The organism is Ensifer adhaerens, from assembly GCF_002940685.1.
Taxonomy (GTDB): Bacteria; Pseudomonadota; Alphaproteobacteria; order Rhizobiales; family Rhizobiaceae; genus Ensifer; species Ensifer adhaerens_E.
In genome coordinates, this window is the sequence record NZ_PNFP01000007.1 from 56,806 (window position 1) to 172,148 (window position 115,343).

Annotated in this window: 101 protein-coding genes (2 of these 101 only partly in view); 63 read left to right on the forward strand and 38 right to left on the reverse strand. The window is 63.6% G+C overall.

Features of this window, described 5'->3' with window-relative positions; translation table 11 throughout:
- A protein-coding gene (locus C1A35_RS15130; protein WP_104665121.1) for a DUF3095 domain-containing protein crosses the window boundary here: on the forward strand, positions 1–53 show its 3' end. 1,141 nt of this gene lie to the left of the window's left edge; the window shows 53 of its 1,194 coding nt (coding positions 1,142–1,194); its start codon lies beyond the left edge, outside the window; it ends in the stop codon at positions 51–53.
- 35 nt (positions 54–88) lie between these two features.
- Here the strand turns inward: C1A35_RS15130 and C1A35_RS15135 are convergent, their stop codons facing one another.
- Complete coding sequence (locus C1A35_RS15135) at positions 89–1,426, reverse strand: nucleotide sugar dehydrogenase (protein ID WP_234822875.1); 1,338 nt, start codon at positions 1,424–1,426, stop codon at positions 89–91.
- A gap of 384 nt (positions 1,427–1,810) precedes the next feature.
- Here C1A35_RS15135 and C1A35_RS15140 point away from each other — a divergent pair, with 384 nt between their 5' ends.
- The 9 genes from C1A35_RS15140 to C1A35_RS15180 all read left to right on the forward strand — a co-directional run bounded on the left by C1A35_RS15140 (position 1,811) and on the right by C1A35_RS15180 (position 13,878).
- Positions 1,811–3,160: an adenylate/guanylate cyclase domain-containing protein gene (locus C1A35_RS15140; RefSeq protein ID WP_104665123.1), complete on the forward strand. Its 1,350-nt coding sequence runs from the start codon at positions 1,811–1,813 to the stop codon at positions 3,158–3,160.
- An 8-nt stretch (positions 3,161–3,168) separates the two neighbouring features.
- Positions 3,169–4,119 carry a polysaccharide lyase gene (locus C1A35_RS15145; RefSeq protein WP_104665124.1) on the forward strand — a complete coding sequence of 317 codons (951 nt, stop codon included), beginning with the start codon at positions 3,169–3,171 and terminating at the stop codon, positions 4,117–4,119.
- A 123-nt stretch (positions 4,120–4,242) separates the two neighbouring features.
- Entirely contained in the window at positions 4,243–6,135 is a 1,893-nt protein-coding gene (locus C1A35_RS15150) for an ABC transporter ATP-binding protein (RefSeq protein WP_104665125.1), read from the forward strand.
- Positions 6,132–8,033: an ABC transporter substrate-binding protein gene (locus C1A35_RS15155; protein WP_104665126.1), complete on the forward strand. Its 1,902-nt coding sequence runs from the start codon at positions 6,132–6,134 to the stop codon at positions 8,031–8,033. The genes C1A35_RS15150 and C1A35_RS15155 overlap by 4 nt, the downstream gene beginning before the upstream one ends.
- A 1-nt stretch (position 8,034) precedes the next feature.
- Positions 8,035–9,033 carry an ABC transporter permease gene (locus C1A35_RS15160; protein ID WP_104665127.1) on the forward strand — a complete coding sequence of 333 codons (999 nt, stop codon included), beginning with the start codon at positions 8,035–8,037 and terminating at the stop codon, positions 9,031–9,033.
- The gene (locus C1A35_RS15165) at positions 9,030–10,205 is read left to right on the forward strand and encodes an ABC transporter permease (RefSeq protein WP_104665128.1); all 1,176 of its coding nucleotides are present in this window, start codon (positions 9,030–9,032) and stop codon (positions 10,203–10,205) included. The genes C1A35_RS15160 and C1A35_RS15165 overlap by 4 nt, the downstream gene beginning before the upstream one ends.
- A gap of 70 nt (positions 10,206–10,275) precedes the next feature.
- The gene (locus C1A35_RS15170) at positions 10,276–11,493 is read left to right on the forward strand and encodes a glycosyltransferase family protein (protein ID WP_104665129.1); all 1,218 of its coding nucleotides are present in this window, start codon (positions 10,276–10,278) and stop codon (positions 11,491–11,493) included.
- Positions 11,494–11,497: 4 nt separating this feature from the next.
- Positions 11,498–12,742 carry a glycosyltransferase family 4 protein gene (locus C1A35_RS15175; RefSeq protein WP_104665130.1) on the forward strand — a complete coding sequence of 415 codons (1,245 nt, stop codon included), beginning with the start codon at positions 11,498–11,500 and terminating at the stop codon, positions 12,740–12,742.
- A complete protein-coding gene (locus tag C1A35_RS15180) occupies positions 12,742–13,878 on the forward strand; it encodes a glycosyltransferase family protein (RefSeq protein ID WP_199772944.1) in 1,137 nt (378 codons plus the stop codon). Before C1A35_RS15175 ends, C1A35_RS15180 begins: the two co-directional genes overlap by 1 nt.
- A 58-nt stretch (positions 13,879–13,936) precedes the next feature.
- Here the strand turns inward: C1A35_RS15180 and C1A35_RS15185 are convergent, their stop codons facing one another.
- Complete coding sequence (locus C1A35_RS15185; protein WP_104665132.1) at positions 13,937–14,611, reverse strand: SAM-dependent methyltransferase; 675 nt, start codon at positions 14,609–14,611, stop codon at positions 13,937–13,939.
- A 303-nt stretch (positions 14,612–14,914) separates the two neighbouring features.
- Here C1A35_RS15185 and C1A35_RS15190 point away from each other — a divergent pair, with 303 nt between their 5' ends.
- The 8 genes from C1A35_RS15190 (at position 14,915) to nadE (ending at position 24,417) form a co-directional block, all read left to right on the forward strand.
- Positions 14,915–17,605, forward strand: coding sequence for an ABC transporter transmembrane domain-containing protein (locus C1A35_RS15190; protein ID WP_104665133.1), 2,691 nt, complete (start codon positions 14,915–14,917; stop codon positions 17,603–17,605).
- Positions 17,606–17,694: 89 nt separating this feature from the next.
- Positions 17,695–18,159 (forward strand): cyclic nucleotide-binding domain-containing protein, encoded by a 465-nt coding sequence (locus C1A35_RS15195; protein ID WP_077964228.1) that lies wholly within the window; start codon positions 17,695–17,697, stop codon positions 18,157–18,159.
- Positions 18,160–18,293: 134 nt separating this feature from the next.
- Positions 18,294–19,055 (forward strand): FkbM family methyltransferase, encoded by a 762-nt coding sequence (locus C1A35_RS15200; RefSeq protein ID WP_104665134.1) that lies wholly within the window; start codon positions 18,294–18,296, stop codon positions 19,053–19,055.
- A gap of 209 nt (positions 19,056–19,264) precedes the next feature.
- Positions 19,265–19,468 carry a hypothetical protein gene (locus tag C1A35_RS15205; RefSeq protein ID WP_104665135.1) on the forward strand — a complete coding sequence of 68 codons (204 nt, stop codon included), beginning with the start codon at positions 19,265–19,267 and terminating at the stop codon, positions 19,466–19,468.
- A 146-nt stretch (positions 19,469–19,614) separates the two neighbouring features.
- Positions 19,615–21,552: an asparagine synthase (glutamine-hydrolyzing) gene (gene asnB / locus C1A35_RS15210; protein WP_104665136.1), complete on the forward strand. Its 1,938-nt coding sequence runs from the start codon at positions 19,615–19,617 to the stop codon at positions 21,550–21,552.
- Between the two features lie 23 nt (positions 21,553–21,575).
- Complete coding sequence (locus tag C1A35_RS15215) at positions 21,576–21,842, forward strand: acyl carrier protein (protein ID WP_104665137.1); 267 nt, start codon at positions 21,576–21,578, stop codon at positions 21,840–21,842.
- 20 nt (positions 21,843–21,862) lie between these two features.
- Positions 21,863–23,410: a class I adenylate-forming enzyme family protein gene (locus C1A35_RS15220; RefSeq protein WP_104665138.1), complete on the forward strand. Its 1,548-nt coding sequence runs from the start codon at positions 21,863–21,865 to the stop codon at positions 23,408–23,410.
- Positions 23,407–24,417 carry an NAD(+) synthase gene (nadE, locus tag C1A35_RS15225; protein WP_104665139.1) on the forward strand — a complete coding sequence of 337 codons (1,011 nt, stop codon included), beginning with the start codon at positions 23,407–23,409 and terminating at the stop codon, positions 24,415–24,417. The genes C1A35_RS15220 and nadE overlap by 4 nt, the downstream gene beginning before the upstream one ends.
- A gap of 25 nt (positions 24,418–24,442) precedes the next feature.
- Here the strand turns inward: nadE and C1A35_RS15230 are convergent, their stop codons facing one another.
- Complete coding sequence (locus C1A35_RS15230; RefSeq protein ID WP_104665140.1) at positions 24,443–25,555, reverse strand: hypothetical protein; 1,113 nt, start codon at positions 25,553–25,555, stop codon at positions 24,443–24,445.
- A complete protein-coding gene (locus C1A35_RS15235) occupies positions 25,552–26,217 on the reverse strand; it encodes a N5-glutamine methyltransferase family protein (protein WP_104665364.1) in 666 nt (221 codons plus the stop codon). The genes C1A35_RS15230 and C1A35_RS15235 overlap by 4 nt, the downstream gene beginning before the upstream one ends.
- Before the next feature lie 282 nt (positions 26,218–26,499).
- Here C1A35_RS15235 and C1A35_RS15240 point away from each other — a divergent pair, with 282 nt between their 5' ends.
- The 11 genes from C1A35_RS15240 (at position 26,500) to C1A35_RS15290 (ending at position 39,806) form a co-directional block, all read left to right on the forward strand.
- The gene (locus C1A35_RS15240; protein WP_104665141.1) at positions 26,500–27,819 is read left to right on the forward strand and encodes a lipopolysaccharide biosynthesis protein; all 1,320 of its coding nucleotides are present in this window, start codon (positions 26,500–26,502) and stop codon (positions 27,817–27,819) included.
- The gene (locus tag C1A35_RS15245; protein WP_104665142.1) at positions 27,809–28,957 is read left to right on the forward strand and encodes a GNAT family N-acetyltransferase; all 1,149 of its coding nucleotides are present in this window, start codon (positions 27,809–27,811) and stop codon (positions 28,955–28,957) included. Before C1A35_RS15240 ends, C1A35_RS15245 begins: the two co-directional genes overlap by 11 nt.
- 127 nt (positions 28,958–29,084) lie before the next feature.
- The gene (locus C1A35_RS15250) at positions 29,085–30,725 is read left to right on the forward strand and encodes a GumC family protein (protein ID WP_104665143.1); all 1,641 of its coding nucleotides are present in this window, start codon (positions 29,085–29,087) and stop codon (positions 30,723–30,725) included.
- Between the two features lie 13 nt (positions 30,726–30,738).
- Positions 30,739–32,070, forward strand: coding sequence for an O-antigen ligase family protein (locus tag C1A35_RS15255; RefSeq protein ID WP_104665144.1), 1,332 nt, complete (start codon positions 30,739–30,741; stop codon positions 32,068–32,070).
- Between the two features lies 1 nt (position 32,071).
- Positions 32,072–32,833, forward strand: coding sequence for a polysaccharide deacetylase family protein (locus C1A35_RS15260; RefSeq protein ID WP_199772951.1), 762 nt, complete (start codon positions 32,072–32,074; stop codon positions 32,831–32,833).
- A 9-nt stretch (positions 32,834–32,842) separates the two neighbouring features.
- Entirely contained in the window at positions 32,843–34,087 is a 1,245-nt protein-coding gene (locus tag C1A35_RS15265) for a glycosyltransferase family 4 protein (RefSeq protein ID WP_104665146.1), read from the forward strand.
- A 215-nt stretch (positions 34,088–34,302) separates the two neighbouring features.
- Positions 34,303–35,532: a glycosyltransferase family 4 protein gene (locus C1A35_RS15270; RefSeq protein ID WP_440271528.1), complete on the forward strand. Its 1,230-nt coding sequence runs from the start codon at positions 34,303–34,305 to the stop codon at positions 35,530–35,532.
- A gap of 164 nt (positions 35,533–35,696) precedes the next feature.
- The gene (locus C1A35_RS15275; RefSeq protein WP_104665148.1) at positions 35,697–36,059 is read left to right on the forward strand and encodes a VanZ family protein; all 363 of its coding nucleotides are present in this window, start codon (positions 35,697–35,699) and stop codon (positions 36,057–36,059) included.
- 81 nt (positions 36,060–36,140) lie between these two features.
- Positions 36,141–37,139: a glycosyltransferase gene (locus C1A35_RS15280; protein ID WP_104665365.1), complete on the forward strand. Its 999-nt coding sequence runs from the start codon at positions 36,141–36,143 to the stop codon at positions 37,137–37,139.
- Positions 37,139–39,304, forward strand: a complete 2,166-nt coding sequence (locus C1A35_RS15285; protein WP_104665149.1) for a glycoside hydrolase — start codon at positions 37,139–37,141, stop codon at positions 39,302–39,304. Before C1A35_RS15280 ends, C1A35_RS15285 begins: the two co-directional genes overlap by 1 nt.
- A gap of 82 nt (positions 39,305–39,386) precedes the next feature.
- The gene (locus C1A35_RS15290) at positions 39,387–39,806 is read left to right on the forward strand and encodes a CBS domain-containing protein (RefSeq protein WP_104665150.1); all 420 of its coding nucleotides are present in this window, start codon (positions 39,387–39,389) and stop codon (positions 39,804–39,806) included.
- Between the two features lie 63 nt (positions 39,807–39,869).
- On the opposite strand, the gene C1A35_RS15295 is transcribed toward C1A35_RS15290, so the two are convergent.
- The 7 genes from C1A35_RS15295 to C1A35_RS35970 form a co-directional block, all read right to left on the reverse strand.
- On the reverse strand, positions 39,870–40,577 hold the full coding sequence (locus C1A35_RS15295) for an OmpW/AlkL family protein (protein ID WP_440271529.1): 708 nt from the start codon (positions 40,575–40,577) through the stop codon (positions 39,870–39,872).
- A 194-nt stretch (positions 40,578–40,771) separates the two neighbouring features.
- Positions 40,772–41,518 (reverse strand): ABC transporter ATP-binding protein, encoded by a 747-nt coding sequence (locus C1A35_RS15300; protein ID WP_104665151.1) that lies wholly within the window; start codon positions 41,516–41,518, stop codon positions 40,772–40,774.
- Positions 41,512–42,324, reverse strand: coding sequence for an ATP-binding cassette domain-containing protein (locus tag C1A35_RS15305; protein WP_104665152.1), 813 nt, complete (start codon positions 42,322–42,324; stop codon positions 41,512–41,514). The genes C1A35_RS15300 and C1A35_RS15305 overlap by 7 nt, the downstream gene beginning before the upstream one ends.
- Positions 42,321–43,172, reverse strand: coding sequence for an ABC transporter permease (locus C1A35_RS15310; protein WP_104665153.1), 852 nt, complete (start codon positions 43,170–43,172; stop codon positions 42,321–42,323). The genes C1A35_RS15305 and C1A35_RS15310 overlap by 4 nt, the downstream gene beginning before the upstream one ends.
- Positions 43,169–44,134 carry an ABC transporter permease gene (locus C1A35_RS15315; protein WP_104665154.1) on the reverse strand — a complete coding sequence of 322 codons (966 nt, stop codon included), beginning with the start codon at positions 44,132–44,134 and terminating at the stop codon, positions 43,169–43,171. The genes C1A35_RS15310 and C1A35_RS15315 overlap by 4 nt, the downstream gene beginning before the upstream one ends.
- 215 nt (positions 44,135–44,349) lie before the next feature.
- On the reverse strand, positions 44,350–45,888 hold the full coding sequence (locus tag C1A35_RS15320; RefSeq protein ID WP_104665367.1) for an ABC transporter substrate-binding protein: 1,539 nt from the start codon (positions 45,886–45,888) through the stop codon (positions 44,350–44,352).
- A gap of 98 nt (positions 45,889–45,986) precedes the next feature.
- Positions 45,987–46,226, reverse strand: a complete 240-nt coding sequence (locus C1A35_RS35970; protein ID WP_158665080.1) for a hypothetical protein — start codon at positions 46,224–46,226, stop codon at positions 45,987–45,989.
- 117 nt (positions 46,227–46,343) lie between these two features.
- On the opposite strand from C1A35_RS35970, the gene C1A35_RS15325 reads away from it, so the two are divergent.
- The 7 genes from C1A35_RS15325 to C1A35_RS15355 all read left to right on the forward strand — a co-directional run bounded on the left by C1A35_RS15325 (position 46,344) and on the right by C1A35_RS15355 (position 53,884).
- Positions 46,344–47,423 carry a LacI family DNA-binding transcriptional regulator gene (locus C1A35_RS15325; protein ID WP_104665155.1) on the forward strand — a complete coding sequence of 360 codons (1,080 nt, stop codon included), beginning with the start codon at positions 46,344–46,346 and terminating at the stop codon, positions 47,421–47,423.
- Positions 47,420–48,442, forward strand: coding sequence for an ABC transporter substrate-binding protein (locus tag C1A35_RS15330; RefSeq protein ID WP_104665156.1), 1,023 nt, complete (start codon positions 47,420–47,422; stop codon positions 48,440–48,442). Before C1A35_RS15325 ends, C1A35_RS15330 begins: the two co-directional genes overlap by 4 nt.
- Before the next feature lie 105 nt (positions 48,443–48,547).
- Positions 48,548–49,375 carry an ABC transporter permease gene (locus tag C1A35_RS15335; protein WP_104665157.1) on the forward strand — a complete coding sequence of 276 codons (828 nt, stop codon included), beginning with the start codon at positions 48,548–48,550 and terminating at the stop codon, positions 49,373–49,375.
- Positions 49,372–50,151 carry an ABC transporter permease gene (locus tag C1A35_RS15340; RefSeq protein WP_104665158.1) on the forward strand — a complete coding sequence of 260 codons (780 nt, stop codon included), beginning with the start codon at positions 49,372–49,374 and terminating at the stop codon, positions 50,149–50,151. Before C1A35_RS15335 ends, C1A35_RS15340 begins: the two co-directional genes overlap by 4 nt.
- Positions 50,144–51,172 (forward strand): ABC transporter ATP-binding protein, encoded by a 1,029-nt coding sequence (locus C1A35_RS15345; protein ID WP_104665159.1) that lies wholly within the window; start codon positions 50,144–50,146, stop codon positions 51,170–51,172. Before C1A35_RS15340 ends, C1A35_RS15345 begins: the two co-directional genes overlap by 8 nt.
- A gap of 7 nt (positions 51,173–51,179) precedes the next feature.
- Positions 51,180–52,100 carry a nucleoside hydrolase gene (locus C1A35_RS15350; RefSeq protein WP_104665160.1) on the forward strand — a complete coding sequence of 307 codons (921 nt, stop codon included), beginning with the start codon at positions 51,180–51,182 and terminating at the stop codon, positions 52,098–52,100.
- Between the two features lie 26 nt (positions 52,101–52,126).
- Positions 52,127–53,884 carry an adenine deaminase gene (locus tag C1A35_RS15355; protein ID WP_199772952.1) on the forward strand — a complete coding sequence of 586 codons (1,758 nt, stop codon included), beginning with the start codon at positions 52,127–52,129 and terminating at the stop codon, positions 53,882–53,884.
- Between the two features lie 136 nt (positions 53,885–54,020).
- Here the strand turns inward: C1A35_RS15355 and C1A35_RS15360 are convergent, their stop codons facing one another.
- Positions 54,021–55,196, reverse strand: coding sequence for a M20 aminoacylase family protein (locus C1A35_RS15360; protein ID WP_104665162.1), 1,176 nt, complete (start codon positions 55,194–55,196; stop codon positions 54,021–54,023).
- Between the two features lie 172 nt (positions 55,197–55,368).
- Here C1A35_RS15360 and C1A35_RS15365 point away from each other — a divergent pair, with 172 nt between their 5' ends.
- On the forward strand, positions 55,369–56,070 hold the full coding sequence (locus C1A35_RS15365; RefSeq protein WP_272939262.1) for a phosphoribosyltransferase: 702 nt from the start codon (positions 55,369–55,371) through the stop codon (positions 56,068–56,070).
- Between the two features lie 127 nt (positions 56,071–56,197).
- Positions 56,198–56,593: a VOC family protein gene (locus C1A35_RS15370; RefSeq protein ID WP_104665164.1), complete on the forward strand. Its 396-nt coding sequence runs from the start codon at positions 56,198–56,200 to the stop codon at positions 56,591–56,593.
- A gap of 113 nt (positions 56,594–56,706) precedes the next feature.
- On the opposite strand, the gene C1A35_RS15375 is transcribed toward C1A35_RS15370, so the two are convergent.
- The 9 genes from C1A35_RS15375 to C1A35_RS15415 form a co-directional block, all read right to left on the reverse strand.
- Complete coding sequence (locus tag C1A35_RS15375) at positions 56,707–57,165, reverse strand: DUF411 domain-containing protein (RefSeq protein WP_440271534.1); 459 nt, start codon at positions 57,163–57,165, stop codon at positions 56,707–56,709.
- An 88-nt stretch (positions 57,166–57,253) separates the two neighbouring features.
- On the reverse strand, positions 57,254–57,547 hold the full coding sequence (locus tag C1A35_RS15380; RefSeq protein WP_104665166.1) for a copper-binding protein: 294 nt from the start codon (positions 57,545–57,547) through the stop codon (positions 57,254–57,256).
- Between the two features lie 27 nt (positions 57,548–57,574).
- Entirely contained in the window at positions 57,575–58,060 is a 486-nt protein-coding gene (locus tag C1A35_RS15385; RefSeq protein ID WP_104665368.1) for a cupredoxin domain-containing protein, read from the reverse strand.
- A gap of 50 nt (positions 58,061–58,110) precedes the next feature.
- Entirely contained in the window at positions 58,111–59,448 is a 1,338-nt protein-coding gene (locus tag C1A35_RS15390; protein WP_104665167.1) for a multicopper oxidase family protein, read from the reverse strand.
- A 13-nt stretch (positions 59,449–59,461) separates the two neighbouring features.
- Positions 59,462–60,919 (reverse strand): TolC family protein, encoded by a 1,458-nt coding sequence (locus C1A35_RS15395; RefSeq protein ID WP_104665168.1) that lies wholly within the window; start codon positions 60,917–60,919, stop codon positions 59,462–59,464.
- Positions 60,916–61,146 carry a hypothetical protein gene (locus C1A35_RS15400; RefSeq protein ID WP_104665169.1) on the reverse strand — a complete coding sequence of 77 codons (231 nt, stop codon included), beginning with the start codon at positions 61,144–61,146 and terminating at the stop codon, positions 60,916–60,918. The genes C1A35_RS15395 and C1A35_RS15400 overlap by 4 nt, the downstream gene beginning before the upstream one ends.
- Positions 61,147–61,337: 191 nt before the next feature.
- Positions 61,338–61,736 carry a hypothetical protein gene (locus C1A35_RS15405; RefSeq protein WP_158665081.1) on the reverse strand — a complete coding sequence of 133 codons (399 nt, stop codon included), beginning with the start codon at positions 61,734–61,736 and terminating at the stop codon, positions 61,338–61,340.
- A 94-nt stretch (positions 61,737–61,830) separates the two neighbouring features.
- On the reverse strand, positions 61,831–62,301 hold the full coding sequence (gene cueR, locus C1A35_RS15410; RefSeq protein WP_104665171.1) for a Cu(I)-responsive transcriptional regulator: 471 nt from the start codon (positions 62,299–62,301) through the stop codon (positions 61,831–61,833).
- 99 nt (positions 62,302–62,400) lie between these two features.
- Entirely contained in the window at positions 62,401–64,878 is a 2,478-nt protein-coding gene (locus C1A35_RS15415) for a heavy metal translocating P-type ATPase (RefSeq protein WP_104665172.1), read from the reverse strand.
- Positions 64,879–65,242: 364 nt separating this feature from the next.
- Between C1A35_RS15415 and C1A35_RS15425 the strand changes: the two genes are divergently transcribed.
- A complete protein-coding gene (locus C1A35_RS15425) occupies positions 65,243–65,542 on the forward strand; it encodes an antibiotic biosynthesis monooxygenase family protein (RefSeq protein ID WP_104665174.1) in 300 nt (99 codons plus the stop codon).
- A 276-nt stretch (positions 65,543–65,818) separates the two neighbouring features.
- The gene (locus tag C1A35_RS15430) at positions 65,819–66,742 is read left to right on the forward strand and encodes an MYG1 family protein (protein ID WP_104665175.1); all 924 of its coding nucleotides are present in this window, start codon (positions 65,819–65,821) and stop codon (positions 66,740–66,742) included.
- Positions 66,743–66,771: 29 nt separating this feature from the next.
- On the opposite strand, the gene C1A35_RS15435 is transcribed toward C1A35_RS15430, so the two are convergent.
- Complete coding sequence (locus C1A35_RS15435) at positions 66,772–67,767, reverse strand: GlxA family transcriptional regulator (RefSeq protein ID WP_104665176.1); 996 nt, start codon at positions 67,765–67,767, stop codon at positions 66,772–66,774.
- A gap of 597 nt (positions 67,768–68,364) precedes the next feature.
- Here C1A35_RS15435 and C1A35_RS15440 point away from each other — a divergent pair.
- Positions 68,365–68,562, forward strand: a complete 198-nt coding sequence (locus tag C1A35_RS15440) for a hypothetical protein (RefSeq protein WP_158665082.1) — start codon at positions 68,365–68,367, stop codon at positions 68,560–68,562.
- A gap of 178 nt (positions 68,563–68,740) precedes the next feature.
- On the opposite strand, the gene C1A35_RS15445 is transcribed toward C1A35_RS15440, so the two are convergent.
- On the reverse strand, positions 68,741–69,763 hold the full coding sequence (locus tag C1A35_RS15445) for a LacI family DNA-binding transcriptional regulator (RefSeq protein WP_104665178.1): 1,023 nt from the start codon (positions 69,761–69,763) through the stop codon (positions 68,741–68,743).
- Positions 69,764–70,017: 254 nt separating this feature from the next.
- Here C1A35_RS15445 and C1A35_RS15450 point away from each other — a divergent pair, with 254 nt between their 5' ends.
- The 7 genes from C1A35_RS15450 to C1A35_RS15480 all read left to right on the forward strand — a co-directional run bounded on the left by C1A35_RS15450 (position 70,018) and on the right by C1A35_RS15480 (position 77,291).
- Positions 70,018–71,352, forward strand: coding sequence for an ABC transporter substrate-binding protein (locus C1A35_RS15450; protein WP_199772953.1), 1,335 nt, complete (start codon positions 70,018–70,020; stop codon positions 71,350–71,352).
- Between the two features lie 105 nt (positions 71,353–71,457).
- Positions 71,458–72,405, forward strand: coding sequence for a carbohydrate ABC transporter permease (locus tag C1A35_RS15455; protein ID WP_104665179.1), 948 nt, complete (start codon positions 71,458–71,460; stop codon positions 72,403–72,405).
- Complete coding sequence (locus C1A35_RS15460) at positions 72,402–73,343, forward strand: carbohydrate ABC transporter permease (RefSeq protein WP_104665180.1); 942 nt, start codon at positions 72,402–72,404, stop codon at positions 73,341–73,343. Before C1A35_RS15455 ends, C1A35_RS15460 begins: the two co-directional genes overlap by 4 nt.
- The gene (locus C1A35_RS15465; protein WP_104665181.1) at positions 73,340–73,528 is read left to right on the forward strand and encodes a hypothetical protein; all 189 of its coding nucleotides are present in this window, start codon (positions 73,340–73,342) and stop codon (positions 73,526–73,528) included. Before C1A35_RS15460 ends, C1A35_RS15465 begins: the two co-directional genes overlap by 4 nt.
- Before the next feature lie 3 nt (positions 73,529–73,531).
- Positions 73,532–74,629 carry an ABC transporter ATP-binding protein gene (locus tag C1A35_RS15470; protein ID WP_104665182.1) on the forward strand — a complete coding sequence of 366 codons (1,098 nt, stop codon included), beginning with the start codon at positions 73,532–73,534 and terminating at the stop codon, positions 74,627–74,629.
- On the forward strand, positions 74,622–75,617 hold the full coding sequence (locus C1A35_RS15475) for an ABC transporter ATP-binding protein (protein WP_104665370.1): 996 nt from the start codon (positions 74,622–74,624) through the stop codon (positions 75,615–75,617). The genes C1A35_RS15470 and C1A35_RS15475 overlap by 8 nt, the downstream gene beginning before the upstream one ends.
- 9 nt (positions 75,618–75,626) lie before the next feature.
- Positions 75,627–77,291: a dihydroxyacetone kinase subunit DhaK gene (locus C1A35_RS15480; RefSeq protein ID WP_104665183.1), complete on the forward strand. Its 1,665-nt coding sequence runs from the start codon at positions 75,627–75,629 to the stop codon at positions 77,289–77,291.
- 84 nt (positions 77,292–77,375) lie between these two features.
- Here the strand turns inward: C1A35_RS15480 and C1A35_RS15485 are convergent, their stop codons facing one another.
- Positions 77,376–77,573 (reverse strand): heavy-metal-associated domain-containing protein, encoded by a 198-nt coding sequence (locus C1A35_RS15485; RefSeq protein WP_034799336.1) that lies wholly within the window; start codon positions 77,571–77,573, stop codon positions 77,376–77,378.
- A gap of 421 nt (positions 77,574–77,994) precedes the next feature.
- On the opposite strand from C1A35_RS15485, the gene C1A35_RS15490 reads away from it, so the two are divergent.
- Positions 77,995–79,287, forward strand: a complete 1,293-nt coding sequence (locus C1A35_RS15490) for an NCS2 family permease (protein ID WP_104665184.1) — start codon at positions 77,995–77,997, stop codon at positions 79,285–79,287.
- A gap of 100 nt (positions 79,288–79,387) precedes the next feature.
- Here the strand turns inward: C1A35_RS15490 and C1A35_RS15495 are convergent, their stop codons facing one another.
- Together C1A35_RS15495 and C1A35_RS15500 are read right to left on the reverse strand one after the other, a co-directional pair.
- Positions 79,388–79,708, reverse strand: coding sequence for a 2Fe-2S iron-sulfur cluster-binding protein (locus tag C1A35_RS15495; protein WP_104665185.1), 321 nt, complete (start codon positions 79,706–79,708; stop codon positions 79,388–79,390).
- 42 nt (positions 79,709–79,750) lie between these two features.
- Positions 79,751–81,004 carry a cytochrome P450 gene (locus tag C1A35_RS15500; protein ID WP_104665186.1) on the reverse strand — a complete coding sequence of 418 codons (1,254 nt, stop codon included), beginning with the start codon at positions 81,002–81,004 and terminating at the stop codon, positions 79,751–79,753.
- Between the two features lie 111 nt (positions 81,005–81,115).
- Between C1A35_RS15500 and C1A35_RS15505 the strand changes: the two genes are divergently transcribed.
- Positions 81,116–81,964: a helix-turn-helix transcriptional regulator gene (locus C1A35_RS15505; RefSeq protein ID WP_158665083.1), complete on the forward strand. Its 849-nt coding sequence runs from the start codon at positions 81,116–81,118 to the stop codon at positions 81,962–81,964.
- 87 nt (positions 81,965–82,051) lie between these two features.
- Here the strand turns inward: C1A35_RS15505 and C1A35_RS15510 are convergent, their stop codons facing one another.
- From C1A35_RS15510 to puuE, 3 genes are all read right to left on the reverse strand, one after another.
- A complete protein-coding gene (locus C1A35_RS15510) occupies positions 82,052–82,537 on the reverse strand; it encodes an ureidoglycolate lyase (protein WP_104665188.1) in 486 nt (161 codons plus the stop codon).
- A gap of 70 nt (positions 82,538–82,607) precedes the next feature.
- Positions 82,608–83,627 (reverse strand): allantoicase, encoded by a 1,020-nt coding sequence (alc, locus tag C1A35_RS15515; RefSeq protein ID WP_104665189.1) that lies wholly within the window; start codon positions 83,625–83,627, stop codon positions 82,608–82,610.
- Between the two features lie 10 nt (positions 83,628–83,637).
- Positions 83,638–85,053, reverse strand: a complete 1,416-nt coding sequence (gene puuE / locus C1A35_RS15520; RefSeq protein WP_104665190.1) for an allantoinase PuuE — start codon at positions 85,051–85,053, stop codon at positions 83,638–83,640.
- A 172-nt stretch (positions 85,054–85,225) separates the two neighbouring features.
- On the opposite strand from puuE, the gene uraH reads away from it, so the two are divergent.
- The 4 genes from uraH to xdhC are packed head-to-tail and all read left to right on the forward strand — an operon-like array spanning position 85,226 to position 90,318.
- Positions 85,226–85,597 carry a hydroxyisourate hydrolase gene (uraH, locus tag C1A35_RS15525; RefSeq protein WP_104665191.1) on the forward strand — a complete coding sequence of 124 codons (372 nt, stop codon included), beginning with the start codon at positions 85,226–85,228 and terminating at the stop codon, positions 85,595–85,597.
- Between the two features lie 3 nt (positions 85,598–85,600).
- Complete coding sequence (xdhA, locus tag C1A35_RS15530) at positions 85,601–87,082, forward strand: xanthine dehydrogenase small subunit (RefSeq protein ID WP_104665192.1); 1,482 nt, start codon at positions 85,601–85,603, stop codon at positions 87,080–87,082.
- An 11-nt stretch (positions 87,083–87,093) separates the two neighbouring features.
- Positions 87,094–89,433, forward strand: a complete 2,340-nt coding sequence (gene xdhB, locus C1A35_RS15535) for a xanthine dehydrogenase molybdopterin binding subunit (protein ID WP_104665193.1) — start codon at positions 87,094–87,096, stop codon at positions 89,431–89,433.
- An 18-nt stretch (positions 89,434–89,451) separates the two neighbouring features.
- Positions 89,452–90,318 (forward strand): xanthine dehydrogenase accessory protein XdhC, encoded by an 867-nt coding sequence (xdhC, locus tag C1A35_RS15540; RefSeq protein WP_104665371.1) that lies wholly within the window; start codon positions 89,452–89,454, stop codon positions 90,316–90,318.
- A gap of 12 nt (positions 90,319–90,330) precedes the next feature.
- On the opposite strand, the gene C1A35_RS15545 is transcribed toward xdhC, so the two are convergent.
- Positions 90,331–91,140, reverse strand: coding sequence for an NAD(P)H-dependent oxidoreductase (locus C1A35_RS15545; protein WP_104665194.1), 810 nt, complete (start codon positions 91,138–91,140; stop codon positions 90,331–90,333).
- Between the two features lie 95 nt (positions 91,141–91,235).
- On the opposite strand from C1A35_RS15545, the gene C1A35_RS15550 reads away from it, so the two are divergent.
- Both C1A35_RS15550 and C1A35_RS36390 read left to right on the forward strand, forming a co-directional pair.
- Positions 91,236–92,162 carry a LysR family transcriptional regulator gene (locus C1A35_RS15550; protein WP_104665195.1) on the forward strand — a complete coding sequence of 309 codons (927 nt, stop codon included), beginning with the start codon at positions 91,236–91,238 and terminating at the stop codon, positions 92,160–92,162.
- A gap of 259 nt (positions 92,163–92,421) precedes the next feature.
- Positions 92,422–92,877 (forward strand): hypothetical protein, encoded by a 456-nt coding sequence (locus C1A35_RS36390; protein WP_199772946.1) that lies wholly within the window; start codon positions 92,422–92,424, stop codon positions 92,875–92,877.
- Positions 92,878–92,987: 110 nt separating this feature from the next.
- On the opposite strand, the gene C1A35_RS15560 is transcribed toward C1A35_RS36390, so the two are convergent.
- Positions 92,988–93,902 (reverse strand): LysR family transcriptional regulator, encoded by a 915-nt coding sequence (locus C1A35_RS15560; RefSeq protein ID WP_104665196.1) that lies wholly within the window; start codon positions 93,900–93,902, stop codon positions 92,988–92,990.
- Positions 93,903–94,049: 147 nt separating this feature from the next.
- Here C1A35_RS15560 and C1A35_RS15565 point away from each other — a divergent pair, with 147 nt between their 5' ends.
- Both C1A35_RS15565 and guaD read left to right on the forward strand, forming a co-directional pair.
- The gene (locus C1A35_RS15565; RefSeq protein ID WP_104665197.1) at positions 94,050–95,288 is read left to right on the forward strand and encodes a urate hydroxylase PuuD; all 1,239 of its coding nucleotides are present in this window, start codon (positions 94,050–94,052) and stop codon (positions 95,286–95,288) included.
- The gene (guaD, locus tag C1A35_RS15570) at positions 95,285–96,637 is read left to right on the forward strand and encodes a guanine deaminase (RefSeq protein ID WP_104665198.1); all 1,353 of its coding nucleotides are present in this window, start codon (positions 95,285–95,287) and stop codon (positions 96,635–96,637) included. Before C1A35_RS15565 ends, guaD begins: the two co-directional genes overlap by 4 nt.
- A gap of 88 nt (positions 96,638–96,725) precedes the next feature.
- Here the strand turns inward: guaD and C1A35_RS15575 are convergent, their stop codons facing one another.
- On the reverse strand, positions 96,726–97,547 hold the full coding sequence (locus C1A35_RS15575; RefSeq protein WP_104665199.1) for an IclR family transcriptional regulator: 822 nt from the start codon (positions 97,545–97,547) through the stop codon (positions 96,726–96,728).
- A 170-nt stretch (positions 97,548–97,717) separates the two neighbouring features.
- Between C1A35_RS15575 and gcl the strand changes: the two genes are divergently transcribed.
- The 4 genes from gcl (at position 97,718) to C1A35_RS15595 (ending at position 102,732) form a co-directional block, all read left to right on the forward strand.
- Complete coding sequence (gene gcl / locus C1A35_RS15580; protein WP_043613573.1) at positions 97,718–99,502, forward strand: glyoxylate carboligase; 1,785 nt, start codon at positions 97,718–97,720, stop codon at positions 99,500–99,502.
- 76 nt (positions 99,503–99,578) lie between these two features.
- On the forward strand, positions 99,579–100,394 hold the full coding sequence (gene hyi, locus C1A35_RS15585) for a hydroxypyruvate isomerase (protein ID WP_104665200.1): 816 nt from the start codon (positions 99,579–99,581) through the stop codon (positions 100,392–100,394).
- A gap of 5 nt (positions 100,395–100,399) precedes the next feature.
- A complete protein-coding gene (locus tag C1A35_RS15590; protein WP_104665201.1) occupies positions 100,400–101,284 on the forward strand; it encodes a 2-hydroxy-3-oxopropionate reductase in 885 nt (294 codons plus the stop codon).
- A gap of 179 nt (positions 101,285–101,463) precedes the next feature.
- Positions 101,464–102,732, forward strand: coding sequence for a glycerate kinase type-2 family protein (locus C1A35_RS15595; protein ID WP_104665202.1), 1,269 nt, complete (start codon positions 101,464–101,466; stop codon positions 102,730–102,732).
- A 45-nt stretch (positions 102,733–102,777) separates the two neighbouring features.
- Here C1A35_RS15595 and hpaH read toward each other — a convergent pair whose 3' ends face one another.
- The 3 genes from hpaH to C1A35_RS15610 all read right to left on the reverse strand — a co-directional run bounded on the left by hpaH (position 102,778) and on the right by C1A35_RS15610 (position 105,139).
- Positions 102,778–103,581 carry a 2-oxo-hept-4-ene-1,7-dioate hydratase gene (gene hpaH / locus C1A35_RS15600; protein ID WP_104665203.1) on the reverse strand — a complete coding sequence of 268 codons (804 nt, stop codon included), beginning with the start codon at positions 103,579–103,581 and terminating at the stop codon, positions 102,778–102,780.
- Between the two features lie 71 nt (positions 103,582–103,652).
- The gene (locus C1A35_RS15605) at positions 103,653–104,267 is read right to left on the reverse strand and encodes a LysE family translocator (RefSeq protein WP_104665204.1); all 615 of its coding nucleotides are present in this window, start codon (positions 104,265–104,267) and stop codon (positions 103,653–103,655) included.
- Between the two features lie 212 nt (positions 104,268–104,479).
- On the reverse strand, positions 104,480–105,139 hold the full coding sequence (locus C1A35_RS15610) for a response regulator (protein ID WP_104665205.1): 660 nt from the start codon (positions 105,137–105,139) through the stop codon (positions 104,480–104,482).
- A gap of 131 nt (positions 105,140–105,270) precedes the next feature.
- Between C1A35_RS15610 and C1A35_RS15615 the strand changes: the two genes are divergently transcribed.
- Positions 105,271–107,007, forward strand: coding sequence for a hybrid sensor histidine kinase/response regulator (locus C1A35_RS15615; protein WP_234822877.1), 1,737 nt, complete (start codon positions 105,271–105,273; stop codon positions 107,005–107,007).
- On the opposite strand, the gene pbpC is transcribed toward C1A35_RS15615, so the two are convergent.
- The 3 genes from pbpC to C1A35_RS15630 all read right to left on the reverse strand — a co-directional run.
- Positions 106,997–109,078 carry a penicillin-binding protein 1C gene (pbpC, locus tag C1A35_RS15620; RefSeq protein WP_104665207.1) on the reverse strand — a complete coding sequence of 694 codons (2,082 nt, stop codon included), beginning with the start codon at positions 109,076–109,078 and terminating at the stop codon, positions 106,997–106,999. The two genes, C1A35_RS15615 and pbpC, sit on opposite strands and share 11 nt — an antisense overlap.
- An 8-nt stretch (positions 109,079–109,086) precedes the next feature.
- Entirely contained in the window at positions 109,087–114,537 is a 5,451-nt protein-coding gene (locus C1A35_RS15625; RefSeq protein WP_104665372.1) for an alpha-2-macroglobulin family protein, read from the reverse strand.
- 217 nt (positions 114,538–114,754) lie between these two features.
- A protein-coding gene (locus tag C1A35_RS15630) for a GntR family transcriptional regulator (RefSeq protein ID WP_104665208.1) crosses the window boundary here: on the reverse strand, positions 114,755–115,343 show its 3' portion. 77 nt of this gene lie beyond the right edge of the window; only the last 589 of its 666 coding nucleotides appear in the window; its start codon lies beyond the right edge, outside the window — the gene reads right to left on this strand; it ends in the stop codon at positions 114,755–114,757.

A 115,343-nucleotide genomic window follows, 5' to 3' on the forward strand; every position in this document is an offset into this window, starting at 1 on the left:
CCGCGCTGGTGCGTGACAAGGCCGCCCAGCCCTTCGCCGGCGGAGCAGCCTAGCCTTCAGCCTCGGGCGGCGCGCGCCGGCTGTTCGGCTACGCCTTGATGATGTGATCGCCGGTCAGGCCGTTGCGGTGGAAGACGTTGCGGGTGTCGACGAGGAGCGGCGCCCAGTTGGAAAGCGCTGCATAGTCCACCTGATCGTGGTCGGTGGCGATCAGCACGGCGTCGAACGTACTCACCGTGGTCTCGTCGAGCACAATCGAACGCCGGCCTTTGAGGGCGGCATATTCGCGCGTCGGCGGGATCTCGGCGACGTAGGGATCGTGATAGGCGGTGCGGCCGCCGCGCTCCTCGATCAACTCGATCAGGCGGAGCGAAGGGCTTTCGCGAATATCGGGAACGTTTTTCTTGTAGGCGAGGCCGATGACGAGGACGTTGGAACGGCTGAGCGCCTTGCCCGCATGCCGGTCCAGCGCCTCGGCCAGCCGGCTGACGACGTGGCGCGGCATCGCCGAGTTGATTTCGCCGGCAAGCTCGATGAAGCGCGTCGGCAGTTCGTATTCGCGCGACTTCCAGGTGAGGTAGAAGGGGTCGATCGGAATGCAGTGGCCGCCGAGACCGGGGCCCGGATAAAACGGCATGTAACCGAACGGCTTGGTCTTTGCCGCCTCGATCACTTCCCAGACATCGATGCCCATTGCCTCGTAGACGATCTTCAATTCGTTGACGAGCGCGATGTTGACCGAGCGGAAGATGTTCTCGGTGAGCTTCACGGCCTCCGCCGTGGCGTTGGAGGAGACCGGAACGACGGTCTTCACCACGGATGCGTAGAAGGCCTCCATCAGCTTTGCAGCCTCGAGCCCGTCGCCGGCGACCACCTTCGGAATGCTCACGGTTTCGTAGACCGGATTGCCCGGATCCTCGCGCTCCGGCGAAAAGCCGACGAAGAACTCGGCGCCTGACCTCAGTCCGGTGTCTTCGAGGATGCTGCGCACGACGCCGTCGGTCGTTCCCGGGTAGGTGGTCGATTCCAGCACGACGAGCTGTGCCGGCCGCAGGGTCGCGGCGATCGCGCGCGACGTGTTTTCGACGAAGGACAGGTCCGGGTCGCGGTGTTTGGTGAGCGGCGTCGGTACGCAGATGATGATGACGTCGCAATCCGCAAGGTTTCCGAAATCCGTCGTCGAGCGGAACCGGCCGGCATGGCTCTCCTGCGAAAGGACTGTATCCGGTACGGCCGCGATATAGGACTTGCCGGCGTCCAGCGCGACGATCTTGCCCGGGTCGATATCGAAGCCGATGACGGAGTAGCCCGCGCGTGCCGCCGCGATCGCCAACGGCAGGCCGACATAGCCAAGGCCGATGACGCCGACCTTGGCGCTGCGGGCAGAAATGGACGACAGCAGGCTTTCGAAGTGAGGTGAGGTCAAGTTTCGGTTCCGGATCTCGTGGACAGGCGGACAATGCCGCGCGAACATGTCGTGGTTTGTTGGAGAGAAACAAGTCCCAAGTCAAGCGAGCGGCAGTGCCGGGCCGGCCAGCAGGCCGTTGAGCCGGCTATCAAATCTTCGTGCTGCAACAGGTCGGAAAAATCTTCGTCCGCCTCTGGAAATCGGGGCCTGTCGTCAATATCTGCAATGTATAAGTGCCGCATTCCGGGTGCCTGCACGTCATCGACGCCGGAATCGGTTGGAGCATTTTCTTAACGGGCACGGCTCATCATCATCCACCGCGAACATGAACCGGCAAATTGCCGGGGCGTTCGCCGTCTCCGGATGCTGACGCGGGACGGTCTGTCATGATGAGGACGCGAAATGGGCCCGACGAACGACAACGTATCCGAAATCCTCATCGACAAGGTCGCCGACTGGCTGATGCGCACATCGCTGAGCGACGCGCCGCTGGAGACGATCGTCAAGGGCTTCTGCGAACGGCTGGCCGCCGCCGGCCTGCCGCTGATGCGTGTCCATCTTTCCTTTTCGATGCTGCATCCGCTTTACGACGCGCTCGGTTTTACCTGGGTGCGCGGCAAGGGCGTCGAGGTGAGCGGTCTTCGCCACGAGGAACTGGCGCTTAATCCCGAGCGCTTCCTGCAGAGCCCCTATTATTACCTGCTAAACAACAATCTCGAGCATGTCCGCCGGCGTATCTACAAGGACACGCCGTCCGAGTTCCCGATCTTCGACGACCTCAAGGAGATGGGGGCGACCGATTATCTGGCCTTCATGCAGTCGCTGGGCGCCGATTCCGGCCACGGCATGGTCGGATCCTGGACGACGGACCGTCACGGCGGGTTTACCGACGATGTTATCGGCGCGCTCTTGAAGCTGCAGCATCATCTGGCGGTCGCCGCGAAGATGGCGGTGCTCGGCAAGCTCGCCGACAACATGCTGACCACCTATCTCGGCTCCAGTGCCGGCCGGCGGGTGATGAGCGGCCAGGTGCGCCGCGGCGACGGCGAGACCGTGCGCGCGGTCCTCGTGATGGGCGACATGCGCCGCTCGACGATGCTGGCGGAAAAGGAAGGGCGCCAGTCCTACATCGAGACGCTGAACACCTATTTCGATGCAATCGCAGCACCGTTCAACCGCAACGGCGGCCATATCTTGAGTTTCGTCGGTGACGGATTCATCGCCGTCTATCCGTGCGGGCGTCACAAGGAGCCCTCGGAATTTGCCGCCCGCGAGGCCTTTGCCGCCGTGCGCGCGGCAACGGCGCGCATGGAGATGCTGAACGGCGAGCGGCGCAAGCAGGCACGTGATCCGATCGGCTATGGCATTGGCCTGCATGTCGGCAACGTGATGTTCGGCAATGTCGGCCTGCGTGACCGGCTGACGTTCTCGGCCTTCGGCTCCGCCGTCAACGAAGTCCAGAGGTTGCAGAACCTGACCAAGAAATATGCCCACAGCGTCGTCGCGAGCGAAGCCTTCGTCAATTATTGCGGCGGCGACTGGACGGCGCTCGGCCAGGAAAAACTCAGGGGCGTCCGGCAGAAGTTCACGATCCTTTACCCCAACGATGCGGCGCTGCTTGCAAGGGCCGACGAGCGCTTTGACGACGTGTTGCAGGATGGACTTTCCGAGGCGGAGCATGTCATGCTGCTTCACCGTAATACGCGTCCGCTCCAGCCGCCGCGCGGCCTCATCGACAAGATGCTTCAATAGGGGGAAGAATGTTTCGCACCGTCCTTTTCGCCGCTTCCATCGTCATGGCCGGGAGCGCGATGGCGCAGCCATGGGAAACCAAGCTTATCGACGGTTTCGAGGGGCAGAATTTCGCGCCCGAGGGCGGGCTCTACTACCGCGAGAATTTCGAGCAGACCGCCGGCACGGTGGAGTTCCAGAACCAGGTCACGCGCAACGGCAAGGGGGCGCTCAAGCTGAGCGTCGTTCCGACCTGCCCCGATTCGCTCGACGGTTGCAGCGAACGGGCGGAAATCTGGGAGAAGACAGCGCTGCGCGTACCCTACGACCAGGGGGTCTGGTACGGTTTTGCGGTCAAGTTTGCCGATCCGATCCCGAACGAGGATCACCGTTACCTGATCGCCCAGTGGAAGCGCGAAATCGACCCGGGTGCCGAAGGCGATTTCAGCCCGTTCCTCGCCTTGAGGCTCGAGGCCGGCAAGCTCTTTGCCACGGTGGAAACGAACTACATTGCACCGCTGTCGGCCGGGCCTGATGGAAAGCCGGCGGTCTGCAAGCCCGGCGAGATCCCCGTGTGGGGGCGGCCCGGCGTGAACCAGATGCGCATGCTGGTTGCGGCAGACAGCAACTGGGAGCTCATAGACGGCAGCCTCTTCAATGCCTGCACCGATGCGATCAAGGTGACGAACCACGGCAATCCGTTGCCCGACCCGAAGTCCGGCTGGATCGACTTTGCCATCTACACGCTGCCGGGCGCCCATGGCACCGGGCGCATCGAACTCTTCGCCAATGACAAGCCGATCATCACGGTGACGGGGCATATCGGCCATGCCGACAAGGGGCTCGGCAAGAACCAGTACTTCAAGTTTGGCCCCTATCGGGCAGCCGATAGGACCGACTGGACGCTGTTTTACGATGACTTCCGTCGCTCGCCGAATTGCGCCGATGTCTTGAAGTCCGGTGCGTGCCCAGCTCTCTAACCGACTGAAGATGCAGGTGGGTATAGCCTCGGCTGCGACCGGGCGTGCTGGACAGCCCTTAGAAGCTGCGCTAGTCTTTTTTTAGAGGCGGCGGATAAAAAGCAATGAGGGAAGCGTGCTGCTATGACATCAGGGGCGGACCTGCTTCGAGTTGAAGGTCTGCGGATCACATTCTCGGTGCTCGGCGGCGAAGTTCAAGCCGTCAATAACGCGAATTTCAGAATTTTGCCCGGCAAGGTCACGGCGCTTGTCGGCGAATCCGGATCGGGGAAATCCGCAATCAGCCAGGCGGTGATGGGCATTTTGCCCAACGTCGCCAAGGTTGGTGGCAAAATTTTGTTCAACGACCCGACGACGGCGGCAAAGCCGACCGACCTGCTCTCGCTGGAGCGGGAAGGGGAGGAAATCCGCAGCCTGCGCGGTACGCGCATCAGCAAGATCTTCCAGGAGCCGATGACGTCGCTGTCGCCGCTCCACACGATCGGAAACCAGATTTCCGAAGTGCTGAAGATCCACACGGACGCGGAAAAGGCCGAACGCCGCGCGCGCACCGAAGAGTTGCTCGGCTATGTCGGCTTCGCCAATCCGAAGCGCGCCTACGACATGTATCCGTTCGAGCTTTCCGGCGGCATGCGCCAGCGCGCGATGATTGCCATGGCATTGATCTGCCGACCGGCGCTGCTGATCGCCGACGAGCCGACGACGGCGCTCGACGTGACGGTGCAGGCGCAGATCCTGAAACTGCTGCGCGAGCTTCAGGTGAAGCTCAACATGGCGATGCTGCTGATCACCCACGACCTCGGCGTCGTTGCCAACATGGCCGATGAGGTCGTGGTGATCTATCACGGTCAGATCGTCGAGGCCGGCCCAGTCGAAGCAATCTTCCGCAACCCTCAGCACCCCTATCTCAAGGGGCTGATGGCCGCCGTTCCGCATTTCGACATGAAGCCGGGAGAACGGCTGAAGGCGTTGCGCGAGGTGCCCGTCAAGGCCGGAACGCTGCTTGGCACGTCGGCGGCCGACAGGCGTCAAGGGCCGGAAGTCCTCCTGTCCGTGCGCAATGTCTCGAAGACCTATGGCACGCGGAAGTCGTCGTGGTTCGGCGGCGGCGAGAGTTCGCATCACCGCGCCGTCGACAACGTCAGCTTCGACATCCGCCGCGGCGAATGCCTTGGCCTTGTCGGTGAAAGCGGCTGCGGCAAGACGACCGTCAGCAAGATCCTGATGCGCGCGGTGACGCCCGACAGCGGTTCGGTGACCTTCGACAATGGCGAGGGGCCGGTTGACGTGTTGAAGGTGCAGGGCGACGAGTTGCAGGCGATGCGCTCGAAGATCCAGATGGTGTTCCAGGACCCGGTCTCTTCGCTTTCGCCGCGCATGACGGTCAAGAACATCCTGAGCGAGCCGCTGGAGATCCACGGTCGCGGTACGGCAAAGTCGCGTGTCGAGATGGTGCGCTCGCTGCTGCAGGCGGTCGGGCTCGACCAGCGCTTCATCAACCGCTACCCGCACAGCTTTTCTGGCGGCCAGCGTCAGCGTATCGGCATTGCTCGCGCCTTGGCGCTGGTTCCGGAACTGTTGATCTGTGACGAGCCGGTCTCGGCACTCGACGTTTCCGTTCAGGCGCAGATCCTGAACCTTCTGAAGGACCTGCAGAAGGAGCTTGGGCTTACCTGCCTGTTCATCTCGCACAACCTTGCCGTCGTCGACTACATGGCGGATCGCATTGCCGTCATGTGCGCGGGCCGCATTGTCGAGGTTGCGCCGCGCGAGGTGCTGATGCGCAAGCCGGTACACCCCTATACCAAATCGCTGCTGGCGGCTGTACCTTACCCGGATCTGGACCGGCCGCTCGATTTCGACAGGTTGAAGGACAGCGAAGGTTCCGACATGCGTCGTTGGGGCGCTCAGTTCCGCGAAGATGACGCCAGTGACGCGCTTACCCCTGCCGATCTCGGTGGCGATCATTTTGTGTTGGCGCGTCGATCCGTGGATGCAAGGGAGTTGCGACCATGATCACCCGTCGAACTGTACTGGCATTGCTTGCAACCGTGGCTCTTCCAAGCCGGCTCTTTGCCGCTGCCGGCGAGCCGGCATTCCTGGAAACACTGATTGCCGACGGCAAGCTGCCGCCGCTTGCCGAGCGGCTGCCCAAGACGCCCCGCGTCATCAATGTCGCGGCGATGGGACGCAAGCCCGGCAAGTATGGCGGCGTCGTGCAGATGCTGATCGGCAGCGCCAAGGATATCCGGCTGATGACCGTCTATGGTTATGCCCGGCTGGTTGGCTTTGATGAAACGCTGAAACTCGAGGCGGACATCCTTGAAAGCTACGAAACCGTCGAGGATCGCATTTTCACCTTCCATCTGCGGGAAGGGCACAAATGGTCCGACGGAACGCCGCTGACGACCGAGGACTTCCGCTATTGCTGGGAGGACGTTCTCAACAATGAAAAGCTGAGCCCGGCCGGCATGCCGACGGCGCTCGTCATGGATGGCGAGACCGGCAAGTTCGAGGTCATCGACGAGCGCACCGTGCGTTATTCCTGGTCGACCCCCAATCCGGACTTCCTGCAGAAGCTGGCGGGGCCGCAGCCGCTGGTCGTGGCGATGCCTTCGGCCTATCTCAAGCAGTTCCATGAGAAGTACCAGGAAGAGGACAAGCTGAAAGCCCTCATGAAGGAGGAGAGGGTTAAAAAGTGGAGCCAATTGCATATGCGCATGGCCCGCTCCTATCGTCCGGAGAATCCGGACCTGCCGACGCTGGACCCCTGGCGCAACACCACGCCACTGCCTGCCGAACAGTTCGTCTTCGAACGCAATCCGTATTATCACCGCGTCGATGAGAACGGGCTGCAACTGCCCTATATCGACAAGTTCGTGCTGAGCGTCAGCTCGTCTGCACTGATACCGGCAAAGACCGGTACCGGCGAAAGCGACCTGCAGGCAACGGGCATCGATTTTGTCGACTACACGTTCCTCAAGGACTCCGAAAAGCGGTATCCGGTAAAGGTGCTGCTCTGGAAGAAGACGCAAGGGTCGCGGTTGGCGCTCTTGCCCAATCTCAACTGCTCCGATCCGGTCTGGCGACCGCTGCTGCAGGATGTGCGCGTTCGTCGCGCGCTGTCGCTTGCCATCGATCGCACCGAAATCAACAAGGCGGTTTTCTACGGGCTGACCAAGGAGAGCGCCGATACGGTGCTGCCCGACAGCCCGCTCTTCCGTCCGGAATACGCCAATGCATGGGTTGCCCATGATCCCACCCAGGCGAATGCCCTGCTCGACGAGGTCGGGCTGACCAAGCGCGGCAGCGACGGCATCCGGATACTGCCCGACGGGCGGGCGGCGCAGATCGTCGTCGAGACGGCTGGCGAGAGCACGCTCGAGACGGACGTGCTGCAGCTCATCACTGACTACTGGCAGAAGATCGGCATATCCCTGTTCATCCGCACCTCGCAGCGCGATACGTTCCGCAGTCGCGCCGTCGGTGGTGAAATCATCATGTCGATGTGGTTCGGGATCGACAATGGCGTGCCCACGGCAGACATGAACCCGGGGCAACTGGCTCCGACGGCCGACGACCAACTGCAATGGCCGGTCTGGGGGCTCAACTATCTTTCGCACGGAGAGATGGGCCAGGCGCCGGATCTGCCGGCGGCCGTCGAGCTGACGGAGCTGCTGCAGCGCTGGCGGCATTCGGCCGAAGACGCCGAGCGTGCCGAAATATGGGGGCGGATGCTGTCGATCTATACCGATCAGGTGTTCTCGATCGGGATTGTCAACGCATCGCTGCAGCCGATCCTTGTTGCCAAGAAGCTGGTGAATGTGCCGGAGACGGCGCTCTACGGCTTCGATCCCACGGCCTATTTCGGCGTCTATAAACCCGATACCTTCTGGATCGAGCAGGAAGGCTGACATGCTGCGTTATATTCTCTGGCGTATCGCGGCAATGGTTCCGACCTTGCTCATCATTTCCGCTCTTGTGTTCACCATCATTGAGTTGCCACCCGGCGATTATTTCGAAAGTTACATTGCCGAGATCAAGGCCCAGGGCGAAGGCGTCGACATGGAGCAGATCGAGGCGCTCCGGAAGGAGTACGGCTTCGACCAGCCGGCGCTGCTGCGCTACGTCCATTGGGTCGGCGGCATGCTGCAGGGCGATTTCGGCTACTCCTTCGAATACGAACTGCCCGTCAGTGATGTCGTCGGTGACCGCCTGTGGCTGACGATCCTCGTCTCCTTCGTGACGATTATCTTCACCTGGCTGATCGCCTTTCCGATCGGCATTTATTCGGCAACCCACCAGTATAGCTGGGGCGACTATGGCCTGTCGCTGATCGGGCTGATCGGCATTGCCATCCCGAACTTCATGTTGGCGCTGATCCTCATGTACTTCGCCAATATCTGGTTCGGGATTTCGATCGGCCATCTGATGGACCAGAAGTACCTGGCAGAGCCAATGAGTTGGGCCAAGGCAAAATCGATCCTCGAACACATCTGGATCCCGGTCATCATCGTCGGTGCGGCCGGCACCGCCGGCATGATCCGGCGCCTGCGCGCCAACCTGCTCGACGAATTGCAGAAGCAGTATGTGGTGACGGCGCGCGCCAAGGGGCTGTCGCCGATGCGCACCCTGGTGAAATATCCGCTGCGCATGGCGCTGAACTTCTTCATCTCGGATATCGGGTCGATCCTGCCGGCGATCATTTCAGGCGCTGAAATCACCGCCATCGTGCTTTCGCTCGAAACGACCGGCCCGATGTTGATCAAGGCGCTGCAGAGCCAGGACATGTATCTTGCCGGGTCCTTCCTGATGTTCCTGGCCTTCCTCACCGTGATCGGCGTGCTGATTTCCGATATCGCGCTCGCCATTCTCGATCCCCGAATTCGGCTGCAAGGCAGGAGCACCAAGTGACGTCATTTCTCCCGGCGCCCGGCGAGCCCCTGCCGCACTACGTATCGACAGCCCCGTTCGATCCCTATTCCGTCGAGGCGATGACGGACGAGCAGGTCCGCGTCAATCAGGCGTCCCAGCTGCGTCTGATGTGGTGGAAGTTCCGCCGCCATCGGCTCGCGCTTGTGTCGGGCATCTTCCTTGCCGCGCTCTACCTGATGATCCTCATCTGCGAGTTCCTGGCGCCCTACAACCTGCACACCCGCAACATGGATTTCATCTATGCGCCGCCGCAGGCGGTGCATTTCTTCCATGAGGGCAGTTTTGTCGGGCCGTTCGTCTACGGCCGAACGATGACGCTCGATATGGATACGCTGAAGCGCAACTATGCCGACGACGTCACGGATGTGCAGCGGCTTCGCTTCTTCTGCCGCGGCGACAGCTATCGCTTCTGGGGGCTGTTCGAAAGCAACGTGCACCTCGTCTGCCCGGCCAAGGACGGCCAGGCCTTCTTCCTCGGAACGGACCGCCTCGGCCGCGACGTGCTGTCGCGCATCATCTATGGCGCGCGCATTTCGCTGACGATCGGTCTGCTCGGCATCACCGTCAGCTTCGTGCTCGGTATCGTCATCGGCGGCCTTGCCGGCTATCACGGCGGCGTCTTCGATCTGATCGTCCAGCGCGTCATCGAGGTGCTGCAGTCGATCCCGAGCATTCCGCTCTGGCTGTCGCTGGCGGCGATCATGCCGGCGACCTGGAGTCCGATCCTCATCTATCTGGCGATCACCATCATCCTCGGTCTGCTCGATTGGACCGGTCTTGCGCGCGCCGTGCGCTCGAAGCTGCTGGCCTTGCGCGAGGAGGACTATGTGCTTGCGGCCCAGCTGATGGGCGCAAAGAGCAGCCGCATCATCGGCCGGCATCTCGTCCCCGGCTTCATGTCGCACCTGATTGCCACCGCGACCATCTCGATCCCGGGCATGATCCTCGGCGAGACGGCGCTCAGCTTCCTCGGCCTCGGTCTCAGGCCGCCCATCACCAGCTGGGGTATTCTGCTGACGGAGGCAAAAAGCGTCAGCGTCATTGCCTTCTATCCCTGGCTCCTATTTCCCACAATTCCGGTCATTCTTGTGATTTTGGCGTTCAACTTCTTGGGAGATGGGTTGCGTGACGCGGCCGATCCCTACAAATGAAGCCCGGTTTGACGCAGCCGTACTGCCAGCGTGAAACGGTTCATCGTACCCTGAGCGAAAGGTTTCTTGCATGATGCGGCGTTTCGAAGATGCCCGGATCCTCATGTATAGCCATGACACGTTCGGGCTCGGACACCTGAGGCGTTGTCGCACGATCGCGCATTCGCTGGTGGAAGACTATCGGGGTCTGAACATCCTGATCATTTCCGGCGCGACGATCGCGGGCGCCTTCGACTACCGCGCGCGCGTGGATTTCGTGAAGATCCCGAGCGTCATCAAGCTGCACAATGGCGACTATACCTCGCTCGATCGCCACATCGAACTCGACGAGACCTTGAAGATGCGCCAGGCGATCATTCGCCATACGGCCGAGACGTTCAAACCCGACATCTTCATCGTCGACAAGGAGCCGATGGGGCTGCGCGGCGAGGTCGAGGAGACGCTTACCTACCTGAAAGCGCACGGCACGACGCTGGTCCTCGGCCTGCGCGAAGTCATGGATGCGCCGCACCTTCTGGAGGCGGAGTGGAAGCGGCGCGACACCATGCGCAAGATCGAGCAGTATTACGACACGATCTGGGTCTATGGCCCGCCGGATTTCTACGACCCTCTGACCGAACTCGACGTGCCGCCGGCCGTGCGGGAACGGATGAACTTCGTCGGCTTCCTGCAGCGCAGCGTCCCGCGCGCGGAATTGCCGGGCCACAAGCCTGAGGGAGACTACATCCTCGTCACCACGGGCGGCGGCGGCGACGGAGCCGACCTCATCCACGACGTCATTCACGCCTATCAGGAAGACCCTGAGCTTACCCACAAGGCACTGATCGTGCTCGGCCCCTACATGCCGGTCAAGAAGCGGGAGAAGCTGATCCGCAAGGGCAGCAAGATCCCCTATATCAAGGTGATCGAGTTCGACAACCGCATGGAGGAACTCATTGCCGGCGCGAAAGGCGTTGTCGCGATGGGCGGCTACAACACCTATTGCGAAATTCTCTCCTTCGACAAGCCGGCGCTGATCGTGCCGCGCATCCAGCCGCGCGAGGAGCAGCTGATCCGCGCGCGCCGTGCCGCCGAGCTGGGCTTGGTCGAGATGCTGCTGCCGAACGAAGCGGAGGATCCGCTGCGGCTGGCGGCGGCGCTCAAGGCGCTGCCCTATCGCGCGCCACCGTCGAAGAGCAGCGCCAACGGCCTGCGGCTGGAAGGTCTTGTGCATATCTCCGAAATCGTCAGCAGATGGCTGCAACGATCATCCGGCGACCATCTGAACATCGTGAAGAAATCGAGCTGAAGCATTGCCGACAGACCGCAAGATTGCAGTCGTGCTGAAGGGCTACCCGCGTCTTTCGGAAACATTCATCGCCCAGGAACTGCTTGGCCTCGAGCGCGCCGGGATCGAACTCGTCCTGATCTCGCTGCGGCGTCCGACGGACGGCAAGCGCCATCCGGTCCATGACGAAATCCGCGCCGACGTCCATTACCTGCCGGAATACCTGCACGAGGAACCGCTAAGGGTCTTGCACAGCCTTGTGCGCTGCCTGCCGAAACCTGGTTTCTGGCGCGCCCTCGGCCTGTTCCTCAAGGATCTGCCCCGCGATTTCAGCCGCAACCGTTTTCGCCGGCTCGGCCAGGCGCTGGTGCTCGCCGCCGAATGGCCGGGGGAGCCTCGCTGGCTGCACGCCCATTTCATCCATACCCCCGCCTCGGTGACGGCCTATGCCAGCGTGATCGCCGGCACGCCCTGGACCTGTTCGGCCCATGCGAAGGACATCTGGACCTCGCCCGACTGGGAGCTTTCCGAAAAGCTCGGCCTTGCGCGCTGGACCGTGACCTGTACGCGCATGGGTTACGAACATCTCCGCAGCCTTGCGAGCGACAAGACGAGGGTTCACCTGAGCTATCATGGCCTCGACCTCGATCGCTTCCCGTGCTTCGACGGCACGCATTCAGACCGAACGGGTTCCGATCCGGCGGACCCCGCCCGCATCGTCAGTGTCGGCCGTGCGGTGGGCAAGAAGGGCTACGACGTGTTGCTGAGGGCGCTCGCCCGGCTTCCGGCCGACCTCCACTGGCAGTTCGAGCATATTGGTGCGGGCGAATTGACGGGGCAGTTGAAAACCCTGGCAAAAGAGCTCGGTATCGCGGACCGCGTCCTGTGGAAGGGCGCGCTCGACCAGACCGACGTGCTTGCGCACTATCGGGCAAGCGACGTCTTCGCGCTCGCCTGCCGGATCACCGCGGACGGCGACCGGGACGGGTTGCCGAACGTGCTCGTCGAAGCGTCGAGCCAGCGGCTGGCCTGTGTCTCGACCGCCATATCCGGCGTGCCGGAACTTCTCGAAGATGGCGAAAACGGTCGCGTCGTTCCGTCCGAGGACCCTGAGGCGCTTGCGATCGCGCTTGAGGAGCTGATCCGCAACCCAGGCCTTCGCCACCGGTTCGGCGACGCTGCGGAGCGCAAGGTCCGCGGGCAGTTCGACCACCATACCAGCATCGAACAACTCGCCGGCCTCTTTGCCAGCGAATGGAGCGCCGCCTGATGCGTGCACGTCGCGTTTTCTTCTACGTACAGCACCTGCTCGGCATCGGCCATCTCGCGCGCGCAAGCCGGATCGCGAGCGCATTGGCGGCCAAAGGCTATGACGTGACCGTCGTGACGGGCGGCAGCCCGGTGCCCGGGTTCCCGGCAAGCGATGTGAAACACGTGGCCTTGCCGCCGGTGCTGGCTGGCGACAAGGGGTTTACCGGACTTGCCGATGGCGAGGGAAACCCGGTCAGCGAGGCTTTCAAGCAAAAGCGCCGGAATCTCCTGATCGAGGCATTCCTTGCCTGCAAACCTGACATCGTCATCTTCGAGGCTTTTCCCTTCGGTCGCCGCCAGATGCGTTTCGAACTGATGCCCCTGCTGGAGGTGATCGAGAAGCAGGATCCGCGGCCTCTCGTCGCCGCGTCGCTGCGCGATATCCTGCAGGAGCGGACGAAGCCCGGGCGCGCCGAGGAAACCCTCGATGTGGTCAGGGCGCATTTCGACCTCGTGCTCGTGCATGGCGATCCTGCTTTTGCGCGGCTTGAGGAGACCTATCCCTATACAGCGGAGATCGAAGACAAGATCGTCTATACCGGTCTTGTGGCCGGCCATGCCCCTGAGCCTCCGGCTGAAAGGTTCGACGTTCTTGTTTCGGCCGGCGGCGGCGCGGTCGGCAAGGAGCTGATCGGCGCTGCGTTGCAGGCGGCCGGGCTGCTGGCGAGCGACCTTAAATGGTGCCTGATCACCGGGCCGAACCTGCCGCAGGACGACTATGAGGGCTTTGCTGCCGCAGCGCCGGCAAACGTGCAGCTGTTCCGTTTTCGCAAGGATTTCGCGAGCCTGCTGTCGGGCGCACGGCTCTCTGTCTCCCAGGCCGGCTACAACACCGTCTGCGACATCTTCCGCGCCGGCTGTGCGTCGCTGCTCATCCCCTTCGTCGCAGGTGGCGAGACGGAACAGTCGACCCGCGCGGCAAGGCTTGAAAAGCTCGGCCTTGCCGGAGTTCTGCCCGAGGCGGAGGTGACGCCGGAGCGGCTGGCGCGCGATATCGAGGCGATGCTTGAGCGGCCGAAACCGGACATTCCGCCGCTCGATCTCGACGGTGCGATGAAGACGGCCGAAATCCTCGATCGCCACGCGTGCGCTTGAAACTGCGCCGCGAGCGGCGGGGAAGAGAGCCTCAAATGGGCCCGATCAGGGGGCCCGATCAGATCGTGCCGATCAGCATGAAGCGGGTATATTTTTTGGTCGGCAGCGCCCCGGCGAATTCGACGGTCGTCAACGCTGCCTGCTTGGCGAATTCGTCGACCGAGGCGACGCAGTTGATATGGGTCGGCTCGCTGAAATAATCGTTGGACTGCAGCAGCACCCGCGTTCCGGCCGGAATGCGATCGCGCCACGCCTTGAGGTCCGCGATATGCTCGCAGCTCGTGTTGATCACCAGGTCCGCCGCCAGCGCCGCGTAATCGATCGCATACATGTCGGCGGTCACGGCACGGAATTTTTCCGGGAAGGCGGCGTTCAGCGTCCGCGCAACGGCTTCGACGTCCGCGTCGATGTCGAAGCTGTCGACGGCGGCCACGTCGAAGCGCCGGTCTTCCAAGAGCATGGCGCCGAGGATGCCGTACCAGCCGCCGAGGATGGCAATCCTGCCGTAGGAGGGGCCGGCCACCTCAAAGAGCGTATCGCGCGCCCAGACCTTGCAGGCGACCTGCTTGTGATTGAAGGCATTGGCGATATGGGCGTCGGGGTGCTTGGCAATCACCCGGCCGATCCCTTCGATCAGCGGACTGCGCGTGTAGGTGGCTATACCACGCGTCAGATCAAAGGCATGCTCGTACCAATCGCTGGTTTGGCAGGGGTGGTGGCTGGTGTGTTTCATGCCGTCGTTGTAAGCTGCGCACCGAGCGAGTGCAATAACGGCGTGTGCTTTCGGGAGCGTCGACCTCTGCCGGTTGACGACAAGGCCGCCTGTTGGAAACCGCGTCCATTGCAGATTTCCCTCGCACCTGCATAATCGATCAACCGGATTCGGCGCCGGGCGGAATATGCAGGCGTGCCTCCACGAGCGCGTGCCACAAGGCACCCATCCGGAGGCGTCGCCGAAGAGTGATGCGTGCTGGGGTCATATGGCACCCAGCCCGCCAGCAGCAGTCGTGTTCAATAGGGTCCTATCGCCAGTAACATGGAACCACGCCTTTCCCGCTATATCTGGACCCACACGCGCAAGGACCAGCTCTGGATCCTGGTTGTCGTCGCGCTGTCGATGATCCCCTACTTCCTGTCCTTCGATCTGCCGAAGCAGATCGTCAACGGACCGATCCAGGGCGATGGCTTCGACAGTCCGGAGGCCACGCAGGCCTTCCTGGCGATATCCTTTGACCTGCCGTATGTCGGTACGATCAACCTCTTCGACGGATTCCAGCTCGGCCGCGAAGGCATGCTGCTTGCCCTCAGCCTGGTGTTCCTGGCCCTGGTGGTGGTCAACGGGCTCTTCAAGTTCTACATCAACACCTTCAAGGGCCGGCTCGGCGAACGGCTCCTGCGGCGCATCCGCTTCGAGCTCGTCGATCGGGTGCTGCGCTTTCCGCCCAGCCACTTCAAGCGTGTGAAGCCGGCCGAAATCGCGACGATGATCAAGGACGAGGTCGAGCCGCTCGGCGGCTTCACCGGCGACGCCTTCGTCTCGCCCGCCCTGCTCGGCGGCCAAGCCCTGACGGCGCTCGTGTTCATCATCCTGCAGAGCTTCTGGCTCGGGCTGATCGCAACGCTGATCGTCGCGGTTCAGGCGGTCATCATTCCGCGCATGCGCAAGCGGCTCCTCGTGCTTGGACGCGAGCGGCAGTTGACGGCGCGCGAGCTCTCCGGCCGCGTCAGCGAAATCGTCGACGGTATCGGCGCGATCCGCGGCCACGACACGTCGAACTACGAGCGCGCCGACATCGCGGCGCGGCTCGGCCGGATCTTCAAGATCCGCTACGACCTCTACCAGTGGAAATTCCTCGTCAAGTTCATCAACAACTTCCTGGCGCAGGTCACGCCGTTCCTGTTCTATGCGATCGGCGGCTATTTTGCCCTGCAGGGTCGCCTCGACATCGGTCAGCTCGTTGCCGTCATCGGCGCCTACAAGGACCTGCCGGGTCCGCTGAAGGAACTGATCGACTGGGACCAGGCCCGTCAGGACGTCCAGGTAAAATATGCGCAGGTGGTCGAGCAGTTCAGCGTCGACACGCTGCTGGATCCGAAGGTCCAGGCGGTCGCGACGACCGCTGCCGTGCCGCTCGCCGGCCCGCTTGCCGCCGTCAACCTGACGGTGATCGACGACGGCGGCTCGACCCTGCTCGACCACGTGTCGCTGCAAGTGCAGCCGGGCGAGAAGGTGGCGCTGATGGGCGGCGGCGAAGTGCTCGCCGAGGCCTTCGGCCGGCTCGTCTGGCCGGCAAGCGGCAAGGTCGTCGTCGGGGGGCAGGACATTCTGGAAATGCCCGAGTCGGTGACCGGTCGGCGGATCGCCTACGCCTCGTCCGACGTCTACGTCTTCCAGGGCAGTCTCGGCGACAACATCCTCTACGGGCTGAAACACGCGCCGCTCACGAACCAGGTCTATGAGGGCGAACGCGCATCGCATCGCAAGTGGGAGGTGACGGAGGCAAGGCTCGCCGGCAATCCGCATCTCGACGTTGAAAGCGACTGGATCGACTATCAATCCGCCGGCGCGAGCGGGCCGGACGATCTGCTGGTGCAGATCCGGCCGGTTCTCGACGCCGTGCTTCTGACCAACGACGTCATGGCGCTGGCGGTGCGTTCGACCATCGATCCGCACCGGCACGCGGAGTTTGCCGCTGGTATCGTCGAGATGCGCAGCGCGCTCCGGCAACGTCTCGAGAAGGAAAAGCTCAGCGATCTCGTCGTGTTCTTCGAGCCCGGGACCTACAATGTCGAGGCGACGATCGGTGAAAACATGCTCTTCGGCACCATCACCGACCAGGCGATGTGGGCGGATGCGCTCGAGCACCACCCGTTCTTCAAGTCGATCCTGCAACGGGTTGGCCTGCGCGATGCCTTCTACGAGATGGGCATCGAGATCGCCGAGAACGTCGTCGAACTGTTCCGCGACCTGCCTCCGGATCACCCGTTCTTCCAGCAGCTGACCTTCATGACCGCCGAGGAAATCCCGGTTTATGAAGCCATCCTCCAGAAGGTCCGCACGAAGGGCAAGGGCGAGGTGTCGGAAGACGATCAGATCAAGGTGATAAGACTGTGCTTCGATTATATCGAGCCACGGCACCGTTTCGGTCTTTTGACCGACGAGATCATGGCAAAGATCGTGGCCGCCCGGCGCGAGTTCGACGAAGGCTTGCCGGCCGATCTCGCCGGCATGATCGAGCATTACCGTCCGAACCGCTTCATCGCCTCCGGCAGCATCATTGACAACGTGCTCTTCGGGCGTATCGGTCACAAACACGCCGACGGCTCGGAGAAAATCCGTGCCATCGTTCGGGATCTCTTCGAGGCGGGTGGCCTCTACAACGAAGTGCTCGCCTTCGGCTTCGACTACAATGTCGGCGCCGGCGGCAAACGACTGACGGCCGCGCAGCGACAGAAGCTCGACCTTGTGCGCGCGCTGATCCGCAGTTGTGACTACTACATCTTCAATCAGCCGCTGCTGGCGCTCGACCAGCGCGTCCAGGAGCAGGTCGTCCGCAATGTCTTTGCTATGCTCGATCAGAGCGGGCGAGACCCGGCGATCGTCTGGGTCCTTGCCAATCCGGCGCTGACGGACCTCTTCGACCGCGTCGCCCAATTCGAAAACGGTCGCCTGGTGAACGACGCCCATGTGGATGAACGACCTGACTATAAGGAAATGGCATCTTGATGTAATATTAATGTCAGGGCACGAGCATATGGTCCCGCCGATGCGGGAGGCAAGTTGCTCCCGACGGGAACTCGGAGACACGGATTGTGATGTTGCTCAAAGATGAAGTCGAAATGCTGCGCCGAATAACCCTGTTCTCAGGATTGCCGCCGGCGAAGCTGAAACTTCTGGCCTTCACGTCCGACCGGGTCATGTACAGCGCCGGCGAAGCGCTGTTCTATCAGGGTGACATCGGCGATGCGGCCTATGTCATTCTTTCCGGCAAGGCGGAGGTGCTCATCAATACGGCGGGTGGGCCTTTCAAGATCGCAGAAGTCGAGCAGAACTCGATCGTCGGCGAAATTGCCATTCTCTGTAACACGCCACGCACCGCGACGGTGCGCACCAGCACACCGCTCGAAGCCCTGCGCATCCGCAAAGACGATTTCCTCAAGCTTCTGGCCGATTTCCCCGAGATGGCAGTGGAAATCATGCGTGTTCTCGCCGACCGCCTTGCGCAGACGACGGCGGAGTTGAGCGAGGCCCGCGGTCCGCGGGAGCCTGTAGACGCCTGAGCCTCTCCTTGGCGCCGGCGCGATCTTTCCGGAAAATGCGAGCCATGGCGCACGCGGGCAGTCATTCGCCTTGGGCATACGAGCCCTTCGCAAAATCGATTCCGCTTCGCCGGGATATGGGTTAGAGAAACGCCATGCGTTCGATCACCTATTTCCACAAGACCGTCCAGTTTCCCGACAAGCCGGAAAAGAAGCGCTTTTTCGCGCGGTTGCAGAGCGGCGACTGGGAGCCTTGCACGTTCCAGAACATCGAGCGCCTCGTCGACGGCAAGACGACCTTCATCGACATCGGCGGCTGGATCGGCGTGACGCCCTATTGGGCGGCCCAGATTGCCGACAACGTCATCACTGTGGAGCCTGATCCCGTCTGCTTCGGCATTCTCAGGGAGATGCAGCCCGAGAACCGCGGCGAGGTGCAGGTCATCAACGCCGCGCTCTCGGAGGATGACGTTCTCGTGCTGCATTCGGTGGGTGGCGGTTTCGGCAGCTCCGAGACGTCGGCCCTGATCGCTGACGACGACGGGGAGGCGATCCGCGCCCGCACGGTGACGATCGCGGCACTCCAGGAGATGGCCCGGACCGAAAGGCTCTGTTTCAAGATCGATATCGAAGGTTACGAGTATCGTGCGCTGGACCAGTTCCGCATGATCGACCGGACGCGGACAGCCGGCGTGCTGCTGGCCGTGCATCCGCAGATCCTGTTTGCGTCGCTGGAGGGCTCAAGGCTTTCGCGTGTTCTTCGCACGATGACCGCCACCATCGGATTGATCCGCAGCCTGAAAGGCTTCCGCCTCGACAATCCCTCGGCGATCTGGACGGCGCTGCGCAAATCGATCGCGCGCGGGGAGTTCCGCGGCTTCGACCTGCTGTTCGTTGCGCGAGATCGCCACCGCTAGGGAGCCGTTGGCGGTTCAAGTCCTCCATCCCAGGGGATACGAGACAGGCAATGCTCCGGGCATTCGCCTGGAGCCGGAACGATCGTCCGTCCGGTTAACCATGCTCCCGCGTAGAGTTAATTCTTCGTTTAAAGATGTTACCTGCGGTGGTATAAGCTTGCTGCTGCTATTTCCTGGTTTTGGTTGGGAGCGTCGTGGAGGGCGGCCGCATGTCATGGGTATTCGTTGCCGGTGTCGCCTATGGCCTGACGGCATTTTTTCTCGTCGCGATGACCTATCTTGAAGGATTGCAGGCGCGCGCCCCCTGGACCATGTACCGGCTCGCCGGGCTTCTGGTCTGCGTTTTCTGGCCGGTCCTGTTTCTGTACCTGATGTTCAGGATGGCATCGAAAAGACGAATTCCGGAGCGCTGACGGCAGGGGCCGGCGGCGCCTATCCCGAACGCGGCGCCCGAACCGCCGCATTTACCATACAACCAGAAAATGCCGGAGATTAACCCATGATTCGGCCATGCGGTTTATGGTCCGGCGGTGATCGAACGGTGTGAAAGTATCTCGGCATGTGCGGTTACGGTGGCTATTTCGGGGCGGTCCCGGAGGCGGAAATCCTTCTCAAGAGGATGGCCGCTGCGATCGCGCATCGCGGCCCGGATGAAAACGGCATTCTCGCTGCACCGGAGGCGGGGCTCGCCCATGTGCGGCTGTCGATCGTCGGTCTTGGCGACGGACAGCAGCCGATGTCCGACGAAACGGGCGATCTTTCGATCGCCTTTAACGGCGAGATCTTCAACTATGTCGAGTTGCGCGAGGAGCTGCGCGCCAAGGGGCGCCGCTTCCGCACGACGAGCGACACCGAGGTCATTCTGCACCTTTACGCTGTGATGGGCGAGGATTGCCTGTCCGTACTCAACGGCGACTTTTCCTTCGCGATCTGGGATCGACGCCGCCAGCGCATGATGTTGGCGCGCGACCGCATGGGTGTACGCCCGCTGTTTTACACGACCCATGGCGGCACATTCTACTTCGCCTCCGAAATCAAGGCGCTGCTTCAGGTTCCCGGCATTTCCGCCGAACTCGACCCGGTTGCGCTCGACCAGATCTTTACCCTCTGGGCGCCGATCGCGCCGCGGACGGGCTTTCGCGACATTCACGAACTCGAACCGGCTCACTTGATGATCGTCGAGAAGGGCAGGACGTCGATCCGCCCCTATTGGCAGCTCGACTATCCTGACCACGACGCGCCGCCGCTGTTTGCAGATGAGCGTAGCGCGGCTGAGGAATTGCGCGCCCTCCTCACCGATGCAACCCGGATCCGCATGCGGGCCGACGTGCCCGTCGGCTCCTATCTCTCAGGCGGGCTCGACAGCTCCATCGTCTCGGCTCTGGCGGCGGGAATGACGCCCCAGGGGCTGCGCACGTTTTCCGTGACCTTCGATAGCGTCGAGCACGACGAGAGCGCCTTTCAGATGGAAATGGCGACAGCGCTCGGCACGCATCACAGTGCGGTTGCCTGTCGCGCCGGCGACATCGCGAAGGTCTTCCCGCAGGTCATCCGTTTCGCGGAACGGCCGATCATCCGCACCGCGCCGGCACCGCTTTACCAGCTCTCGGGCCTTGTCCGCGAACAGGGGTTGAAGGTGGTGCTGACGGGCGAGGGCGCCGACGAGGTCTTTGCCGGATACGATATCTTCAAGGAGGCGCGGGTACGCCGTTTCTGCGGTCGCCAGCCCGGCTCGCGGATCCGCCCGCACTTGTTCCGCAAGCTCTATCCCTATCTGCCGGGCCTGCAGCAGCAATCGGCGGAATATCTCGCTGCCTTCTTCGGCGCCGGCGACGTGCCGCTCGACGATCCGTTGTTTTCGCATCGTCCGCGGTTCAAGAGCACGGCCGCGACCAAGATCTTCTTTTCTCCGGACCTGCGCGCCACGCTGAAGAATTACGACGCGGCGGAAGATCTGGCGAGCCGGCTTCCGGCTGCCTTCGGTCGCTGGCATCCGCTGCACCAGGCGCAGTATCTCGAAAGCCGCTTCCTTCTGCCCGGATACATTCTCTCCAGCCAGGGCGACCGCATGGCCATGGCGCATGGGATCGAGGGGCGTTTCCCGTTCCTCGACCATCGCCTCGTCGAGTTTGCGACGCGCCTGCCGCCGGAAATGAAACTGAAGGGACTTGTGGAGAAGCATATCCTGCGCGAGGCGACGAAGGATCTGCTACCTGCGACGATCGGTCAACGCACCAAGCAGCCCTACCGCGCACCCGACAGCCACTCCTTCACCGGCCCCGGTGAACTCGATTACGTTCGCGATGCGATGGGCGAGACGCGCATCGGCGACAGCGGCCTGTTCAATGCCAAGGCCGTGACCAAGCTCTATGAAAAATGCCAGTCGCAACCGGCGACCGGCTTCAGGGACAACGCCGCCTTCGTCGGTATCCTGTCGACGCAGCTCTGGCTGCAGACCTTTACCGGCACCAGCATCCGCGCCGCTGAAGCGGCCTGAAACCCATTGGGAAAGGAAATGAAATGACGGAAACGATCAAGGATAAGGTCAGGGCCTTTGTCATCGAGAACTTCCTGTTTGGCGATTCCTCTTACGATCTCGCCGACGGTGCCTCGCTGATCGAGAACGATATCATCGATTCGACCGGCGTTCTCGAACTCGTCGCCTTCATCGAGGACCAGTTCGGCATCGCCATGGCTGACGCCGACATCGTGCCCGCGAACCTCGATTCGCTCGCGCGCATCTCGGCCTTCATCGAGGCAAAGGCCGGAGTGCCGGCCACGGCCTAACCAAGACCCGAGGGCGTCCCATGCGGTTCGAGCAATTTCTCATCGGCAATGCGGCAAGGCATGCGGCCAAGACGGCGCTGGTCACCGATCGCAGGCGCCTCAGCTACGGCGAGTTCGACGACCTGTCGAACCGGCTGGCGGCCGCGCTGGCAAGGGCAGGCGTCAAGCGCAACGACCGCGTCCTCGTGTTCATGGACAATTGCTGGGAGGCGGCCGTCTCGATCTTTGCGATCCTGAAGGCGGGTGCGACCTTCAGCCCGATCAACGCCTCGACCAAGGCCGACAAGCTCGCCTATATCATCGACGACTGCGAGGCGGCCGCGATCCTGACTCAGGCCAAGCTGATGCCGGTGGTGACCGAGGCGCGCGGCCAGAGCGGCAAGGCGGATATCTTCGTCGCGTCGACCGCAGCACCCAATGGCCAGTCGCCCGCAGGCGCAGTGTCCTTCGAAGACTGCCTGTCGGCCGAGGCGACGCCGGTGCCGCATGGCGGCATCGACGTCGATCTGGCGATGCTGATCTACACGTCCGGCTCGACCGGGCGCCCGAAGGGCGTGATGATGACCCACCGCAACATCGATGCGGCGTCGGAATCGATCACCACCTACCTGCGCAACGAGCACGACGATATCATCCTCAACGTGCTGCCGCTCGCCTTCGACTATGGTCTCTACCAGTTGCTGATGGCGATCCGGCTCGGTGCGACGCTGGTGCTCGAGAAGTCCTTCGCGTTTCCGCATGCGATTTTCGAGCGTATTCGCGAGGAGGGCGTCACCGGCTTCCCGCTGGTGCCGACGATGGCGGCGATGATCCTGCAGATGCGTGACCTGGAGCCCGGTTTCCTGCCGAGCCTGCGCTACCTTTCCAATACCGCTGCCGCCCTGCCGCCGCCGCACATCGCGCGCCTCCGCGAGCTCTTTCCCGGCGCACGGCTCTATTCGATGTACGGGCTGACGGAATGCAAGCGCTGCACCTATCTGCCGCCGGAGGAGCTTGATCGCCGGCCGGGTTCCGTCGGCATCGCCATCCCCAATACGGAAGCCTTCGTCGTCGACGACGAGGGTAGCCGCGTGCCGCCGGGCGTTGCCGGCGAACTCGTCATTCGCGGACCGCACGTGATGCAGGGCTACTGGCGCAACGACGCGGCGACCGAGCGCATGCTGCGGCCCGGCCCGAACCCGTGGGAAAAGGTGCTCTATACCGGCGACCTCTTCCAGACGGACGAGCAAGGTTTTCTCTATTTCGTCGGTCGCAAGGACGACATCATCAAGACCCGCGGCGAGAAGGTCGCGCCGAAGGAAGTCGAGACCGTGCTGCATGCCCACCCCGGCATTGCCGAGGCCGTCGTCATCGGCATGCCGGATCCGGTTCTCGGCCATGCGATTGCCGCGCTGGTGGTGCGCACGGATCCTGATTTGACCGACAAGGACATCATTCGCCACTGCACCCGCCACCTCGAAGATTTCATGGTGCCGAAGATCATCGAATTCCGCACCGAACTGCCGAAAACGGATACGGGCAAGGTCAGCCGCCGCCTTGCCGCCGAGACGATGGAGCCAGCACAATGAACATCAGAACAACCGGGGGCGCCGGCCCGTTTTCGGCCGAAACCCTGACGATCGACCATGCGGTCGAGACCGATCGCATCGTTGCGGCGCTGCGCGAGCAGTTGCGCTCCATGAAGAAGCGCGGACTGGTGCTCGGGCTTTCCGGCGGCATCGACTCCAGCGTTTCCGTCGCGCTTGCGGTGCGCGCCGTCGGTGCCAAGAACGTCTTCTGCCTGTTCATGCCGGAAAACGATTCCGATCCGGAAAGCCTGCGCTTCGGCCGGCTGGTCGCCGAAACCTTCGGCGTCGAGGCGATCGTCGAGGATATCGGACCGGCGCTGAAAGCCATGGGGTGCTATGAGCGCCGCGACGCCTTCATCCGCGAACTGGTTCCGGACTATGGCGACGGATGGGCGTCAAAAATCGTGATCGCCAACGCCCTGGAAGGTGAGGGCTACAACATATCTTCGCTGGTGGTGCAGAGCCCCGAGGGCGTGCAGTCGAAACACCGTATGCCGCCGTCGGTCTATCTCGGCATCGTCGCCGCCACCAACATGAAGCAGCGCACCCGCAAGCAGGTCGAGTACTACCATGCCGACCGCTTGAACTTCGCCGTGCTCGGCACGCCGAACCGGCTGGAATACGACCAGGGCTTCTTCGTCAAGAACGGCGACGGCGCTGCCGACGTCAAGCCGATCGCCCATCTCTACAAGTCACAGGTCTATGCGCTTGCCGCCCATCTCGGCGTTCCCGAGGAGGTTCGCCGTCGCCCGCCGACGACCGATACCTATTCGCTGGAGCAGACGCAGGAGGAGTTCTATTTCTCCCTGCCTTACGACCGCATGGACCTCTGCCTCTATGGCCTCAACCACGGGATCGAGATCGAGGCCGTCGCCAAGGCGGCCGGCTTGACCGTGGTCCAGGTCGAAAGGGTCTGGGCGGACATCGCGGCCAAGCGCAAGGCGACGCGTTACCTGCATCTCGGACCGCAACTGGTGCGGCCGGTGGAGGAGATTGCCGGATACTGAGGCTTGGCCGGATCGCCGGCCATCGTCAATCGAAGCTGCCGCCGATCAACCGGCTCCAATGCTCGCCGGCAATGCCGTTGAAGAAGCCCTGTCCGTCGCGGCAGGCTTCGACGATGGTCTGGTCGCGCGAATGCACGACGGTCGAGGCGACATGCACGAAGGCGATGCGCCGGCCGAGCATGGCCTCCATCAGCGCCGGCTGCGTGCGTCCGCGCAAGCCCGCAAGACCGCGCCTCGACGCCGCGTCGATCAGGCAGTCGATGACCGGTCCTGCCTGCCCCGGGCGCGCCAGGATCTGCAGCACTCGGCCGACTTCAGACGCCCTGGCGTAGTAGGCGAAGGCGCCGACCACGGCGCCGGTGCGGGCTGTCACCAGTGCGTAGACGAGTTCGCCTTGCTCCGGCTTCTGCTCGGCATCGGCAAGGATGTGATTGAGTTGGCCGTTGCTCCACTCGGGCCGAAGGGAAAACTGCGCAGTGAACTGATCGACGACCGCGGCAAAGCCGCTGCGGTCGGTTTCGGCCGACGTGAAGCCCGCCGGTGCAGCGCCCGCCTCTGGCAGGGCGGACCAGCGCTGTTCGCCCTGGCCCATGCGCTTGCGATAGAACGTGTCGAGCGCGCGCGCGAAGGGCGCGGCGAGCCGGGCGGGCTTGATGCGGTTCGAGGCGACGCTCAGGCTGAAGGTCGCGGGACGGATGACGCGCACCCAGTCGAGGCTGTACTGCGGCAGAACCACGCCGCGAAGCCGCGTCCACATCTGCACCGAAACTTCGCTTGCCGTCTCGCTAAACGACAGATCCTGCGCACCGGAAAGGAATGCCTTCATGAGGCGCGCGCCGGCCAGGGGATCGCTCTCGCGGTCTTCCGCCATCAGCGACCCGCAGATCGCCGCGCGCAAGTGTCGGCCGTTCAGTGTCATGGGCAGCGCATTGACGCCGACGAAGCCGGTAATCCGGCCCTCGTCGTTCACATGCACCAGAGGTCTGATTTCCGGATCACAGCCTGGCCCTTCGAGATAGAGCTGCCGCATGTAGTCGGCGAGCGCGGGCGAAGCGGCCCGCTCGTCGCGGAACACCCGCTGGAACATTCCGGCGACGGCTGGAACGTCCGCGTTTTCTAGCGAACGGATTTCGCTCATCGAGACTGCTCTGCGGTGCCGGTCGCTGCCGGGCCGTCGATTTTCTGGACGATGGCGACGCGCGGCTTGCCGTCCCGGTCGGTCGCGAAGGTGACAGGCGCGTAGGCTTTCGCCCGTGAGAGGAGGGCAGCCGCCTGCCGCTCCTGGCCCTCGCCGAACTCGAACAACAGCCAGCCTCCCGGCTTCAGGAAGGCAAGGGCGTCGCGGATCAGGCGCTGATGGATGGAAATGCCATAGGGGCCGCCGTCGAAGGCTTCCCGCGGCTCGTTGTCGAGCAGATGCGCCCTGTCTCCCTCCAGCCGGCCGGTCGAGATATAGGGCGGATTGCAGACCACCATGTCGACCCTGCCTTGGAGCGCGTCGCCTTCAAGCGCCGCGAAAAGATCGCCCTGCCGGATCGAAACGCGCGACCCGAGACCGAGCCGGTCGACATTGCGGCGGGCAAGCGCCACGGTGCTGTCCGTCAGGTCCGCGCCCCAGACGCTTGCCGACGGGATCTCGCTGGCGATACCGAGTGCAAGATTGCCGGAACCGCAGCACATGTCGATGATGGCGACGTCCGAGAGGCCCCCTTCAAGGAGCGATACGGCCCTTCTCCCAAGAAGCTCGGTTTCTTCCCGCGGAACCAGGACGTCGGGCGCAAGTTCCAGTTCGACACCCATGAACCGGTGCAGTGTTGCGGCCCGGTCTTCGGTCGGTCGGTCGGTCGGATTGCTGTCGTTTTGCGCCACGGCCACTCCTCATGTCGCTGGAAAACTCTGTAGACGTGCGGGGCGCAGACTAGTGTAATTGAGTAAACGGAAGCTGAAATACAATTGCCGCGAGCACGTTAACCGCACAATCATTTCTGCCTGTTACCGTGCCCGTGATCAGAGGCGGGTGCTCGCTGTCATTGAATGCTGTTTCGCGCAACAATGACGGGTTGAGGTCAAGGGCAGATCGAAATGGCTTCGGAAGGTGTGAAGGAACGCGCGCACAGACCGTTCCTCTCGATGATCTTATCCTATGCTGCATCGGGCGGCAGCCTCGTCATTGGCTCGGCCGCGCAGCTCCTGACCTTTGCTATCCTCGCGCGCTTTCTCGGCGTGCACGAATTCAGCGTCTTCGTCGCAATCACCGCCGTTGCCAACATCGCGGTTCACCTATGTGGCCTCGGCGCGATGGAGTGCCTGGTGCGCCGCGTCGCGCGCGACCGCGGCATGTACCCGCAGATGCTCGGCCACAACATCATCCTGACGGCGGCAAGCGGTGTGCTGCTGGTGGTGCTTGGCGCGGCGGTGTTGCCGTTCTTCTTCACGCTCTCGCCCGATCCGGTGACCAACATCGCGGTGATCACCTTGATGCTCGTGACCAACGTCATCTTCGTGCGGGTCATCGTGCTGGCCGAGCAGATCTTTCTTGCCCATTCCAACTTTGCCTCGGCCAACAAGGTGGTCGTCGGTTTCGCCCTGGCGCGCACCATTGCCGCAGCGCTTGCCTGCATCGCCTTCGGGGTCGCGACGGTCGCCTCCTGGGCCGTTTGGCAGTTCATTTGCCACGTGATCGTGGCGCTTGGCTGCTGGTGGGCGGTCAAGGGGCTCGGGCGTCCACGCTACGGCATCGTGCGCGAAGAACTGCCGCTGGGGCTCTATTTCAGCATCCCGTTCATCCTGCGCGCCGTGCGGCAGAACGCCGACCTTCTGGTCCTGAGCCTGGTGGCGAGCGCCGAGGTGATGTCCAGCTACAGCGTCGCCCGGCGCATGCTGGAGAGCAGCTACCTGTCGGTCGAGGCCCTGAACCGGCTGATCTATCCCGGCTCGGCAAAGGCGACGGCGGCCGGCCTGCACCATGCTTTCGAGCGCGTGCGCAAGGTGCTGTTTGCCGCCACCTCGATCAGTATCGCCGCGGCCGTCGCCGTCTTCGTGCTGGCGCCGGTCCTGCCCTATCTCTTCGGCAGGGACTACGTCTCCCTCGTTTCCTTCGTCCGCATCCTGTGCTGGGTCGTGGTGCCGATTGCCATGTGGTCGGTGGCGATGGAGGCGCTTGGCGCTTCCGGCCACCATCCGGCGCGCGCCTCTGTAATGGGGCTTGGCAGCGTGCTCGGCGCCGCGCTCACCGCCTGGGCCACCTGGTACGCACCGCCGGCCGGCACCTTCATCTCCTTCTACGTCATCGAGATCGCGATGGTGATCGTCTCCTGGGCCGTCTTCCTGCGCTTCGTGCGGCGCGATCGGGAACAGGCCAGCGCCGCGCCCTTGTCGACGGGGGTAGCGCATGGAGGCTGAACTCGGGAAAATCCAGGCCGCAAGGTCGCAGGGGCGGGAACTATCCCGGACGGGCAACGTCCGCGCCATGGAGCCCCGGGACATCCCCGCCGTCAGCGGCATGTTCACCCGGATCTTTCGCAAGCGCGAGCAGGAGGCGAGCCAGGAACTCCGGCAATATGTGGAGACCATCTTCTTCGGGAGCCCGCTTTACGCTCCGGAGAACGGTAGCATCGTCTATGACGACGGGACCGGCGGCATCGGCAGCGCCATCCTGGCGATCCCCATGGAGTTCTCGGTCAACGGCCGCCGGACGGTGGCGAAACTTCTCTGCGCCTTCATGTCCGAAGGCAAGGCCGGCGCGGTCGGCGCGGCCTGCCTGGCGCGCGCGATGCGGGCGACGCGGCAGGACATGTGCTTCTCCGACAACTCGTCCCCGGTAAGCGCCGATCATTGGGTCGCGGGCGGCGGCGTCGTGCTTCCGATCCAGAGTCTCGACTGGCGCCGCTCCTTCCGGCCATTCAAGGCCTGGGGGCTGACGGTGGGGCGGCGCGTGCGCCCGCTCCGCTCCTCTTTCCTTTCCAAGCCGCTCGCCCTTGCCGACCGGTTTCTGCGTCACCGTCGCCCCCGCACCAAACCCGACGCCGCGGCCGGCTGCACGACGCACGCCATCGAGCCCGCTGCCTTCCTGGACCTTGCCGAACCGATGCTGCAGCGATTTGCGGTCAGGCCGGTCTGGTCGCGCAGCGAGTTCGACTGGCTGGTCGCGGTTGCGCGGCTGAACACGCCGCTTGGCGATCTTCTCTGCCGGGAAGTACGTGACGAAAGCGGACGCGTCATCGGCGCCTATCTCTATTTCGGCAAGGCCGGTGAGAGGGCGACGGTGCTCAACGTCGTCTGCGAGGCCGGCCGCGAGTTCGACGTCACCGCACAGATGTTCCATGCGCTCGACGCCGAGGGCTATGCGCTTGCCATCGGCAGTTCGCAACCCTTCCTCATGAATGCGATTTCGCGCCAGAGGTGGCTTTCGTTCCACCATCGCGGCTACTTCTGCATGGTGACACGGCATGCGGATCTGAAAGACGCCGCCCAGCGCAACGATATCTATGTCGGCGGCCTGGCATCGGAGAGCTGGAGCCGGTTGCTCACCGACTTCTGACGCCATGGGTTAAACGGCAATCCTGCCGTTTAACGGAATATTCACCGTACAACCCTAATTCTGCGATAGAAGGCGGCTCGCGGGGTCACGATCTTCGCGTCTTGATGGGCGTGCGTGAGGGATGCTTATGTATAGGCCGGACGAGGCCGGAAAACAGGGAGCCAGCCAACTGGCGCGCGAGCAGCGCGCGCCGGTCGAACGAGGCTCGTTGCTCGATCTGCTTTCGTCAGACCTCCAGGAGGCGAAGCCGGCCGCAGAAGGATCCGCAGCGGGCGGATCGGCCGAGGTTCAGCGTCAATCCAGGGATATTCCAAATGCGGCGACGCGTCGGGCGGACGTGGCTCGGCCAGTGGCCGCCGCGACCGACGGGCGTCGCGACAGCTACTTTCCCGGCTTGAGCGGCCTCAGCAGAATCGGCATCGACGATATCATCGGCTGGTTGCGCGATGGGCTCCTCTGGATCGTCCTCGCCCTCGTCCTGTGTGTGGGCGCCGCGCTCGCCTATGCGATGACGGCGACACCCCGCTATACGGTCTATACCGATATCGTCGTCGATCCCTCCAACCTCAATGTCGTCAGCGACGACGTCTTCACCACCAATCCGCAGCGCGATGCGCAGTTGCTGGAGGTGGAAAGCAAGCTGCGCATCCTGACGTCGCGCAACGTGCTGTCGCGGGTGATCACGCAACTGCGCCTCACCGAGGATGCGGAATTCGTGAAGCCCTCCGCCTTCAGCTCGCTGAAGAACCTCTTCTCGTCGAAGGCGGAGCAGCAGGCCGGAAACGAGCTCGCCGCCATGCGGGCGCTATCCGAGCGGGTGGAGGCCCGTCGCGAAGAACGGTCCTTCGTGGTGGTGATGAAGGTCTGGAGCGAAGAGGCGGCGAAGGCGGTGACGCTGTCGGATGCCATCGTTGCGGCCTTCGAACAGGAGCTGTTTCAGTCCGCCGCCGAGAGCGCCGGTCGCGTCGCGCAGAGCCTCAACGCGCGGCTCGACGAGTTGCGCCACAACGTCACCGAGGCGGAGCGCGCGGTCGAGGATTTCCGCCGCAAGAACGGCCTGCAATCGACCAATGACGGACAGCTCGTCAGCAATCAGCTTTCGAATGAACTCAACACCCAGGTTCTCGACGCCCAGCAGCGCTTCATCCAGGCCGACACACGCTACCGACAGATGAACGACGCGATTGCGCAAGGGCGGACGGCCAGCGCCTCGGAATTCGAATCCGTCAACATGACGAACCTGCGCGAGCAGTACAACGTGCTGCAGCAGCAGATCGCCTCCATGCAGCGTACCTATGGCGAGCGCCACCCGCGTCTCGTCAGCGCGCGCTCGGAGCGCGCCAACCTGGAAGCGGCCATGGCCGACGAGGCTCGCCGTATCCTCGACCGCGCCAAGGCGGACATGGACCGCGAGCAGCAGGCATTCGCTGCCTTGCGCGCCAAGGCGAGCGACGAGAAGTCGAACGTGTTTTCGGACAATGAGGCCCAGGTGCAACTGCGCGACCTCGAAAGGGATGCCCGCGCCAAGGCCGCCATCTACGAAACGCATCTCGCGCGCGCCCAGCAGATCACCGAACGCCAGCAGATCGACACGACCAACGTGCGCGTGATCTCGCGTGCCTTGCCGCCGAATGCGCGCAGCTGGCCGCCGCGTACCGTGGTTCTGGTCGCCGGTGCGGGCGTCCTGGGGCTCATTCTCGGCATATCCCTCGCGCTAGCCCTCGGTCTGTGGAGGTACATCCGTCGTCCGCAGCCCCTGGCCCCGTGAGAGGGCGGCCATCGTGCCCGATGTCTACGGCAGCCCGGCCAGTTCTGCAGAAACCTTGAGGGTCCGCATAGGAACCTTCCTGTTCCTGGCCATTTCCATCTACTACTGGGTCCCCTTCCATTCCTTCGTCGACCTGACCAGGGAAAGCCTGCTGGAGCCCGGCGGCGACAATTCCAACCGGCTGAACCAGATCGTTGCGCTGTTCCTCTTTGCAGTCGCCTCCTGCTACGGTGTGCTGCATCCGATGCGACGCGGGCTGATGCAGCCGCGGGCGCTGCTGGCTGTCCTGCTTCTGTGGGCGCTCTTTGTCTGCCTGGTCTCGGCTCATCCGGCCAACGGTATCAAGGCGATCATCCTGACGACGATGGTCGCGGTCAACGCCAGCGTCTATCTTCTGCTGCCGGCAAACGAGCGCCATTTCGCCAAGATGCTGGCGATCTCGACGCTCGTCATGCTCGCGGTGGCCTATTACGGCGTTCTGTTCAAGCCGCTCTTGTCCATTCACCAGGCCAACGAAGTGCTGGAGCCGATGCATGCGGGGCTGTGGCGTGGCCATTTCCGTCACAAGAACGACGCTGCCGTCGGCATGGTCCTCGCCTCGTTCATCGGTCTCTTCGTCCTCCACCGGTGGTCGAAGCTTGCCGGTCTGGCGATCGTGGGCCTAGCCTTCTTCTTCCTCATCCACACGGGAGGAAAGACTTCGACGGCAATGCTGCCGGGCATCCTGCTGTTGGCATGGCTCTTTGAGCGCGTGCGCCTGCTGCGCATCCCGATCGCTATCGGCGGCGTGGCTCTCTTCAACCTGTTTGCAGTCGGTTCCGCCGTCATCCGGCCGCTCGGCGAATTCGTTTCGTCGCTCGGCATCGACGCGACGTTTACGAACCGCGCCGATGTCTGGCGCTTCGCCTTCACGGTGATCGCAGACCAGCCATTTATCGGGCGCGGCCTCAAGGCGTTCTGGCAGACCGAGGAAGTGGTCTTCAGCGGCGGCAGTGTCGAGACCTGGGCCGTTCGCGCGGCGCATGCCCACAATTCCTATCTCGAGACGCTTCTGGTGATCGGCATCCCTGGACTGCTGCTCACGCTTACTTGGCTGATGGCGCTGCCTCTCTACCATATCTCGCGCATCCCGCCGGCCCGGGAGCACAGCGACCTCACGCGGCTTTTCCTGCGGATCTGGCTCTACGCGATCTACAGCGCCAGCCTCGAGGCCTTCTTCTTCGATGGTCCGAATGTGCTGTGGTTCTCTCTGCTTTTTGCGATCTGCGGCTTGCGCCTGCAGTCTTCGGCAGTACTTGCAACCGAGCCACGCCCGCTCGGACAAAGGATGGTGGCGCATGCCTAGCATTTCTCAGGCTCTGACGCGGGTCGACGGCCTTGTCGACCGTATCGCCAACCGGCTGATCTGGCGGTTCGCCGCGAAACCCCGCGACGTCAGGACCGACGCGCCGCTTGTCTCCTTCACCTTCGACGACGTCCCGGACACAGCGCTTCACAACGGCGCCTCGATTCTCGAACGTCATGGCGTGCGGGGTACGTTCTACATCGCCGGCGGGCTTTCGGGGCGCGTCGAACCGGATCGCACCCTGATCTCGCCGGAGGGCTGCGCCGATCTCGCCGACCGGGGGCACGAGGTCGGCTGCCACACCTATTCCCATAGCAAGATCAGGCGCTTGGGCGGGGGCGGGCTTGCCCGAGACCTTGACCGCAACGCCGCCTATCTCAAGCAAAGCGGCGTCGGGCCGGCGGCAACGAACTTCGCCTTTCCCTATAACGCCGCCTGGCCGTCGGCTCGCCGGGAACTGGGGCGGCGCTACCGCACCTGCCGCGCCGCAGGCGAAAGCGTCAACCGCACGGCCGTCGATCCGCTGATGCTGAAGGCCGTCGAAATCCGGCAGCCGGAGACGGACGCCCGGTCGCTCACGGGCTGGATCGACGATGTCGTTGATCGGCCAGGCTGGCTCGTCTTCTTCACCCACGACATCGCCGCCCGCCCCACGCCCTACGGATGCACGCCCGAGACGTTCGAACACCTGGTTCGCTATGCGGTTGATAAGGGCTGTGTCGTGTTGCCCGTCGAGCAGGCGCTTGACCGGCTCGGCTGGTAGGAGGGTGGAATGTCGGGACGCGGGAACGGCGACAACAGGCTGCTCGCCATCAACAATTACTTCTATCGTCGCGGTGGTGCTGAGGCGGTCTTTTTCGACCACATGAAGATGTTTTCGGACATCGGCTGGGACGTGGTGCCCTTCGCCATGCAGCACGAGGACAACGAGACCTCGCCATGGTCCGACTATTTCGTCTCCGAGATCGAGTACGGCCGGCGCACCAATCTTTTACGCAAGGTCGTGCAGGCGGCGAGCGTCATCTACTCGCGCGAAGCGCAGAAGAACGTCAGCCGGTTGATCGAACGCGCCAGGCCCTCCGTCGCCCATGCGCACAACGTCTACCATCACCTGTCGCCGGCGATCTTCTCGACGCTGAAGGCTGCCGGCATCCCCGTCGTCATGACCGCCCACGACCTGAAGCTTGCCTGTCCTTCCTACAAGATGCTGCGTGACGGCGCCGTCTGCGAGGACTGTCGCGGCGGACATATCTACAACGTCTTGCGCCACCGCTGCATCAAGGGGGAGACGACGCTGAGCGCCGTCGTGCTCGCCGAAACCGTGGTCCATCGCGGGCTCGGCCTCTACCGTGACAAGGTGGACCGCATCGTCGTGCCGAGCAGGTTCTACGTCGAGAAACTGGTCGAGTGGGGCTGGCCCCGCGAACAGATGGTCCATATCCCGAACTTCGTCGACGTCGACGACTACGCGGCCGACTGGGCCGAGGGAGACTACTTCGTCTTTGCCGGGCGCCTCGCTCCGGAAAAGGGGCTGGCGACGCTGATCCGGGCCGTAGCCGCGTCGGGGCAACGACTGGTGATCGCCGGAACGGGGCCCGAGGAAACGATGCTGCGGCGGCTCGTCGGGCAGACCGGCGCCGACGTGCAGTTTGCCGGTTATCTCTCAGGCCAGGCCCTGCACACTCTGATTGGACAGTCGCGGGCGCTGGTCCTGCCGTCCGAATGGTATGAGAACGCGCCGATCAGCATACTCGAAGCCTATGCGCTCGGCCGGCCGGTGATCGGGGCAAAGATCGGCGGCATTCCTGAGATGATCCGTGAGGGCGAGACGGGCATGACGGCGCTTTCGGGCGATGCCGACGATCTGGCCCGCGCTCTCTCGGCAATGGCGGCCCTGCCGGCTGCGGCACGCGCCGCGATGGGCGCTTCCGGCCGGCGCTGGATCGCCAGCGAATTCTCCGCCTCCGCCTATCGGCAACGGACAATCGACGTCTATGCCAGGCTTGGCGCCATCTGATAACGACCGCCATTAACGTTACGATACAATTTGTAGTAACCTGGGCTCGCTCTATGGTTTTGCGTCATTTATATAAGAGGTGAATGAAATATCTTGGCGATCTGTAAGTATATCGCCCCTGTAAACGGAACGGGCAACCTTCGAGGCGACACATGAGCAGAAATTCTGATGTTTCGCAAAGTCACCGGCAGCAACCGACTGTCGTTGCGCAGGAGATGGCGCAGGCCGGGCTGTCGGACGGAGCAGGCGGGCTGCCTCGGCGTGCCTCCGCGCCCGCTGGCCGGCAGCAGGGCCTTCCCGTTCAGAGTGGCGCGCTGGCCGCACGCGGCGAACGCAGGCGCGTGATGATGCTGGGCCTGCGCGGTATCCCCAATGTTCAGGGCGGCGTCGAGAAACACGTCGAAATGCTGGCGGGCAAACTCCTTGGCTACGGCTGGGACGTCGAGGTCGTCGGGCGCCGGCGCTATCTTGAGAAACGCGACGGCTACGCCTGGAATGGCGTGGAGGTCTTGCCCGTCTGGGCGCCGCGCCGCATGGCGCTGGAAGCCATCGTGCACACTTTCCTCGGTGTCTGGCTCGCCGCCTGGCGGCGCCCGGATGTCCTGCACATTCACGCTATTGGTCCGGCGCTGATGACGCCGCTCGCGCGCCTGCTGGGCCTGAAGGTCGTCGTGACCCATCACGGCTACGACTACGACAGGCAGAAGTGGGGCGGTTTTGCCAGGCGGACGCTGAAGCTCGGCGAGTTCCTGGGCATGCGGTTTTCCAGCGGGCGCGTAGCGATCTCGAAGGACATCGCCGAGACGATGCGCGCCCGGCACCATGTCTCCATGACCCTGGTCCCGAATGGCGTCCAGGTCACCCCGCCGACCGGCGACGCCGGCGCTCTTGCAGAGTTTGGCCTGGAGCCGCGACGTTACATCCTGCTCGCCGCCCGGCTGGTTCCGGAAAAACGGCAACTCGATCTCATCCGCGCCTTCGCCAAATGCGGCTTGGCCGATACGAAGCTCGTGCTTGCCGGCGGCGCGGAGTTCGAAACGCCCTATGTCAAGGAAGTGAGGGCGCTCGCGAGCGAGGTGCCGGGCGTCGTGCTCACGGGCTTCCAAACGGGGGACAGGCTGGCGGAACTCTTCGCCAATGCCGCCCTTTTCGTGTTGCCGTCCAGTCACGAAGGCATGCCGATCGCACTGCTCGAGGCGATGGCCTATGGGCTGCCGGTCCTGGCGAGCGATATCGTCGCCAATCAGGAGCTGGAACTGACGCCCGACGAGTATTTCCCATTGGGCGACATCGATGCCCTGGCGTCCGGTATCGTGGATAAGCTCGCAGCCCCGCTGAGCGACGAGGAGGTGCGCGAGCGTGCGGCGCACGCGGAAGCAGCCTACAGTTGGACAAATGTGGCGCAACGGACCGCGGCGGTGTATAGCGCGTTGCTGGCGAAATAGCCGGACCTTCGGGTCTGCCCTGTCGCCTGCCGGAGTTCCCTCGTGCGTCCTCGCACACCGCTCTGCTCAAGAATGCGACCGCGCCTTCGCAACTCGATGAATGCGCCGTCGCCGATGGTTCGATGATTGCCGTGCCTCGCACGTTTCCTGGAAGACAAGCTGAAATGAATCTCAAACGCGCCGCCGGCCTTTTCGCATGGGTCCTTCTTGCCGTGATCGCCTATTCGACGATGTCCCCGCTCGATCTGAGGCCGCGTATCGGGCATCTGGTCCATCTTGAACGGTTCGGGGCCTTCGGCCTGCTCGGCCTGCTGTTTGCGATCGCCTATCCGCGGCGGCTGGGGCTCGTGCTGGCTCTGGTCTTTGCGACCGCCATCGGCTTCGAACTGTTGCAGATGGTTTCGGCCGATCGGCACGCGCGCGTGACGGACGTGGCGGTCAAGCTTCTTGGCGGCGCCTGCGGCGTCTTTGGCGGCTGGTTCCTCCATCGCTTTCGGTTGCCGTTGCTGCGGCTGCTCGGGCGGTAAACCAAAACGCAAAATATCGCCGGTAAGATCGGCGGCAACCGGAGCGGGTCTATGTGCGCTCCGTCGGGACTGGGGGATCGCGTGGCAGTATCCGTCATCATCAAGACGCTGAACGAAGAGAAGCGCATTGCCGCGACCATCGAAAGCGCGCTGAAGGCGCTCGAAACCGTCGGCGGTGAGGTGATCGTCGCCGACAGCGGGTCGAAGGACAGGACGGTGGAGATCGCCTCGCGCTATCCGGTCGCCATCGCCCAGATCAGCCCGCCGGCGCTTCCGAGCTGTGGCATCGGGCCCCAGCTCGGTTTCCAGTATTCACGCCATGCGCATATCTGCCTGCTCGACGGCGACATGCTGCTGGACGACGATTTTCTCGAAGCGGCCGAGGCGTTCCTTGCCGCCGACCCCCAGGTCGCGGGCGTCACCGGCCATGTGCAGGAGATGCTGACCTCCAATCTCGAATTTTCCCGGAGGGTCACGCGCAATGCGCCGGAAAACCGCATCGGCGCGATCGACCGCATGAATGGCGGCGGCCTCTATCGCCGCTCGGCGATCGAGGCGGTCGGCTATCTCTCCGACCGCAATCTCCACGGCTATGAGGAGTTCGACCTCGGTATCCGGCTCAGAAGCGCCGGCTTCAAGCTGCATCGCCTCGACGGGCGCTTCGTCCAACATTTTGGCCATACGGACAATTCCTACCGCCTGCTCGTCCGCCGTTGGAAGAGCAAGTATCTGTTCGGCATCGGCGAGCTGCTGCGCGCATCGATCGGCCAGCCCTATTTCTTGCAGCTCGTCAGGGAGCTGCCGGAGCTCAAGCTTTGGGCGCTCGTCTATCTCTGGTGGGCGGCGTCGCTCGCGATCCTGCTGTTCGTGCCGGGCAAGCTCTTCGCGCTCGGTATTGTCCTTGCCATCCTCGCCGGCGTCGTCGGGCTGATGAGCCTGCGCAAGGGCGGCTTCAGCATGGGGCTCTATACGGTCGTTGCCTGGTTCTTCCATGCGGCAGCTCTGCCGGTCGGCTTCTTCCGGGCGCGCCGAAAGCCGGACGCGCCGATCGAAAGCAGGCTGCTCGGAGCCCCGGCGTGATGCGGTGGCCGCTGCTGGCAGCCGCAGCAGCTGTCGCTGCTGTCTGCTCGCAAGCGCAGGCATCCGACGAGTGGTTACCCGTGCGGGAGGTCTCGCTCGAACTTGGGGCAGGCAGCCCCCTCGACTTTTCTTCCTTCCTGCCGAACGGCACGATCGATGCGGAGCACCGTCTGGTTGCAGGTGCCGGCGGACGGCTTGCCTTCGCGAAGTCGCCTGAAAAGCCGGAACGGATGCTTTGCGCGTCGCTTGCCTGGAGCCCCGCCTCCGGCGGATTTCCGGATCACGACACGGCCGACCGCTATGCCCGGCAACTGGCGATGCGCGGTTACAATCTCGCCCGGCTGCATTTCGTCGATGGCAGCCTGATGTTCGGCCGCGACCGGGACTTCGACTTCGACCCCGAGACGCTCGACCGCATCCACTACCTGCTGGCGGCGCTGAAGAAGAACGGCATCTACTGGATGGTGGATGGCCTGTCGTCGCTGCGTGGCGTCTATGGCGGTTTCGACGATCGTTGGGATGATGGCGGGAACCTCAAGCTCGAGCTGTTCGTCGACGAGCGGGCCTTCGATCACTGGAAGCGCATGCAGGAGACGATCCTCGGGCGCGTGAACCCCTATACGGGCGTGGCGCCGGTCCGCGACGATGCGCTGGCGGTCGTCATCCTCGCCAACGAGAACGGGATGGAGTTCGACACCGTCGTGCACGACCGGCCGGGAAAGGCGCCCTACGATCCCCAGCTCGCCAAGCCGTTCAACGCTTGGCTCGCCAAACGCTATGGATCGACCAGGGCGCTCGCCAAGGCGTGGCCCGACCTGCGCTCCGACGAGACGATCGAGGCGAGATCCGTAGCACTTCCGGCCGATCGCTATGTCCGCAGTCCGCGGCTGCGCGACCTGCAGGCCTTCTTCACCGAGACGGAGCAAGCCACAACCGCGCGCATGAGTGCGGTGCTGCGCGGGCTCGGCTACCGTGGCCTGATCAGCAACTACAACAACTGGCCGACGGTGCAGGCCTCGCTCAGCCGCCGCGGCCTTCAAGCCGTAACGATGAACACCTATCACGACTGGGTCAGCGGCTACGCGCCCGGAAGCAAAACCACGCAGGTCAGCTCGATCGCCGACGGGGTGAACTACATCCGGATGATCGCGGCGACGCGCTGGCTCGGCCGGCCGTTCCTCGTCAGCGAATACGACCACCTCTTCTGGAACCGTTACCGCTACGAGGTGGGGCTGGCGATGCCGGCCTACGCGGCGCTGCAGGGCTGGGATGCCCTTTGCCGCCATGGCCATGGCCCGATCGTTCTTGCCTATGGCGAGCCGTTTCCGCACAAGAAGGCGATGCTGCCTTATGCCATTGCGCTCGACCCGGTCGCGCGCGCCGGCGAGACGTTGTCGGCGTTGCTCTACCGCCGCGGCGACGTGGCGACCTCAGCCGTCACCGTCCCGTTTGCAGTGCGTGGCGAGGAGGATCTTTCCGACGACATGCAGGCGCAGGAACCGGAGCGGTTGACCGACCTCGCGCTGGTTGGGCGGATTGGCCTCGAAGACGCCGGTCGGCTTGGCGACGGGCCAGCGGTGACGCAGCCGCGCCGGCAAGACAGCGAAGGGGTGCTTGAGGGACTGCGCCAAATCGGTGCCCTAGCTGATGGTAACCGCACGAGCATCGATGCCGGAATCTACCAGAGCAGCACCGGCGAGATCCTGTTGAATCGCTTCACGGGACAATTGCGCGTCGCGACCGATGCAACGGAAGCCGCCGCCTTCTCGTCGTTGCGGGAGCCGATCGATCTCGGTGTGCTCAGCATCGAGGGGGCAGACGGCAACGCGCTGGTTGCGCTGTCGGCGCTCGATCCGGACGCCTCGCTCGCCACAAGCCGGCGCTTCCTGCTGATCTTTGCAACCGATGCCCAAAACACCGGCATGGCGTTTCGCGATACTGAGGAGAAGGTGATCGAGGATTTTGGGCGGCTGCCGGTGCGGCTGCGTGAAGGTTATGTCGATCTGGCGCTGGCGCGGACCGCAAAGAGCTGGAAGGTTTCGCCCGTGGGCCTCGACGGCAAGGTGCATCCGGCCGTCGCGGAAGGCACGGGCGACGTCGCCTTCCGGCTCTCCAATGGTGCTCCCTCCGGCCCGACGACCTATTTCCTCCTCGAACTGCGATAGTGCCCGCGCGGCACGTTGGCGGATCAATGAATGGCCACGATGTCGGCCTATGCTCCGCCGCTTTCACGCAAAGGAGGATGAGATGAGAATATCGGAAGCCATGCATCCCGGCGCTCGCTGGATCTCTCCCGAAACCGATCTCAAGACGATCGCGCGCATCATGCGTGACGAGGACATCGGCGCCCTGCCGGTCGGCGAAAACGACCGCCTGATCGGCATGGTCACGGATCGCGACATTGCGCTTCGCGCCTTCGCCAACGGGCGCGACCCGGCGTCGATGACAGCGCGGGACGTGATGACGAGGGATATCGTCTACTGCCGGACCGACGAGTCGATCGAGCATGCTGTCCACCTGATGGAGGCCAAGCAGGTTCGCAGGTTGCCGGTGATTAACGCGGAGAAGCGCATGGTCGGCATGTTGTCGCTCGGCGACGTGTCGCATGCGGGTAGCCGCGAGCTCTCCGGCGAACTCGCGAAGGCCGTTACGGCCCATCATGTCTGAGGACGGGTCTTACAGTTTGCGGCGCCGTGCAACGGCGCCGCAAACCGTTTCGTTTGAAGGCGATCAGAACCGGTAGCTGATACCGGTGCCGATCAGCCAAGGGTCGAGCTTGACCTTGCCGCTGACGGCGCCGGCACCGGGCAAGGTGGCGTTGACCTCCGGCTCCAGGAACAGCTTCTTGACGTCGAAGTTCAGGCCCCAGTGATCGTCGAGCTTGATGTCGACGCCCGCCTGCAACGCCACGCCGAAGGTGTTCTTCAGGTCGAAGCTCGAAAAGTCGCCACGCGGCTTTTCGTTATAGAACATCGTGTAGTTCACGCCGGCGCCGACATAGGGCTTGATCTCGTCGGTCACGTTGAAATGGTACTGCAGCGTGAGCGTCGGCGGCAGCAGCCAGGCCTTGCCGATTTCGCCGAGGCCGGCGATGGAGCCGCTGCCGCGCGCCGTGTGCGGCGTCGTGCCGAGGATCAGTTCGGCGGCGATGTTGTCGGTGAAGAAGTAGGTGATGTCGAGTTCCGGCACGACGGAATTGCTGACGCCGACCTTTTCGCCGTCGAGCGCCGTGCCGTTGAGATAGAGCGTGCCCTTGTCGTCGGGCAGGACGGCGAGTGCACGGCCGCGGATCATCCACGGACCCGGCTCGCTGGCAAGGGGCATTTCCGGTGCCGCGACCGCGCCCGGCTCGGAGAGATCTGCCGCCGTCGCGATCGCGAGCGGCGCCGCAAGTGCGGCGAAGAAGACGGCAGATGGCAGAATGGCGCGAGTAGGCATGATTTCCGGACCCCCAGAAGAAGTTGAACATCGCCGGTCAGGGCGTTCGGCGGCAGGGATTCTGCGGCCGGCGGCACTATGCTCAAGATGGGCGTCTCGGAAGTTGTCCTGGATCAATGCGCGTGTGAATCAGCAAGCCGTTGGGGACAAAGGCGGATTCGTCCGGGAACGGTGATATTCGCGCGAGCCCCTTGTCAGGCGGGCATGCGCGGAATGCTGGCAAGAAGACGCTGGGTATAGGGATGCTTGGGCGCGGCCAAAATGTCGCGGGTCTTGCCGCTTTCGACCACGTTGCCGCGCTCCAGGATGACCATCTCCTCGCAAAGGGCGGCGACGACGCCGAGATCGTGGGAGACGAAAACCAGCGTCAGCCTCTCGGCGAGCGTCCTGAACAGCTCGACGATGCGGATGCGGGTGGAAAGATCGAGCGCGCTGACCGCCTCGTCCGCAAGCACGATCTGGGGCCGCGCGACGATGGCCCGCGCAATCGCGATCCGCTGGCGCTGGCCGCCGGAAAACTCGTGCGGATAACGCCGCAGCGCATCGACAGGAAGTCCGACCGCGTCGAGCGCTTCGGCGACCGCCTGCGTCCGGTCACCCGGGACCCGCAACGACCGCAGCGGTTCGCCGATGATGTCGATGACCCGCTGGCGCGGGTCGAGAGACGAATAGGGGTCCTGGAAAACCGGCTGCACCGCGCGGCGATAGCGCTGCATGAAGGAGCTATCGCGGGTATCGAGGATCTCTTTGCCGAAGCGAATGCTTCCGCTCGTCGGGCGAATGAGCCCGAGCATCAGTCGCAGCAGCGTCGTCTTACCCGATCCGGATTCGCCGACAAGGCCGACGCTCACCCCCGGCCGCACGGAAAGCGAGACGTCGTTGAGGGTGGTCTGCTGGCGAGAGTAGCCGAAGCTGACATTTTGAAGATCGAGCATCATGATCCGGTTGTCCCGAGTGCTTCGTCGAACAGGCGGGCGGCCCCGACCAGGGTTTTGGTGTAATCGTGGTGCGGCTTGCCGAACACCGAGCCGACCGGACCCTCCTCGATGGCAATGCCGTTCTTCAGCACGATCACGCGCTCGACCACCTGGGCGACGACGGGCAGGTCATGGCTGATGAAGAGCAGCGCCATGCCGGTCTCGCGCACCAGCCGGTCGAGGAGCTTCAGGATTTCCGCCTGGGTGGTGACGTCGAGCGCCGTCGTCGGCTCATCGGCGATCAGGAGCTTCGGGCGGCAAGCGAGCGCCATGGCAATCGCCACGCGCTGGCGCTGGCCGCCAGACACTTCATGCGGATAGGAGTTGATGATGCGGTCGGGCTGCGGCAGTGCCACCTTGTCGATGAGGTCGCGGACTTCGCGGTTCACGGCCTCCTTCGATGCCTTGCCGCCGTCGCGCTCCATCCGGCGGCGAACGGGCTCAGCGATCTGCCGGCCGATCTTCATCAGCGGGTCGAGCGCGGTCAGCGGTTCCTGGAAGACGACGGCTGCGGCCACGCCGCGCAGTCGGTTCATCACCTTGTCGGTGGCGCCGACGACCTGCCGTCCGTCGAGTTCGATCGAACCGGTTGCGCTGATCGATGGCGGTAGCAGGCCGGTCGCCGCCATCGCCGTCATCGACTTGCCGGACCCGGATTCGCCGATCAGGCCGATGCGCTCGCCGGGGCGGATTGCGAAGGAAAGGTCGGAGACCAGCGGCTTGTCGCCGGCGCGGATGGTGAGGCCGCGAATGTCGAGCAGCGCTGTCATCGCGATCTCCCGCGTGTCGGATCGGCGATATCGCGCAGGCCGTCGGCCAGAAGGTTCATGCCGATGACGAGGGCGACGAGGGCGATGCCCGGCGCGATCGCGCCGATCGGCGCCGTATAGACCGTGCCCTGTGCTTCCTGCAGCAGTCGTCCCCAGGAGGCGTTTGGCGGCGGCGCGCCGAGACCGAGATAGGAGAGCGACGCCTCGGCGATGACCGCCAGGCCGAACTGCAGGGCGAAGTTGACGGAGAGCGTCGGCCAGATGTTGGGCAGCACATGGCGGAAGACGACGCCGGCCCAGGATGTTCCCGACGTGCGAGATGCGACGATGTAGTCCTGCCTCAAGACGCGCTTGGCGAGGATGCGGGTCAGCCGCGCGACGATGGCGGAGATGGCAAGCCCAAGCGCGAGGATTGCCGTCCAGAGGCTGGCACTGTCGCTTGCCGCCACCACCAGCATGGCGAGTAGCAGCGTCGGGAAGGCGATCAGGATATCGAGGGTCGCGGCCATGACGTCGTCGGCAAGCCGCGTCGCGAAGGCGGCGACAACACCGAGGCTGACACCGATGGCAGCGCCGATCGCCACCGCGCCGGTGCCGACGAGGAGCGCGGTACGCGCGCCGATCATCAGTTGGGTGAGCAAGTCGCGCCCCAACCGGTCGGTACCGAGCCAGTGCAGCAGCGACGGCGCCTCCAGCCGGCCGCCCGAGGCGTTCAACGGATCATAGGGTGTCCAGAAAAGCGTCAGCAGCGCCACGGCGAGATTGATGCCGACCAGCAGCAGGCCGACGGTCAGGGCCAGGGAATGACGGCGCTTCTGCGTGGAAACGGATGTCTCGACCGGGCTCATGCATTGCCTCCGACGGCGCGTTCGCGCAGACGCGGGTCGATGAGGCGCTGGGTGAGGTCGGCGGTAAAACCGATCATCAGGACCAGCAGCGTCGAGATGAACAGCACGCCCTGAACATTGGGGTAGTCCCGCTGCTCGATCGCAAGCAGCAGCATCGAGCCGAGCCCCGGAAGGGCGAAGACGCGTTCAACGACGACCGCGCCGAGCAATGTGGTTGCGAGCTCGATGCCGAGGATGGAGACGATCGGCACGGCGCCGTTGCGAATGCCATGACGGATGAGCGCTTCCGGGAAGCTGGCGCCGAGGGCGCGTGCGGTGCGCAGGTAGTCGCTGCCGAGAACGTCCTGCGTTGCCGAGCGCACGTAGCGCAGCAGCGACGCGCCCATCACGAGGCCGATCGTCATGACGGGCAGGGCGAGTGCATAGAGCGCCTGCCCCTCATTCTGCCAGCCGCGGCGGGGAAAGCCACCCGAAGGAAACAGCCGGAAGGTGACGGCAAAGACGGTGACGAGCAGGATGCCGACCCAGAAGACCGGGATGGCGATACCGAGCTGCGACACGGTCGAGATCAGCCCGCCATACCAGCGGTCGGCCTTGACGGCTGAGAGGATACCGAGCGGAACGGCGATCAGGATGGCGAGCACGAAACCCATCAGCGCCAACGGCACGGTGACCGTCAGCCGCGCGGCAATCTCCTCGATCACCGGCTTGCCGCTGACGAAGGATGTGCCGAGATCGAAGCGGGCGAGGCTGCCGGCAAAGCGCAGAAACTGTTGCCAGAGCGGCAGGTTCGAGCCGACCTGTTCGCGCGCCTTCTCGATCTGCACGGCATCGGCGCCGACGGAGAGAAGGGCATTGGCGGGGTCGCCGGGCAAAAGGCGCAACAGCACGAACAGCACGACCGCCGCGATCAAGAGCGACAGGAGCAGAATGGCAAAGCGGCGGACGAGATAGGTGAGAATGGCTGCATTCCTTTCTTCTCACGGGGGCCGTGATCAGAGAGCTGGCTTTTGCACCAAAAAGAAGGGAGAGGCTAGAGCGTCTCTCGTCTTTGGGGTTGCCTGTGGAAGGCCTGAGGTGCTCGGACGAATTGGCGCAAACGCAATCAGCCCCCGGAACGGATCCAGGGGCTGTATTCGTGCATCCGGCGCGGACGCGTACCGGACGGCGATGCCGCTTACTGCTCGCTCTTCTTGATGCCGAAGGCGAAGAATTGCGAGTTCAGGCCGTTCACCGGATAGCCTGCTACAGCCGAGCTCGAGACGACGATCTGCGGATAGAGGTAGAGCCAGTTGCTGGCGGCATCCTCGGCAATGATCGTATTGGCTTCCTTGAGCTTGGCGGTCTGCTCGTCGGTGTTGGCCGCGGCTTCCGAAGCCTTGATCAGATCGACAACCCCAGGGTTGTTGTAGCCCCAGTAGAAGTCCGGGTTGCCGTAGAAGACGATGTCGCGGTGGTTGACGTGCTCCTGCAGCGTCGCCTGGAAGTCATGCGCCTTGTAGACCTTGGTGTACCACTCGTTGGCGGTGATCACGTTGATCTCGACCTTGATGTTCACCTTGGCGAGTTCGCTCTGGATGAACTGCGCGACGATCGGATGCGGATCGTAGTTCGGTGTGTCGAGCTTGAAGCTGAAGCCGTCGGCAAAGCCCGCTTCCTTCAGAAGTGCCTTGGCGCTTTCGACGTCATAGGCGTCGACGGCGGTGAGATCCACATACCAGGGATCGGTCGGCGGAACGAAGGAGCCGATCAATGTGCCGTATTCACCCCAGATCGACGTCAGCAGTTTCTTGTCGTCGATGGCCCGTGCGATTGCCTTTCTGACCTTGACGTTGTCGAAGGGGGCGACGCGATCGTTGAAGGCGAGCAGTTCCTTGGTGGTCGACTGGCCCGCGGTGACGGTGAAGTCGGGATTGTCCTTGAACTGGGCGATCGAGTCCGGGCTCTGGACGCTGGTGATGATGTCAACGGCGCCGGTCAGGAGCGCGTTGTTGAGCGCAGTCGCGTCGGTGAAGTACTGGAAGACGACTTCGCCATTGGTCGGCGCTGTGCCCCAGTATTTGTCGTTGCGGGTCAGCGCCAGCGATGAGCCTCGGCGCCATTCGTCGAGGCGATAGGGACCGGTGCCGTCTTCGCTGGCATTCAGGTCCTTCGCTGCGTCGTTGACGATCCAGACGTAGCTCAGATTGTAGGGCAGCGAGATCGAGCGTGCCGACAGCTTGACGACGACCGTCTGGTCGTCAGGTGTTTCGATCGCGCCGATCGTCGCGAGGCTCTTTTTGCGCGAGCTCTTGGATTGCTCTGAAGTCACACGCTCGATGCTGTACTTGACGTCGGCTGCCGTCAACGGGTCGCCGGAGTGGAAGGTAACGCCGGGACGAAGCTTGAAGGTGTAGGTGAGGCCGTCGTCGCTGACGCTCTGCTCGGCAACGAGACCCGGCTGAACATCGCCGGCATCGGTCAGGGTAAAGAGCGCCTCATAGACATTGCCGTTGAAGGCTTCGTTGATGCCCTGGCCGGCGCCGGCGGTGTTGTCGAGGTTCTGCGGCTCATAAAGCGAGCCGATGGTGATCGAGGCGTTGGGATCGAACTTCGCGTCGTCGGCGAAAGCGGCCGTGCTCGACGAGAGCGCGAGCGCCAGGGTGGCGGCTCCCAAGGCTCCAACCCGCAGACCCTGTCCCGAGATCTTGCCAAAGCCGATGATAGTACCAGTCATGTCCCAAACTCCTGCATTATGCCTGTCGCGCGGATCGCGCGGCCATCCGAATGTACGCTGCGGATGATTGCGACGCATCATACTTATTCCCTAGTAATTTAGTGGGAAAATTGGTTCCTTTTGTCCGGCGAAGTTGAAAATTGTACCCCGGCAATGGCGCTGCTGGCGAAGGCGATTTCGGTTTTGCCGAAATACCGCTCGCGGAGATATATCAGGAAGAGCAGGGCAATCCTTTCGGCTTGGGCAGGAACTGAGAGGCCGCCTTTGCCAATTGCCGTCCATCGAGCCAGGTCGTGAAAATCCTGCCGCACGAGGGCTCGGCGGATTGTCTTCCACAATTGACTTCCCTCGAAAATTGCAAAATGCAACGAGTCGACAAAAGGATTCGACAGTCAGAGGATTCTGATATATCGGCTGATTAATCGTTTAATCATGCGATAACGGAAACCACGGACTTGGCGCGTTCCGGACCAAAACTGACGAGGATTGCCAGAACGCTCGGCGTCTCCGCGGCGACGGTTTCGAACGCGCTCTCGGGCAAGGGGCGCGTCTCCGCCGAGATGGTGGAAAAGATCCGGGCAACCGCCACCGAGCTCGGCTATGTGCCGAGCCAGGCGGGCAGGGCGCTTCGCACCGGCCGTACCGGCGTTCTCGGCCTCGTCCTTCCCGACATTGCCAATCCGCTCTTCCCGCAGATCGCTCAGGCAATCGAGCTTGCGGCCTCCTCCTCCGGTTATGGCGTGCTGATCGCGGACTCGCGTGGTGACGTCTCGACCCAGACGAAGGCGATCGAACGCCTGATCGATCGCGACGTCGACGGCCTGGTGATTGTGCCGAGGCGCGGCACCCGTATCGCCGATGTCGGCTGTCCGGTCGCGGTCATCGACACGCCCTCGACGCCGGGCAACACGGTCGCAGCCGACCATTGGGGCGGCGGCCGGCAGATCGCCGAGCATCTGAAGGCGCTCGGGCACTGCCGCGTGCTGATCATCGGCAACAACCCCGCCTCGAATGTGCAGAACGACCGCGCCGGTGGTATCCGCTCGGTTTTCGGCGAGGGTTACCACACCGACACGCTCTGGATCGAGCCGCTGGAAAAACTGGCCGGCAAGGGCTGTCCGCTCGGTCTCGCCGACAAGGTGGCGGAGGGCTACACCGCCTTTGCCTGCATCTCCGATCTCCATGCGCTGCGCGCACTGACCGAATTGCAGCGCGCTGGCATCAACGTGCCGGAACGGGCGAGCGTCACCGGTTTCGACGACCTGATCTGGTCGCCGGTCATCACCCCGGCGCTAACGACGGCGCGCATGGACATGACCGAGATTGCCGCGATCGCCGTCGCAGCGCTCGTCAAGGCGATCAGCGAGCGCGACCCGTCCGATCCCGCGATCGGCGCACCGGTTACCGCCGAGACATCGAAGGTGCCGATGCATCTGGTCATCCGGCAATCCGCGGCCGCACCGCCCGCGTTTCAACCCGTTCATACCACCGCCACCGCAGCCACATCCGTCACCGAAGGAGGACACCAGCCATGAAGAAGTTCCTGCTTGCCTCGAGCGCGCTCTTGCTCGTCGCCGCCCCCGCCGCGTCTGCCCAGGAAAAGACGCTTACCATTTCCGTCTACGGCTTTGCCCAGGACGCCTTCAAGGAACTGGTCTACACGCCGTTCGAACAGAAGTGCGGTTGCAAGCTGGTCGTTGAGACGGGCAACAGCGTCGAGCGCCTGGCAAAGATGGAAGCCAACAAGGCAAGCCCCGTCGTCGACATGGCCGTCGTCTCGATGGCCGATGCACTTTCGGCCACCCGCGCCGATCTGATCGAGAAGATCGACACCTCGAAGCTCCAGAACTTCAACAAGCTCTATGACCTCGCCAAGGACCCGAACGGCGACGGCATGAGCGTCGGCTACACCTTCTATGCGACTTCGATCGTCTATCGCTCGGACAAGATGGAGGTGAATTCCTGGGCCGATCTCCTGAGCGACAAGAACGCCAGCCACGTCGCCTTCCCGAACGTCACCACCAACCAGGGCCCACCGGCGCTCTACATGGTCGGCGAAGCGATCGGCAAGAACACGCCGGATCTGAAAGAGGCGATTGCTGCCGTCGGCGCCAAGAAGGACGACATCGTCACCTTCTACGTCAAGTCCTCGCAGCTCGTGCAGCTGATGCAGCAGGAAGAAATCTGGGCCGCGCCGATCGGCCGCTTCTCCTGGGAGGGCTTCACCAAGCTCGGCCTGCCGATCAAGTGGGCAACGCCGAAGGAAGGCCAGACCGGCGGCATGAACGTGATGGTTCTGACCAAGGGCGGCAAGAACCAGGACCTGGCGCTTGAGTTCATGGACTTCTGGCTCTCGACCGAAATCCAGACGGCACTGGCCGAAAAGCTGGTCGACAGCCCGGCCAACAAGGACGTCAAGGTTTCGCCGGAGATCGCCGAGAACCTGACCTACGGCGAAGAGACCGTGAAGAACCTGAAGCTGATCCCGTCCGCCGTCGCCCTCGACAACCGCGAAGCGTGGCTGTCGGAGTGGAACGCGCAGGTCGGCCAGTAAGCCTGACCAACTGATAGCTCCGCCGGCGTGTCCTGATCGCCGGTGGAGACCCGATGCGACGGGCGCGATGACGTGGCGCCCAGGAATGCCTGGAAAGGAAGAAGGATGTTCCAGAACCGCGCCGAAGCCCTGGCGCTCGCTCTGCCCGCAGCGGTCTTTGCGGCGATCGTCTTTCTTGCGCCGGTGGTGATCCTGCTGGCGGAGGGCTTTCGCAGCGCCGATAGCTGGTCGCTTTCGGCCTATACGACCTTCTTTTCCGATCCGCTGAACCGCACCGTCTTCCTGCGTACCTTCCGGCTCGGCCTGATGGTCACCGCCGTTTCGGCGGTCATCGGCTATGCCGCGGCCTTCGCCATCGTCAATCTTACGCCGCGCAACAAGGGGCAGATGATCGGCCTTGTCGTGCTGCCGCTGATGATTTCGTCAGTTGCCCGTACCTACGCCTGGATCGTCATCCTCGGCCGCACCGGCATCGTCAACCAGGCGCTGCAGCTCGTCGGTCTTTCGGACGAGCCGATCCGCTTCCTCTTTACCGAGACCGCCGTGTTCATCGGTCTTCTTCAGCTCTTCCTGCCGCTGATGATCCTGTCCCTGATCAGCGCGCTCGAGAACATGCCGAAGGATGCAATCCCCGCTGCCCGCGTTCTCGGCGCCAACTGGTTCCAGGTGTTTTTCAAGGTGATCCTGCCGCTCACCAAGGAAGGCCTCGTGATCGGCGGAACGCTGGTCTTCACCGGCTCGCTGACCGCCTATATCACACCGGCCATCCTCGGCGGCTCCAAGGTGCTGATGCTTGAAACGTTGCTCTACCAGCGCGTCACCGTCGCCAACGACTTCGTTGCAGCGAGCGTCATCGCCTTCATTCTGATCGTCATGAGCTTTGCCGCCAATCTTCTTTTGAAACGGCTTGCCACCGCGAGGAACAAGCGATGACCCCGCGCGTCTTTACCCCTCTTGTCCTCTTCCTGGTGATCGGCTTCCTGATCGGACCGTTCTTCATCATCGTCGCCGCCTCGCTTTCCGGCGGCGAGACGCTGGCCTTCCCGCCGCAGGGCTTCTCGCTCAAGTGGGTCGCCAAGGTCTTCACGGTCGAGAGTTTCCAGGAAAGTTTCGCGATCTCGATGTTGCTCGCGATCGGCGGCACGGCGGCGGCTCTCGTGCTCGGGGTTCCCGCCTCTTACGCCCTGTCGCGCTACAAGCTGCCTTTCGGCGAAACCATCCGCACGATCGTGTCGCTGCCGATCATCGTGCCCGGCATCATCGTCGGCCTGGCGCTGTTGCGTTACATCGTCGTGCCCTTTGGCCTCAACATCACGCTGACACTGTTCCTCGCCCACACGGCGCTGGTTCTGCCCTATGCGGTACGGGTCGTCTCGGCGAGCCTCAACAATCTGCGCTCCGACATCGAGGAGGCGGCTGTGCTGCTCGGTTCCTCACGCGCCGGCGCCTTCTTCCGCGTGGTGATGCCGAACATCCGCAGCGGCATCCTCGCCGCCTTCATTCTCGGCTTCGTGACGAGCTTCAACCAGGTGCCGGTGTCGCTCTTCCTCTCCGGCCCCGGTGTGCGCACGCTGCCGATCGACATGCTCTCCTACATGGAGATCACCTACGATCCGTCGGTCGCGGCGCTTTCGGCCCTGCTCGCCTTCATGTCCATCGGCATCGTCTTCCTTGCCGAACGCTTCCTGGGATTCTCTCGCTATGTCTGACGCCTCCTTCCTCAGCCTTGAAAAACTGACGCTTGCCTATGGCGACACCGTTGCGGTGAAGGACCTCGACCTTTCGATCCGCAAGGGCGAACTGGTGGCGTTCCTGGGGCCCTCCGGCTGCGGCAAGACCACGACGATGCGCTCTATCGCGGGGCTTCTGTCGCCGGCCTCCGGCGCAATCAAGCTCGATGGCGCCGACATCACCCGCGTGTCCGCCAACAAGCGTTCGGTCGGTCTCGTCTTCCAGTCCTATGCGCTGTTCCCGCACCTGACCGTGTTCGAAAACGTCGCCTTCGGCCTGCGGCTGAAGAAGCTGCCGGCCAACGAGATCGAGAGCAAGGTGACGGCGGGGCTGAAGTCGGTCGGGCTTTCGAAGTTCTCCGCCCGCAAGCCGGGCGAACTCTCCGGCGGCCAGCAGCAGCGCGTGGCGCTGGCGCGCTCGATGGTGATGGAGCCCAAGGTGTTGTTGCTCGACGAGCCGCTGTCGAACCTCGACGCGCGCCTGCGCCTTGAAATGCGCACCGAACTGCAGCGGGTGCAGAAGGAAACCGGCGTGACGATGATCTTCGTCACCCACGACCAGGGCGAAGCGCTGTCGCTGGCCGACCGCATCGTCGTCATGCTCAACGGCGCGATCGAGCAGATCGGCACGCCCGAGGATATCTACAACCGCCCGATCTCGCGCTTCGTTGCCGACTTCGTCGGTTTCGAAAACATCTTTGCCGTCGAGGGCGGCAAGCTCAAGGCCGGCAACGGCCCGATCGATCTTTCCGGATCCCTGCCGCCTGACACGGCAGGGCTTGCGTGGCGTCCGCGCATGGTGACCCTTGGTTCAGGTCCTTTCCAGGGCACTGTGCGCGGAGCCTCTTTCTCCGGCAGCACGCGCGAATACCTGCTCGATACGCCGCTCGGCGCCATCAAGGCGGAAGAGGATGCAGCACTTGCAGCCCGTGAGACGGGATCTGCGATTGCCTTCGGCCTGCCGGTCGAGAAGGCCGCGCGCCTCAAGAAGTTCGGGTAAGCTGAAGATGGGTGTCTGGATCGATACGGACATGGGCTTCGACGACATCGCCGCCGTGCTTGTCGTCCTTCATGCCGGTGAAGACATCGACGGCGTTTCGCTGGTTTTCGGCAATACGCCGCTTGACCAGGTAAAGCGCAATGCTGCCAGTGCGACGCTCGCCTTCGGCTGGGTTTTCGCCATCCACGAGGGTCGCGCTCTGCCGGTGCTCGGCAAGCTTGAGACCGCCGAACGCATCCTCGGCGAAGCCGGCATGCCGACGGCCGGATTGACCCTGCCTCAGGCCGACGCCTTGCCGGCAAGCGACGCGTTCGCCGCCCTTTGCGCCTGGCTGGAGGGGGAGGGGCCGAAGCGTATCCTGGCGCTCGGGCCGCTCACCAATATTGCAGCCCTTTGCCTTGCCCGCCCGGACCTGGCCGTGCGCATCACCGATCTCACCTGGATGGGTGGCGGCGTCACCAGCGGCAACCACACGGCTTCCGCCGAATTCAACGCCTTTGCCGATCCGGAAGCGCTCGCGATCGTGATTGCGCACGGCCTGCCGCTGCGCATGGTCGATCTCGATCTCTGCCGCAAGGTCTTTGCCTATCCCGACGACGTCGCGCCGATCCGCTCGGCCGGCGGCGCCAATGCCGATCTCATCGCCGATCTGCTCGCCGGCTACATCTCGATCGGCACCAGCCGCGGGCGGCCGGGCATGGCGATCTATGACCCCTCAGCTGCCGTCGCCTTCGTCAATCCGGGCGCGATCTCCTTCCGAAGCGCGCGCATCGAAGTCGAACTCGGCGGCACGCTCGCCCGCGGCCGCACGGTCGTCGAAACGCGCGAAAGCCATGCGGTCTTCAACGCCGAATATGCCGTCGATGCCCACGTCGAGACCACGCGGGCGCAGATCCTCGGCGCACTGATGAAAGAAGCGCAGAAGTGAGTGCCGTGCAGCAACCCCGGGACCTGATGGTCGCGACACTCCGCAGCCGTGCGGTGGCCGCTGCGCGCGGTGCAGAACCGTTCGACGTCCTGATATCGGGCGGCACGCTCGTCGACGTGGTCACCGGCGAGCTCCGGCCGGCCGATATCGGCCTCGTCGGGCCGTTGATCGCCAGTGTCCACGAACCGGGAGCACGCAGCGACGCGACAACCGTGATCGATGCGACGGGCGCCTTCGTTTCGCCGGGTCTGATCGACACCCACATGCACGTCGAAAGCTCGATGGTGACGCCCGCGACCTATGCCAATGCGGTGCTGCCGCGTGGTGTGACGACCGTCGTCTGGGACCCGCACGAGTTCGGCAATGTCAACGGCGTTTCCGGCGTGCGCTGGGCCGCGGACGCCATCGCCGGTCTGCCGCTGCGCACGGTCCTGCTGGCACCTTCCAGCGTGCCGTCTGCACCGGGCCTGGAACAGGCCGGTGCCGATTTCGACGCCGATGTGATTGCCGACATTCTGCGTTGGCCGGAAATCGGCGGCGTCGCCGAAATGATGAACATGCGCGGCGTCATCGATGGCGAGCCGCGGATCAGCGGCATCGTTCAGGCGGGGCTCGCCGCCGGCAAGCCGGTTAACGGCCATGCGCGCAGCCTTGCCGGCCCCGATCTCCAGGCCTTCGTGACCGCCGGTGTCAGCTCCGACCATGAACTTGTGTCCGGAGACGATCTGCTGGCAAAGCTGAGGGCGGGACTGTCGATCGAACTGCGCGGCTCCCACGATCACCTGCTGCCGGACTTCGTCAAGACTCTCAACGGTTTGGGACATCTTCCTCAGACGGTGACGCTCTGCACCGACGACGTCTTCCCCGACGACCTCGCCCATGCCGGCGGTCTCGACGACGTCGTTCGCCGGCTGGTCCGTTACGGCCTGCCCGCCGAATGGGCGCTTCGCGCGGCCACGCTGAACGGTGCCGTCCGACTGGGCCGGCACGATCTCGGGCTGGTTGCGCCGGGACGGCGGGCGGACATCGTGCTCTTCGAGGACCTGGCCGACTTCCGTGCGCGCACGGTCGTCGTCGACGGCAAGGCGATTGCAAGCGCCGGGCGGATGATCGTGCCGCTGAGTGGTCTTGCCGCCGAGACCCTGCATGGCACGATGAAGATCGCGCCGCTGTCCGCGAACGATTTCCGCATTCCCGCAGACGGCACGAAGGTCCGCGTCGCGACCATCGACCGCCCGCGTTTCACCCAGTGGGGCGAAGCCATTGTCGCGGTCGAGGGTGGCTTCGTCGTTCCGCCCGAGGATACGACGCTGATCGCCGTCGCGCACCGTCATGGGCGCGCCGACAGCCGGCCGCGTGTCGGTCTGTTGTCGAGCTGGGGCACCTGGCGCGGCGCATTCGCGACCACGGTCTCGCATGACAGCCACAACCTGACGGTCTTCGGTGGCAATGCCGAGGATATGGCGCTTGCGGCCAATGCGGTGATCGCTGCCGGTGGCGGTATGGCCGTTGCGTCCGGCGGCAAGGTCGATGCGATCCTGCCTCTGCCGCTCGCGGGGCTGGTCTCCGGGGAGCCGCTGGAAGAGGTGGCGGATAGCTTTGCAGCACTCCGCGAAGCGGTCGGCCGCATCGTCGACTGGCAGCCGCCCTATCTGGTCTTCAAAGCCTGCTTCGGCGCGACGCTCGCCTGCAATGCCGGACCGCACCAGACCGATCGCGGCATCGCCGACGTGGCGACGGGCAAGGTCATGGAAAGCCCGATCCTTGAGGTGCTTGAAGCATGACCTGCGCAGGCCGCCCACGCCGGGCGGCTTGTGAAGTCCGCCGTCGTTTCCGTAAGGCGGATCGCCTCGCTCTTTAAGCAGACGCTCTAAATCCTTGAGATCGCTTGTTTTCGCCGGAGCCTTCGCGAGGCACGCGTTACTCCGCGCGTGCCAGTTCCTGCTCCACCAACGTCGACCAGAAGGCGACGCCCGGACCGATCGCCGCGTCGTTGAAGTCGTAAGCGGTGTTGTGGTGCAGCGCGCCGTCGACGGCCGGACCGTTACCGAGCCAGACGTAGCACCCGGGCGCTTCCAGCCCGAAGAAGGCGAAGTCGTCGCCGGCAGTGGAGGGTGGAAAGGTCGTGCGGGTCTTGTCGCCGAAGACGGCGCGTGCGGCCTTCAGCGCCCGGGCACTGGCGTCGGCCTCGTTGACGACGGGCGGGATGCGGCGCTCGAATTCATAGTCGACGGAAATGCCGTACATCTCGGCCGTGCCGCGTGCGAGGCGACCAATTTCCGTTTCGAGCTGGTCGCGGACTTCAGGTGTATAGGCGCGCGCGGTGCCGCCGATCTCGACGGTATCAGGGATGACGTTGAGCGCCTTCGGGTCCCCGGCGCGCACCGAGCAGGCGCTGACGACGGCCGGCTGCAGCGGGTCGACGACGCGGCCGACGATCGATTGCAGCGAGGCGAGGAAGGTGCCTGCGGCCGTCACCGGATCCCGGCCGAGATGCGGCTTGGCGCCATGGGTGCCGATGCCGCGAAAAGTGAGCCGCCAGCTGTCGGATGAGGCAAGCTGCGGGCCGGCAACGACGGCCATCTCGTCCGGATCGAGGCCCGGCATGTTGTGCAGGCCGTAGACGGCGTCGCAGGGGAAGAGTTTGAAGAGACCGTCCTCGACCATGCGCTTTGCACCGCCGCGTCCCTCTTCGGCCGGCTGGAAGATGAAATGCACGGTTCCGGAGAAATTGCGGGTCTTCGCCAGATGGCGGGCGGCGCCGAGCAGCAATGTCGTGTGGCCGTCATGGCCACAGGCATGCATCTTGCCTGCCTCGCGGGACTTGTAGGGTCGGTCGGCGACCTCTGGCATGGCGAGCGCATCCATGTCGGCGCGAAGGCCGATCGAGCGTGTGCCGTTGCCCACCTGCAGGGTCCCGACGACACCGGTTTTTCCCAAACCCCTGTGAACCTTTAGGCCCGCATCTTCAAGCCATTTGGCAACGAGGTCGCTGGTGCGCACTTCCTCGAAACCGAGCTCCGGATGGGCATGCAGATCGCGACGGAAGTCGGTGAGGAAGGTGAGGTCGTCGGCTATTCCGTCTGGCAGGCGCATTGGCAGGCATTCCCATGTTTCATCCGGCGAAGGGGCTTGTGAATTCCGCGCGCTTTGCGCGGCCCACGGTGCCCTTTCGGTTTGATCGAAGTCGCAAACGGTATAGACGAAAACGGCCGGAACCAGAACAGCAAGCCGGCCTTTTTGATCGCCTTTCATTTCGGGCGAAAGCGTGCAGACGAGGACCGGACCGATGCAGCCCCACGACTTCTGGCAGGAAATCTATCCGCCCAAAAGCTTCGACATTCAGGCGGGTTATCGGGATTTCTTCCCGGCGACACTCAATGACGGACGCCAGATCCTGTTGCCGATCCGTCCGCTGGCCGACGGAAGACACGCGCTCGCCTCGCTGATCGTCAATCAGGCGAGCTTTGCCGTCGAGGATGCGCTGGCAACCGAGCTCGCGGCGAAGCTCGCGGCCTATGAGCCCGACGTTGTCGCCGGCCTGCCGACGCTGGGCCTCACGCTTGCGTCCGCCGTCGCCCGCAAGCTTGGTCACAGCCGCTACGTTCCGCTCGGGACATCCAGAAAATTCTGGTACGTCGACGACCTCTCCGTGCCACTCTCCTCGATCACCACGCCCGACCAGAAGAAGCGGCTCTATGTCGATCCGCGCATGCTGCCGCTGCTTGAGGGCAAACGGGTGGCTTTGATCGACGACGTCATTTCCAGCGGCACGTCGATCCTCGCCGGGCTGACGCTGATGGAAGCCTGCGGCATCGAGCCGGTCGCGATCGGCGCCGCCATGCTGCAGACCGAGCGCTGGCGTCAGCCGCTTGCTGACCTCGCGCCCCATTGGCCCGAGCGCGTGGTCGGGGTTTTCCAGACGCCGTCGCTTGCCCGCAACGAGGACGGCAGCTGGCGAAGGGCGTAATCGCATGGCGGCTGTGAGCCTGCGGCCGGCGCGGATTTGTACCCTTCCGCGAAGGAATGCCTTTGCCGCCTGAGGCAGGCGCGTTAGCCTCGTTCCCGGCGTTTCGGCCGCGTCTGCGAGGGAATTCATGCGCTTCATCAATCCGATCCCTTTCGTCAGCGACATCAAGCGATCGCGGACCTTCTACGAGAGGACGCTCGGTCTGACGATCCGCGAGGACTTCGGCAATTTCGTGCTTTTCGAGGGCGGCTTTGCCATCCATGAGGGACGCTCGCTCGAACGGACCATCTGGCGGCAAGAACTGTCTTCAGCCGAGCCCTATGGGCGGCGAAACGTGCTTCTCTACTTTGAAGATGACGATGTCGACGCGGCCTTCGCACGCATTGCACCGCTTGTTGAGCTGATCCATCCGGTCGAGCGCCAGGAATGGGGCCAGCGCGTCTTTCGTTTTTATGATCCGGACGGACATGCCGTCGAGGTCGGAGAACCGCAGGATCTGGGGGCCGCGAGCACGGCAGTCTAGCGCGTCCCGATAGGCCGGGCCTCATCGGCGTTCGGGCATCGCCGCGATCGCGGCGATGCCCGAACTGTTTCATGGAAGACAGTCCCGGAGACTACCGATCGGTAGGGAACTGCCTAGTTCGCCGGTCGAACCTGATAATAGACCGTCGACTTCGCCCCGGCCGCCTTGGCGATCGTGTAGACGTCGTAGGAGGCCTTCGGATCGTTGCCCATGCCGAGCGAGCCCGAGGGCATGCCGGGAACCGCGATACCGGCAACATCTGGCCTTTCAGCCAGCAGCTTCTTCACCGCTTCGAGCGGCACATGCCCTTCGATGACATAACCGTCGATCACAGCGGTATGGCAGCCTTCCATGTCGGCGGGAACCGCAAAGCGCGTCTTGATTACCGACATGTCCGCCTCGTCGTGCACCTCGACCTTGTAGCCGGCCGCTTCCATGGCGTCCGCCCATTGTTCGCAGCAGCCGCATTGCGGATCCTTGTAGACGGCCATCGTGCCGGTTGCCGCGACGGCGCCTGTTGCCAAGAGGGTGATGCCCGCAATCGTGCCTGCAACGAAATGCCTGCGTAACACGTTCATCGAACACTCCTTTCCGTTTCTTCCTGATTAAGGATTGTGACGCCCGGGCCGCCAGATGTCGACCCGGGCGGTTTGCCGCAGCTTACTTGACTTCGGTCACCGTCAGCTTGCCGTTGACCCGATCGGCGACGAATTCGATCGATGCACCTTCCTTGAGCTTGGCAAGCACCGCGTCGTCACTGACGCGGAACACCATGGTCATGGCTGGCATGTCCAGGTTCTTCAGGTCCTCGTGGTCGATCGTCACCTTCTTGGCCTTGGTGTCCAGCTTCTTGACGACGCCCTTGGTGAACTCCGCGGCCTGCGCGGGAAGGGCAACTGTCGTGACGGAAAAGGCGAGCGCGAGCGCTGCGAAGAGTTTACCTGCAGTCTTCATGGGTTCATCCTTTGCTGTGATCGGGGGTTACTTTTTCACGACGTCGAGCGGACCATGCATGCCGGCGTCGTAGTGGCCCGGCACCAGGCAGGCGAATTCGAAGGTGCCGTCATTGGTGAAGGTCCAGTAGATGTCGCCGGACTTGCCGGGCTCAAGCCGGATCGCGTTCGGGTCGTCGTGCTCCATGTCCGGGAACTTCTCCATGGTGATCTTGTGTTCCTGGATCGTCGCCTTGTCGTCGAGCACGAATTCATGCGCGAGTTCGCCGGCGTTCTTGATGGCAAAATGGACCGTCTGGCCCTGGCGAACCTTGATGGTCGAGGGCGTGAAGATCATCTTGCCGTCGTCGGTTTCCTTCATGGTGACGCGGATCGTCTGGGTCGCCTTGGCCTTGTCGCCGGCTTCGCCGATCGACACCTTGCCATGGCCGCCTTCGTGGGTGCCGGACGCGAGCGCCTGGGAGGAAAGGGCGGAGGCGACAACGAGCGCCAGAGCGAGTGCTGATTTCTTCATCGTATGGTTCCTGATGGATTTGAAAGAGGTCATTGCAGTCGGCCGTCCTTTCACGGTTTCTTCGTGATCACGGTCTTGGCATCCGTGGCCCGCGTCGGTTCCGGCAATGCACCGGTCCATTCCCAGGCCTGTGTTCCCGGCGGGTTTTCGTACCAGCCGGGGTCGCTGTAATCGCCGGCGGAGATGCCTTCGCGCACCTTCACCACCGAGAACATGCCGCCCATCTCCAGCGCGCCGTGCGGACCCCAGCCGGTCATCATCGGGATCGTGTTGTCGGGGAGCGGCATTTCCATTTCGCCCATGTCGGCCATGCCGGCCGTCCCCATGGGCATGTAGTCGGGCTTGACCTTGCGGATCTTTGCCGCGACTGATTTCTTGTCGGCGCCGATGAAGGTCGGGATGTCGTGTCCCATCGCGTTCATCGTGTGGTGCGACTTGTGGCAATGGATCGCCCAGTCGCCCTCGTACTTGGCGTCGAACTCGTAGGCGCGCATCGCGCCAACGGGAATATCGATCGACACTTCCGGCCAGCGCGCCTCCGGCCGCACCCAGCCGCCATCGGTGCAGGTCACTTCAAAGTCGTAGCCGTGCATGTGGATCGGATGGTTGGTCATGGTGAGGTTGCCGACCCGCACGCGCACCCGGTCGTTCTTGGACACGACCAGCGGGTCGATGTCCGGGAAGATCCGGCTGTTCCAGCACCACATGTTGAAGTCGGTCATTTCCATGATGCGCGGCACATAGGTGCCGGGATCGATGTCGTAGGCATTGAGCAGGAAGACGAAATCGCGGTCGACGCGCATGAAGCTCGGGTCCTTCGGATGCACCACGAAGAATCCCATCATGCCCATGGCCATCTGCACCATCTCGTCGGCATGCGGGTGGTACATGAAGGTGCCCGCCTTCACGAGGTCGAACTCGTAGACATAGGTCTTGCCGGCCGGGATATGCGGCTGCGACAGGCCGCCGACGCCATCCATGCCCGAGGGCAGGATCATGCCGTGCCAATGGATGGTGGTGTGTTCCGGCAGCTTGTTGGTGACGAAGATCCGCACGCGGTCGCCCTCTACCGCCTCGATCGTCGGTCCCGGCGACTGACCGTTGTAGCCCCAGAGATAGGCGGTCATGCCATCGGCCATTTCGCGTTCGACCGGCTCGGCGACGAGGTGGAACTCCTTGACGCCGTTGTTCATGCGATGCGGCAGCGTCCAGCCGTTCAAGGTGACGACCGGGTTGTAGTCGGGTCCACTCGTCGGCACGAGCGGCTTCTGGGTCGCGGCATTGTCCATGCTTGCCGCTTCGGGCAGGCCTGAGTTTGAGGTTTGCGCCCAGGCGGCGGTCGACACGAGAGCAGCACCAGCGCCGAGGAAGTTTCTTCTGTTGAACATGATCCGATCCTTCTTAATGTCCGGCGCCGCCGGATTCCGCTGCTGCGGGTGCAGCCGCGCCTCCAGCCGATCCGCCTGATCCGCCGCCGTGGATGGCCGTCATCAGGTCGGCATCGGCCAGCCAGAAATCGCGCTTCGCGTTGACGGAGAGCACGGTCGAATTGACCTTGGCCCTGACGTCGGCGAGCAGCTCGAAGGTGCTGGTGATCATGCCGTTGTAGCTGAGCGTCGCTTCCTCCTCGATCTTGGTGCGCAGCGGCACGACATTGTTGCGGTAGTGCCGGGCGATGTCGTAGCGCGAACGATAGGCTTCATACGCAGACCGGGCTTCCGAGCGGATGTTGACCGCCTTTTCCGCCAAAAGGTTTGCCGAGCGCATATGGGCAAGCTCGGCCTTGCGCATGCGTGCGCTGCCGCTGTCGAAGATCGGGATGACGAATTCGAGCTCGAACTGGCCGGTGGTTTCGACTTTGGTGCCGTGGTCCTCCTTCTCCCGTTCAGATTCCGCACCGGCGACGAGCTCCAGGTCGGTCACGTAGCGGGTCGCCTCGGTGAGCTTATAGGACTTGGCGACGGCTTCGAGATCGAGGCGGGCGATCTGCAGATCGACACGGCGCTTCAGCGCTTCCGCCTCGATGCTGTCCTTGCGGGCAAGCGTCTTCGGCAGGTTGGGCAGGCGGTTCGGTACCTGGTACTCGACATCGCTACCCCAGAGGCCCATCAGCCGCGTCAGGTTTTCCTTGGCAAGGCGGGCTGAAAGCCGGGCCTCGGCGGCCTGGCCGGCGAGTTCGGCGTTAAAGACGTGTTCGCGCGCCTGGTTGCCCTTGCCCATGGCGCCGGTCTCGCCGAGTTTTGCGGCAAGCTCGGAGGAGGCGTCAGCCGCCGCCTGGGCCTGGTTCAGCTGCCCGACGGTTTCCCACGCGGCGACCGCTTCGATCCAGGCGCGGCGGGTGTCAGTGGCCAGCTGCAACGTGCTGAGGGCGGCATTGAGCTGCGCCTGGCGGTAGCGCGCATCGGCGACCGCGATGGTCTTGTCGCGGGTGAGAAGCGCCAGGATGTTGGTGGTGACGAGACCCTCGATCGCCTTGTAGGCGCGCAGTTCCGGCGTGCCGATCCCGGTGGTGCCGATCGAGACGGTGGGGTTGAGGAACAGTGTCGCCTGCCAGGCGTCCGCCGAAGCGTCGCCGAGATCGGCATAGGCGGCCTGCAGGCCCTTGTTGTTAAGAAGGGCGATCTGGACGGCCGTATCGGCGTCGATCGTCTTGCGCTTCAGCAGCGCCTTCACCTCGGCATTGACCCTGTCTGCCTGTTCGCGGTTCTGGATCCAGACGCTCTTCTTGGTCGCGGCCGTCGAGACCTTGGCATCCACGGTGGTGAAGCCCGCGTCCTTGGCCGAGTATTCGGTCACGCAGCCGGCGAGCACGAGGGGCAGACCGATGGCGGCCGCGAGGTTGAGTTTGCGAAGTCTCATGACGCGTCTCCCTTGGCGGTCGACTGTGCGTCGTTGAGCGGTTTCCAGGCCTTGGGGCCGGTCGGTTCGCGGTGGGTGTAGCCCGAAATGGGGCTGCGATACTGCGTGCTTCGAATGCCGCTGGTGCTGTCGGCGGGATCGCCAAGGCTTGAGACCTCGGCAGGCAATGTGGCAGCGCATCCGCCCAGGATGATGGGCAGGAGCGCCATGGAAAACAAACGTTTCATGGTCAAACCTGAAATGTGAATGGCAGAGGTCGGCGATCGACCGGATGAAACCGGGCGGGCCTTGTCGCGGACCGCGCTAGAGGCGGGGCGGGCGTCCCATCGGACACGCACAAGCCACGGCAGCGCTTTGCACCGCTGCAAATCCTTCGGTCGGATAGGACCAAGGGGAACGTGCAGCAGCGGTCACGAATTCACGAAATCAGGCTCTTGGGGGGGCGATGAAGGCCGTCGCGTTCACCGGGGGTGAGCTGCGGGTGCGGGCCGAAATTGCGGATGGAGCGCAGGAAAGCGGGGTGGCTGCCATCGGCATCGGCAAGGACTGCAACGGCGGCACAGAAGGTCTTGCAGCAATCCTTCTTCTCGGCCTTGCCGCTTTGCTCCACCGGCTTCACCTTGCCCTTGTTGAGGCTCGGGCAATGCTCGCTCGCAGCTTGCGTTGGATCGGTGGATGCCTCGATCTGCATCGCGCCGTGGGCGGCCGCGTGCATCATGCCGGAGGCGGTAGAAAAAGGCAGCACGGCCAGCGACAAAGCGATCGCCAGCTTCAGCACCATCAGCAAACGCAGATATGTGGTTCGCACCTTCTCCATGATCGATCCGTAGAAACGCCTGTGATTCCTGTCAATGCTGCTTGCGCACGGCGCCGTCACGAATGCGTGAGGCTCCGGGGATGCGCCGTTGTGGTCACGCATGCCGCCGGTTGCGAACCGGATCGATGCCGGCGGTGCCGAAGCGGGCGGGCTCCATGGCCTTCGTCGGCGCCTTTGCGGCGTCGGCGAGATCCTCGAGAATGGGACAATCCGGGCGCCCGTCGCCGTGGCAATGGGCGGCGAGGTGTTTCAGTGTCTGGCTCATCGCTTTCAGCTCCTCGGCCTTGCGTTCGAGGATCTCGACATGTTCGAGCGCGATCTTCTTGACCTCGCCGCTGGCACGCGAGCGGTCGCGCCAAAGCGCGAGCAGGTCGGCCATTTGCTCGACGGTGAAGCCGAGATCGCGCGAGCGGCGGATGAAGCGCAAAGTGTGGACGTCGTTGTCGCCATAGTTGCGATAGCCGGCTTCGCTGCGGTCGGCCTGTGGGATGAGGCCGATCGTCTCGTAATAGCGGATCATTTTCGTCGAGACGCCGGAGGCGCGTGAGGCTTCGCCGATGTTCATGATGTCATCCTTGTTGCCGTCTTGCGGCCATTCGCTAACGAGTATAAGGGCTCTCCCCGGCTTCCGCCATGCCGGCGAGAGCCGGGGAGCATGTCGAACCTAGGCCGCCCGTGCCGCGGCGACCGGGCGAAAGGCCCGAAGCCGCAAGGCGTTGCCCAGCACGAAGACGCTCGACAGTGCCATGGCGCCGGCCGCGAAGATCGGCGACAGCAGGAGGCCATAGACCGGGTAGAGCGCGCCGGCGGCAACCGGGATCAGCACGGCGTTATAGGCGAAGGCCCAGAACAGGTTCTCCTTGATGTTGCGGATCGTCGCCTTGGACAGCGCGATCGCATTCGGCACGCCGAGCAGATCGCCGGACATCAGCACCACATCGGCGCTCTCGATGGCGACGTCTGTGCCCGTGCCGATCGCAAGGCCGACATCGGCTTCGGCGAGCGCCGGCGCATCGTTGATGCCGTCGCCGACGAAGGCAACCGCGCGTCCGCCTTCCTTCAGCTTCTTCAAGGCCGCGACCTTGCCGTCCGGCAGGACTTCGGCGATGACCTCGTCGATGCCGAGCTTGGCGGCGATCGCCTCCGCGGTGCGGCGGTTGTCGCCGGTGATCATCGCGACCTTCAGGCCGAGTTCGTGCAGCATGCGGATCGCCTGCGGCGTCGTCTCCTTGATCGGGTCGGCAACGGCAATGATCGCGGCGAGCTTGCCGTCGATCGCCGCATAGAGCGGGCTCTTGCCTTCCGAGCCAAGACGCGTCGCCTGCTCGGCGAAAGCCGACACGTCGAGCTTCAACTGCGCCATCAGCCGGTCTGCGCCAACATGGACGGTCTGGCCCGAGACATCGGCGCTGGCGCCGAAGCCGGGGATCGCTTCAAACCTGGCCGGTTCGGCGATCGTGAGCCCCTTTGCCTTCGCCGCCTCGACGATCGCTTCGGCAATCGGATGTTCGGAGCGGGTTTCGACGGCGGCGACCAGCGTGAGAACGGCGTCACGATCGAAGCCGTCGACGGTCTCGAGGTCGGTCAGTTCCGGCCGGCCCTTGGTCAGGGTGCCGGTCTTGTCGACGGCGATGACCGCGGCGTTGCGCAGCGTCTGCAGCGCCTCGCCCTTGCGGAAGAGCACGCCCATTTCGGCAGCACGGCCGGTGCCGACCATGATCGAGGTCGGGGTGGCAAGGCCCATGGCGCAAGGGCAGGCGATGATCAGGACGGCGACGCCGTTGACGAGCGCGAAGGTGAGCGCCGGATCCGGGCCGAAGACCAGCCAGATGCCGAAGGTCAGAAGCGCGATGGCGATGACGGCCGGCACGAACCAGGCGGTGACGCGGTCGACCAGCGACTGGATCGGCAGCTTGGCGCCCTGGGCCTGCTCGACCATCTTGATGATTTGCGCCAGCACCGTGTCGGCGCCGACCTTGGTGGCGCGGAAGGTGAAGGAGCCGGTCTTGTTGATCGTGCCGCCGACAACCTCGCTGCCGGCCACCTTTTCGACCGGAACCGGCTCGCCGGTGATCATCGATTCGTCGACATAGGAGTTGCCGTCGAGGACGCTGCCGTCGACCGGCACCCGGTCGCCGGGGCGCACGACGACGGTGTCGCCTGCGTTGACCTCGGAAAGCGGGACCTCGATCGTCTCGCCGTTGCGGATGACGCGGGCGGTCTTTGCCTGCAGTCCCATCAGGTGCTTGATCGCCTCGGAGGTCCGGCCCTTGGCGCGCGCCTCGAGGAACCGACCGAGCAGGATCAGCGTGACGATGACGGCTGCTGCCTCGTAGTAGACGTTGGCGGTGCCGTCAGGCAGAAGGTCGGGCGCAAAGGTTGCGACGACCGAATAGATCCAGGCGGCGGACGTTCCGATCGCGACCAGAGAGTTCATGTCCGGCGCGAGCCGGAAGAGGGCGGGCACACCCTTCTGGTAGAAACGCAGGCCCGGTCCGAAGAGCACCAGCGTCGTCAGCGCGAACTGCAGATACCAGCTTTCCTGCATGCCGATATTATTCATGACGAATTCGTGCACGCCTGGGATGAAGTGCGAGCCCATTTCGAGCACGAAGATGGGCAACGTCAGGACGCCGGCAACGACCAAGGAGCGCGCGAGCCTTCGGGTCTCCTGTTCGCGCTTTTCGCCTTCGCGGTCGACACTTTCGTCGCCGGTGATGCGCTTGGCGGCGTAGCCGGCAACGCGGACCGCCTCTTCGAGCGCCGCCGCCGTGGCGATGCCCTTCGTCACGCGGACGGAGGCGCGCTCGGTCGCGAGATTGACATTGGCTTCGCTGACGCCCGGCACCGTCTTCAGCGCCTTTTCGATGCGCGCGACGCAGGACGCGCAGGTCATGCCTTCGATGGTGAGTTCGATCGTGTCCTCGACCGCACCGTATCCGGCGTTTTCGATTGCCTTGACGATATCGGCCGACTTGGTGCGGGCATCGAAGCGGACGTCGGCGCGTTCCGTTGCGAGGTTGACCGAGGCTTCGGTGACACCAGGCACGGCGCGGATCGCCTTTTCGACGCGCGACACACAGGATGCACAGGTCATGCCCTCGACGGGTATGCTGGCGCTCAATGCCGCGGCGGCGGACATTGGTTCGAGATTGTTCGTTCTAATGGGGGTCACAGATCCCACGATCGTGCTCCTTTCTCTGTCTTTTGTCGCAAGATGAGGCTTCCAACGATGGGAAGGTCAAGGGCGAAAAGGAGATTTCTGCACGCCTTCTTCAGAGCGGCTGGGAGAGGTCTGTCACCGCAGCGATAATCGCCCACGATGCACGATGGAAGCCGCCTTGACGCAAGCTTGGCCGCGAGGCTTGGCGCGATTGTCGACGCGCGGTTCGAATGGCTCCCGGCTTGCCGGCGATCGCAAGGGTGCGATCGCGCCTTCCGTGCCTCTTGCGGGTGAACAGCATCGGATCCATCCTGTAGAAGTTGCGCCCCATAGGGAGGTTAGGATGACGGCTTACAATTGTGTCCGTTTCCGCGTGAGACCCGGTCAAGAGGAACGGTTTGAGCAACTTTTTCGCAGCGCTCTTCGCGACTTTGATGGCTTGCGGAAGATGGCGCTCAGCAAGGCAGCCGATGGATCGTATTTCTCAATTGCCGAATGGGAGAGCCTTGAGGCGATCGTCGCGGCGCGGCCCATGATGAAGGCGAACCTCGACACGTTCCGCGATACGCTCCTGGAACTCAGCCAGGATCTCGGGGTCACGGACCCGATTTCCGGCGAGGCGATCTTCGAAATGACGCGTTAGGGCAATGTTGCTGCGCAAGGCGTGACGGCAACAGCTCCGTCGGTTGGGTGACGGGGAGCTCGGCCTTGGCTGCCTAAGGTCGCGGACCTGATGACAGTGATGTCGTCGACTTGCGAACGCGTGGGGCGGTATCAGAACCGGCACGACATCTGGCGCCGGATTTTGGATGGATTGAGACCAGAACACTGCGAGGAAGGCGCGATGACGGGTTGAGGTCACCGTGGGCAATGGCTATGTCGTGCCGCACACGTTTCACGAACCATAAGGCCAATCGGGATGATCCCAGACTTTCTCGTTACCCATTCCGGTGGCTTCCACGCCGACGAGTTGCTTTCCAGCGTCATTCTCACACGGCTTTTCCCTGAGGCTCGCATCGTTCGCAGCCGGGCGCCGGAGTGGCTGAAACCGGGTGCGGACCGCATCATCTACGATGTCGGCGGCCAGTACGATGCGGCAGCCGGACTGTTCGACCACCATCAGCGCGGGGCGCCGGTGCGCGAGGATGGCCAGCCCTACAGCTCGTTCGGATTGATCTGGAAGCATTACGGCCGCGCCTATCTGGCAGCGTTCGGCGTTCCCGAAGCCCATGTCGAGGTGGTCCATGCGGCCTTCGATGCGCGCTTCGTGCTGCCGGTCGATCTGGTCGACAACGGCGCGCTCGACCCCTCCGTGGCCGGGCCTCTGGCGGGGCTGACGCTGTCGGCGCTGCTGGAAACCTTGAAGCCCGTCTTCGACGAATCCGGTCAGGAGGCTGAGGATCGCGGCTTCCATCAGGCCCTTTCGATCGCGCGCGCCTTCGTCGAGGCCGGCGTGGCGCAACGCGCCGCAAAGCTTCGCGCCGAGGCGCTCGTGCTTGAGCAGATCGCCCGTGCCGGTGACGGCCGCGTGCTCGAATTGCCAAGGGGCATGCCTTTCCGTCCGGCGATCGTGAAAGCTGGCGCCGATCACCTGTTGTTCGTCGTCCATCCGCGCGAGAACGACTGGTGTCTGACGGGCATTCGCAAGGCCGACGAAGGGTTCGAACTGCGCGCGGACCTGCCGGCCGCCTGGGCCGGACTGACGAACGGCGCGTTGGAAGCGGCGTGCGGGGTGCCTGGCGCACGCTTTTGCCACAATGGCCGCTTCATTGCGGCGGCCGCGACGCGCGAGGCAGCACTCGCCATGGCCGAACTCGCGGTCAAGGAAGTCGCGGCGAGCTGAGGGAAACTCAGGAGCCTACGGCGGCGGGGTCACGACGAAAGCGTGGCCCTGAACTTGCTCGGCGACTGACCGTAGGTCTTGGCGAAAATCCGCGAGAAGTGGCCGGCGTTCTCGAAGCCGACTTCGAGCGCAATGTCGATCAGCGGTGCCTTCGTCTGCGTGAGCAGATGCTTGGCGCGTTCCAGCCGAAACTTCCGGTAGACGAGCGCCGGCGACATCTTCGCCTTGTCCATGAACAGACGTTCGAGTTGCCGCCGGGACAGGCCGACGGAGGCCGCCAGCTCGGGGATCGACAACGTGTTGTCCGTGTGCTGCTCCATGATGATGAGGGCGGCATTGAGCCGCGGGTCATTGCTCTCGATCGCCAGCGGTTTTCGCGGCTGGACATGAAGATGCGTGCGTGCCTTGTCGATCTGCAGCACCTCCAGCGCATTGCGCTCCGCTTCCTTGCTGATGTGCAGGCGCACGATATGCGCTGCCATGTCGGCCGCACTGCTGCCGCCCGCACATGATCCGCGGGTGCGATCGAGATTGAAGAGCCGGTCCGAACGAACCTTGAGATCGGGGAAGCGTTCGCGGAAGGCCTGGTAGTGAAGCCAGCTCACGCAAACCGTGTGCCCGGTCATCAGGCCGGCTTCGGCGAGCACGAAGGTGCCCGTGCACAGCCCGATCAGCGGCACCTTGCGCTCGGCTGCCTTCTTGAGGAAGCGGATCGTGTCGTCGTCGATCGGGTTCCGGTTGTTGAGCAGGCCGCCGACAACGACGACGTAGTTGAAGGCGGCGGGATCGACGAGGTCCGATGTCGGCGCCACCTGCACCCCGCAACTGGAGGCGATGAGATGCCGCGTGTTGCCCAGCACCTGCCAGTCGGCGCGAATGCGGCCGGATTTGTCGAGCTCGTCGCTCGCAAGCCGAAGCGTGTCGATGAAGAGAGCGAACGCCGAAAGGGTGAAGGACCGCGCCAGAACGAAGCCGATCTTGAGACGGTCGGCCTGTGCCTCGTTGGTTTTGATGGTCGTCGTCATTTGCCGTTCATGCTCCAACCGCCAAAACCCCCGTTCGTTGTCGAGCGTGCAGGGCTCGGACATTTCCGGACGGGTGGTGGCTGGCGGCCGAGACGTGCCTTTCGATGCTCATGGGATCAGGGTTTGTATTCTTCCAGCGCTCCCATGGAGTGGCGCGGGAAGTCGACACCTGGACGAAGGCGTCTTCATCCTCATCATAACGAAGAGGCTGGCCTCAGATTGCTCTCGTCACGACCTGCGCCGCTACGGTTACGAACATAGCCGCCAGCGTCAGCGCTGCACCGAACCGTGCAACCTTCATCCGGCGTTCGCGTGAACCGCTCCAATCATACCCCATCTTTCCACTCCCTCGCGACCGGGCCAGAACGCGAACCGCAAGCCTTTCAGGTCACGGCTCCGAGTTGCCGCTCATGCTGCAGCGATGCCGCCGACCGTGTCAAGCTTGCCGCGGCGACGGCGTTTTGCAGCGCAGAGTCCTGTGCCGCTATGTGAAGGAAATCGGGTGCGAGGGCGCAAACCCCCTAGTTGTGCGGGGAGCCTCTTTCTGCCGTTGTGATAGTTTTCCCTCTTGGTATGATTTTTAAAGGGAGGGCGAAGATGGCCGGCACATTCTCCACCGCTGACATGGATGCGATCAAACAGCAGCACGAGGAATGGTGTCGTGCGAACGAGACCGATCCCAACAGTCCCGCAGGAATAGAGAAGGCCATGCAGATGCTGGCGAACTATGGCGGCAGTGCCAGCCGGCAACCGCCGGTGCAACCGGAGGCGGGGCGTGCCAAGGCGCGCGCCTGATCGCTGCGTAACCCAAATTCCCCGGCGGTCCGCGTCCCGTCTTCGATAGCGTCGGAGGAGGGCGCCGGGCGGTGGTCGGCCGCGCTCTGCAAGGGGGCTCGGCGAGATTTTCCGCGCTCGCGATCAGGCGCCGCTTCCAATCGGTTGGGGATCGTACGTCAAATGCTCAGGCGTTCGCTCAGAGATTTTCCTTGAGGAGGACCTCAATGCGAATCTTGTCCTGTGCCGCGTGCGGTTCGCGCAAATCGGTCCGCGCGCGCATGATGCGTATGGCGCTGCGCACGGCGTGGCCAGGGTCCTGGGCAATGACGGCGTCAATGTTCCCATCGCGCAGACCACGTTCGCTGAAGGGGGTGCGTTCGTGGACGACGACCGTGATCTTTTGCAGATCGGTGAAGGATGCCGCGCCCTCAAGCGGAATCCTGGCCTCGGAACTGAGCACGTAGATTGCTGCAACCTCCTGATTGTTTTCCAGAACGCGCTGGAGGATCTGGCTTGCCCTGCGGGCATCGCCATGCGTCTCGATCGAGGGAAGGCACTGCAGGTGGGAGAACTGTGAATTGACGACGTCGTCGAAGCCAAGGCGGCGTTCGATGCTGTCCAAAGACTGCATCGTCTCGGCCACGATCAGCACCTTCCCGGCTCTCTGGCCGACAAATCGACCGATGATCTTGGCCGCCGTCGCGCCGGCGGCATAGTTGTCCACGCCCACGAAATCGGCAGTCGGGAGCTTTTCCTGCCCGGAAAGGAACTGCACGAACTTGACCCCGCGCTCGATCAGGCGACCGATCGCGTCGCGGACCTGCGGCGATTCCGGCGCCATCATCGCGATCCCGTCGAATTCGTTCTCGTCTATTGCGGCGAGGTATTTTGCGACCCTGTGCGGGTCGTCGATCGCAATCTGGACGACGTCGAGGTCGACGAGGTCGCCCTTCATGTTCAGCCGCGCCTCCTCGACCCGATGGAGGAGTTCTGCCAGGTAGAGATCGCCACTGGTGGGCAGCACGAAGCGGAACCTGTAGCTCTTGTTGCGGGCAAGGCTGACGGCGGCCGGATTTCGAATAAATCCAATGCGCTCAATGGCTTCGTTGACTTTCCGAACAGCCTTCGGGCTGACATTCGGCCTGTCGTTCAGCACGCGGTCTACGGTTGCGAGGCTCAACCCCGCTGCCTCAGCAAGATCTTTGGCTGTTGGCCGCATGCGGAACTCCCAGTGTCTGTCTTCCGCAATTTACTCCAACAAAACCGACGCGAAATCAAGAATTGATGTGCGCACCTCAAAAATCGCTTGCGTTGAGGTGCGCACCTCAGTTATGAATCCTTCAGCGAAAACGCAGGCTCCGAATGCGGCCGCGCAAACCGCTAGTGCCAAGAGGATTTACGGTGCGCCAATCGCCCGCCACGGGCGTTTTCCTTCTGATGGAGGTCGGAAGGTACAAGGGAGGGAACCCAATGATGAAGCAGATGCTGTTGAGCTCCACAGTCGTGATCGGAGCGTATTTCGCCGTTTCGGGTGCCGCCGGCACACAGGCCTCGGCGGCCGAGCTGACCCTTTGCTGGGCCGCCTGGGATCCGGCCAACGCGCTGGTCGAACTCAGCAAGGACTTCGAGGCCAAGAGTGGCAACACGATGAAGTTCGAGTTCGTGCCGTGGCCGAATTTCGCCGACCGGATGCTGAACGAGCTGAACTCGGGCGGTAAGCTGTGCGATCTCATGATCGGCGACAGCCAGTGGATCGGCGGTGCTGCCGAAAACGGCCAGTACATCAAGCTCAATGATTTCTTCGACAAGGAAGGGATCAAGATGGCGGACTTCATTCCGGCAACCGTCATCGGCTACGCGGAATGGCCGAAGAATTCCCCGAACTACTGGGCGCTGCCGGCGTTCGGCGACGTGGTTGGCTGGACCTATCGCAAGGACTGGTTCTCGCGCCCCGAACTCCAGGCCGAGTTCAAGCAGAAATATGGCCGGGATCTGGCCGTGCCGAAGACCTTTGCCGAGCTCAAGGACATCGCCGAGTTCTTCCAGAAGCGACAGATCGACGGCAAGACCGTCTATGGTGCTGCCATCTATACGGAACGAGGCTCTGAAGGCATCACCATGGGCGTCATGGACGTGCTCTACAGCTTCGGCTTCGAGTACGGAAATCCGAAGAAGGCCTATGAACTCGACGGCTTCGTCAACTCGGCGGATGCGGTCAAGGGCCTGGAATTCTACAAGGCGCTCTATGATTGCTGCACACCGCCGGGCCATTCCGACGCCTACATGTCGGAGGATATCGACGCCTACAAGTCCGGCCAGGTCGCCCTTCAGATGAACTTTGCCTTCACCTGGCCCGGCATTCATGCCGACGCCAATGTCGGCGGCGACAAGTCCGGCTACTTCCCCAATCCCGCCGGCCCGACCGGCGTCCAGTTCGCCCAGCTCGGAGGTCAGGGCATTTCGGTCGTTGCCGCGTCCGACAAGCAGAAGGAAGCGCTTGATTACATCAAGTGGTTCGCGCAGCCTGAAATCCAGAAAAAGTGGTGGGCACTCGGCGGCTATTCGGCGCTGCGCTCGGTGGTCGAGGATCCGGGCTTCGCCACGAGCCAACCCTATGCGCAGACCTTCCTCGATTCGATGGCAATCGTGAAGGACTTCTGGGCCGAGCCTTCCTACGCCTCGCTGCTCCAGGCTTCGCAGAAGCGCTTCCACGACTACGTGGTCGCCAACCAGGGCACGGCGAAGGATGCGCTCGACGGTCTTTCGGAGGACTGGAAGGATATCTTCGAAGACGAAGGCAAGTACTGACGCAAACAACCGCCGCCTCCCGGCGGAAGCGTCCATGCGGGGCCGGCCGGCCGATCTGTCGTGCCGGCCCCGCATGCCAAATCGTCAATGCCTTAGGGGAATACCATGCTCCATTCTTCGATCGATCGCGCCGCGCACGCGACGCCGCCCGTGCTTACACGGCGGATCAGAGGGCTGTCGGACCGCGCGATCGCCTGGATTTTCGTTGCGCCGTCCATCGTGCTGCTGCTTGCGATCAACATCTTTCCGCTGATCTGGACGGTTCGGCTGAGCTTCACCAATTTTCGCGTGAACCGGCCGAACGAGGCGGTTCAGTTCGTCGGCTTGCGCAACTACCTGAACATCCTGAGCGACAAGGATATCTGGCTGACGATGCAGGCGACGGCCCACTTCCTGATCTGGACGATCGTCCTGCAGGTGCTGATCGGCTTCGCTCTCGCCTATCTCATCAACAAGAAGTTCCGCGGCAACGATCTGTGGACGACCATCATCGTGCTGCCGATGATGCTGAGCCCCGCGGTCGTCGGAAACTTCTGGACCTTTCTCTACCAGCCGCAGATCGGTCTCTTCAACTACGCGGTCGGGTTCCTGACCGGAGCGGACCCGTCCAGCTTCTCGATGATCGGCGACACCACGCTTGCGCCCTGGGCGATCATCATCGTCGACACCTGGATGTGGACGCCGTTCGTGATGCTCATCTGCCTCGCCGGCCTGCGCTCCATACCCAGCAGCATCTACGAGGCGGCGGAATGCGACCGGGCCAGCAGCTGGCGCCAGTTCTGGACGATCACCATCCCGATGGTGCTGCCGTTCCTGATGCTGGCGATCCTCTTTCGCGGCATCGAAAACTTCAAGATGTTCGATCTGGTCGTGCAGCTGACCGGCGGGGGACCGGGTTCGATCACGGAGCTGACGTCGATCAATCTGAAGCGCGAAGCCTTCGAGAAATGGCGCACCGGCTACGCATCCGCCTACGCCGTGATCCTCTTCGTCACCGTGTTCGGCCTCGCGTCGATCTACGTCAAAGCACTCAACAAGGTGAAGCAGAGATGAGCAGCTATTCTGTAACGGAGCCATCCGCGCGGCAGAAGTGGTTCGCAGGCACCCTGGTCGTGCTCTATGCGGTGATCACCATTCTCCCGCTGCTGTGGATCATCGGAACGGGTTTCAAGTCGCCATCGGACGCGATCGCCTATCCGCCAAAGACATTCTTCGAGCCGACGCTCGAAGGCTACGTGAACCTCTTCACGACGCGCACCCGCGTCACCGAAGAGCAGTTGAAGGAGATGGGCGAACCGAAGACCTGGTACGAACGGCTCGTGCGCAAGGATGGGCTGATCATCGCCGGCCCGTCGCGCTTCCCCGAGCGGTTCTACAATTCCGTCATCATCGGTTTCGGCTCGACGGTGCTGTGCATCGTGCTTGGAACTGCGGCCGCCTACGCGTTCTCGCGCTTCAAGGTGCCGCTCAAGGACGACCTGCTGTTCTTCATTCTGTCGACCCGGATGATGCCGCCGATCGCGGTCGCCATTCCGATCTTCCTGATGTTCCGCTCGCTCGGGCTGAACGACACCCATGCCGGCATGATCCTGCTTTATACGGCGGTGAACCTGTCGCTCTCGGTCTGGCTGCTCAAGGGCTTCATCGACGAGATCCCGATCGAGTATGAGGAGGCCGCGCTGATCGACGGCTACACACGCTTCCAGGCCTTCTACAAGGTGGTCCTGCCCCAGGCGGCGACCGGCATCGCGTCGACGGCCATCTTCTGCCTGATCTTCGCCTGGAACGAATACGCCTTCGCCGTGCTGCTCACATCGGGCACTGCCCAGACGGCACCGCCCTTCATTCCGACGATCATCGGCGTCGGCGGCCAGGACTGGCCGGCCGTGGCGGCCGGTGCGACCCTCTTCCTCGTCCCCGTGATGGTGTTCACGATCCTGCTTCGCAAGCATCTGCTGCGCGGCATCACCTTCGGAGCGGTCAGAAAATGACAGTCTTTCTCAACCAGTTGCTGCGCCTTCGGCGTGGCGCGTGGGAGATGGTGGCATCGATCCTGATCGCGCTCGGCGTGGTCATGTTGATGCAGCCGTTCTCGCTCACGCTCTATTCCTTCTCCTTCCTCGTGACGCTGTTTGGAACGGTCATGTTCATCATCGTCAGCCATTTTCCGGAGTGACCGATGGCACAGATCAGAATTGAAAATGTGCGCAAGGAGTTCGGGGCGTTCACGGCGGTCCAGTCTTCGAGCTTCACGGTGGAAGACGGCGAGTTCTTCATGCTGCTCGGCCCATCCGGATGCGGCAAGACGACGACGCTTCGCATGATGGCGGGATTGGAACTGCCGACGAGCGGCCAGATCTATATCGGAGGCGAGGAGGTTGGCATGAAGCGGGCGAGGGAGCGCGATATCGCCTTCGTCTTCCAGATGTTCGCCCTCTATCCGCACATGAACGTGCGCAAGAACATCTCCTATCCGCTCGTCAGCCAGGGCATGAAAAAGGCGGATGTCGCCGCGCGCGTCGCCGAGGTGGCAAGGATACTCAGAATCGAGGGCATCCTCGACAAGCCGGTCGGCGGGCTGTCGGGCGGCGACCGCCAGCGTGTTGCGCTCGGCCGGGCGATCGTGCGCAACCCGAAGGCCTTTTTCATGGACGAGCCGCTCGGAGCCCTCGACGCCGAGTTCCGCGAACACATGGCGGGGGAACTGCGGGCGCTGCACGACCGCATGGGAGCGACCACCGTCTATGTGACACACGACCAGTTGGAAGCGATGCAGATGGGCGACAAGATCGTCGTCATGAACCACGGCGTCATCGAGCAGTTCGGTCGGCCGCAGCAGATCTACGACTGGCCGGCGACGAAGTTCGTCGCCAAGTTCATCGGCTCCCCGTCCATGAATTTTCTGGAGTTCGAGGGCATGATCGGTGTCGGCGGCGACAGCATTGATCTCGGTGGGAAAAAGGTCACGGTTCCGGCGTCGCGTGAGGGCAGGGCCGGCACGCTGTCGCTCGGTGTGCGTCCCGAGCACGTCCGTTTCGTCGACGACTCCAGCTATAGGGGCCGCGTGATCGCCGTCGAATATCTCGGCACGACGCAGATTGTCACGATCGACACGCCCAACGGCGAGATCAAGGCGCGCACGCCCTCCAGTCAGGCGGCACGCACCGACGAGCTTGTCGGTCTCGATTTCAACGCGCGGACCTTGACGCTCTTCAATGCGGAGACGGGCCGTGCTCTCGTTTCCGAAGCCAATGAGGGAGTGCAGCGCCGTGGCTGAAGTCATCTTGAGAAACGTGACGAAGACATTCGGCTCTCACGCGGCGCTGGACGATGTCTCGATGACGATCCCGGACGGATCGTTCGTCGTGCTTCTCGGTCCGACGGGCGCCGGAAAGACGACGACGTTGCGCATGGTCTCGGGGCTCGATACGCCCGATAGCGGCGAGATCTTTATCGGCGGGATGTCCATGCAAGGACTGACGCCGGCGCAGCGCAACGTGGCGATGGTCTTCCAGCAATATTCGCTCTATCCGCATCTGTCGGTTCGGCAAAACCTGGAGTTTCCGCTAAAATCTCCGCTTCTGAAAACGCCGCAGAAGGCGATCGATGAAAAGGTGAATGCGATCGCGGAGATCCTCCAGATCTCGCACAAGCTCGACAACAAGGCGACGGCGCTGTCGGGCGGCGAGATGCAGCGTGTGTCGATCGGTAGGGCGCTTGTCAGAAACCCGCAGATCTACCTGATGGACGAGCCCTTGAGTTCGCTCGACGCGAAGCTTCGCGCCGACCTGCGCGTGGAACTGAAAAACATCCAGGCGAAGTCCGGCGCGACGCTTCTCTACGTCACCCACGACCAGATCGAAGCGATGACCATGGCAACACATATCGGCGTGCTCGAAGAGGGCAGGCTGGTTCAGTTCGGTTCGCCGAGAGAGGTCTATGAGGCCCCCGTCAGCGTCTATGCCGCGACCCGTCTCGGCCAGCCGCGCATCAACGTCCTGCCTGCCAGGCTCTTTGCGGGTTCGCCCGATAGGGCGCAATCGATCGGCCTTCGCCCCGAAAACATCGTCCAGGGAGCCGGAGAGGATGCGCTCGTGACGCGCGTCGAACATCTGGGCGACCAGACGCGCCTCCATCTCTCGTTCAAGCAACACGCCCTCGTGACGGTCACGGATCCCCACACCGGGTTCCGCGGCGGTGAGACCATCAAGATCCAGCCAAGCAAGCCGCTCTTCTTCGACGCGGCCGGAATGCGCATCGCTTAGGAGGCGAACATGAATCAGTTTATCAACCGCAAGGAAAATGCGGTTACGGAAGCGATCGACGGGGTCCTTGCCGCATCCGGCGGCGCGCTCAGCCGCCTCGACGGATATCCGCACATCCGCGTCGTCCTGCGCTCGGACTGGGACAAGAGCAAGGTCGCGCTCGTTTCCGGTGGCGGGTCGGGACACGAGCCCGCGCATATCGGCTTCGTCGGCAAGGGCATGCTGACGGCCGCAGTCTGCGGCGACGTCTTCGCATCGCCGAGCGTGGACGCGATCCTCGCCGGCATCCTGGCGGTGACGGGGCCAGCCGGCTGCCTGCTGATCGTCAAGAACTATACCGGCGACCGGCTGAACTTCGGCCTGGCGGCGGAACGCGCGCGTGCCTACGGCTTCAATGTCAGCATGGTCATCGTCGACGACGACATCGCATTGCCGGACCTTCCGCAGGCGCGCGGCGTTGCCGGCACGCTCTTCGTCCACAAGATCGCAGGCGCCCTCGCAGAAAGCGGAGCGGACCTCGATACGATCGCCAGCGCGGCGCGCAAGGTCATACAGGGCACGAGCACCATCGGCATGTCGCTCGATACCTGCACCGTGCCGGGCTCGCCGAAGGAGCACCGCATCCCCGAAGGGCATGCGGAACTCGGGCTCGGAATTCATGGCGAAGCCGGCGTCGAGCAGATTGTCCACTCGGACGCGAGAAGCGCGGTTGCCGCCATGGTCGAGCGGCTGCAGGCGGCGATGGAAGACAAGCCGCACGTGGCGCTCGTCAACAACCTCGGCGGGACGTCGATCCTGGAAATGTCGATCCTCATGCACGAACTCGCCCAGTCGTCGATCGCCGACCGGATCGTGCATCTGGTCGGACCCGCGCTGATGATGACGTCGCTGGACATGCGCGGCTTTTCCATCTCGGTCTATCCCGCCGACAAGGTCGAGCTGGAGCTGCTGTCCCGGCCCGTAGCGCTCCCGGCCTGGCCGGGCGTAACTGCCGTCAAGCCTGTTGCCGTTCTCGCACTGCCTGACGGTCTGACGCCGATCGCGCCTTTGCCTTCACGACACGACGCGACGCGGCTGTTTCTGCTTGCCTGCTGCAACCTGCTGATCGATGCGGAAAAGGATTTGAACGCGCTCGATGCCAAGTCCGGAGACGGAGACACCGGCTCGACGCTTGCCGGCGCCGCGCGGGCCCTCATCCAGGCGCTGGATCGTCTGCCGCTCTCCGACCATACGCAGCTCTTCCGCGCCATCGGGCAGGAGCTGAGCCAGACGATGGGCGGTTCTTCCGGCGTGCTTCTTGCGATCTTCTTCGCGGCCGCCGGGGATGGCGCCTCGAGCGGCCTTTCCATACGCGAGGCGCTGAAAGCCGGGTTGGCGCGCATGCAGGAAATCGGAGGCGCCCGGACCGGCGATCGCACGATGGTCGACGCCCTTTCCCCGGCGCTCGATGCGCTCGACGCGAGCATCGGCGCGGCCGCGAAGGCCGCGCGCGACGGGGCGAATCTGACGGCGACGCTGGTGCGGGCAAGGGCAGGGCGTGCCGCCTACATCAATGCCAAGCAGCTCGAAGGGCACATCGACCCCGGCGCCGAAGCGGTCGCCCGGCTGTTCGAACACCTGGCCCGGCATCCGGATATGCTTCAGCGCCAACCGGAGGGAGCCGTCGCCGGCTGACGGTGACTGAAGCATTGCCCAGACGACAAAACGCCCCGGAAAGCCGGGGCGTTTCGCGACGGGAGGTGTCGGGGCAGCCTGCGCTCAGAGCGCGCGGCTCTCGTATCCGGCCGCCTTCAGGGCGTCTGCGATCGGCCCTGCCGCTGCGGCGGTCTCGACGCTGACTTCCCGATTGCCGAGATCGACCTTGATCGTTGCCTGCGGGTCGACGCTCAGGATCGCCTTCTGGACGACGCCGGCGCAGTGGCCGCAGGTCATGTTGTCGATCTTGTAGTTCTGCATGCTTGTCTCCTTGGTTCGGTTGTGAGACAAACATGGCGTCTCCCACCGTTGGAAGGTCAAGAGGCCTTCAAGATATTTGTTCGCGGCATTTCCAGTCGCGCGAATGGTGGAAAATACCCCCGAGAGTGTAGGCCAGCGGCCTCTCAAATTCTCCGAAAAATTTGAAAGTCTTTCATTGCCGATCCCGGGAATGGACGGCTAGCGGTCTGCGTCCGGAAGTCGCACAATCCAAAGGCTGTGCAAGAGGCATTCGCGTCGTCCGAGAGAGGGCGGACGATCGCCAGCCGGCACGAAGCCTAAAGCGAAGCGATCGCTCCGGACTATCCGGACGTTCGAAATGCACTGATCGGGAACTGGAGGAGACGGTTTCCCGCTCACTGTCGTTCGGCTGCGTCGTGGTGACGCCGCCAAGGGAGGAAAGATGTTTGAACGACTATTCAAGCTGAAAGAGCATCAGACGACGGCGCGCACCGAGGTGATCGCCGGTATCACGACATTCCTGACGATGTCCTACATCATCTTCGTCAACCCCGACATCCTGTCGAGCACGGGCATGGATAGGGATGCCGTCTTCGTCGCAACCTGTATTGCCGCGGCACTCGGCTCTGCCGTCATGGCGCTCGTCGCCAACTGGCCGATCGGCATGGCGCCCGGCATGGGCCTCAACGCCTTCTTCGCCTTCACCGTGGTTGCGGCGCTTGGTTTCACCTGGCAGCAGGCGCTGGGCGCTGTCTTCATCTCGGGCGTGATCTTCCTGATCCTGACCGTGACGGGGGTCCGAAGCTGGCTGATTGCCGGCATTCCGCATTCGCTTCGAAGTGCGATCGCCACCGGTATCGGCCTCTTCCTCGGCATCATCGCCCTGAAGAACGCCGGCATCGTCGTCGACAACCCGGCAACGCTCGTCGGTCTCGGCGACCTCAAGCAGACCGGCCCGCTGCTCGCCATCCTCGGCTTCTTCGTGATTGCCGTGCTGGATTCACTCAAGGTTCGCGGCTCGATCCTGATCGGCATCCTGGTCGTCACCGTCCTGTCGATGATCCTCGGCGTCAGCGAGTTCAAGGGTATCGTCTCGGCACCGCCGAGCATTGCGCCGACCTTCCTGCAGCTCGACATCATGGGCGCTCTGCATGGCGGCCTGCTGCATGTCATCCTCGTCTTCGTGCTCGTCGAAGTCTTCGACGCGACCGGCACGCTGATCGGTGTCGCCAAGCGCGCCAAGCTGGTGGAAGAGGGCAAGCCGAACCGCCTCGGCCGTGCGCTTCTTGCCGACAGCACGGCGATCGTCGCCGGCTCGCTGATCGGCACCAGCAGCACGACCGCCTATGTCGAAAGCGCCTCGGGCGTCCAGGCTGGCGGCCGCACGGGCCTGACGGCACTCACCGTCTGCGTGCTCTTCCTCGCAGCGCTGTTCTTCTCGCCGCTCGCAGCCGCCGTTCCGTCCTATGCGACGGCTCCGGCCCTGCTTTACGTCGCCGGCCTGATGATGCGCGAACTGACCGAGGTTGACTGGGACGATCTGACGGAGGCCGCACCGGCCGCGCTCACGGCGCTTGCCATGCCCTTCACCTACTCGATCGCCAACGGTCTTGCCTTCGGCTTCGTCAGCTACGTCGTCTTGAAGGTCTGCACCGGCAAATGGAGCGTCATCCACCCGGCAACCCAGATCGTCGCTGCACTCTTCATCGTGCGCTTCGCGTTCTTTGCCGAGTAAACGAAATTGGCCGGGGCATCGCCGCCTCGGCCATCAGGACTTCCCCGTAAGTGCTGGCCGGAGCAACGAAATGTTGCTCCGGCCTTTTTCTGGTTCGTCTTTAGTATTGTCCGGCCGGCAGATGCACGATAAGGCCGTCCATCTCCGCCGAGACCGTGATCTGACAGCTGAGCCGACTGCGCTCGTTCGGATTGACCACGCATTCGATCATGTCCTGCTCCTGGAATTCGGGTGCCGGCAAACGGTCGCTCCATTCGCCGTCGATGTAACAGTGGCAGGTGCCGCAGGCGCAGGAGCCGCCGCATTCGGCAGCTATGGCGTCGATACCGTTCTGGACGGCGGCCGACATCAGCGACTGGCCGATCTCCGCCTGGACTTCCTTCGTCGTGCCGTCCGCGTCGATGAAGACGATCTTGGGCATGGGTATTCTCCGATTGCGTATGTTGGTGTCTGGGATTTTGGATCAAGCGTGCCGGAGCGCGATCTTGAGCTTCTTGGGCCCACGGACGGACAGGCCGCGCTTGTATTCCGGCGCCGGGTCGACGAGCTCGATGGTCGGGAAGCGGCGAAGCAGGGTGCTGAAGATGATATCCATGTCGAGGCGCGCGAGGTGGTTGCCGAGACAGAAATGCACGCCGCCGCCAAAGGCCAGATGCCGATTGGGCGTGCGGCCGATGTCGAAGGTGTCGGCATTTTCGAACTGCTTGGGGTCACGGTTGGCGGCGCCATAGAGCAGGCCGAACTTGGTGCCGCGCTCGAAGCGACGGCCGAAGATCTCGACGTCATCGACGCAATGGCGATGGAAGAACGGCAGCGGCGACTCGTAGCGGAACATCTCCTGCACGCCGGTCTGGATCAGGCCGGGATCCTGCCGAAGACGCGCCATCTGTTCCGGGAAGCGCAAGAGCGCATGCATGCCGCTGCCGAGCACGTCGATCGTCGAGCCGTGGCCGGCCATCAGGATCAGCATGCAGGTCGAAATGAATTCGTCGAAGTTCATCGCACCCGAACGCTCCGCCTCGATCAGCACCGAGATGAGATCGTCCTTCGGCGCCCGCTCGCGCTCGGCCTTCAGCGCTGTCAGATATTCGTAGAACTCGGTGGTGTTGCGCTCGGCGATTTCCTTGCGCGCGTCGGAACGGTCGACGTCGAAGAACTGCACGATGTTTTCCGACCAGATGCGCAGCTGCGGACAGTCCTCATCCGGCACGCCGAGCAGGCGGCCGATGATATGGCCGGGAACATGGGCGGCGAGGTCGTCGACGAAGTCGATTTCGCCACGATCGGCGAGACTGTCGATCAGCCGGTCGACATAGGCCTGGATCTGCTCGCGCAGCTTGGCGATCATGGCCGGCGTAAACAGCTTGAACACCTGCTTGCGCAGCCGGTCATGCACCGCGCCGTCGCTGTCGAGCAGGCTGAACTGCACGAAACGTTCGTGGTGCGGCATGTCGTGCCAGTTGGCGGCGCGCTGCAGTTTTGAGAGCTCTTCCTTCGTCGCGATGTCCTCGAGCGAGCGCACCATGCGCTTGTCCATGACGATGGCGGACACGTCCTCGAAACGCGAGGCGAGCCAGATGTCGAAATCCGCAAAGTAATGCAGACCTTCCTCTTCGCGCAGCGTCCGGTAGGTCGGATAGGGATCGCGGGCAAACTCCGGCGACAGCGGCGCGAAGGTGAAATTGGCTGCATCGCCGTTCGGCGCGGCTTTGGTCATCGGTACACTCCGTGCATAAAGCTGCATGATAGCGTCACGGGCCCGTGTTGAGGAATAGTGGCCGATCGCAAGATGATGGACAAAACTCGCATCGCCTGTCAGGAAAAGCAGATGCAGAGCCTGAAAGAAGAGCTTTACTTCCATACGCCGGCGAAGTTCGCCGATGCCTTCCCCTATCTGGCGTTGGTTGCCGGAAGCCGAACGGCATGGCCGCAGGAAGCACCGATCCGCAAGCGCTTCCACCAGCACGTCTTCGTTTACACGATCGGCGGTTGTGGCTTGATCGAACTGCGTGACCAGCGTTTTCTCGCCGAAGCCGACAGCGTTGTCTGGCTGGATACGGCGCAGGCCTACGCGCACAGTTGTGCAGTGGAGAGTGAGAACTGGCGCTATCTCTGGATGGGGATCGAGGGGCACGGCCTCAATGCCCTCTATCAGTTTCTCGGGGTGCAGCAGCAGCCGCTCTTTCTGTCGAAGGACCCTCGGGCCGTGCGCGCAGCCTTCAAAGCCGTGATCGGATTTCTGGCCGAACGGTCGCCGGCAACCGATGCCCTTGCGAGCGCCGCGATTGCAGGGCTGATTGCCGACATGATCGCACCCCGCTTGAACGGCGCGGCGCCGGCTGGGGGCACAGCTGACGAAGGCCGTTTGCTCACGGTTCTCAAAGCCATGCGGGACGATCTTTCCCGCTCCTGGACGATCGACGACCTCGCCATGCGTGCGCGGCTCAGCCCGTCGCAGCTTTTTCGCCGCTTTCGCGACATGGTGGGGACGACGCCGATGGATTGGCTGCGCCACGAGCGCATCAACCAGGCAAAGCGCCTGCTGGTCGGACCCGATGCCAAGGTCTCGGCCGTGGCGGCCGAATGCGGCTATCCGGATCCCTATCATTTCTCGCGCGATTTCCGGCGGCTGACGGGGTACACGCCGACGAAGTTCAAGCGCGATGGCGGTTATTGACGCCACAGTCGTTTCATCCGATTTCGGCGGCCAGCGAGGCCCTGGCGCACCGATGAACCCGACCGGACGACCGGGTCATGCGTTCATTCATACGATCAGGAATGGCTCCTTGAAGAAATGCTCCTCCAGGTTCACACCTTCGCCGCCGCGATCGACGACCGCGAAGTCCGAGACGTCATCGAGCGGCGTCAGGATGCCGTGCCAGACATTGCGGGCGATGTTGACGCCCTGGCCCGGCGTGGTCCTGAAGGCGATCGGTTCGCTCGGCCCTTCTTCGGTCTCCTTGGAAACGACTATGAGAAACGGGTTGTCGCTCAAGGGAATGAAGGCCTGACTGCCGAGCGGGTGGCGCTCGACCATGGTCAGTTTCAGCGGCAGCGGATAGGGTACGCCGCGTACCAGGCTGATCATCGGCCGGGCCTTCTCGCCTGTTGTATCGATCTTGGCGAGATCGTGATAGCGGGTTGCCTTGCCCCCGTTGATGGGGAAGTTGTGGGCATTCTCGGTTTCAATCACGTCGCCGAACGGCGCAAAGGCCTCCCGGGTCAGTGGCTGTATGACGATCTCCTTCATGCGACGCTCCTCCGTGCAATGTTGATCGGGCTTCAAAAGTTCGATCGTTTCGCCTCCTCGGCGAAATGATCTAGATGCCGGCTTTCGCAATACGCCCGAAGACACGCAGCCGGCTGACGCCGCCATCGGGGAAGATGTTGAAACGCACATGGGTCACCGGACCCGAAGCCGCCAGTTCGTGCGCTTCGTAGGTATGGATGCTGTCGGCGGCGAGTTTCTGCGGCGGCAAGACCTCATGCCAGAACATCGACGAGGCCGTGACAGACGCGGCCAGTTCGCATGCAGCCGCTTCGAGGTCGGCGGCCTGCAGCGAACAGGCATCGGGGTAGTTGCCCTTGAAGTGGGCGGTATCGACCACGATCCGCTCGACCTCGCCGCGTGCAGCGAGCTTCACCACGATCCAGTCGTTGCCGGGTTCGCGGCGGCGACGGGTCTCCCAGCCATCGCCCATGTTGACGCCCCGTCCGGGCGCAAGCAGCCGCTGATGGCCGTAATGCCCGTTGGAATAGGCGACGATACGGCCGCCGAGGAGAGACGATGCAAGGTCGACCACCGCGTCGCCGATCGCCGCCCGGTCGAGGGCAGGCGTGCCAAAGACCTTGAGACGGGCGATGCCGCCGTCAGGATAGATGCGCAGGCGGACATGGCTCCAGACGGCCTCCGATCTGGCCTCGAAATGGTGCTGGGCGCTCGGGCCGAGAGATTGAGGGCAGATGACTTCCGTCCAGACCGTGTTCTCGTCCGGCCCCTCCGGCGCCAAGCAGGCGTCGATGGCGCAGGCGCTCGGATAGTTGCCGGTGAAATGGGCGGTATCGACCTCGAAGCCATGGATGCGTCCGCTCGTCGCGAGCGCCACGATCGCATGGTCGTTGCCGGGGCCGCGGCGTCGCCGCGTCTCCCAGCCGTCCATCCACTTGCCGTTCTCGTCATAGACCCCGGGATGATAGACCGGCGGCGCATCCTGCAGCATGCGCTCGAGCGGCGCGAAGAACTCGTCTGTCGCAAACACCGGCCTTGCGCCGAGACCGGCCGAGGCAAGGTTGATCGCGTTCCGCGCGAATTCGGGCGGGCTCACGCCGTCGGTCGTCATGACAAGGCCCTCAGCTCGGCAGCATGTCCTTGAGGCGCAGATAGGCAATGCGCTCCACCTGCCGGCAGGCCGTCTCGAACTCCGTCTCGCGATCGTTGCCGATCCGGCTTTCGAAGGCCGCCAGGATCTCGTCCTTGGTGCGCCCCTTGACCGCCATGATGAACGGGAACTTGAACTTGTCGACGTAAGACGCATTGAGCGTGGTGAAGCGCTCGCGCTCAGCATCGGTCAGCGCATCGAGACCGGCACCTGCCTGCTCGTTGGTCGAGCTTTCCGTCAGGCGTTTCGCCTGCGCCAGCTTGCCGGCGAGATCTGGGTGGGCGATCAGGACCGCGAGCCGTTCCTCCGCCGAGGCTTCGCGGAAGACGGCGGAGAGTGCTGCCGCAAGGCCGATCGCCGTGTCGTTGGCCGGCGAAAGCTCGCCCTGGAAAGCGCGCTTGGCAATCCACTTCGAATGCTCGAAGACACCGCCGAACTTGGCGACGAACGCCTCTTCGCCAAGCCGTGACGGGCGATCGTCCCAGGCCTTGTACGGGTAATTTTCGGCCCAGTAGCGGGCGATGTCGACGCGCTTGGCGAGCCAGACCTTTTCATGGCTCTGCACATAGTCGAGGAAGCGGGCGAGTGCCGCGGCGCGGCCGGGGCGGCCGACGAGGCGGCAGTGCAGCCCGATGCTCAGCATCTTCGGTGCACCGGCGGTGCCTTCGGCATAGAGCACGTCGAAGCTGTCCTTGAGGTAGCTGAAGAACTGGTCGCCGCTGTTGAAGCCCTGCGGGGTGGCAAAGCGCATGTCGTTGCTGTCGAGCGTATAGGGGATGACGAGCTGGTGGTGGCCGGCATGTTCATGCCAGTAGGGCAGGTCGTCGGCATAGGCGTCCGACACGTAGTCGAAGCCGCCGGCCTCGGTGACGAGGTCGAGCGTGTTGTCGGAGCAGCGGCCGGTGTACCAGCCGCGCGGGCGCTCGCCGGTGACAACAGTGTGCAGCCGGATCGCCTCGGCGATCTCCTGGCGCTCGCGCTCCGGTGAAAAGTCCTTGTGCTCGATCCATTTCAGGCCGTGCGAGGCGATTTCCCAGCCGGCGTCCTGCATGGCGGCGACCTGCTCGGGTGAGCGCTTCAGCGCTGTCGCGACGCCATAGACGGTCGCCGGCACGCCGCGCTCGGTAAACATGCGATGCAGCCGCCAGAAGCCGGCGCGCGCGCCATATTCGTAGATCGATTCCATGTTCCAGTGGCGCTGGCCCTGCCAGGCCTGCGCACCGACGATTTCCGACAGGAATGCTTCGGAAGCCGCGTCGCCATGCAGCACGCAGTTCTCTCCGCCTTCCTCGTAATTGATGACGAATTGCACGGCGATCCGCGCGCCGTCAGGCCATGTGATCTTGAAGTTCGGGCCGTGGCCGTGAAGATCGCGGGGGTATCTCATGAAAGCAGCTCCTCCAGACATTTTCGTCTCTGCATCCAATTTCTACCGGCATTTGTTTCGAGCCATTCCCCCCAAAAATTTTGAAAGTCTCGAATGATCCGGTCGCTACCGAGCAGGCTCAAATGCCGGAATACTGCGAGGTGGAAAGCTGACTTCGGGAGGAGCGAAAACTATGCAATCTCAGGGTGGAAACGCCGGCCGTCTGACGACGCACGTGCTGGATACGGCCAGCGGCAAACCGGCCGAAGGGCTGCGCATCGAGCTCTACCGGGTCGAAGGTGATCGCCAGACGCATATCAAATCCGTCAAGACCAATGACGACGGCCGCTGTGACGAGCCGCTCTTGAGCGGCGAGCGCATGCAGACCGGCACCTACGAGCTGCAGTTCCATGCGGGCGATTATCTCGGCGGCGCAGCCAAGCGCGGTGAAAACCCGTTCCTCGACGTGATCCCGATCCGCTTCGGTATCGATAACCAGGGCGCGCACTACCACGTGCCGCTGCTTCTCTCGCCCTATGGCTACTCCACCTACCGCGGGAGCTGAGCAATGACGATCCAGATCCGCAACACCATCCGCTTCATCCTGAACCATCGGCTGGTCGAACTCGCCGACGTTTCGCCGGTCCAGACGCTGCTCGATTTCCTGCGCATCGACCGCAATCTGAAGGGCACGAAGGAAGGCTGCGCCGAGGGCGACTGCGGCGCCTGCACGGTGCTCGTCGGCCGTCTGCTGGACGGCCAGCTCAAATACGAATCCGTCAATGCCTGCATCCGCTTCGTCGGCTCGCTCGACGGCTGTCATATTGTGACGGTGGATAGTCTGGCGCAGCCGGCAGGTCCCTTGCATCCGGTGCAGCAGGCGATGGTCGATACGCACGCCTCGCAATGCGGCTTCTGCACACCGGGCTTCGTGATGTCGCTTTATGGCCTCTGGATGGAAAACCCGAAGCCGTCGATTGCCGAAATCGAAAAGGCGCTGCAGGGTAATCTATGTCGCTGCACCGGCTATGCCGCGATCATCCGTGCGGCAGAAGCCATCTCGACGATCGGCGATGTCGGCAAGGATCCGCTGGTTGCCGAGCGTGACCGCATTGCCGGCGAATTGGCCGTCCTTCAGGATGGCCGCCGGGTGGAAATCGGCTCGGAGACGGAACGCTTCATTCTTCCAGGCTCGGTCGACGATTTCGCCGCCGTGCTCGAAGCCAACCCGAAGGCGACGATCGTCGCCGGTTCGACCGATGTCGGGCTCTGGGTGACGAAATTCATGCGCGATATCTCGCCGGTCATTCACCTGACCCATCTCGAAGAACTGCGCCGGATCACGGTCGATGCCGATGGCGTCACCCTTGGCGCCGGCGTCAGCTATGCCGAGGCCTACCCCGTTATCGTCGAACATTTCCCGGAACTGACGGAGCTTTGGGATCGCATCGGCGGCCAGCAGGTGCGCAATATGGGTACCGTCGGCGGCAACATCGCCAACGGCTCGCCGATCGGCGACACGCCGCCGGCGCTGATCGCACTTGGCGCCTCGATCACGCTGCGCAAGGGCGCTCGCCGCCGCACGGTCGTTCTCGAAGACTTCTTCATCGCCTACGGCAAGCAGGATCGTGAGCCCGGCGAATTCGTCGAAAGTGTGCGCATCCCCTTCGTTTCGGACAATGCGCGTGTCGCCGTCTACAAGGTGACGAAGCGTCTGGACGAGGACATCACTGCCGTCTGCGGCGGCTTCAACATCGCGTTTGACGCCGGCCGCGTGACAGACGCCGTGATCGCCTTTGGCGGTATGGCCGCTACACCGAAGCGCGCTGCTCATGTGGAGGCGGTGCTAAAAGGTGCCGAGTGGAATGAGGAGGCGGTGGAGCGCGCTGTCGCAGCCTTCGACAAGGACTTCACACCGCTCACCGACTGGCGCGCCTCGGCGGAATACCGCCAGTTGGTGGCGAAGAACCTGCTTCGCCGCTTTTATCTCGAAACGCAGTCGACTGGCGGCCAGCTCCGTCTCGACCGCACCATTGCTGTCGCGGTTTAAGGGAGGAAGCCATGAACGTGATGCAGCCCATCGACCGCATCCGCGGCGGCGTGCACGAAAACGAACGGCACGAGTCCGGCCACAAGCATGTGTCGGGAACGGCCGAATACATCGACGACATCCCGGAACCCCAGGGCACGTTGCATGGCTATCTCGGCCTGTCGCAGCGCGCGCATGCCGATATCCTGTCGATCGACTTTGAAGCCGTGAAGAGCAGCGAAGGCGTGATCGGCGTGCTGACGGCGGCCGATATTCCCGGCGAGAACGACATCAGCCCGGCGCACAAGCATGACGAGCCGATCTTCGTCACCGACAAGGTCGAGTTCCACGGCCAGCCGATCTTCGCCGTCGTCGCCACCTCGCGCGAGGCGGCGCGGCGCGCGGCCGCCAAGGTCAAGATCGAGTATCGCGACCTGCCGCATGTGACGGACGTGCTCGAAGCAGCGGCGGCGAACTATCCGCTGGTCATCGATCCCCTGAAGCTCGAGCGCGGCGACATCGACGCCGGCTTCGCCAAGGCGAAGAACATCCTCGAAGGCGAGATGCGCATCGGCGGCCAGGACCACTTCTATCTGGAAGGCCAGATCTCGTTCGCCATCCCTGGCGAAGACGATGAAGTGCTCGTCTATTCCTCGACCCAGCATCCGGCAGAAACGCAACACATGGTCGCGACCGTGCTCGGCGTGCCGTCGAACGCGGTCACCGTCAACGTGCGCCGCATGGGCGGCGGTTTCGGCGGTAAGGAAACCCAGGCGAACATCTTCGCGGCCGTGGCTGCGGTCGCCGCCAAGAAATATCGCTGCCCGGTCAAGGTCCGACCCGACCGCGACGACGACATGAGCGCAACCGGCAAGCGCCACGACTTCCACGTCGACTACAAGCTCGGCTTCGACGACGACGGCCGCATCGAGGCGGTGGATGCCGTCTTCTCGGCGCGCTGCGGTTATTCGGCCGATCTCTCGGGCCCCGTCACCGACCGCGCGCTCTTCCACGCCGACAACTGCTATTTCTATCCGAACGTGCGGCTGCGCTCGCGCCCGCTGAAGACCAATACGGTCTCCAACACCGCGTTTCGTGGCTTCGGCGGACCGCAAGGCATGGTCGGCGGCGAACGCATGATCGAGGAGATCGCCTATGCGGTCGGCAAGGATCCGCTCGAAATCCGCAAGCTGAACTTCTACGGCGGCGAAGGGCGGAACCTCACGCCCTACCACCAGACCGTGGAAGACAATATCATCGGCCGGATCATCGAGGAGCTGGAAGCCTCGGCCGATTATGCCAGGCGCCGCGAGGCGGTGATCGCGTTCAACCGCGAGAACCACGTGGTCAAGCGCGGCATCGCGCTGACGCCGGTGAAGTTCGGCATCTCCTTCACCAAGACCGAGTACAACCAGGCGGGCGCGCTCGTGCACGTCTATACGGATGGCTCGATCCACCTGAATCACGGCGGCACCGAGATGGGGCAGGGGCTCTATACCAAGGTCGCCCAGGTGGTTGCCGACGAGTTCCAGGTGAACCTCGACCGCATCAAGGTGACGGCGACGACGACCGGCAAGGTGCCGAACACCTCGGCGACGGCCGCGTCGTCGGGTTCGGACCTCAACGGCATGGCCGCGGCCAACGCCGCCCAGCAGATCAAGGCGCGGCTCGTCAAGTTCGCCGCCGAGCGCTGGAACGTTGCCGAAGCTGATGTCGCCTTCGAGCCGAACACGGTGCGGGTCGGCGCGGAACGCCTCGGCTTCAACGAGTTCATCAAGATCGCCTATGGCGCCCGCATCCAGCTTTCGGCGGCCGGTTTCTACAAGACGCCGAAGATCCACTGGAACCGCGCCGAAGGCCGGGGCCGGCCGTTCTTCTACTACGCCTATGGCGCCTCGTGCTCCGAGGTCAGCGTCGATACACTGACCGGCGAATACCAGGTGGACCGCACCGATATCCTGCACGATGTCGGCCGGTCGCTGAACCCGGCGCTCGACCTCGGTCAGGTGGAAGGCGCCTTCGTCCAGGGCATGGGCTGGCTGACGACGGAGGAGCTCTGGTGGGATGCCAAGGGTCGTCTGCGCACGCATGCGCCGTCGACCTACAAGATCCCGCTTGCATCGGATCGCCCGCGCGTCTTCAACACACGGCTTGCCGAGTGGTCGGTCAACCGCGAGGAAACGATCCGCCGCTCGAAGGCTGTAGGCGAACCGCCGTTTATGCTCGGCATCTCGGTTCTCGAGGCCTTGTCGATGGCGGCCGCCAGCGTTGCAGAGTATCGTATAGCACCGCGCCTTGATGCGCCGGCGACGCCCGAGCGCGTGCTGATGGCGATCGAGCGGCTCAGGGCAGCCGCACGGCAGAAAGGGTAACAGGGGCTGATTGTCATGGTGGCGAGCCGCGAGGATATCAGGGACTTTCTCCGACGCGAGCCGAATTGCGTGCTCGTGGAGGTGACGGGGGCTGCCGGCTCGACACCACGCGACACCGATGCCTGGATGCTTGTCGCCGCCGAAAGCCTGTTCGGCACGATCGGTGGCGGTCAGCTCGAATACATGGCGATCGATCACGGCCGGCGGGCGCTGAAGCGTGGCGACGCGCCGGAGGCCATGACCATCCCGCTCGGTCCGGAGATCGGCCAGTGTTGCGGCGGGCGCGTGGCGCTCGCCTTCACACGCCTCGATCAGGAGAAAGCCGCCATGCTGATTGAACGCAGCGACCTGGAAATCGCCAGCCGGCCGCATGTCTATGTCTTCGGCGCCGGCCATGTCGGCGATGCGCTGGCGCTGGCGCTCTCCCTGGTGCCGGTGCGCACCGTGCTCGTCGATACCCGCGAGAACGAGCTTTCCGCCGTTGCTGACATTCCCGGCATCGAAACCTGCCTGACGGCGATGCCCGAGGCCGTCGTGCGCGACGCGCCCCCCGGCAGCGCCTTCGTCATCCTGACGCACGACCACGCGCTCGACTTCCTGATTGCGGCGGAAGCGCTTCGTCGCGACGATGCATCCTATGTCGGCATGATCGGCTCGAAGACGAAACGCGGCACATTCAAGAACTGGCTGTCGCGCGAGATCGGCCGGCCGGACCTCTTCGACCGCCTCATCTGCCCGATCGGCGGCACGACGGTGAAGGACAAGCGGCCGGCGGTGATCGCAGCCCTTGCCGCCGCCGAAGTCATGGCGGCGGCTCTTAGTTTTCGCCAGCCTGTGCAAGCGGACATCTCGCGTCGGCCGGCTGCCGCCAAGCTTGCTCGTTAGCAATTCGGCCCGTCAGCGTAGCGCCGTTTCGCCCCGGTGTGCACCGTTGAGGTGGAGCGCAAATCCGTTGATGCGCGGGTCGCCGACCTCCGGTCGGAGTTCAAGGGTCGGGATCGCATAGTCCCCGCCGTTCTGCCGGCGATAGGGAATGGGCGCAGTCGTCGCGAGCGTGTGCATTCTTTCTTTCAGTCGTTCCGACGTGGCTTGAAAACCAGCGTCGTCAAGGCTGTCGACGCGGTAGGCGACGAAGGGTGGAAGCACGTCGTAACCGGGATAGAAGAGGATCCCGTGATTGATCGGGAAGAGCAGGTCGTCGATCGGTCCGTTGACGCCCCGCGGCGAATAGTGCTCTTCCCAGCCACCCGTCGTCACGACAAGCATGGCGCGTTTGCCGGCCAGCGTTCCCTCGCCGAAGCGCCTGCCCCAATATTTGTCGCTGTGCTCGCCGACGCCATAGGCAAAGCCGTAGGCATAGACACGATCGACCCAGCCTTTCAGGATCGCCGGCATCGAATACCACCACAGCGGAAACTGCAGGATCAGGGCATCGGCCCAAAGCAGTTTTTCCTGCTCGGCCCTGACGTCAACGGTCAGCGTATCGGTGGCGAAGGCCTCCTTCGAGGCGCGGCTCGGCTTGAAGCGGGTATCCGGAGCAAGGGCGGGAAAGTCGGCCCGGTCGATCTCGGACTTCCACCCCTCGGCATAGAGGTCGGTGACGCGGACCTCATGGCCTTCGGCCTCAAGCGCCTTGACGGCGATATCGCGCAGCGCGCCGTTGAGTGAACGCGGTTCGGGGTGGGCATAAACAAGCAGAACTTTCATGGTCAGTATTCCCTGGTGTCATCAACCGAGACTCTAGGTAGACCGCCGCCTTTCCATGCGGTAGATGTTCGTAATGCATAGGTTTCTGCCAAAAAATGGATAAATCGGATGTCACGCTGGAACGCATGCGCACCTTCGTGCGTGTCGCCGAGCGCGGCAGCCTTTCGGCCGTAGCGCGCGAGCTCGGCATCGGCCAGTCGACGGTGACGCGGCATCTGCGGGAACTCGAGGAAGCCGTCGGCGTGCCGTTACTCAGCCGCACCACGCGCCGCGTCACGATGACCGACGAAGGCGCCCGTTACTATGCAGACAGTGTCCAGATCCTGCGCCTGGTCGAGCAGGCGGGCGACGAAGCGCGCGGCGCCCGCGGCGCGGCTTCAGGTACCATTCGCGTATCCTGCACCTCCGCATTCGGGGTGCTGCACGTCAGCCGGCTGATCTTTGCCTTCCAGGACGAACACCCCGACATTGGTGTTGATCTGAGCCTGACCGATGAGCGTGTCGATCTGGTGCGGGAAGGAATAGACATCGCGCTGCGTCTCGGTCCACTCACCGACAGTTCGATGAAGCTGCGATCACTCGGGCAAAGCCGGCGGCTGCTTGTGGCAGCTCCCGACTACCTTTCCGCACGGGGATTTCCCCGCTCCCCAGGCGAGCTGTCGGCGTATGAGGGGATCCGCATGTCGAACGTTGCCGGCAGCGACAGCCTTGTCTTCGAAGGGGCGGATGGGCAGCATCTGTCGGTGCCCTTCGGTGGACGCCTTCGCGTCGATCACGGCCTTGCCGCGCGCGAGGCTCTCGTTGCCGGCAGGGGCATCGCGCCTGCCCATCGATGGCTCGTCGACGATCTGATCGAGGCCGGCCGCCTGGTGCCGCTGCTTGAGGCGTTTTCGCTGCCTTCGGTCCCGCTCAACCTGTTGATCGTGCCGGAGCGCGCCGGCATTGCCCGCGTTCGTCTGCTCGTCGATTTCCTGGTTGGTGCGGTCGGCAGCCTTCCGGGGATCGACAGGTCGAGAGGTTAGCGGCCTCACCTTCGCGTCACTCCGACCGTGTGAGCCATACTCCAAATGGATCGGATGCATGGCTTGAGCCATAGCACAAATGTGTCGCTTACCGGTTGCTTCAGGATCTGCTTATTATCAGTGGTGTCTAAAATAAGGTTGGCGCTGAGGTCGGCCTTTAAGGAGGTAGCGCGTCCAGGATTTTCTTTGGTGCATTTAAGAAAGATCGCGTTTTGCGCAATTGCACGGAGACGGGGACGCATCAGATCGGGAGGCAATTATGAAGAAATTGACACGTACGTTGCTCTTGTCCACGGCATTCGCGGTGCTGACGCACTATAGCGCGCCGATGATGATCGGCATTGCTCACGCCGATGGGGGGACCACCACTGGTGAAGGTGGTACCAGCGGTGATGGCGGGACTGGCGGCGACGGCGGGACCGGTGGCGAAGGCGGGACTGGTGGCGACGGCGGCGATGGCGGCGATGGCGGCGGTGACGGCGGCGGCGACGGCGGTGACGGCGGCGGCGATGGCGGCGGCGAAGGTGGTGGTGACGGCGGCGGCGATGGCGGCGGCGAAGGTGGTGGCGACGGCGGTGGTGACGGGGGCGGCGACGGCGGTGGTGACGGCGGCGGCGACGGCGGTGGCAAGACCAAGCACGCCAACAACGGCTTTGGCAATGGCGGCGGCGACGGCGTTCCCGGCAAGTCGAAGCACAGCGACACAAATCGCTGATATCTGAATCTTGCGGAGGGCGCGTTCGCTTCGGCGGCGCGCCTTCTTCCTAATGGATAAGCGCGCCGATGGGGCAGCAACCGGAACCGCAGCGGTCCAGCGCAATTCGATCAGGCCAGCATGCCGTTGATCAGCCGCTGACAGCGCTCGGCCATGTAGTCGATCATCAGCCGCACTTTCGGGTCCTGGAACCGCTTGTGCGGATAGATCGCCGCGAGCTGCACGCTGAGCGGCGGCGTGTCGGCAAGGATCGGCACCAGCGCGCCGGAATTGATGTGCGCCTTCACCTCGAACAATGGCTTGTTGATGATGCCGCGGCCGTCGAGTGCCCATTGCGTCAGCACGTCGCCATCGTCGGAATCATAGGGGCCGGTGACTTCGAGCTTGCGCACGCCCTCCATGGTCTGGAGCGTCCAGAAATATTCCTTCGAACCGGGGTACCTGAGCAGCAGACAGTCATGCTTGTCGGCGATCAGTGCGTCGGGGGTCTGGGGTATGCCGCGCTTTTCGAAATAGGCCGGCGCGCCGCAGACAACCCGCTCGCAATTCATGATGCCGCGCATGCGCAGGTTCGAATCTTCGAGGATGCCGAGCTTGAAGGCGACGTCGACGCCTTCCGAGAGAATATCGACATTGTGGTCCGACAGGCGAAGCCGCACTTCGATGTCGGGATACTTGTCATGAAACTCGGGAATGCCGGACGCGATCAATCGGCGACCTATCCCTAGGGGAGCGGTAATCTTGAGCGCACCCTTCGGATTGCGCGAGAGATCGGCAATCGCGTTTTCCGCTTCGTTGACCGCCTCGAGGATCTTTACGGCACCGTCGTAAAAGACGCGGCCGTGCTCCGTCGGGGTCAGCTTGCGCGTCGTCCGATTGAACAGGCGAACGCCCATGTGGCGTTCCAACTCCTTGATTCTATTGCTTGCAACTGCTGGCGTCACCCGCTGGTCGCGACCGGCAGCCGACAGGGTTCCAAGCTCTACGACGCGTACGAAGACGCGCACATTGTCCAGATAAGACATGCCTTCGTCCCACTCCTCCGGCTTCTTACTAGCCCATCCATTCCGTCGCTATTTTATAGATTTTTTTGAAAGTGTTGGTGAAGCAGCGACGTTCCCGCGACCTCCAGCAATGACACATAATGGTCCGAGGAGAAATGGGAGAATTTCATGTACGACTATGCCATCGCCTGGGATTGGCTGACCTTTGCCGTGAGATGGCTGCACGTCATCACCGCCATTGCATGGATCGGTTCGTCCTTTTACTTCGTCGCCCTCGACCTCGGTCTGAAGAAACATCCCCATCTGCCGGTCGGCGCCTATGGCGAAGAATGGCAGGTGCACGGCGGTGGCTTCTACCACATCCAGAAGTACCTGGTTGCGCCGGCCAACATGCCCGAGCACCTGGTCTGGTTCAAATGGGAGTCCTACGTCACCTGGCTGTCCGGCTTTGGCATGCTCTGCCTCGTCTACTACGCAGGTGCCGACCTCTACCTGATCGACCCGAACGTGCTCGACGTTTCCAAGCCGGTGGCGATCGCCATCTCGCTCGGCTCGATCGCCTTCGGCTGGCTCGCATATGACACGATCTGCAAGTCGCCCTTCGGCCGCGACAACACCCGCCTGATGGTGCTGCTCTACTTCATCCTCGTCGGCATGGCCTGGGGCTATACGCAGCTCTTCACCGGCCGCGCAGCCTTCCTGCATCTCGGCGCGTTTACCGCAACGATCATGTCGGCCAACGTGTTCTTCATCATCATTCCGAACCAGAAGGTGGTCGTCGGCGACCTGATCGCCGGCCGCACGCCGGACGCCAAGTACGGCGTGATCGCCAAGCAGCGCTCGACCCACAACAACTACCTGACGCTGCCGGTTCTGTTCCTGATGCTGTCGAACCACTACCCGCTGGCCTTCGGTACTCAGTACAACTGGATCATCGCCTCGCTGGTCTTCCTGATGGGCGTCACCATCCGCCACTATTTCAACACCCGTCACGCGAACAAGGGCAACCCGACCTGGACCTGGCTCGTCACAGCGCTGCTCTTCGTTGCGATCATGTGGCTGTCGACCGTGCCGAAGGTGCTTGCCGGCGGCGGCGAGGAGAAGATCTCCGCCGCGCAGCAGCCCTTCGTGACCGCAGAAGCCTTTCCGAAGGTCCGCGATACGGTGCTCGGCCGCTGTTCCATGTGCCATGCCAAGGAGCCGGGCTGGGAAGGCATCGTCGTGCCGCCGAAGGGCGTGACGCTCGAAACCGACACCGAGATCGCCAACCACGCGCGTGAAATCTACCTGCAGGCCGGCCGCACGCATGCGATGCCGCCCGCCAACGTCACCGGCGTTTCGGACGAGGAGCGGCAATTGCTCGTCGCCTGGTACGAATCCGTCGTCAATGGAGGAAAGACCCAATGACCGATCTGCTGATCCGTGGCCGCGTGCTCACCTTCGTCGAGGAACCGAAGGGCATCGACGACACGGCCTCCTATCGCTACTTCGAGGACGGGGCCGTGCTGGTGCGGGGCGGCAAGGTCGCCGACATCGGCGAGCATTCAGAGGTCGCGCAGCGCGCCGGTGCGGGCGTCAAGGTGGCCGACCATCGCCCCCACCTGGTGTTGCCCGGACTGATCGACACGCACCTGCATTTCCCGCAGACGCAGGCGATCGCCTCCTACGGCGCGCAGCTTCTCGAATGGCTGAACACCTACATCTTCGTCGAGGAGCAGAAGTTCCGGAAGCCGGAGCATGCCGATTACATCGCCGGCCGCTTCCTGGATGAACTGCTGGCAAACGGCACGACGACGGCCGCCGCCTACTGTTCGGTGCACCCGGAAAGTGTCGATGCCTATTTCGGGGCGGCTGAAGCGCGCGGCATGCTGATGATCGGCGGCAAGGTGATGATGGACCGCAACGCACCGGACGCGCTACGCGACACGGCGCAGCAGGGCTATGACGAGACCAAGGCGCTGATATCAAAGTGGCACGGCCGTGGCCGCGCGCACTATGCCATCAGCCCGCGTTTTGCCATCACCTCGACGCCCGAGCAGATGGAGGCGAGCCGTACGCTCGTCGCCGAACATCCGGAGTGCTACGTCCAGACGCATCTCTCGGAAAACAAGGATGAGATCGCCTTTGCGACCTCGCTCTATCCGGAAGCGAAGGACTACACCGACATCTATGCGCGCTACGATCTGCTGACGCGCAAGACCCTGCTCGGCCACTGCATTTATCTCAGCGATCGCGAGATTTCGGTGCTCGCCGAAACCGGTTCCGTCGGCAATTTCTGCCCGACCTCGAATCTGTTCCTGGGCTCGGGTCTCTTCGACCGCGATCGTTTCGACAAGCTCGGCGCCCGCTGGTCGGTCGCGACCGATGTCGGCGCCGGTACCAGCTTCTCGATGCTGGAAACGATGGACGAGGCCTACAAGGTGCTGCACCTGCAGGGCCAGCGGCTGACGCCGTTCAACTCCTTCTACCACATGACGCTCGGCAATGCCCGCGCGCTCGATCTCGACGACCGTATCGGCTCGCTGCATGTCGGCGCCGATGCCGATATCGTCGTGCTCGACAGCCGTGCCAAGCCGTCGATGGACTTGCGCATGCGGGTCGCGGGGTCGCTCGCCGAGGAGCTCTTCATCCTGCAGGCGATGGGCGACGACCGCTGCGTGGCCGAGACCTATGTTGCCGGCAAGCCGATGAAGCGCGCCGCGAACAGCGCGAAGGATGCAGCCGCCTCGGCGGTAAAGAGCCTCGAAACGGCCTAAGGCGCGTGCGCCCTGTGGCGCCTCGCCAGGATTACTCACCAGAACGCCGCGTGTTCGGATCGGACGCGCGGCGTTTCCTGTTGATCGGTTACAGCTCTTCCGGCCGTTTGCCGCCCATCGCCCTGGTCAGCGCATCGGCGCGTTCGCGCACGATGGGGCCGAGGGTCGAAAGCTTCTCGTCGCTGACACGCACCGATGGGCCGGAGATCGAGATGCCGGCGATCGTTTCGCCATATTCGTTGAAGATTGGCGCCGCGACACAGCGCATGCCGAGCGTGTGCTCCTCGTCGTCGACCGACCAGCCGCGGTGGCGGATCTCCTGGATGTCCTTCAACAGTGCCGGCAGCGTGTCACGGGTCTTGTCGGTGAAGTGCACGAGCTCGCGGCCGCCGAGAAGCTGGGCGATCTCCTTGTCGGACCAGGTCGAAAGGATCGCCTTGCCGATGCCGGAGGCATGAACCGGACCGCGGCGGCCCGGACGGAAGAAGGCGCGCATCGGCGCGTGGCTTTCGACCTGCGAGATGAAGACGACATCGCCGCCTTCCTCGATGCCGATATTCGCCGTCTCGCCGCTTTCCTCCATCAGTCCTTTTAGAAACGGCCGGCTGATCGTTCCGAGCTTGCGGAAGCGCAGATAGGCGTTGCCGATCTCGAACGCCTTCAAACCGACTGTCCAGGCGCCGGTGTCCGGGTCGTTCATCACCATGCCGTGGCCGGAAAGCGTCGTCAGCAGGCGGTGAACCGTGGACGGTGCCATGCCGGTCTCGTCGGCCAGCTGGGTCAAGGTCGAGCCGTCGCCCTCAGCCACGACCGTCAGCAGGGCAAGGCTGCGGTCCAGCACCTGGACGGATGAAGGGGCGGCATTCTCGCCCGCCTTGCGCCCGCGTTTTCCCCTGCCGTTGCCGTCCATCGAAGCCTCTCTGCAAATCACATCTCTGCCCATCATCCTCTATCAGGCCGTGAACCGATTTTCTCCGAATTGTTGAAAATCTTTATTTCCACATGATGGAAATGAATTCCATTTGTATGTTGCGTATCGCGAATTATGGATTATGTTTTCAGGAAATAGGAGGAGTTCCCATGGCAAAGATGCGTGCCGTTGACGCGGCTGTTTACGTTCTGGAGAAGGAAGGCATCGATTGCGCCTTCGGCGTACCGGGTGCCGCCATCAATCCGTTCTACTCGGCGCTGAAGGCGCGCGGCTCGGTTCGCCATATCCTGGCGCGCCACGTCGAAGGCGCCTCCCACATGGCCGAAGGCTATACCCGCGCCAAGCACGGCAATATCGGCGTCTGCATCGGCACGTCGGGCCCGGCCGGCACCGACATGATCACCGGCCTCTATTCGGCCTCGGCGGACTCGATCCCGATCCTGTGCATCACCGGCCAGGCACCGCGTGCCCGTCTCGACAAGGAAGACTTCCAGGCGGTCGATATCGCCAAGATCGCTGCACCGGTCACCAAGTGGGCGGTCACGGTTATGGAGCCGGCACTGGTTCCCTTCGTCTTCCAGAAGGCGTTCCACATCATGCGCTCCGGCCGTCCCGGCCCGGTGCTGATCGACCTGCCGGTCGACGTTCAGCTCGCCGAGATCGAGTTCGATCCGGACACCTACCAGCCGCTGGAAGCCTACAAGCCTAAGGCAACGCGCGCCCAGGCCGAAAAGGCGATCGCGATGCTCAACGAAGCTGAGCGTCCGCTGATCGTCGCCGGCGGCGGCATCATCAACGCTGACGCGTCCGATCTTCTGACCGAGTTTGCCGAAATCACCGGCATCCCGGTCATCCCGACGCTGATGGGCTGGGGCACGATCCCGGACGACCATCCGCTGATGGCCGGCATGTGCGGCCTGCAGACCTCGCATCGCTACGGCAATGCCAACATGCTCGCCTCCGACTTCGTTCTCGGCGTCGGCAACCGCTGGGCCAACCGCCACACCGGCAACGTTCCGACCTACACCGAAGGCCGCAAGTTCGTTCACGTCGACATCGAGCCGACCCAGATCGGCCGCGTCTTCGCGCCTGATTTCGGTATCGTCTCGGATGCTGGCGCTGCGCTGAAGCTGTTCCTTGACGTTGCGACCGAGTGGAAGACGGCCGGCAAGCTGCGTGACTGGTCCGCCTGGGCGGAAGAGTGCCGCGAGCGCAAGCGCACCATGCTGCGCAAGACCCACTTCGACCAGACGCCGCTGAAGCCCCAGCGCGTCTATGAAGAGATGAACAAGGCGTTTGGCCGCGACACCTGCTACGTCTCGACCATCGGTCTCAGCCAGATCGCCGGCGCCCAGTTCCTGCACGTCTACAAGCCGCGCAACTGGATCAACTGCGGCCAGGCCGGCCCGCTCGGCTGGACGTTGCCTGCCGCTCTCGGGGTTCGCGCCGCCGACCCGGACCGGACGATCGTTGCGCTCTCGGGCGACTACGACTTCCAGTTCCTGATCGAGGAACTGGCGGTCGGCGCCCAGCACAAGCTGCCCTACCTGCATGTGGTCGTGAACAATTCCTATCTCGGCCTCATCCGCCAGGCACAACGCGGCCTCAACATGGACTTCGAAGTCAGCCTCGCCTTCGACAACATCAATGCGTCGGGCGATGCGGAGAAGGGCTACGGCGTCGACCACGTCGCGGTTGCCGAAGGTCTCGGCTGCAAGGCGATCCGGGTGCGCAGCCCGAACGAGTTCCAGGAAGCCTTCGACCGGGCGCGCGCGCTGATGGACGAACACCAGGTTCCCGTCGTCATCGAGTTCATCCTCGAGCGCGTCACCAACATCTCTATGGGCGCCGACATCAATGCGGTCGTCGAGTTCGAGGAGCTGGCGTTGCGCGGCGAAGACGTACCGACCGCGATCACGGCCCTGCTCGACTAAGGCCCGAATGACTGAGGAGGTGCGGGTGGCTGGCCGCCCGCATCCCGCTCCAAGGAACAAAAGGAGGAAACATCGCATGGCGAAGTTCGCTGCGAACCTGACAATGCTGTTCAACGAGGTGCCGTTCCTCGACCGTTTCGCCCTTGCTGCCAAGGCCGGCTTCGAAGGCGTGGAATATCTGTTTCCCTACGAATTCGAGAAGGTGAGCCTGCGCGCCGAGCTTCAGCGCCACGGTCTGACCCAGGTTCTGCACAACCTGCCGGCCGGCAATTGGGCGAGCGGCGAGCGCGGCATCGCCATCCTGCCGGACCGGGTCGACGAGTTCCGCAAAGGAGTTGCGAGCGCGATTGACTATGCGACGGCGCTCGATTGCAAGCAGGTCAACTGCCTGGTCGGCATTGCGCCGATCGGCGTCTCCGAGGGCGTCCTTCGCAGCACGCTGGTCGCCAACCTCAAGCTTGCGGCGAGCGAACTCGGCAAGCAGGGCATTCGCCTGCTGATCGAGCCGATCAACGACTTCGATATCCCGGGCTTCTACCTCAACACGGTGGAACAGGCCGCCTCGATCATCGAAGAGGTCGGCAGCGACAACCTGTTCATCCAGTACGACCTCTATCACCAGCAGCGCACGCAGGGCGAGTTGATCGGCACCTACAAGCGTTTTGCCGATCGCATCGTTCACGTCCAGCTTGCCGATAATCCCGGCCGTAACGAGCCGGGCACCGGCGAGATCAACTATCCCTTCGTCTTCGACGCACTGGAAGCGGCCGGCTACGACGGCTGGATCGGTTGCGAATACAAGCCGCGCACCACGACGGCCGACGGCCTTGGCTGGCTCGGCGCCGAGCGCCAGCGCACCCAATCCGCAGACATCATCAAGATCAGGAGCTAAGCACCATGGCAACAATCGGTTTCATTGGACTGGGTATCATGGGCACGCCGATGGCGCGCCACCTGCAGGATGCCGGCCACACCATCGTCACCTCGAAATTCGCGATCCCGCCGAGGCAGGAACTGCTCGACAACGGTCTCAAGTTCGTCGAGACGCCGAAGGCGCTCGCCGAAAGCGTCGACACCATTATCCTGATGCTGCCGGATACGCCTGAGGTCAAGGACGTTCTCTTCGGCGAAAACGGCGTCGCCTACGGCCTTTCCAAGGGCAAGCTCGTCATCGACATGAGCTCGATCTCGCCGATCGAGACGAAGGAATTCGCCAAGAAGGTGCGCGAAACCGGCGCCGAATACATCGACGCCCCGGTTTCGGGCGGCGAAGTCGGCGCCAAGAACGCCTCGCTGTCGATCATGGCCGGCGGTGCCCAGGAGAGTTTCGACCGCGCCCTGCCGCTCCTCAAGCTGATGGGCAAGAACATCACGCTCGTCGGTGATTGCGGTGACGGCCAGGTTACCAAGGTCGCCAACCAGATCATCGTCGCGCTGACGATCGAGGCGGTTTCGGAAGCGCTCGTCTTCGCGTCGAAGGCCGGTGCAGATCCGGCGCGCGTCCGCGAAGCGCTGATGGGCGGCTTTGCCTCCTCGCGCATTCTCGAAGTTCACGGCGAGCGCATGATCAAGCGCACCTTCGATCCGGGCTTCCGTATCTCGCTGCACCAGAAGGACCTGAACCTGGCGCTCCAGGGCGCGAAGTCGCTCGGCATCTCGCTGCCGAACACGGCGGCAACGCAGGAACTCTTCAACAACTGCGCGGCCAACGGCGACAGCGGCCTCGACCACTCCGGCCTTGTTAGGGCGCTCGAGCGCATGGCGAACCACCAGGTCGCCTGACTTCAGGCTCAATGCACATGACCCGTCCGACGTCCCATTGTGTCGGGCCGGTCATGTGTCCGGGCGGCGGTTGGAGGAACCGCCGCCCGAGACTTTCATGCAGTTTCAGCGGCCTTCTTGCGTTGGAATGACATATAAGGATGCAGCATCGCGAAGCGACATCCTCCAGGGGGAGATCAATGCCAGCCATCACCGATCCACGCCGTTTCCTCGAAACGCTTTTCGCCTCCGCAGTCGCAGCGGCTGATCCGGAGAAAGTGATTGCCGCCAATCTGCCGGAGCGGCCGAAGGGGCGCACGGTGGTCGTCGGCGCGGGCAAGGGAGCTGCGCAAATGGCGGCGGCCTTCGAGCGCCATTGGGACGGTCCGCTCTCGGGCGCGGTCGTCACCCGCTACGGCTACGCTGCCCCGTGTGAAAAGATCGAGGTGCTCGAAGCGTCGCACCCGCTCCCCGATGAAAACGGCATGCTGGCCTCCAAGCGGTTGCTTGCGGAAGTCAGCGGACTGACGGAAGACGATCTCGTTGTCGCGCTCGTCTGCGGTGGCGGGTCGGCGCTGCTGCCTTCGCCGCCACCTGGCCTGACGCTGGAAGACGAGATTGCCGTCAACCGGGCGCTCTTGGCCTCCGGCGCACCCATCAGCGCCATGAACGCTGTGCGCAAGCACGTCTCGATGATCAAGGGCGGTCGCCTTGCCGCGGCCGCCTATCCGGCCAAGGTCGTCTCGCTGATCGTTTCCGATATTCCGGGCGACGATCCGGCGCTGGTCGCCTCCGGGCCGACACTGGCGGACGCCAGCACGCGCGAGGATGCGCTGACGCTGATCGAGCGCTACAGTCTGGACCTGCCGGCCAAGGTTATGGCGTGGGTCAACAGCCCAGATAGCGCTGCGCCATCTCCTGATGATCCGCGTTTTGCCCGTAACGAAGTCCGGCTGATCGCTTCCGCATCCGTCTCGCTCGAGGCCGCGGCTGCAGAGGCGCGTGCCGCCGGCATCGACGCGATCATTCTTTCCGATGCGATCGAAGGCGAAGCACGCGACGTTGGCGGTGTGCATGCGGCGATCGCGCGGGAAGTGGCCGGCCGCGGTCGGCCGTTCACCAAACCGGTCGTCGTTCTCTCCGGCGGCGAGACGACCGTCACCATCCGCGGCAAGGGCAAGGGCGGTCGCAACAGCGAATTCCTGCTGGCGCTGGCGCTCGGCATCGACGGGGCCAAGGGCGTCTCGGCGCTCGCCGCAGACACCGACGGCATCGACGGCTCCGAGGACAATGCCGGCGCTTTTGCCGACGGCACCACCATCGCCCGGCTTGTGTCGCAACGGCTGGATGCCGCAGCATTCCTACAGAAGAACGATAGTTGGTCGGCGTTCGACGCGCTCGGTGATCTCTTCAAGCCCGGCCCGACGGGCACCAACGTCAATGACTTCCGCGCCATCCTGGTGCAGTGATATCCGCGCGGCGGGTGCGTAGTCTGCCTGTCGTCGCTATCCACTTCACGCGAAATGGCAACTCACCGAGCCGTAGGCGCCAAAATCGGCGACGATCGTGTCGCCGCTCTCGGCTTCGAGTGTGCGGACGAACGAACCCGAAAGGACGATCTGGCCGGGCTCGATCGCGTCGCCGCATTGCGCCAGCCGATTGGCAAGCCAGGCGATGCCGCGGGCCGGATGGTTGAGAACGCCGGCCGCAAGCCCCGTCTCCTCGATCACCGCGTTGCGTGACACGATCGCTCCCATCCAGCGCATGTCGACCGTATCGGGGCGCACGGCCCGGCCGCCGAGGATGAGGCCGCCATTGGCGGCATTGTCGGCGATGGCATCGACGATCGTGCGCGCCTTCTTGGTTTTCGGATCCGTCCTGAGAATGCGGGTGTCGAGGATTTCGAGCGCCGGCATCACATAGTCAGTGGCGTTCAGCACCTGCACGATGTTGACGCGCGGGCCCTTGAGTCCGGTCTTCATGATGAAGGCGATTTCCGCCTCGACCCGTGGCTGGATGAAGCGATCGGCGGGAATGCTCGCGCCGTCATCGAACAGCATGTTGTCGAAGAGCACGCCGGAATCGGGCGTACCGATCCCCAGCGCCTGTTGCATGGCATTGGAGGTGAGTCCGATCTTCCAGCCGATGATGCGGTGGCCGTCGTCGCGCTTGCGCCGGACCCAGGCGGCCTGGATCGCATAGGCGTCGTCCACAGTCATGTCCGGATGTCTGAGCGACAAGAGCCCGATCTGCTTTCGATCATGTTCGGCCTGGTGCAGGTTCTCGGCGGCCTTGGCGATCTCGGTTGCATTCAGCATGGTGCCCCCCGACTTCAGCGTTAGCAGGATACACCAAGGTCGCGACCGGCGCGCGCGCCGTCTTTGGGCGATCAGAGGGGCTGGCTCGCGAGCATGAGGCCGAGGCCGATGAGGATCGAGCCGCAGGCGCGGGGCACAAGGTTGCCCGCAGCGCCAGCCAGCCGCCCGAGCGTGAGCGAGGCGAGGAAGACGGCCGCGACATCGGCCACCGACAAGGCAAGGTTCACGAACAGGCCGAATATCAGGAACTGCAGCGATATCGGCATCGATGCCGCCGGATCGACGAACTGTGGCAGGAAGGTCACGAAGAACAGGGCGGTCTTCGGGTTGAGGATCTCGACCACGATGCTGTCGCGCAGCACGCCGGGCTTGACGGCTTCCGAGTGGGCGGCATGTTTGCCGACACCGAGCAGCATGGTCGCGCCGAGCCAGACCAGATAGACGGCGCCGGCAACCTTGATCGCCGTATAGAGAAGCGGTGCATGGTGAAGCAGGGCGGCGAGCCCCAGGGTGGCGGCGGCAATGTGGACATAACAGCCGATATGGATGCCGAGTGCCGCCAGCAGGCCGGCCCTGCGACCATACGCCAATGTCTGGGCGGTCATGTAGAGAATGGCAGGCCCCGGCATGAAGGCGAAGATCGCCGTTGCCAGTGCGAACGAAATCCAATGCTCCAGCGAAGGCATGGGGGCTCCTCCCGAAATAGCCGGCACGCCCGGAGGCCGACGTCGAAACGTCAAACCATGCCGTCCGTGGCGCGATGCAGCGGGAGAACTACGCTTGGTTGCATCCGGTTGATATACGGCAGGTGCCGTATTTCGTCATTGTCGCAGGATCGCCTGTCTTGCCGTGGTTAAGCGACGGTGACTTTCGGGAAGCCTGACGAGGGAAGGCGACGTCAGCCGATGGGCAAGCCGATGCGCAGCGCATAGGCCGCGATCTCCGCCGTATTGTGCAGGCTGAGCTTGCGCATCAGGTTCTCGCGATGCTTGCGGGCCGTCAGCGGACTGATGCCGAGGCGGTCGGCGGTTTCGCGCGCCGTCAGCCCTTGGGCGGCGAGAGAGAGGATCTGCATCTCGCGGCGGGTCAGAGGAATGGGAGAGAGGGCCGCGCCGGTCAGCGGCGGCGGCTCGTGGCTGCGTGGATCGTCGATGGCGAAACGAACCGACTGGCTGAGGTAGATTTCGTTTCTGAGCATGGCATCGAGCGCGGCGTTCAGTTCGGCCGGGTCGCCGGTCTTCGTCAGGTAGCCGCTGGCCCCGGCGGCGATCACGGCGCGCACGGTGCGCGGCTCGATGTTTGCGGTCAGCACCAGGATCTTCATGCGCGGCGCGACCGTCCTGAGTTCGCTGATGAACTGTACGCCCGCAACGCCCGGCATGCCGAGGTCGAGGATCACCAGATCAGGACTGCTGGCGCGAACGATGGTCGTGAGCGTCTCGCCGTCGGCCGCTTCCGCAACCACCGATACGTGGTCCATGGTGGAGAGCAGCAGCTTCAGGCCCTCGCGAACGATGGCGTGATCGTCTGCCACCACGATCGTCAGCAGTTTGCGCATGTAAGCAATCCTTCATCGAATTCGGCAATTCTCCGCGGACATGGCGTTGCATCGAGAGAGGAGCGGCAATGGAGACTCGCGAACACCTACAACCTCTCCTGATAGGCTTATTATTTCGTCAATCCTACGCAGTGCTTTTTGCCAATTTCGCAATTCCACTGCCGGTTGCCTATGTCCTGCGCGACCTCGTGTCCTGGGACCTGCTGCTGTCCTGGGGCGCGGCGCTCTATCTGCTGACGTTTGCCCGCATCCTCCTCGACTGGCGATATCGGCGGCAAGCGGACGAAAGCCGGACGAGGGACTGGAGGCGATGGGCCCGGCGCTTTACGCTGCTTTCGTGGGTGTCGAGCGCCCTTTGGGGCGCGCTTGGCTGGCTTGCCTTCCTTCCGGACGAACCGCAGACGCTGGCCTTCGTCTGCATCGTGATTACCGGCATTGCCAGTGGTGCAGTGCCGTCGCTGTCGGCCTTTCCGCTCGCCTATGCCGGCTCGCTGGTCGCGATCCTGCTGCCATTCGCAATCCGCTGCTTCCTCGGGGAGGGGCCGATCTATGACACCTACCTGATCTTCACCATCTGTCTCTTCGGCGTCGACCTCTACTACAGCCGCGTCACTCACGGGACGCTCGCCGAAACCGTGCGGCTCCGTTTCGAGAATCTGTCGCTGATCACCAGCCTGCAGGAAGAGCGTGACAAGGCGCAAAGTGCGGATCGCTCCAAGTCGCGGTTCCTGGCCGCTGCGAGCCACGACCTGCGCCAGCCGATCCATGCGCTCAGCCTGTTCGTTTCGACGCTTGGCGCCCTTGGCCGCAATGGCGACGTTCCGGCGAAGAACGCCCGCGATCTCGCCGACCGCGCGCGCTCGGTGATCGCGAGCCTCGGCAGTCTGCTCGACGCGCTGCTCGACATTTCCAAGCTCGATGCCGGAGTGGTCACCGTGGCGCGCGAGCCGGTGTCCCTGCGGCGGCTATTTTCCGATCTCAAGGCGGAGTTCTCCGGCATCGCCAGGAACCAGGATCTCGACTGGCGCGTGGTGGCAACGGACGCATGGGTCGATACCGACCCGATGATGCTGAAGCGTGTCCTCGACAATCTGCTTTCCAACGCCTTCCGCTACACGCGGACCGGTCGGGTGCTGATTGGTTGCCGACGTCGCGGTGCTGCGGTCGAAGTACAGGTCTGGGATACCGGCGTCGGCATTCCAGTGTCCGAGCAAGGGGCGATCTTCGAGGAGTTCGTCCAACTGCAAAATCCGGCGCGCGACCGGGCACAGGGGCTGGGCCTCGGCCTTGCCATCGTCGAACGCACCGCCGCTCTGCTCGGGCACCCGGTCAAGGTGGTTTCGACGGAGGGGCGTGGCTCGATGTTTTCCATCACTCTGCCCCTAGCGGTACCGCTCTCACCGGCACCGGCCGGACGCGCCCATCCCGCCGCCGCCAGCCAGCAAGGAGGCATCGTCGTCATCGACGACGAGCGCGACGCGCTGGATGCCACGGCGCTGTTGCTCCGCACCCTCGGCTACGCGGTCTATGCCGGGCGCTCTGCGGCAGCGGCCCGAGACCAACATGCAAGGGCGGCGCGCCGGGAGGCGGCACCGATCGATCTTGTCATCACCGACTACCGCCTGGAAGGCGGCAAGACCGGGATCGATGCGATCCGGGAGATCACGAGCTATCTCGGGCGGGACGTGCCGGCGCTGATCCTTTCCGGCGATACCTCGCCGGCGCGGCTCAGGGAAGTGACCGCAAGCGGCTACCGTCTTCTGCACAAGCCGCTCGATGCCGTGCGTCTGGAGGAAGAGATCGAAGCGGTGCTCGCCGAGACGTCTCAGGAAGCCGCGCGTGAGACGACCAGCACGGCTATTCGATGAAGACGCGCACGCTGGCGGCGCGGCCGACGGAATCTATCACCGTCAGCGTCGAATAGCCGGCGCCATCCGGTTGCCACTGCGTTACCCGCCGACGGGTGAGTTCTGGCAGCGGCTTGCCGTTGGCCAGCCACCGGAACGGCGCCCGGCCGCCCTGGAGCTTGAGCGTCAGCGGCGAGAGCGCCTGGTGATCCGCCCCGAGTTCGACGCGCGCGCCTTCGGGCGGGAAGACGATCTGCGGCGCTGGCTCGCGCGCCGAAGCATTGACGAGGCCGTTCGCCGTCAGCGAGAACCGGCGCTGGCTGATCGGCAGTTCGGCTTGAGAAATGCGGACCGCGCCGGCCGGGGCATCTGGCAGCGGCGTGATGCCGAATCCGGACTTGGCGAAGCCTTCAAAGAGAATGGGGGCAGCGCTGCCATAGCCGGTGAGGCCCGGGACAGCACCGTTGTCAGGGCGCCCGACCCAGACGCCGAGCACATGGCGTCCGTCATAGCCGACCGACCAGGCATCGCGGTAGCCGTAGCTGGTGCCGGTCTTGTAGGCGATGCCGCGCTGGCGGCTGCCGGCTGGCGGCAGCACGCCCGAGAGCGCGTCGGAGACCTGCCAGACGGCGACGGGCGAAAGTACCGGCTCCGCTTCAATCAGGCCAGCCTTGCCATCGACCCCGTCGCCGAGCCGGAGAGGGAAGCCGCGATTGGCAAGCGCCGCATAGAGTTGGACGAGATCGCGCAGCGAAAGCCCGACGCCGCCGAGACCGATCGCTAGTCCCGGTGCCTCGCCGGCAGGAAGCGCCGGCTTCACCTCGCCGCGGCGAAAGCGCATCATCAGTTCGGCCGGGCCGACCGCGTCGAGAAGGCGGATCGCCGGTACGTTCAAGGACAGTTGCAGCGCTTCGCGCACGCTGACATCGCCCTGGTAGCTCATGTCGAAATTGCGCGGACGATAGCCGAAGAAGTCCGCCGGCCGGTCCTCGATGATCGTTTCCTGGCTGACGAGCCCTTCCTCGAAGGCAAGGCCGTAGATGAAGGGTTTGAGGGTGGACCCCGGCGAGCGCGTGATCCGGGTCATGTCGATCCAGCCGGAGCGGCTCGCATCGAAATAGTCGGCCGATCCGACCGAAGCCACGATCTCGCCGGTCTTCGCGTCGGCCATGACCATGGCGACCGAAACCTTCGGTCCGAGCTTCGCGGCGCCATCCCTTGCAACGGCCTCGAGGTTGCTCTGAACCGCAAGGCGCAAGGTCGTCTGGTGCCGAACGGCCTTCGGGTCCTTGCGCAAGGCGCGCTCGGCAAGATGCGCGGCATAGGCGGGAAGCTGCAGCCGGCGCGACGGGACGGAGGTGGCGATCGCGCGCTCGGCTTCACCGTCGCCAATCACGTCAGCAACGGCGAGACGCGCCAACACCCGCTCGCGGGCGGCGACGGCGGCGGCATGGTTGCGGTCGGGGCGGCGCTTTTCCGGCAATTGCGGCAGCGCGACGAGCAGTGCCGCTTCGCCCGCCGTCAGCCGTTTCGGCTCCTTGCCGAGCCAGGAGAGGCTTGCCGCGCGCACGCCCTCGATATTGCCGCCATAGGGCGCGTGGGTCAGGTAGAGGTTGAGGATCTGCTCCTTCGTCAGCCGCCTTTCGATCTGGATGGCGCGGGCGATCTGCAGGAGCTTCGCCGTGATGGAGCGCTGCTGTCGCGGCTCGATCAGGCGGGCGACCTGCATGGAAAGCGTCGAGGCGCCCGAGACGATCCGGCCGTTGCTGACGAACTGCAAAGCGGCGCGACCGAGCGCCAGCAGGTCGACGCCCGAATGCTCCTCAAAGCGCTGGTCCTCATAGGCGATCAGCATCTTCAGGAACTGCGGATCGACATCGTCGACCGTCGTCTTCAGCCGCCAGAAACCGTCGGGCGTCGCAAAGGCGCGCAGCAACTGTCCGTTGGCATCGTCCACCTCGCGCGAGACGATGTCCGCCTGCGCAAGCGGCGGCGGAAAGGCCTCATCGGCCTTCTCGATCGCAAAGCCCGTCAGCCCCGTCAGAAGCAAGCAGACGGGCAAGGCGATCAGCAGTTTGCGCCGAATCGACATGATCTTGCCTATTGCGCCGCCAGAACCTCCATCCGTCCGGTCGCGGTGCGGGCCGAAAGCTGCGGCCGGTACATGTCCTCAACGCTTGCGGCCGGATGGTCATAGGTGCCCGGCGTCACGGCGCGCACGACATAGGCGAGCGTGACTTCGCGACCGGCTCCGCTGCTGCGGTCGAGTGCCGCGACGAAGCGGTCGTTGCGGAACTCCGTATGGGTCGCGGTGATCTCGCCGAGCCACTCGAAGTTGCTAAGCTGGGCGCTGTCGACGAGGCTCGGATTGTCGATCTGGAAGCCGGCCGGCAGGAGGTCGGTGACGAGCACGCGCGACGGCCATTCGTTGGTTTCCGTGACCTTCAGCACGACGACGTAGCGTTCGTTCTGCCGAGCCTCCATGACATTGGCCTCGGCGCCATCGAGCGTGTAGTAGGTGCGCTCGATGGTAAAGCCGTCGCCGCCGGCCGAAAGTGGCTGGGCGGGTGCGGCGACCGTGGTGACCACGGCCGAAACCGGATCGGCACCCTGGTTGCGGATCACCACCGGATGGGTGATGAGCGCGTCGCCAGTCATCTGGGCGGCATAGCTGCCGGTCTTCGATGCGCCGTTGACGTCGAGCGCCATGTCCTCGTCGCCATTCTGGATGGCGCGGGCGGCAAGCAGCATCCAGGCCTGTTCCTGGGTGCTGGTATAGGTCTTCTGTTCCCATTCGCGGGAGACCATTTTCGATAGCTCTGGAACGATCGGCGGAACCGGTCGGCTCTCGGCCGCGAGCGCGAGCACCGCCGCGCCGTCACGCAGCGACGAGCCGTAGTCGGAGCGCGACAGGCTGACATTGACGAGACCCGTCGACATGTTCGCCGCGTTGGCAAACGTGTCTTGCGCCCCTTGAGCATCGCCATACAGCGAAAGCGCTGCCGCGATATGGGCCTTGGCGAGCGGCGTCGGGAAGTCGTTGATCAGTGTGTTCGCGTAGTAGCGCAGGTCGTTGATCGCCGCCTTGCGGTTTCGCGCAAGCACGTACAGCGCATAGGCGATCTCGTTGCCGCGATCCTTGGCATTGGTGTCGTAGCTGACGCCGTTCTGCAGGTTTTCCAGTGCCTGAACCATGGCGGCCTCCGGCACGTCGTATTTCTGCTCGCGGGCGCGGGTCAGGAAGTCGGTGACATAGGCGTCGAGCCAGAGGTCGCCGTAGCCCGGCCCCCAGAGGCCGAAGCTGCCCGACGAGGACTGGTTGGAGAGCACGCGGTAGATCGCCTCCTGCACCCGCTTCGTCACGCCCTCGTCATCGGCAAGGCCGGACTGCTTGGCGAGTTCGCTCAAGTAGAGCAGCGGCAGCGCACGGCTGGTCGTTTGCTCCGTGCAGCCATAGGGATAGCGATCGAGGGTCATCAGCAGTGCCGGCATGTCGAAGGCGGCAGAGCGGGTGACGCTGAGGTTGACGGAAGCACCCTGCAGGATGCTGTCTGCCAGCAACTGCCCATCGACCGTCAGGCTGCTTCCGGGCGCGATCGAGACCACCTGCCGCTGTGTCACCGGCAGAGTTGCCGGACGCACGAGCAGATCGAGCGACTGTTCGAGCGAAAGGCCGTTGGCTCCGGTCAGCGCCACGGTGACGACACCGTTGCCGGGATATTGCCCGACCACCGGCAGCGTGATGGAGGAGCGGCCGCCCTGGTCCAGGGTGACCGCGCTGCCCGTTCCCGGTTGTTCGACCGTGGCCTGGCCGCTGGTCGTCACCTGGATCTGGTAGTCGCCGGCCGGGGCGTCGGTATTGGCGATATCGAGCCTCAGCTCCGACCGGTCTCCGGGCGCCAGGAACCGCGGCAGGCTTGCGGTGACGACCACGGGATCGCGGATCACCACGTCGCGGGTGGCGTGGCCGACCCCGGCTTTCGTCCAGGCGACGGCCATCAGGCGCGCCGTGCCGTTGAATTGCGGGATATCGAAGCTGACGGTTGCCTTGCCGTCCCCGTCGAGCTGCACCGGTCCTTCGAAGAAGGCGACCAGCTTTTCCGTGGGCGGGCTGCCCTGGAGCGCGACCTGGCCGCCATCGCCGCCGGTGCGCAGTTTTCCGGTAGCGCCGAGCGAACCGTCAATCAGGCGGCCGTAGAGGTCGCGGATCTCAAGACCAAGCTGCCGCTGGCCGAAATACCAGGCTTCCGGGTTCGGCGGCTCGTAGCGGGCGAGGTTGAGAATGCCGACATCGACGGCGGCAATCGTTACATAGGCTTCTTCGTTTGCGCCGGCACCTGCAACCTGAAGGCTGATGTCGAGCGGCTGGCGCGGCTCCATCTTTTCGGGCGCGTTAAGCGTGACGGCGAGCTTGCGCTCGGCCGGATCGACCGAGAGCCACTTGATGCCGATGGCGCGCATCGGCATGCGGCTTTCCTGGGCGTCACCCGGCCGGTAGAGCGTGGCGGTGACATAGGCGCCGGCGCCCCAGGCGTCGGTCACCGGCAGTTCGACTTCGCCACCTTCAGCCGCAATCGATGCCGTCTCAGTCGTGATCAGGTTCTCGGTGCCGACGGTCACCAGCAGTTCGCCGGCAAAACGCGGCGAGACCTTGAGCTTGGCTGTGTCGCCGACCGCATATTTCTCCTTGTCGAGCGCGATTTCCAGGCCGTCAGGCGTTTCCGTGGAGGTGGCGGCGACATACCAGCCGGCGTCGAATTCGACGCTTGAAGTCGGGCCGTCGACCGCGGCCGTCTCGACTTCCAGACGATAGCGCCCCCAACCGACAGGCACGGAGATATCGCCGCCGTCTTCCGTCAGGTCGACGCTGCCATTGGCCACCTGTTTGGTGGTAACGACGGGCTCGTATTTCCAGGCGCTGCCGTCGCGATACCAGTGATAGTTCCGCTCGACGCTGATCAGCTTCCAGAGGAGCCCCGGCATGGCGATCTTGGCGCCGGCCGGATCGACGGCGATGACGCGGAACTTGCCGACGGAGTTTTCAGCCAACTCACCTTCGAATTCCGGCTTAATGCCGAGCATCGGACCTTCGGCGCGCACTGGCAGTTTCAGCGAGCGCTCGACGGCGCGGCCGCCGGCTTCACGCATGCGGACGGTCACGGTGGCATTAAGCAGCTGCGTGGTCGAGGGCACTTCGTCGATGAGGACGTCGAAGCTGGATTTGCCTTTCTCGTCGAGCGATGAAAGCTCTTCGAGCGGCAGGCGCGTGTCTTCGCTCGCTTCTTCGTCGGCAAGGCCGAACGAGTAGCCCTTGAAGGCCGCGTTTTCGCGCGTCGGCTTGATCGTCACTTCGCCTTCAAGTTCGAGGCCGGCGGCCGGCGCGCCATAGAGATAGCGCCCGTCGACTGCCACGCTTGCCGTCTCACCAACGGCGATTTCCCTGGCGTCGCTGGTGAGATCGAATTCGGTGCGATCCGGCACGAAGTCATCGATCAGAAACTGCTTCTCGCCGATCGCAGGAGACTTCGGGTCGGTGAAGATCTGCATCGTCCAGGTGCCGCGCATGGCGTTTGCCTGGGTGTCGAGATCGAGCGTATGGCCGCCGAGCTTGCCACCGGCACTGGTCATGCGGCGATATTCGACACCATCCGGGCGTAGGAATACGAAAGTGAGCGGCAGGTTCTCGATCGCCATGCCGTCGACGTCACGGGCAAGCGCTGCCGCATGTACCGTTTCGCCGGCACGGTAGATGCCGCGCTCTGTCCAGGCGAGAATGTCGATGGCGCCAGGCGCCGCGCGTCCGGTGACGCCACGGTCGGAAAGGTCGAAGCCGGCGCGGCTCATGTCGAGGAAGACATAGTCGTCCTCGCCCTTCTTGGCCGTGATCACTGCAGGTGTCAGCCCGGCCGTGCCGCGGATCAGGCCAGCCGTGAAGGTTACGCGGCCGTCATCGTCGCTCACTGCCGTGCCGAGGATCTCGTTGTTTTTGGCGACGAGCTGCAGTTCGACGCCTTCGATCGGCTCGGCAGTCGCAAGCGAGCGCACAAAGACGTTCAGCCCGTCGGTGCCGGCATAGGTAGAGATGCCGATATCGGAAACGACGAACCATTGCGTCGCGCGCGCGTCCCATTCCTGGCTGATACCGGTGGTCGGCGCGGCGGTCAGGACATAGACGCCGGGCTTGCGTTGAGGCAGCGCCTCGTCGACCGGGAAGCTTGTGACGACCTCCTTGTTGACGTCACGCTCGATGTCGATCGAGCCCTGCCAGACGAGTTCGCCGATTTCGTCTTCGATGCGCTGGGCGCTGTAGCCGTCGATCTGGGTCAGGAACTGCGAGCTCTGCAGCACCTGGGCGATGCTGCGGTCGCCGACGCGGTAGAGTTTGAGCTTGGCGTTGTCGGTGTTGACGGAGACGATCGGGATGCCGCGGCGCGCGGTCGACGGCAGCACGAAGCTGTCGCCGGTGAAACGCACCATCTGGGCGCGGTCGGCGACATAGATGTCGAGGGTCACGGGCGCTTCGAGCACTTCGTCGACAGTGGAGGGCAGGCCGTTGCGAAGCGTCAGCTTGTAGCGCTCGCCATGCGAGAGGCCCTCGACGCAGATCTGGTCGCCCTTGGCTTCGAGCGCCTTGGGTGCTGTGCCGTTGACGGTGACGAATGAGGCATAGTCGGCGCCGCTCTTCAAGAGCTGCTCGGAAAACTGCACGCAGGCGCGTGGCGTCGCGGCGTCGGAATCGATCGTGTGCTCGACGACGCGGAAGCCCTTCCTCTGCTTGAGATCGAGATAGGCCGCCTCGACCGATTTGGCCTTCACCAGTTCGAGGCTCGCCTTGTAGGCGTTCAGCGAGGCGCGGAAATTCTCGGCGCCTTCGAGCGATTTCGCCATCACGGCAAGCGCATGCGCCCGGCTCTCGGTGGTACGTGTGAGCTCGTAGCCGTTGATCGCGGCGATCGCCGCCTGGATCGAAACGCTGGAATTGTTGGTGATGCGGTTCGCGGTGCGGGCCGCCTCCAGCCAGAGTTCGGCATCATCAGGATTGATCGCCAGCGCGCCCTGGAAGGCCTTCAGGGCATTCTCGATATTGCCCATGCCGGCCTGGCCACGCGCCATGTCGATGAGCGTGTTGACGCCCATGCCCTGCTGGTCGTCGGCAAGCGTCAGATTGGCCTTGGTGTTGCGGGCGTCCTGCAGCAGCTGATCCGACAGGAATTTCAGGCGCGGCGGCGCGCCGATGTCGGCTTGCGTGACCTGCGGCTGCACAACCTTGCCGGCGATCGCGCCGGGGAAGGAATTCAGCTGGTTATAGTCGGACTTGAGGAAGCACCACTTCACCTTGGGATTGTAGGTGAAGGCGCGGCAGGCCTGATCCGCGATGCAGGTCTGCTGGCATTCGTCGAGCGAGACGTTCTGTTCGGTCCTGAGGTCGAAGCCGAAATAGTCGCCGTCCTGGGTGATCTCGACCTGCCGCCCGCTCTCCTGGGCGACGACGGGGCTACCGGCGGCCAAAAGGGACAAAAAGAGGGTGGAAAGGCCGAAAAACGCGCGCACAGACATCAAGTCCTCCCAACGCTGCCGGTCTCGATAGAGGCTTCACTTTTCAGGCTTCCGCCCCGCTTGTCAACTGAAGAGCAGTCGACGCGCGACGCAATTTCAGCGGGAGCGCTCAAGTGAAGGATCAGAAATCGATCCGGAATGAAACACGATAAAACGATATGTAAATCAAACTATTATGACGGTTGGCCAAAGCCGCGGGGAAACCGCGCCGCTAGCCTCGTTGTTCCCGCAGGAAGACGGTCAGCGAGCGACCGGCGTCCAGGATATGGTCGCGCGTCAAGGCTGAGGCCCGTTCGGCGTCGCGCGCCACACAGGCATCCAGGATCGCCTTGTGCTCGCGCCGCGCACGGGCGACGCCCGAGGTCAAGGTCAGTTGCGCCCGCAGGTAGCGGTCGATGCGGTCGAGCGAGGCGCGAACAATCTGGAGATAGTAGGGGCGCCGCGCAGCTTCGTAGAGACTGTAGTGGAAGTTGCGGTTGATTTCGCCCCAGCGGTCGGAATTTTCCTCCTGCTCGAATTCCTCGCAATGCTGGCGTGCAAGATCGAGCGTGCGGCGATCGAGATTGGGCACGGCAAGCCGAATGACCTCCGCCTCGATGAGCGCGCGGAACTCGAAGATTTCCTCGATTTCCTCGATCGAAAGCCCGGCGACGACCGCGCCCTTGTAGCGCTCCGTGGTGATGAGACCGTGTTGCTCCAGCCGCGAAAGCGCCTCGCGCACCGGAATGCGGCTGGTGTTGAACATCTGGGCGATGTGGTCCTGGCGCAGGTTCTCGCCCTCGGCGAGGTCACCTTCAATG

Bases quoted from the DNA above. Each gene is read 5' to 3' on its own strand.
- C1A35_RS15235 (WP_104665364.1), bottom strand. From the start codon at position 26,217: ATGGGTGTCGAACTGGAACTTGCGCCCGACGTCCTGGTTCCGCGGGAA.
- C1A35_RS15190 (WP_104665133.1), top strand. From the start codon at position 14,915: ATGGAACCACGCCTTTCCCGCTATATCTGGACCCACACGCGCAAGGAC.
- C1A35_RS15460 (WP_104665180.1), top strand. From the start codon at position 72,402: ATGAGCAGCTATTCTGTAACGGAGCCATCCGCGCGGCAGAAGTGGTTC.
- C1A35_RS15385 (WP_104665368.1), bottom strand. From the start codon at position 58,060: ATGAAGAAATCAGCACTCGCTCTGGCGCTCGTTGTCGCCTCCGCCCTT.
- xdhA (WP_104665192.1), top strand. From the start codon at position 85,601: ATGACGATCCAGATCCGCAACACCATCCGCTTCATCCTGAACCATCGG.
- C1A35_RS15370 (WP_104665164.1), top strand. From the start codon at position 56,198: ATGCGCTTCATCAATCCGATCCCTTTCGTCAGCGACATCAAGCGATCG.
- C1A35_RS15380 (WP_104665166.1), bottom strand. From the start codon at position 57,547: ATGAAGACTGCAGGTAAACTCTTCGCAGCGCTCGCGCTCGCCTTTTCC.
- C1A35_RS15285 (WP_104665149.1), top strand. From the start codon at position 37,139: ATGCGGTGGCCGCTGCTGGCAGCCGCAGCAGCTGTCGCTGCTGTCTGC.
- C1A35_RS15565 (WP_104665197.1), top strand. From the start codon at position 94,050: ATGTACGACTATGCCATCGCCTGGGATTGGCTGACCTTTGCCGTGAGA.
- C1A35_RS15465 (WP_104665181.1), top strand. From the start codon at position 73,340: ATGACAGTCTTTCTCAACCAGTTGCTGCGCCTTCGGCGTGGCGCGTGG.
- C1A35_RS15155 (WP_104665126.1), top strand. From the start codon at position 6,132: ATGATCACCCGTCGAACTGTACTGGCATTGCTTGCAACCGTGGCTCTT.
- C1A35_RS15595 (WP_104665202.1), top strand. From the start codon at position 101,464: ATGCCAGCCATCACCGATCCACGCCGTTTCCTCGAAACGCTTTTCGCC.
- C1A35_RS15230 (WP_104665140.1), bottom strand. From the start codon at position 25,555: ATGAGCGAAATCCGTTCGCTAGAAAACGCGGACGTTCCAGCCGTCGCC.
- xdhB (WP_104665193.1), top strand. From the start codon at position 87,094: ATGAACGTGATGCAGCCCATCGACCGCATCCGCGGCGGCGTGCACGAA.
- C1A35_RS15170 (WP_104665129.1), top strand. From the start codon at position 10,276: ATGATGCGGCGTTTCGAAGATGCCCGGATCCTCATGTATAGCCATGAC.
- C1A35_RS15140 (WP_104665123.1), top strand. From the start codon at position 1,811: ATGGGCCCGACGAACGACAACGTATCCGAAATCCTCATCGACAAGGTC.
- C1A35_RS15455 (WP_104665179.1), top strand. From the start codon at position 71,458: ATGCTCCATTCTTCGATCGATCGCGCCGCGCACGCGACGCCGCCCGTG.
- nadE (WP_104665139.1), top strand. From the start codon at position 23,407: ATGAACATCAGAACAACCGGGGGCGCCGGCCCGTTTTCGGCCGAAACC.
- C1A35_RS15245 (WP_104665142.1), top strand. From the start codon at position 27,809: ATGGAGGCTGAACTCGGGAAAATCCAGGCCGCAAGGTCGCAGGGGCGG.
- guaD (WP_104665198.1), top strand. From the start codon at position 95,285: ATGACCGATCTGCTGATCCGTGGCCGCGTGCTCACCTTCGTCGAGGAA.
- C1A35_RS15205 (WP_104665135.1), top strand. From the start codon at position 19,265: ATGTCATGGGTATTCGTTGCCGGTGTCGCCTATGGCCTGACGGCATTT.
- C1A35_RS15575 (WP_104665199.1), bottom strand. From the start codon at position 97,547: ATGGACGGCAACGGCAGGGGAAAACGCGGGCGCAAGGCGGGCGAGAAT.
- C1A35_RS15295 (WP_440271529.1), bottom strand. From the start codon at position 40,577: ATGCCTACTCGCGCCATTCTGCCATCTGCCGTCTTCTTCGCCGCACTT.
- alc (WP_104665189.1), bottom strand. From the start codon at position 83,627: ATGACGACCGACGGCGTGAGCCCGCCCGAATTCGCGCGGAACGCGATC.
- C1A35_RS15220 (WP_104665138.1), top strand. From the start codon at position 21,863: ATGCGGTTCGAGCAATTTCTCATCGGCAATGCGGCAAGGCATGCGGCC.
- C1A35_RS15560 (WP_104665196.1), bottom strand. From the start codon at position 93,902: ATGTCTTATCTGGACAATGTGCGCGTCTTCGTACGCGTCGTAGAGCTT.
- asnB (WP_104665136.1), top strand. From the start codon at position 19,615: ATGTGCGGTTACGGTGGCTATTTCGGGGCGGTCCCGGAGGCGGAAATC.
- C1A35_RS15400 (WP_104665169.1), bottom strand. From the start codon at position 61,146: ATGAAACGTTTGTTTTCCATGGCGCTCCTGCCCATCATCCTGGGCGGA.
- C1A35_RS15160 (WP_104665127.1), top strand. From the start codon at position 8,035: ATGCTGCGTTATATTCTCTGGCGTATCGCGGCAATGGTTCCGACCTTG.
- gcl (WP_043613573.1), top strand. From the start codon at position 97,718: ATGGCAAAGATGCGTGCCGTTGACGCGGCTGTTTACGTTCTGGAGAAG.
- C1A35_RS15425 (WP_104665174.1), top strand. From the start codon at position 65,243: ATGACGGCTTACAATTGTGTCCGTTTCCGCGTGAGACCCGGTCAAGAG.
- C1A35_RS15485 (WP_034799336.1), bottom strand. From the start codon at position 77,573: ATGCAGAACTACAAGATCGACAACATGACCTGCGGCCACTGCGCCGGC.
- C1A35_RS15330 (WP_104665156.1), top strand. From the start codon at position 47,420: ATGAAGAAGTTCCTGCTTGCCTCGAGCGCGCTCTTGCTCGTCGCCGCC.
- C1A35_RS15185 (WP_104665132.1), bottom strand. From the start codon at position 14,611: ATGAAACACACCAGCCACCACCCCTGCCAAACCAGCGATTGGTACGAG.
- C1A35_RS15240 (WP_104665141.1), top strand. From the start codon at position 26,500: ATGGCTTCGGAAGGTGTGAAGGAACGCGCGCACAGACCGTTCCTCTCG.
- cueR (WP_104665171.1), bottom strand. From the start codon at position 62,301: ATGAACATCGGCGAAGCCTCACGCGCCTCCGGCGTCTCGACGAAAATG.
- C1A35_RS15320 (WP_104665367.1), bottom strand. From the start codon at position 45,888: ATGACTGGTACTATCATCGGCTTTGGCAAGATCTCGGGACAGGGTCTG.
- C1A35_RS15545 (WP_104665194.1), bottom strand. From the start codon at position 91,140: ATGAAAGTTCTGCTTGTTTATGCCCACCCCGAACCGCGTTCACTCAAC.
- C1A35_RS15470 (WP_104665182.1), top strand. From the start codon at position 73,532: ATGGCACAGATCAGAATTGAAAATGTGCGCAAGGAGTTCGGGGCGTTC.
- C1A35_RS15390 (WP_104665167.1), bottom strand. From the start codon at position 59,448: ATGTTCAACAGAAGAAACTTCCTCGGCGCTGGTGCTGCTCTCGTGTCG.
- C1A35_RS15150 (WP_104665125.1), top strand. From the start codon at position 4,243: ATGACATCAGGGGCGGACCTGCTTCGAGTTGAAGGTCTGCGGATCACA.
- C1A35_RS15275 (WP_104665148.1), top strand. From the start codon at position 35,697: ATGAATCTCAAACGCGCCGCCGGCCTTTTCGCATGGGTCCTTCTTGCC.
- hyi (WP_104665200.1), top strand. From the start codon at position 99,579: ATGGCGAAGTTCGCTGCGAACCTGACAATGCTGTTCAACGAGGTGCCG.
- C1A35_RS15270 (WP_440271528.1), top strand. From the start codon at position 34,303: ATGGCGCAGGCCGGGCTGTCGGACGGAGCAGGCGGGCTGCCTCGGCGT.
- C1A35_RS15450 (WP_199772953.1), top strand. From the start codon at position 70,018: ATGAAGCAGATGCTGTTGAGCTCCACAGTCGTGATCGGAGCGTATTTC.
- C1A35_RS36390 (WP_199772946.1), top strand. From the start codon at position 92,422: ATGAAGAAATTGACACGTACGTTGCTCTTGTCCACGGCATTCGCGGTG.
- C1A35_RS15435 (WP_104665176.1), bottom strand. From the start codon at position 67,767: ATGACGACGACCATCAAAACCAACGAGGCACAGGCCGACCGTCTCAAG.
- C1A35_RS15415 (WP_104665172.1), bottom strand. From the start codon at position 64,878: ATGTCCGCCGCCGCGGCATTGAGCGCCAGCATACCCGTCGAGGGCATG.
- puuE (WP_104665190.1), bottom strand. From the start codon at position 85,053: ATGAGATACCCCCGCGATCTTCACGGCCACGGCCCGAACTTCAAGATC.
- C1A35_RS15490 (WP_104665184.1), top strand. From the start codon at position 77,995: ATGTTTGAACGACTATTCAAGCTGAAAGAGCATCAGACGACGGCGCGC.
- C1A35_RS15350 (WP_104665160.1), top strand. From the start codon at position 51,180: ATGGGTGTCTGGATCGATACGGACATGGGCTTCGACGACATCGCCGCC.
- C1A35_RS15195 (WP_077964228.1), top strand. From the start codon at position 17,695: ATGTTGCTCAAAGATGAAGTCGAAATGCTGCGCCGAATAACCCTGTTC.
- C1A35_RS15610 (WP_104665205.1), bottom strand. From the start codon at position 105,139: ATGCGCAAACTGCTGACGATCGTGGTGGCAGACGATCACGCCATCGTT.
- C1A35_RS15345 (WP_104665159.1), top strand. From the start codon at position 50,144: ATGTCTGACGCCTCCTTCCTCAGCCTTGAAAAACTGACGCTTGCCTAT.
- C1A35_RS15480 (WP_104665183.1), top strand. From the start codon at position 75,627: ATGAATCAGTTTATCAACCGCAAGGAAAATGCGGTTACGGAAGCGATC.
- C1A35_RS15445 (WP_104665178.1), bottom strand. From the start codon at position 69,763: ATGCGGCCAACAGCCAAAGATCTTGCTGAGGCAGCGGGGTTGAGCCTC.
- C1A35_RS15550 (WP_104665195.1), top strand. From the start codon at position 91,236: ATGGATAAATCGGATGTCACGCTGGAACGCATGCGCACCTTCGTGCGT.
- C1A35_RS15250 (WP_104665143.1), top strand. From the start codon at position 29,085: ATGTATAGGCCGGACGAGGCCGGAAAACAGGGAGCCAGCCAACTGGCG.
- C1A35_RS15605 (WP_104665204.1), bottom strand. From the start codon at position 104,267: ATGCCTTCGCTGGAGCATTGGATTTCGTTCGCACTGGCAACGGCGATC.
- C1A35_RS15310 (WP_104665153.1), bottom strand. From the start codon at position 43,172: ATGAGCCCGGTCGAGACATCCGTTTCCACGCAGAAGCGCCGTCATTCC.
- hpaH (WP_104665203.1), bottom strand. From the start codon at position 103,581: ATGCTGAATGCAACCGAGATCGCCAAGGCCGCCGAGAACCTGCACCAG.
- C1A35_RS15305 (WP_104665152.1), bottom strand. From the start codon at position 42,324: ATGACAGCGCTGCTCGACATTCGCGGCCTCACCATCCGCGCCGGCGAC.
- C1A35_RS15265 (WP_104665146.1), top strand. From the start codon at position 32,843: ATGTCGGGACGCGGGAACGGCGACAACAGGCTGCTCGCCATCAACAAT.
- C1A35_RS15355 (WP_199772952.1), top strand. From the start codon at position 52,127: ATGGTCGCGACACTCCGCAGCCGTGCGGTGGCCGCTGCGCGCGGTGCA.
- C1A35_RS15405 (WP_158665081.1), bottom strand. From the start codon at position 61,736: ATGGAGAAGGTGCGAACCACATATCTGCGTTTGCTGATGGTGCTGAAG.
- C1A35_RS15180 (WP_199772944.1), top strand. From the start codon at position 12,742: ATGCGTGCACGTCGCGTTTTCTTCTACGTACAGCACCTGCTCGGCATC.
- C1A35_RS15335 (WP_104665157.1), top strand. From the start codon at position 48,548: ATGTTCCAGAACCGCGCCGAAGCCCTGGCGCTCGCTCTGCCCGCAGCG.
- C1A35_RS15145 (WP_104665124.1), top strand. From the start codon at position 3,169: ATGTTTCGCACCGTCCTTTTCGCCGCTTCCATCGTCATGGCCGGGAGC.
- C1A35_RS15430 (WP_104665175.1), top strand. From the start codon at position 65,819: ATGATCCCAGACTTTCTCGTTACCCATTCCGGTGGCTTCCACGCCGAC.
- uraH (WP_104665191.1), top strand. From the start codon at position 85,226: ATGCAATCTCAGGGTGGAAACGCCGGCCGTCTGACGACGCACGTGCTG.
- C1A35_RS15590 (WP_104665201.1), top strand. From the start codon at position 100,400: ATGGCAACAATCGGTTTCATTGGACTGGGTATCATGGGCACGCCGATG.
- pbpC (WP_104665207.1), bottom strand. From the start codon at position 109,078: ATGTCGATTCGGCGCAAACTGCTGATCGCCTTGCCCGTCTGCTTGCTT.
- C1A35_RS15200 (WP_104665134.1), top strand. From the start codon at position 18,294: ATGCGTTCGATCACCTATTTCCACAAGACCGTCCAGTTTCCCGACAAG.
- C1A35_RS15510 (WP_104665188.1), bottom strand. From the start codon at position 82,537: ATGAAGGAGATCGTCATACAGCCACTGACCCGGGAGGCCTTTGCGCCG.
- C1A35_RS15505 (WP_158665083.1), top strand. From the start codon at position 81,116: ATGCAGAGCCTGAAAGAAGAGCTTTACTTCCATACGCCGGCGAAGTTC.
- C1A35_RS15500 (WP_104665186.1), bottom strand. From the start codon at position 81,004: ATGACCAAAGCCGCGCCGAACGGCGATGCAGCCAATTTCACCTTCGCG.
- C1A35_RS15395 (WP_104665168.1), bottom strand. From the start codon at position 60,919: ATGAGACTTCGCAAACTCAACCTCGCGGCCGCCATCGGTCTGCCCCTC.
- C1A35_RS15495 (WP_104665185.1), bottom strand. From the start codon at position 79,708: ATGCCCAAGATCGTCTTCATCGACGCGGACGGCACGACGAAGGAAGTC.
- C1A35_RS15360 (WP_104665162.1), bottom strand. From the start codon at position 55,196: ATGCGCCTGCCAGACGGAATAGCCGACGACCTCACCTTCCTCACCGAC.
- C1A35_RS15290 (WP_104665150.1), top strand. From the start codon at position 39,387: ATGAGAATATCGGAAGCCATGCATCCCGGCGCTCGCTGGATCTCTCCC.
- C1A35_RS15340 (WP_104665158.1), top strand. From the start codon at position 49,372: ATGACCCCGCGCGTCTTTACCCCTCTTGTCCTCTTCCTGGTGATCGGC.
- C1A35_RS15440 (WP_158665082.1), top strand. From the start codon at position 68,365: ATGGCCGGCACATTCTCCACCGCTGACATGGATGCGATCAAACAGCAG.
- C1A35_RS15215 (WP_104665137.1), top strand. From the start codon at position 21,576: ATGACGGAAACGATCAAGGATAAGGTCAGGGCCTTTGTCATCGAGAAC.